Annotated in this window: 91 protein-coding genes, 2 tRNA genes and 1 riboswitch (1 of these 94 running past the window's edge); of the genes, 69 read left to right on the top strand and 24 right to left on the bottom strand. The window is 60.2% G+C overall.

The window, feature by feature from the left end:
• A protein-coding gene (gene aceE, locus WA225_RS05650) for a pyruvate dehydrogenase (acetyl-transferring), homodimeric type (RefSeq protein ID WP_007915682.1) crosses the window boundary here: on the bottom strand, nt 1-107 show its beginning. 2,539 nt of this gene lie to the left of the window's left edge; 107 of the gene's 2,646 nt are visible here — the first part of the coding sequence; its start codon is at nt 105-107; its stop codon lies off the left edge, out of view.
• A gap of 384 nt (nt 108-491) precedes the next feature.
• Between aceE and glnE the strand changes: the two genes are divergently transcribed.
• The 12 genes from glnE to WA225_RS05590 all read left to right on the top strand — a co-directional run bounded on the left by glnE (nt 492) and on the right by WA225_RS05590 (nt 15,499).
• Nucleotides 492-3,431: a bifunctional [glutamate--ammonia ligase]-adenylyl-L-tyrosine phosphorylase/[glutamate--ammonia-ligase] adenylyltransferase gene (gene glnE / locus WA225_RS05645; RefSeq protein ID WP_422607181.1), complete on the top strand. Its 2,940-nt coding sequence runs from the start codon at nt 492-494 to the stop codon at nt 3,429-3,431.
• 286 nt (nt 3,432-3,717) lie between these two features.
• Nucleotides 3,718-4,752: a lipopolysaccharide heptosyltransferase II gene (gene waaF / locus WA225_RS05640; RefSeq protein ID WP_422607180.1), complete on the top strand. Its 1,035-nt coding sequence runs from the start codon at nt 3,718-3,720 to the stop codon at nt 4,750-4,752.
• A gap of 1 nt (nt 4,753) precedes the next feature.
• Entirely contained in the window at nt 4,754-5,815 is a 1,062-nt protein-coding gene (gene waaC / locus WA225_RS05635; RefSeq protein WP_422607179.1) for a lipopolysaccharide heptosyltransferase I, read from the top strand.
• On the top strand, nt 5,815-6,936 hold the full coding sequence (locus WA225_RS05630) for a glycosyltransferase family 4 protein (RefSeq protein WP_422607178.1): 1,122 nt from the start codon (nt 5,815-5,817) through the stop codon (nt 6,934-6,936). Before waaC ends, WA225_RS05630 begins: the two co-directional genes overlap by 1 nt.
• Nucleotides 6,936-7,742, top strand: a complete 807-nt coding sequence (gene rfaP, locus WA225_RS05625; protein ID WP_422607177.1) for a lipopolysaccharide core heptose(I) kinase RfaP — start codon at nt 6,936-6,938, stop codon at nt 7,740-7,742. Before WA225_RS05630 ends, rfaP begins: the two co-directional genes overlap by 1 nt.
• Nucleotides 7,742-8,476 carry a lipopolysaccharide kinase InaA family protein gene (locus WA225_RS05620; RefSeq protein WP_422607176.1) on the top strand — a complete coding sequence of 245 codons (735 nt, stop codon included), beginning with the start codon at nt 7,742-7,744 and terminating at the stop codon, nt 8,474-8,476. The genes rfaP and WA225_RS05620 overlap by 1 nt, the downstream gene beginning before the upstream one ends.
• Nucleotides 8,473-9,225: a lipopolysaccharide kinase InaA family protein gene (locus tag WA225_RS05615; RefSeq protein ID WP_422607175.1), complete on the top strand. Its 753-nt coding sequence runs from the start codon at nt 8,473-8,475 to the stop codon at nt 9,223-9,225. The genes WA225_RS05620 and WA225_RS05615 overlap by 4 nt, the downstream gene beginning before the upstream one ends.
• Nucleotides 9,225-10,673, top strand: coding sequence for a lipopolysaccharide kinase InaA family protein (locus tag WA225_RS05610; RefSeq protein ID WP_422607174.1), 1,449 nt, complete (start codon nt 9,225-9,227; stop codon nt 10,671-10,673). The genes WA225_RS05615 and WA225_RS05610 overlap by 1 nt, the downstream gene beginning before the upstream one ends.
• 147 nt (nt 10,674-10,820) lie before the next feature.
• Nucleotides 10,821-11,156, top strand: a complete 336-nt coding sequence (locus WA225_RS05605) for a YceK/YidQ family lipoprotein (RefSeq protein ID WP_422607173.1) — start codon at nt 10,821-10,823, stop codon at nt 11,154-11,156.
• Between the two features lie 172 nt (nt 11,157-11,328).
• Nucleotides 11,329-13,083 carry a carbamoyltransferase gene (locus tag WA225_RS05600; protein ID WP_422607172.1) on the top strand — a complete coding sequence of 585 codons (1,755 nt, stop codon included), beginning with the start codon at nt 11,329-11,331 and terminating at the stop codon, nt 13,081-13,083.
• Complete coding sequence (locus WA225_RS05595; RefSeq protein ID WP_422607171.1) at nt 13,076-13,984, top strand: glycosyltransferase family 2 protein; 909 nt, start codon at nt 13,076-13,078, stop codon at nt 13,982-13,984. The genes WA225_RS05600 and WA225_RS05595 overlap by 8 nt, the downstream gene beginning before the upstream one ends.
• Nucleotides 13,985-14,038: 54 nt before the next feature.
• Nucleotides 14,039-15,499, top strand: coding sequence for a hypothetical protein (locus tag WA225_RS05590; protein WP_422607170.1), 1,461 nt, complete (start codon nt 14,039-14,041; stop codon nt 15,497-15,499).
• 3 nt (nt 15,500-15,502) lie between these two features.
• Here the strand turns inward: WA225_RS05590 and WA225_RS05585 are convergent, their stop codons facing one another.
• A complete protein-coding gene (locus tag WA225_RS05585) occupies nt 15,503-16,156 on the bottom strand; it encodes a toluene tolerance protein (protein ID WP_422607169.1) in 654 nt (217 codons plus the stop codon).
• Nucleotides 16,157-16,281: 125 nt separating this feature from the next.
• On the opposite strand from WA225_RS05585, the gene msbA reads away from it, so the two are divergent.
• The 7 genes from msbA to WA225_RS05550 all read left to right on the top strand — a co-directional run bounded on the left by msbA (nt 16,282) and on the right by WA225_RS05550 (nt 24,561).
• Nucleotides 16,282-18,108: a lipid A export permease/ATP-binding protein MsbA gene (gene msbA, locus WA225_RS05580; RefSeq protein ID WP_422607168.1), complete on the top strand. Its 1,827-nt coding sequence runs from the start codon at nt 16,282-16,284 to the stop codon at nt 18,106-18,108.
• A complete protein-coding gene (locus tag WA225_RS05575) occupies nt 18,102-18,998 on the top strand; it encodes a GNAT family N-acetyltransferase (protein WP_422607167.1) in 897 nt (298 codons plus the stop codon). Before msbA ends, WA225_RS05575 begins: the two co-directional genes overlap by 7 nt.
• A 4-nt stretch (nt 18,999-19,002) precedes the next feature.
• Complete coding sequence (locus WA225_RS05570) at nt 19,003-20,403, top strand: PIG-L deacetylase family protein (RefSeq protein WP_422607166.1); 1,401 nt, start codon at nt 19,003-19,005, stop codon at nt 20,401-20,403.
• Nucleotides 20,404-20,467: 64 nt separating this feature from the next.
• Nucleotides 20,468-21,889, top strand: coding sequence for a bifunctional D-glycero-beta-D-manno-heptose-7-phosphate kinase/D-glycero-beta-D-manno-heptose 1-phosphate adenylyltransferase HldE (hldE, locus tag WA225_RS05565; protein ID WP_422607165.1), 1,422 nt, complete (start codon nt 20,468-20,470; stop codon nt 21,887-21,889).
• Between the two features lie 130 nt (nt 21,890-22,019).
• Entirely contained in the window at nt 22,020-22,994 is a 975-nt protein-coding gene (locus tag WA225_RS05560; protein ID WP_422607164.1) for a glycosyltransferase family protein, read from the top strand.
• Nucleotides 22,995-23,702 carry a hypothetical protein gene (locus tag WA225_RS05555; RefSeq protein WP_422607163.1) on the top strand — a complete coding sequence of 236 codons (708 nt, stop codon included), beginning with the start codon at nt 22,995-22,997 and terminating at the stop codon, nt 23,700-23,702.
• Between the two features lie 58 nt (nt 23,703-23,760).
• Nucleotides 23,761-24,561: a hypothetical protein gene (locus WA225_RS05550; RefSeq protein WP_422607162.1), complete on the top strand. Its 801-nt coding sequence runs from the start codon at nt 23,761-23,763 to the stop codon at nt 24,559-24,561.
• A 6-nt stretch (nt 24,562-24,567) separates the two neighbouring features.
• Here WA225_RS05550 and WA225_RS05545 read toward each other — a convergent pair whose 3' ends face one another.
• The 4 genes from WA225_RS05545 to WA225_RS05530 all read right to left on the bottom strand — a co-directional run bounded on the left by WA225_RS05545 (nt 24,568) and on the right by WA225_RS05530 (nt 28,083).
• Complete coding sequence (locus WA225_RS05545) at nt 24,568-25,533, bottom strand: metal ABC transporter ATPase (RefSeq protein ID WP_422607161.1); 966 nt, start codon at nt 25,531-25,533, stop codon at nt 24,568-24,570.
• Between the two features lie 31 nt (nt 25,534-25,564).
• Nucleotides 25,565-26,377: an aldo/keto reductase gene (locus WA225_RS05540; RefSeq protein ID WP_422607160.1), complete on the bottom strand. Its 813-nt coding sequence runs from the start codon at nt 26,375-26,377 to the stop codon at nt 25,565-25,567.
• On the bottom strand, nt 26,374-27,549 hold the full coding sequence (locus WA225_RS05535) for an NAD(P)/FAD-dependent oxidoreductase (protein ID WP_422607159.1): 1,176 nt from the start codon (nt 27,547-27,549) through the stop codon (nt 26,374-26,376). Before WA225_RS05535 ends, WA225_RS05540 begins: the two co-directional genes overlap by 4 nt.
• A gap of 201 nt (nt 27,550-27,750) precedes the next feature.
• Entirely contained in the window at nt 27,751-28,083 is a 333-nt protein-coding gene (locus WA225_RS05530) for a DMT family transporter (protein WP_007915730.1), read from the bottom strand.
• A 104-nt stretch (nt 28,084-28,187) separates the two neighbouring features.
• On the opposite strand from WA225_RS05530, the gene WA225_RS05525 reads away from it, so the two are divergent.
• Nucleotides 28,188-29,090: a LysR family transcriptional regulator gene (locus WA225_RS05525; RefSeq protein WP_422607435.1), complete on the top strand. Its 903-nt coding sequence runs from the start codon at nt 28,188-28,190 to the stop codon at nt 29,088-29,090.
• Between the two features lie 11 nt (nt 29,091-29,101).
• On the top strand, nt 29,102-30,376 hold the full coding sequence (gene waaA, locus WA225_RS05520; RefSeq protein ID WP_422607158.1) for a lipid IV(A) 3-deoxy-D-manno-octulosonic acid transferase: 1,275 nt from the start codon (nt 29,102-29,104) through the stop codon (nt 30,374-30,376).
• A 91-nt stretch (nt 30,377-30,467) separates the two neighbouring features.
• Here the strand turns inward: waaA and WA225_RS05515 are convergent, their stop codons facing one another.
• Nucleotides 30,468-31,901: a TolC family outer membrane protein gene (locus WA225_RS05515; protein ID WP_422607157.1), complete on the bottom strand. Its 1,434-nt coding sequence runs from the start codon at nt 31,899-31,901 to the stop codon at nt 30,468-30,470.
• A 206-nt stretch (nt 31,902-32,107) separates the two neighbouring features.
• Nucleotides 32,108-32,213, top strand: a riboswitch (TPP riboswitch).
• Between the two features lie 146 nt (nt 32,214-32,359).
• On the opposite strand from WA225_RS05515, the gene thiC reads away from it, so the two are divergent.
• Together thiC and cytX are read left to right on the top strand one after the other, a co-directional pair.
• Nucleotides 32,360-34,249, top strand: a complete 1,890-nt coding sequence (gene thiC / locus WA225_RS05510) for a phosphomethylpyrimidine synthase ThiC (RefSeq protein WP_077570562.1) — start codon at nt 32,360-32,362, stop codon at nt 34,247-34,249.
• Nucleotides 34,250-34,395: 146 nt separating this feature from the next.
• Nucleotides 34,396-35,688, top strand: a complete 1,293-nt coding sequence (cytX, locus tag WA225_RS05505; RefSeq protein WP_422607156.1) for a putative hydroxymethylpyrimidine transporter CytX — start codon at nt 34,396-34,398, stop codon at nt 35,686-35,688.
• Here the strand turns inward: cytX and WA225_RS05500 are convergent.
• Complete coding sequence (locus tag WA225_RS05500) at nt 35,657-36,403, bottom strand: RsiV family protein (protein WP_242208832.1); 747 nt, start codon at nt 36,401-36,403, stop codon at nt 35,657-35,659. The two genes, cytX and WA225_RS05500, sit on opposite strands and share 32 nt — an antisense overlap.
• Nucleotides 36,404-36,627: 224 nt before the next feature.
• Here WA225_RS05500 and WA225_RS05495 point away from each other — a divergent pair, with 224 nt between their 5' ends.
• The 9 genes from WA225_RS05495 (at nt 36,628) to WA225_RS05455 (ending at nt 46,133) form a co-directional block, all read left to right on the top strand.
• The gene (locus WA225_RS05495; RefSeq protein WP_422607155.1) at nt 36,628-37,245 is read left to right on the top strand and encodes an NUDIX domain-containing protein; all 618 of its coding nucleotides are present in this window, start codon (nt 36,628-36,630) and stop codon (nt 37,243-37,245) included.
• Nucleotides 37,236-37,688, top strand: coding sequence for a DUF1249 domain-containing protein (locus WA225_RS05490; protein ID WP_034151669.1), 453 nt, complete (start codon nt 37,236-37,238; stop codon nt 37,686-37,688). Before WA225_RS05495 ends, WA225_RS05490 begins: the two co-directional genes overlap by 10 nt.
• Before the next feature lie 99 nt (nt 37,689-37,787).
• Complete coding sequence (gene cpdA, locus WA225_RS05485; RefSeq protein ID WP_422607154.1) at nt 37,788-38,603, top strand: 3',5'-cyclic-AMP phosphodiesterase; 816 nt, start codon at nt 37,788-37,790, stop codon at nt 38,601-38,603.
• 302 nt (nt 38,604-38,905) lie between these two features.
• Entirely contained in the window at nt 38,906-39,514 is a 609-nt protein-coding gene (locus tag WA225_RS05480; protein WP_422607153.1) for a YqiA/YcfP family alpha/beta fold hydrolase, read from the top strand.
• Between the two features lie 41 nt (nt 39,515-39,555).
• Nucleotides 39,556-41,463, top strand: coding sequence for a DNA topoisomerase IV subunit B (gene parE, locus WA225_RS05475; protein ID WP_422607152.1), 1,908 nt, complete (start codon nt 39,556-39,558; stop codon nt 41,461-41,463).
• The gene (locus tag WA225_RS05470; protein WP_422607151.1) at nt 41,463-42,452 is read left to right on the top strand and encodes an esterase-like activity of phytase family protein; all 990 of its coding nucleotides are present in this window, start codon (nt 41,463-41,465) and stop codon (nt 42,450-42,452) included. Before parE ends, WA225_RS05470 begins: the two co-directional genes overlap by 1 nt.
• Nucleotides 42,449-42,973: a retropepsin-like aspartic protease family protein gene (locus WA225_RS05465; protein ID WP_007915776.1), complete on the top strand. Its 525-nt coding sequence runs from the start codon at nt 42,449-42,451 to the stop codon at nt 42,971-42,973. Before WA225_RS05470 ends, WA225_RS05465 begins: the two co-directional genes overlap by 4 nt.
• Nucleotides 42,974-42,980: 7 nt before the next feature.
• Nucleotides 42,981-45,245, top strand: a complete 2,265-nt coding sequence (gene parC / locus WA225_RS05460) for a DNA topoisomerase IV subunit A (RefSeq protein ID WP_422607150.1) — start codon at nt 42,981-42,983, stop codon at nt 45,243-45,245.
• A gap of 177 nt (nt 45,246-45,422) precedes the next feature.
• Nucleotides 45,423-46,133 carry a PqiC family protein gene (locus tag WA225_RS05455; RefSeq protein ID WP_064117177.1) on the top strand — a complete coding sequence of 237 codons (711 nt, stop codon included), beginning with the start codon at nt 45,423-45,425 and terminating at the stop codon, nt 46,131-46,133.
• A gap of 396 nt (nt 46,134-46,529) precedes the next feature.
• Here WA225_RS05455 and WA225_RS05450 read toward each other — a convergent pair whose 3' ends face one another.
• Nucleotides 46,530-48,035 carry an AhpA/YtjB family protein gene (locus WA225_RS05450; RefSeq protein ID WP_175553003.1) on the bottom strand — a complete coding sequence of 502 codons (1,506 nt, stop codon included), beginning with the start codon at nt 48,033-48,035 and terminating at the stop codon, nt 46,530-46,532.
• A gap of 134 nt (nt 48,036-48,169) precedes the next feature.
• Here WA225_RS05450 and serB point away from each other — a divergent pair, with 134 nt between their 5' ends.
• Nucleotides 48,170-49,384, top strand: a complete 1,215-nt coding sequence (gene serB, locus WA225_RS05445) for a phosphoserine phosphatase SerB (protein WP_158959860.1) — start codon at nt 48,170-48,172, stop codon at nt 49,382-49,384.
• 90 nt (nt 49,385-49,474) lie between these two features.
• Here serB and WA225_RS05440 read toward each other — a convergent pair whose 3' ends face one another.
• Nucleotides 49,475-51,226 carry a molecular chaperone gene (locus tag WA225_RS05440; RefSeq protein ID WP_422607149.1) on the bottom strand — a complete coding sequence of 584 codons (1,752 nt, stop codon included), beginning with the start codon at nt 51,224-51,226 and terminating at the stop codon, nt 49,475-49,477.
• A 220-nt stretch (nt 51,227-51,446) separates the two neighbouring features.
• Here WA225_RS05440 and WA225_RS05435 point away from each other — a divergent pair, with 220 nt between their 5' ends.
• Nucleotides 51,447-51,848: a lectin OAA gene (locus WA225_RS05435; RefSeq protein ID WP_422607148.1), complete on the top strand. Its 402-nt coding sequence runs from the start codon at nt 51,447-51,449 to the stop codon at nt 51,846-51,848.
• A 68-nt stretch (nt 51,849-51,916) separates the two neighbouring features.
• On the opposite strand, the gene asd is transcribed toward WA225_RS05435, so the two are convergent.
• Genes asd through WA225_RS05420 form a run of 3 tightly spaced genes read right to left on the bottom strand, consistent with a single transcriptional unit; the run spans nt 51,917 to nt 55,192 of the window.
• A complete protein-coding gene (gene asd, locus WA225_RS05430) occupies nt 51,917-52,777 on the bottom strand; it encodes an archaetidylserine decarboxylase (RefSeq protein WP_422607147.1) in 861 nt (286 codons plus the stop codon).
• 18 nt (nt 52,778-52,795) lie between these two features.
• Nucleotides 52,796-53,611 carry a thiosulfate sulfurtransferase gene (gene rhdA / locus WA225_RS05425; RefSeq protein ID WP_422607146.1) on the bottom strand — a complete coding sequence of 272 codons (816 nt, stop codon included), beginning with the start codon at nt 53,609-53,611 and terminating at the stop codon, nt 52,796-52,798.
• A 42-nt stretch (nt 53,612-53,653) separates the two neighbouring features.
• The gene (locus WA225_RS05420) at nt 53,654-55,192 is read right to left on the bottom strand and encodes an HDOD domain-containing protein (protein ID WP_422607145.1); all 1,539 of its coding nucleotides are present in this window, start codon (nt 55,190-55,192) and stop codon (nt 53,654-53,656) included.
• Nucleotides 55,193-55,358: 166 nt separating this feature from the next.
• Here WA225_RS05420 and motA point away from each other — a divergent pair, with 166 nt between their 5' ends.
• The 9 genes from motA (at nt 55,359) to WA225_RS05375 (ending at nt 66,051) form a co-directional block, all read left to right on the top strand.
• The gene (gene motA, locus WA225_RS05415) at nt 55,359-56,210 is read left to right on the top strand and encodes a flagellar motor stator protein MotA (protein ID WP_007952169.1); all 852 of its coding nucleotides are present in this window, start codon (nt 55,359-55,361) and stop codon (nt 56,208-56,210) included.
• A 3-nt stretch (nt 56,211-56,213) separates the two neighbouring features.
• Nucleotides 56,214-57,290 carry a flagellar motor protein MotB gene (gene motB / locus WA225_RS05410; RefSeq protein ID WP_422607144.1) on the top strand — a complete coding sequence of 359 codons (1,077 nt, stop codon included), beginning with the start codon at nt 56,214-56,216 and terminating at the stop codon, nt 57,288-57,290.
• A gap of 91 nt (nt 57,291-57,381) precedes the next feature.
• Nucleotides 57,382-58,515 carry a sterol desaturase family protein gene (locus tag WA225_RS05405; protein WP_422607143.1) on the top strand — a complete coding sequence of 378 codons (1,134 nt, stop codon included), beginning with the start codon at nt 57,382-57,384 and terminating at the stop codon, nt 58,513-58,515.
• Nucleotides 58,516-58,728: 213 nt separating this feature from the next.
• The gene (gene tssI / locus WA225_RS05400; RefSeq protein WP_422607142.1) at nt 58,729-60,747 is read left to right on the top strand and encodes a type VI secretion system tip protein TssI/VgrG; all 2,019 of its coding nucleotides are present in this window, start codon (nt 58,729-58,731) and stop codon (nt 60,745-60,747) included.
• Nucleotides 60,744-61,310, top strand: a complete 567-nt coding sequence (locus WA225_RS05395) for a DUF4123 domain-containing protein (protein WP_422607141.1) — start codon at nt 60,744-60,746, stop codon at nt 61,308-61,310. The genes tssI and WA225_RS05395 overlap by 4 nt, the downstream gene beginning before the upstream one ends.
• Nucleotides 61,307-64,000, top strand: a complete 2,694-nt coding sequence (locus WA225_RS05390) for a toxin VasX (RefSeq protein WP_422607140.1) — start codon at nt 61,307-61,309, stop codon at nt 63,998-64,000. The genes WA225_RS05395 and WA225_RS05390 overlap by 4 nt, the downstream gene beginning before the upstream one ends.
• Nucleotides 63,991-64,941 carry a hypothetical protein gene (locus WA225_RS05385; RefSeq protein ID WP_422607139.1) on the top strand — a complete coding sequence of 317 codons (951 nt, stop codon included), beginning with the start codon at nt 63,991-63,993 and terminating at the stop codon, nt 64,939-64,941. The genes WA225_RS05390 and WA225_RS05385 overlap by 10 nt, the downstream gene beginning before the upstream one ends.
• A gap of 96 nt (nt 64,942-65,037) precedes the next feature.
• Nucleotides 65,038-65,469 carry a hypothetical protein gene (locus WA225_RS05380; RefSeq protein ID WP_422607138.1) on the top strand — a complete coding sequence of 144 codons (432 nt, stop codon included), beginning with the start codon at nt 65,038-65,040 and terminating at the stop codon, nt 65,467-65,469.
• Nucleotides 65,470-65,775: 306 nt separating this feature from the next.
• Complete coding sequence (locus WA225_RS05375) at nt 65,776-66,051, top strand: hypothetical protein (RefSeq protein WP_422607137.1); 276 nt, start codon at nt 65,776-65,778, stop codon at nt 66,049-66,051.
• A gap of 41 nt (nt 66,052-66,092) precedes the next feature.
• Here the strand turns inward: WA225_RS05375 and WA225_RS05370 are convergent, their stop codons facing one another.
• The 4 genes from WA225_RS05370 to rsgA all read right to left on the bottom strand — a co-directional run bounded on the left by WA225_RS05370 (nt 66,093) and on the right by rsgA (nt 69,191).
• On the bottom strand, nt 66,093-66,578 hold the full coding sequence (locus WA225_RS05370) for a toll/interleukin-1 receptor domain-containing protein (protein ID WP_422607136.1): 486 nt from the start codon (nt 66,576-66,578) through the stop codon (nt 66,093-66,095).
• The gene (locus WA225_RS05365; RefSeq protein ID WP_422607135.1) at nt 66,578-67,537 is read right to left on the bottom strand and encodes a caspase family protein; all 960 of its coding nucleotides are present in this window, start codon (nt 67,535-67,537) and stop codon (nt 66,578-66,580) included. Before WA225_RS05365 ends, WA225_RS05370 begins: the two co-directional genes overlap by 1 nt.
• Before the next feature lie 2 nt (nt 67,538-67,539).
• On the bottom strand, nt 67,540-67,947 hold the full coding sequence (locus WA225_RS05360) for a TIR domain-containing protein (protein WP_422607134.1): 408 nt from the start codon (nt 67,945-67,947) through the stop codon (nt 67,540-67,542).
• Nucleotides 67,948-68,159: 212 nt separating this feature from the next.
• Nucleotides 68,160-69,191 (bottom strand): small ribosomal subunit biogenesis GTPase RsgA, encoded by a 1,032-nt coding sequence (gene rsgA, locus WA225_RS05355; RefSeq protein ID WP_034151654.1) that lies wholly within the window; start codon nt 69,189-69,191, stop codon nt 68,160-68,162.
• A gap of 107 nt (nt 69,192-69,298) precedes the next feature.
• On the opposite strand from rsgA, the gene orn reads away from it, so the two are divergent.
• From orn to WA225_RS05340, 3 genes are all read left to right on the top strand, one after another.
• Entirely contained in the window at nt 69,299-69,841 is a 543-nt protein-coding gene (gene orn / locus WA225_RS05350; RefSeq protein ID WP_016985703.1) for an oligoribonuclease, read from the top strand.
• Nucleotides 69,842-69,935: 94 nt separating this feature from the next.
• Nucleotides 69,936-70,547, top strand: a complete 612-nt coding sequence (locus WA225_RS05345; RefSeq protein ID WP_422607133.1) for a trimeric intracellular cation channel family protein — start codon at nt 69,936-69,938, stop codon at nt 70,545-70,547.
• A 149-nt stretch (nt 70,548-70,696) separates the two neighbouring features.
• Nucleotides 70,697-71,755: a Fic family protein gene (locus WA225_RS05340; RefSeq protein ID WP_422607132.1), complete on the top strand. Its 1,059-nt coding sequence runs from the start codon at nt 70,697-70,699 to the stop codon at nt 71,753-71,755.
• A gap of 2 nt (nt 71,756-71,757) precedes the next feature.
• Here WA225_RS05340 and queG read toward each other — a convergent pair whose 3' ends face one another.
• Nucleotides 71,758-72,828: a tRNA epoxyqueuosine(34) reductase QueG gene (gene queG, locus WA225_RS05335; RefSeq protein ID WP_422607131.1), complete on the bottom strand. Its 1,071-nt coding sequence runs from the start codon at nt 72,826-72,828 to the stop codon at nt 71,758-71,760.
• Between the two features lie 63 nt (nt 72,829-72,891).
• On the opposite strand from queG, the gene WA225_RS05330 reads away from it, so the two are divergent.
• The 12 genes from WA225_RS05330 to WA225_RS05275 all read left to right on the top strand — a co-directional run bounded on the left by WA225_RS05330 (nt 72,892) and on the right by WA225_RS05275 (nt 87,892).
• Nucleotides 72,892-74,391 (top strand): NAD(P)H-hydrate dehydratase, encoded by a 1,500-nt coding sequence (locus tag WA225_RS05330; RefSeq protein ID WP_422607130.1) that lies wholly within the window; start codon nt 72,892-72,894, stop codon nt 74,389-74,391.
• Entirely contained in the window at nt 74,379-74,849 is a 471-nt protein-coding gene (tsaE, locus tag WA225_RS05325; protein ID WP_422607129.1) for a tRNA (adenosine(37)-N6)-threonylcarbamoyltransferase complex ATPase subunit type 1 TsaE, read from the top strand. The genes WA225_RS05330 and tsaE overlap by 13 nt, the downstream gene beginning before the upstream one ends.
• Before the next feature lie 57 nt (nt 74,850-74,906).
• Nucleotides 74,907-76,280 (top strand): N-acetylmuramoyl-L-alanine amidase, encoded by a 1,374-nt coding sequence (locus WA225_RS05320; protein ID WP_371850959.1) that lies wholly within the window; start codon nt 74,907-74,909, stop codon nt 76,278-76,280.
• Between the two features lie 8 nt (nt 76,281-76,288).
• Nucleotides 76,289-78,190 carry a DNA mismatch repair endonuclease MutL gene (gene mutL, locus WA225_RS05315; RefSeq protein WP_180698227.1) on the top strand — a complete coding sequence of 634 codons (1,902 nt, stop codon included), beginning with the start codon at nt 76,289-76,291 and terminating at the stop codon, nt 78,188-78,190.
• Nucleotides 78,190-79,161, top strand: a complete 972-nt coding sequence (gene miaA, locus WA225_RS05310; protein ID WP_422607434.1) for a tRNA (adenosine(37)-N6)-dimethylallyltransferase MiaA — start codon at nt 78,190-78,192, stop codon at nt 79,159-79,161. The genes mutL and miaA overlap by 1 nt, the downstream gene beginning before the upstream one ends.
• Nucleotides 79,162-79,256: 95 nt before the next feature.
• Nucleotides 79,257-79,517, top strand: a complete 261-nt coding sequence (gene hfq / locus WA225_RS05305) for an RNA chaperone Hfq (RefSeq protein WP_007902656.1) — start codon at nt 79,257-79,259, stop codon at nt 79,515-79,517.
• Between the two features lie 12 nt (nt 79,518-79,529).
• A complete protein-coding gene (gene hflX / locus WA225_RS05300; RefSeq protein ID WP_422607128.1) occupies nt 79,530-80,831 on the top strand; it encodes a ribosome rescue GTPase HflX in 1,302 nt (433 codons plus the stop codon).
• Between the two features lie 96 nt (nt 80,832-80,927).
• Nucleotides 80,928-82,103 carry an FtsH protease activity modulator HflK gene (hflK, locus tag WA225_RS05295; RefSeq protein ID WP_016984785.1) on the top strand — a complete coding sequence of 392 codons (1,176 nt, stop codon included), beginning with the start codon at nt 80,928-80,930 and terminating at the stop codon, nt 82,101-82,103.
• The gene (gene hflC / locus WA225_RS05290; RefSeq protein ID WP_016984784.1) at nt 82,103-82,972 is read left to right on the top strand and encodes a protease modulator HflC; all 870 of its coding nucleotides are present in this window, start codon (nt 82,103-82,105) and stop codon (nt 82,970-82,972) included. The genes hflK and hflC overlap by 1 nt, the downstream gene beginning before the upstream one ends.
• 313 nt (nt 82,973-83,285) lie before the next feature.
• Nucleotides 83,286-84,473 (top strand): ATP phosphoribosyltransferase regulatory subunit, encoded by a 1,188-nt coding sequence (locus tag WA225_RS05285; RefSeq protein ID WP_422607127.1) that lies wholly within the window; start codon nt 83,286-83,288, stop codon nt 84,471-84,473.
• Between the two features lie 54 nt (nt 84,474-84,527).
• A complete protein-coding gene (locus WA225_RS05280; protein WP_007915835.1) occupies nt 84,528-85,817 on the top strand; it encodes an adenylosuccinate synthase in 1,290 nt (429 codons plus the stop codon).
• 140 nt (nt 85,818-85,957) lie between these two features.
• The gene (locus WA225_RS05275; RefSeq protein WP_422607126.1) at nt 85,958-87,892 is read left to right on the top strand and encodes a methyl-accepting chemotaxis protein; all 1,935 of its coding nucleotides are present in this window, start codon (nt 85,958-85,960) and stop codon (nt 87,890-87,892) included.
• Nucleotides 87,893-87,983: 91 nt separating this feature from the next.
• Here WA225_RS05275 and WA225_RS05270 read toward each other — a convergent pair whose 3' ends face one another.
• The 4 genes from WA225_RS05270 to WA225_RS05255 form a co-directional block, all read right to left on the bottom strand.
• Entirely contained in the window at nt 87,984-89,549 is a 1,566-nt protein-coding gene (locus tag WA225_RS05270; protein ID WP_422607125.1) for an ABC transporter permease, read from the bottom strand.
• Entirely contained in the window at nt 89,549-90,559 is a 1,011-nt protein-coding gene (locus tag WA225_RS05265; protein WP_422607124.1) for an extracellular solute-binding protein, read from the bottom strand. Before WA225_RS05265 ends, WA225_RS05270 begins: the two co-directional genes overlap by 1 nt.
• 197 nt (nt 90,560-90,756) lie before the next feature.
• Nucleotides 90,757-90,843 (bottom strand) — tRNA-Leu (locus WA225_RS05260).
• A gap of 180 nt (nt 90,844-91,023) precedes the next feature.
• Nucleotides 91,024-91,110 (bottom strand) — tRNA-Leu (locus WA225_RS05255).
• 226 nt (nt 91,111-91,336) lie between these two features.
• Between WA225_RS05255 and rnr the strand changes: the two genes are divergently transcribed.
• The 7 genes from rnr to dnaB all read left to right on the top strand — a co-directional run bounded on the left by rnr (nt 91,337) and on the right by dnaB (nt 98,631).
• Nucleotides 91,337-93,967 (top strand): ribonuclease R, encoded by a 2,631-nt coding sequence (gene rnr, locus WA225_RS05250; protein WP_422607123.1) that lies wholly within the window; start codon nt 91,337-91,339, stop codon nt 93,965-93,967.
• Complete coding sequence (gene rlmB, locus WA225_RS05245) at nt 93,964-94,731, top strand: 23S rRNA (guanosine(2251)-2'-O)-methyltransferase RlmB (RefSeq protein WP_422607122.1); 768 nt, start codon at nt 93,964-93,966, stop codon at nt 94,729-94,731. Before rnr ends, rlmB begins: the two co-directional genes overlap by 4 nt.
• Nucleotides 94,732-95,038: 307 nt before the next feature.
• Nucleotides 95,039-95,458 (top strand): 30S ribosomal protein S6, encoded by a 420-nt coding sequence (gene rpsF, locus WA225_RS05240; protein ID WP_007915844.1) that lies wholly within the window; start codon nt 95,039-95,041, stop codon nt 95,456-95,458.
• 29 nt (nt 95,459-95,487) lie between these two features.
• Nucleotides 95,488-95,718 carry a 30S ribosomal protein S18 gene (rpsR, locus tag WA225_RS05235; protein WP_002551829.1) on the top strand — a complete coding sequence of 77 codons (231 nt, stop codon included), beginning with the start codon at nt 95,488-95,490 and terminating at the stop codon, nt 95,716-95,718.
• Between the two features lie 36 nt (nt 95,719-95,754).
• Nucleotides 95,755-96,648 (top strand): hypothetical protein, encoded by an 894-nt coding sequence (locus WA225_RS05230; protein WP_016983782.1) that lies wholly within the window; start codon nt 95,755-95,757, stop codon nt 96,646-96,648.
• Between the two features lie 18 nt (nt 96,649-96,666).
• Entirely contained in the window at nt 96,667-97,113 is a 447-nt protein-coding gene (rplI, locus tag WA225_RS05225) for a 50S ribosomal protein L9 (RefSeq protein ID WP_003221136.1), read from the top strand.
• Between the two features lie 120 nt (nt 97,114-97,233).
• Nucleotides 97,234-98,631 (top strand): replicative DNA helicase, encoded by a 1,398-nt coding sequence (dnaB, locus tag WA225_RS05220; protein ID WP_008078305.1) that lies wholly within the window; start codon nt 97,234-97,236, stop codon nt 98,629-98,631.
• A 61-nt stretch (nt 98,632-98,692) separates the two neighbouring features.
• Here dnaB and WA225_RS05215 read toward each other — a convergent pair whose 3' ends face one another.
• Both WA225_RS05215 and WA225_RS05210 read right to left on the bottom strand, forming a co-directional pair.
• Nucleotides 98,693-103,297 carry an NEL-type E3 ubiquitin ligase domain-containing protein gene (locus WA225_RS05215; protein WP_422607121.1) on the bottom strand — a complete coding sequence of 1,535 codons (4,605 nt, stop codon included), beginning with the start codon at nt 103,295-103,297 and terminating at the stop codon, nt 98,693-98,695.
• A gap of 99 nt (nt 103,298-103,396) precedes the next feature.
• On the bottom strand, nt 103,397-105,625 hold the full coding sequence (locus tag WA225_RS05210) for a hypothetical protein (protein ID WP_422607120.1): 2,229 nt from the start codon (nt 105,623-105,625) through the stop codon (nt 103,397-103,399).
• Between the two features lie 208 nt (nt 105,626-105,833).
• Between WA225_RS05210 and WA225_RS05205 the strand changes: the two genes are divergently transcribed.
• The 4 genes from WA225_RS05205 (at nt 105,834) to WA225_RS05190 (ending at nt 115,294) form a co-directional block, all read left to right on the top strand.
• Nucleotides 105,834-108,146: a YgiQ family radical SAM protein gene (locus tag WA225_RS05205; RefSeq protein ID WP_422607119.1), complete on the top strand. Its 2,313-nt coding sequence runs from the start codon at nt 105,834-105,836 to the stop codon at nt 108,144-108,146.
• Between the two features lie 407 nt (nt 108,147-108,553).
• Nucleotides 108,554-111,829, top strand: a complete 3,276-nt coding sequence (locus tag WA225_RS05200) for a DUF2126 domain-containing protein (RefSeq protein ID WP_422607118.1) — start codon at nt 108,554-108,556, stop codon at nt 111,827-111,829.
• 88 nt (nt 111,830-111,917) lie between these two features.
• Nucleotides 111,918-114,404 carry a circularly permuted type 2 ATP-grasp protein gene (locus WA225_RS05195; RefSeq protein WP_422607117.1) on the top strand — a complete coding sequence of 829 codons (2,487 nt, stop codon included), beginning with the start codon at nt 111,918-111,920 and terminating at the stop codon, nt 114,402-114,404.
• A complete protein-coding gene (locus WA225_RS05190) occupies nt 114,404-115,294 on the top strand; it encodes a transglutaminase family protein (RefSeq protein WP_422607116.1) in 891 nt (296 codons plus the stop codon). The genes WA225_RS05195 and WA225_RS05190 overlap by 1 nt, the downstream gene beginning before the upstream one ends.
• Nucleotides 115,295-115,343: the final 49 nt, after the last annotated feature.

The following is a 115,343-nucleotide window of genomic DNA, read 5'->3' as shown; positions in this document are numbered from 1 at the left end:
CCCATACGGGTCATCAGATAGTGAGCACGGTCTTCGCCTTCTTTGTCGAGAACCGATTCCAGGGCGTCCAGCCATTCCTGGGTTTCGACGGGATCGAGGTCTTGCATGGCTTGCTCCAGGGCGGAAAGGCTTCCAGAATCGGTTGCCTGAGTTTGCGACTGGCCTTGTGGGCAGACGATTTAAAATTCTTGGATTGCCGACAGGTTGTTCCGGCGGCGTGTAGTTTTACTACAAATCTTTGAGCATTTCAGCCTTTCGGATGTATAGACGAGTAGTAAAACTACAGATGAAAGGCTTGTGGCCTCCGACTGCGTTGTGAGAATAATCGTTAAGGTTGGTCGATTACCATCCGTAAAAGGTGAAACTTTGATGTTGGATGCTAAAGAAGAAGAAATTTCAGCTATTTCTAACTTTTGTTCGACAGTCCTTCGCGTAGCGGGTTTTCACCATTCACTACAAGCGGCCATTTACACGCCGATCAAGGATAGACCATGACCCTGCCCGTGCTTGCCGAACTGCCTGCCATTCTCCTGCCGTTGGTCACTCGATCCGAGCAGTCGTTCCGTGCGGCCGTCGCCGAACTCGAAGACGATCACGGCTTCTCTGGCTGGACGGCAGAACGCTGGGCGCAGTTCGCCCGCGTCACCGCCGCCAGCGAGTTTGTCATTGAACAGAGCGTTCGTGACCCTTTGATGTTGCTTGCGCTGGTGCAGTCCGGCCAACTCGACCGGGGCTTCGCGCCGGGCGAACTCTGTGCGCAGATTGCCGCCGCCGTGAATGCCGCGCAAACCGAAGACGAACTCGGTCGCGCCTTGCGCCGTCAGCGCGCACGCCATCAGGTGCGGATCATCTGGCGCGACCTGACCCGTCAGGCCGACCTGGTGCAAACCTGCCGTGACCTCTCGGACATGGCCGACGCCACCATCGATCAGGCTTACCAATGGCTGTACAGCCGCCATTGCACACAATTCGGTACACCGACCGGTCGGCGCAGCGGTGAGCCTCAACAAATGGTCATCCTCGGCATGGGCAAGCTCGGCGCCGTCGAGTTGAACCTGTCTTCGGACATCGACCTGATCTTCGCCTACCCCGAGGGCGGGGAAACCGTCGGCGTGAAACGTGCGCTGGATAATCAGGAGTTTTTCATCCGTCTCGGCCAGCGCCTGATCAAGGCACTCGATCCGATGACCGTCGACGGCTTCGTCTTCCGTGTCGACATGCGTCTGCGTCCGTACGGTTCTTCCGGCGCGCTGGTGCTGAGCTTCAATGCGCTGGAGCAGTATTACCAGGATCAGGGCCGCGACTGGGAACGCTACGCGATGATCAAGGCGCGGGTGGTGGCCGGCGATCAGGTTGCCGGCGCGCAATTGCTCGATATGCTGCGGCCGTTTGTTTACCGGCGTTACCTGGACTTCTCTGCAATCGAAGCGCTGCGCACCATGAAGCAGTTGATTCAGCAGGAAGTGCGGCGCAAAGGCATGGCCGACAACATCAAGCTGGGCTCCGGCGGGATTCGTGAGGTCGAGTTCATCGCGCAGGCCTTCCAGTTGATCCATGGCGGGCGCGACTTGAGCTTGCAGCAGCGTCCGTTATTAAAAGTCTTGAGCACGCTGGAAGGGCAGGGTTACTTGCCGCCGGCAGTGATCAGCGAGTTGCGTGAGGGCTACGAATTTCTGCGTTACACCGAGCACGCGATTCAGGCGATCGCCGACCGCCAGACCCAGATGTTGCCGGATGGCGCGCAGGATCAGGCGCGCATCGCCTTTATGCTCGGCTTCGCTGACTGGGACGCCTTCCACGAAAAACTGATGTTCTGGCGCGGCCGCGTGGCCTGGCATTTCGCGCAGGTGATCGCCGATCCTGATGAGGAAGAGGGCGCCGATTGTGAAGTCGTGGTGGGTGGTGAATGGCTGCCGTTGTGGGAAGAAGCCCAGGACGACGAAGCCGCCTGCCGACAGTTGGAAGAGGGCGGCTTCCGTGATGCGAGCAAGGCCCTGAAAGCGCTGGCCGGTTTGCGCGGCAGCCCGCAATTGCGCGCGATGCAGCGTTTGGGTCGCGAGCGTCTCGATGCGTTTATCCCGCGCCTGCTCGCCCAGGCGGTGGAGCACGACAACCCGGATCTGGTGCTTGAGCGCGTGTTGCCGCTGGTTGAAGCGGTCGCCCGGCGTTCGGCTTATTTAGTGTTGCTGACGGAAAACCCTGGTGCGCTGCGCCGCCTGCTGACGCTGTGCGCGGCGAGTCCGTGGATTGCCGAGCAGATCACGCGCTTCCCGCTGCTGCTCGACGAGTTGCTCAACGAGGGTCGCCTGTTCAAACCGCCATTGGCGCCGGAACTGGCGGCTGAATTGCGCGAGCGGCTGACGCGCATTCCCGAAGACGATCTCGAACAACAGATGGAAGCCCTGCGCCATTTCAAACTGGCGCACCGCTTGCGCGTCGCCGCTTCGGAAATCGCCGGTAGCCTGCCGTTGATGAAGGTCAGCGATTACCTGACCTGGCTGGCCGAAGCGATTCTCGAGCAAGTGCTGGCGCTGGCCTGGCGCCAGACTGTGGCCAAATACGGCACGCCGCTGCGCACCGACGGCACCTTGTGCGATCCGGGCTTCATCATTGTCGGTTACGGCAAAGTCGGCGGCCTGGAACTGGGGCATGGTTCGGACCTCGATCTGGTGTTCATCCACGACGGTGATCCGCAGGCGGAAACCGACGGGGCAAAGCCGATCGATGGCGCGCAGTTCTTTACCCGGCTGGGGCAGCGGATCATTCACTTGCTGACGGCGCAGACCAATTCTGGCCAGTTGTATGAAGTGGACATGCGCCTGCGGCCATCCGGTGCCTCGGGGCTGCTGGTCAGCTCACTGGGTGCGTTTGCCCGCTATCAAGAAAATGAAGCATGGACGTGGGAGCATCAGGCGTTGGTGCGTGCGCGGGTCTTGGTCGGCAGTCAGGATGTCGGGCAGGCGTTCGAGAAGGTGCGCGCGCAGGTATTGGGTAAACCCCGGGACCTGGCCAAACTGCAACAGGAAGTGAGCGAGATGCGCGCGAAGATGCGCGACAACCTCGGCAGCAAGAGCACCGCGGCCGGTACCGCGGCGAATGCCTTCGACGCCACGGCGCCGTTCGACCTCAAGCAGGACGCCGGAGGTATCGTCGATATTGAATTTATGGTGCAATACGCGGCTCTGGCGTGGTCGCAAAGCCACCCGCCATTGCTGCGCTGGACCGATAACATCCGCATTCTGGAAGAGCTGGAGCACGAAGGGCTGATGCCTGCCGAAGACGCCAGCCTGTTGCGCGAGGCCTATAAAGCCTACCGCTCCGCCGCCCACCGGCAGGCCTTGCAGAAGGACGCCGGGGTGATTGCGGGTGACCAGTTTGCCGATGAACGCCGGCAGGTTTTGCGGATCTGGAAAGAGTTGGGGCTAAGCTGAAACACCTTCAAATGTGGGAGCCAGCACCGTTAGTGGTGAGTCCGATGGCCTCATCGCGGGCAAGCCCGCTCCCACAGTGATCTGCGGTGAAATGCAGATGTTGGAGCGGATGCAAAACCCTGTGGGAGCTGGCTTGCCAGCGATAGCGGAGTATCAGACGACAATAATGTTGGATGTGAAGACCCTATTCGCGAGCAAACCCGCTCCCACAGTAGATCTACAGTGTTTGTAGAATTCTCGAGGCGGGGAGGCGTAAATGCCTCCCCGGTTCGTTTTTGGAAACCACATGAATATTCTGATCGTTGGGCCCAGTTGGGTCGGTGACATGGTGATGGCGCAGACACTGTTTCAGTGTCTCAAGCAGCGCCACCCGCAATGCGAAATCGACGTGCTGGCCCCCGAGTGGAGCCGGCCGATCCTTGAGCGCATGCCCGAAGTGCGCAAGGCCTTGAGCTTCCCGCTCGGTCACGGCGCGCTGGAATTGGCGACCCGTCGGCGCATCGGCAAATCCCTGCGCGGCCAGTACGACCAGGCGATCCTGCTGCCCAACTCGCTGAAATCGGCGCTGGTGCCGTTCTTTGCCGGCATCCCGAAACGCACCGGCTGGCGCGGCGAATTCCGCTACGGCTTGCTCAACGATGTGCGCACCCTCGACAAGCAACGCTATCCGCTGATGATCGAGCGCTTCATGGCATTGGCCTATGAAGCGAACGCCGAACTGCCGAAACCGTATCCGCGGCCGAGCCTGCAAATCGACCCGGTCACCCGCGAAGCGGCGTTGGCCAAGTTCGGCCTGAGCCTCGATCGCCCGGTGTTGGCCCTGTGCCCTGGTGCCGAGTTCGGCGAATCCAAGCGTTGGCCGTCCGAGCATTACGCCAAAGTCGCCGAAGCGCGTATTCGCGAAGGCTGGCAGGTGTGGCTGTTCGGCTCGAAAAACGATCACGCGGTCGGTGAAGACATTCGTGCACGGCTGATTCCGGGCCTGCGTGAAGAATCAGTGAACCTCAGCGGCGGCACCTCGCTGGCCGAGGCTATCGACTTGATGTCCTGCGCCGACTCGGTGGTTTCCAACGATTCCGGCCTGATGCACGTCGCCGCCGCCCTGAATCGTCCACTGGTCGCGGTTTACGGCTCGACCTCGCCGGGCTTCACCCCGCCATTGGCCGAACACGTTGAAATCGTCCGCCTCGGCCTCGATTGCAGCCCGTGCTTCGACCGTACCTGCCGTTTCGGCCATTACAACTGCCTGCGCCAGCTGATGCCGGACGCGGTCAACGATGCCTTGCAGAAATTGCAGGGCTCTGTGGTCGAGGTTCATTAAGTTGCGGGTACTGTTGATCAAGACTTCATCGCTGGGCGACGTGATACACGCGTTGCCGGCGCTGACCGACGCCGCCAGGGCGATCCCCGGGATCAAATTCGACTGGGTGGTGGAAGAAGGCTTCGCCGAGATCCCGACCTGGCACCCGGCCGTTGGCAAAGTGATTCCGGTGGCGATCCGCCGCTGGCGCAAAAACATCTGGAAAACCATCACCAGCGGCGAGTGGAAACGCTTTAAACAAAGCGTACGCGCCAACAAATACGACTTGGTGATCGACGCCCAAGGCCTGCTGAAAAGCGCTTGGCTGACGCGCTACGTCAAAGCGCCGGTGGCCGGCCTCGATAAAGGTTCGGCCCGCGAGCCGATGGCAGCGCGTTTCTACGATCGCAAACTGGCCGTGGCCCGTGGTCAGCATGCTGTCGAGCGCGTGCGCCAGTTGTTCGCCATCGCCCTCGGTTACGACCTGCCAAAAGGTCTCGGCGACTACGGCCTCAACGTCGAACGTCTGGTCGAGCTGCCGCGCAAAAATGCCTTCGTGGTATTCCTGCACGGCACCACGTGGGACACCAAACACTGGCCGGAAAGCTATTGGCGCGAATTGACTGAACGCGTCGGTTACCTCGGCGTCGGCGTCAAACTGCCGTGGGGCAACCCGCAGGAGAAGGCGCGCGCCGAACGCATCGCCGCCGGTTTCAAACACGCCGAAGTGCTGCCCAAACTCAATCTGGCCGGTGTCGGCAAAGTCCTCGCCGGGGCGCAGGCGTGCGTCGCGGTGGACACCGGTCTCGGCCATTTGGCCGCAGCACTGGACGTGCCGACCATCTCGCTGTTCGGCCCGACCAATCCGGGCCTGACCGGCGCTTACGGCAAATTGCAGATTCACCTGGCCAGCGACTTCCCGTGCGCGCCGTGCCTGCAAAAGAAATGTACCTATCAACCGACCGCGCAGGATGCCCGTCAGTTTGACCTGAAGCGTGAACAGCCGCTGTGCTTCACGCGTCTGAACCCCGAGCGTGTCGCCAGCCGACTGAGCACGTTGTTAATGGCTGAGGAGCTGCGCTGATGCAATTGGCATTCGTCCTGTACAAATATTTCCCGTTCGGTGGCTTGCAGCGCGACTTCATGCGCATCGCCCTCGAATGCCAGAAACGCGGGCATCAGATCCGCGTCTACACACTGATCTGGGAAGGCGACGTGCCACCCGGTTTTGAAGTGCTGGTGGCGCCGGTCAAAGCGTTCTTCAATCATCGTCGCAACGAAAAGCTCAGCGCGTGGATGGCGGCGGATCTGGCCAAGCGCCCGGTCGATCGCCTGATTGGTTTCAACAAAATGCCGGGGCTGGATGTTTATTACGCCGCCGACGGTTGCTTCGAAGACAAGGCGCAAAACCTGCGTCATTCGCTGTACCGCCGCTGGGGCCGCTATCGCCACTTCGCCGAGTACGAGCGTGCGGTGTTCGCCAAAGACGCGAAAACCGAAGTGTTGATGATTTCCGAGGTGCAGCAGCCGCTGTTCATCAAGCATTACGACACGCCGCTTGAACGCTTCCACCTGTTGCCGCCGGGCATCGCTCAAGATCGTCGCCGTCCAGCGGACGCTGACGAAATTCGTGCCGGTTTCCGCGCTGAATTCAATCTCAAGGACGACGAACTGCTGCTGGTGCAGATCGGCTCCGGGTTCAAGACCAAAGGCGTCGATCGCAGCCTGAAAGCGCTGGCCGCATTGCCCGCTGAGCTGAAGAAACGCACCAGGCTGTTTGTAATCGGCCAGGATGACCCCAAATTGTTCCAGATGCAGAGTGCCACTTTGGGGCTGGGCGATAACGTGACGTTCCTTAAGGGGCGCAGCGATATCCCGCGTTTTCTGCTCGGCGCCGATCTGTTGATCCATCCGGCGTACAACGAAAATACCGGCACCGTGCTGCTCGAAGCGCTGGTCGCCGGTTTGCCGGTGCTGGTCAGTGCAGTCTGTGGTTACGCCCATTACATTGCCGAGGCCGATGCCGGGCGAGTGCTGGACGAACCCTTCGAGCAGGCGCAGCTGACGCAATACCTGACTGAAATGTTGAAAGACGACGCTGCACGCGCGGCCTGGAGCCGCAATGGTCTGGCCTTCGCCGAGACGGCCGACCTCTACAGCATGCCGCAACACGCGGCCGATGTGATTCTGGCGGAGCACGCTTAATGAAGTTGATGCTGGCTGAACCGTTCAAGAGCCTCTGGGCCGGGCGCGACCCGTTCGCCGAAGTCGAGGGCTTGCAGGGCGAGGTATACCGCGAGCTGGAAGCCCGCCGGACACTGCGCACGGAAGTCGAAGGCAACGGCTTTTTCGTCAAGATCCACCGTGGCATCGGCTGGGGCGAAATCTTCAAGAACCTGCTGACCGCCAAGCTGCCGGTACTCGGCGCAGGTCAGGAGTGGAAGGCGATCCAGCGTCTGCAGGAAGTCGGCGTGCCGACCATGACTGCCGTGGCGTACGGCGAGAAGGGCAGCAACCCGGCGGATCAGCACTCGTTCATCGTTACCGAAGAACTGGCGCCGACCATCAGCCTCGAAGACTTCAGCATCGACTGGATCAAGCAGCCGCCCGAGCCAAAACTCAAGCGCGCGCTGATCGCCGAAGTCGCGCGCATGACCGGCATGATGCACCGCGCTGGCGTCAACCATCGCGACTGCTACATCTGCCACTTCCTGTTGCACATCGACAAACCGGTGACGCCGCAAGACTTCAAGCTCTCGGTGATCGACCTGCACCGTGCGCAGACCCGGACGAAGATTACTCAGCGCTGGCGCAACAAGGATCTGGCTGCGCTGTATTTCTCCGCGCTGGACATTGGCCTGACTCGTCGCGACAAACTGCGTTTCCTCAAGGGCTATTTCCAGCAACCGCTGCGCCAGATCCTGGCGGAAGAAGCGCCGCTGCTGAGCTGGCTCGAAGGCAAGGCCAACAAACTCTATGCGCGTAAACAGCGCTACGGGGATGCGCTCTGATGGCGGGTTGGACGCTTGAACCGCAATACAGCGAGCTCGCCGAAGATTTCGGCAGTCTCGAAGCGGTCTTCGCGCTGCAAGGCGAACGCCTGACCCGCGACCCGCTGTCCGAAGTCATCCGCGTGCAGCGCAATGGCGTCAACTATTACGTCAAGCGCTATGTCGGTGCCGGTAAAGGCTTGCGTCGTTACCTCGGCAAGCCACGCGTAAAAATGGAATGGCAGAACCTCAAGCGTTTCGCCAAGTGGGGCATTCCCACCGCTGAAGTGGTGGCCTGGGGGTTGGAGCGGCGTGGTGCGGCGTATGACCGTGGCGCGATGATCACCCGCGAACTGCCGAAAACCGAAGACCTCTCGGCCCTCGCCGAACGCAAGGATCCCAAGCTCAAGGATGGCGCCTGGGTCGACGCTGTCAGTCGGCAGCTGGCCGGTTATACCCGGACGATGCATGATCACCGATTTACCCATAACGATCTGAAATGGCGCAACCTGCTGATCGATGACCAGGCGCGGATATTTCTGATCGATTGCCCTAACGGCGAGTTCTGGCGCGGCTTCTGGCTCAAGTACCGGATCACCAAGGACCTGGCCTGTCTCGACAAGCTTGCCAAATATCACCTGTCCAATACCCAACGCCTGCGTTTCTATAAGCAATACCGCCAGTGCGATCGGCTTGACGACGCCGACAAGAAACGGATTCGGCACGTGGTGAGATTTTTCGAGGGACGCGAATGACTGATTTTCTGGCCGAAGATGACCGTGCGCTGCTGGAACGCCACGGCCTAGGCACTTTTGACGCCCTGTGGGCCAAGCAACTGGAGGCGGTGGACGAGCCGAATACCGCCCGTGGCGGCTGGAGCAGCGTGTTCCGCCTGGACCTGGAAGGCCACGGTTACTACCTCAAGCGCCAAAGCAATTATCTGACCCGCACCCTGCATGCGCCGTTTGGCGAGCCGAGTTTCGCCCGCGAGTTTCGCAACATCAGTCGCTATCAGAAGCTCGGCATTCCAGCCTTGCAGGCCGCCTTTTTCGGTGAGCGCAAAGTCGATGGCGAAGTTCGCGCGATCCTGCTGACCCGGGCACTGGATGGCTGGAGCGATCTGGAATCGTTGCTGCAGCGCTGGTCGCAGCTCAGTGCTGCGCAGCATTCGGCGATCCTCAAGGCTTGTGGTTTGCTGGCGCGGCATCTGCACGGTGTGCGCCAAGTGCATGGCTGCTTCTACCCCAAACACATCTTTCTTCGGGCCACCGGCGACGGTTACCAGGCGCAATTGATCGACCTGGAAAAAACCCGGCCGTTGTTGTTCGGCATGCGTGACCGGATCAAGGACCTTGAGCCGTTGCAGCGCCGCGCGCCCGAGTGGAACGAAGCGCAACTGCGCGAGTTGCTGGCGGCTTATCTGGATCAGCCAACCGACAGCTCGCTGCTCGACAGCTGGCTCGCCCGCTTGACCGCGCGCCGCAGTCACAAGGAGACGCGCTGATGCAATTGTCCGAGCTGGCCGGTGTCGGGCGCGTCCCGCAACTGCCACTGAGCGTGACCCTGGCGGACTCGGCGGGCACTGCGCACTTGCAGCTGCTGAGCTTGTTGCGGGTGCTGCCGGGCCAGCGTTACGTCGGTGCCGGCGTCTGGCGCGGCCGTCCGGTGCTGGCCAAATTGCTGGTCGGTAGCAAGGCGCCACGGCATTTTCAGCGCGAGCTGGACGGCGTGCGTCTGTTGGCGGCTCAGGGCATGACGACACCGTTGTTGCTGGCCGATGGCTTGCAGAGCGGTGAAGGTGGCTGGCTGCTGTTTGATTTCCTCGAAGGTGCCGAAAGTCTCGGCGAGGCCTGGGCCAAGGTCGAATCGTTGCCAGTATTGGCGGATGAGCAATCTGCGGTGCTGGCCCAAGCGCTGGGCGCCATTGGCCAGCTGCATGGCAAAGGGCTTTGGCAGGAAGATCTGCACCTGGACAACCTGCTGCGTCATGGTGGCCAGTTGTACCTGATCGACGGTGCCGGCATTTGCGTGGAGACCGCGGGTGAGCCGTTGTCGCGGCAAAAGGTGCTGGAGAATCTTGGCGTCTTTTTCGCTCAGTTGCCCAAGGCACTGGAGCCGTTCACCGAAGAGCTGCTGGTGTATTACCTGTTGAGCAACAGCGAGCACGCGTTGCCTTTGGAAGCCTTGCAGAAACAGATCGACAAGGTGCGCCGCTGGCGCTTGAAGGATTTTCTGATCAAGGTCGGTCGCGAGTGCACGCTGTTCAGCGTGCGGCGTGGAGCGTTCGGTCTGCGCGCGATCCGTCGTGAAGAAGAATCCGCCATGGTGCCGGTGCTGGAGCAGGCTGATGCGTTGCTCGATCAGGGTCATCTGTACAAGACCGGTGGGGCCGCGAGCGTCGGCAAGGTCCAGGTGGGCGCGCGCACGCTGGTGATCAAGCGCTACAACATCAAGGGCTTTGCGCACTGGCTCAAGCGTTTCTGGCGCCCGAGTCGGGCCTGGCATTCGTGGCGCGAAGGCAACCGCCTGGCATTCCTCGGTATCGCCACGCCGAAACCGCTGGCGGTGCTGGAGAAGCGCTTTTTATGGCTGCGCAGTCGGGCGTATCTGGTCACCGAATTTCTCTCCGGGCCGGACATCATCGAGCGCTTTGCGCCGTATGTTGAAAGTGGCGAAGCGCCGGAGGCGGAGTTGCAGGCGCTGGACCAGCTATTCGCCCGATTGATTGACGAACGTATCAGCCATGGCGATTTCAAGGGTCACAATCTGTTCTGGCAGCAGGATCGCTGGGCGTTGATCGACCTTGATTCGATGTGCCAGCACGGATCTGTCGGCAGCTTTGCCCCGGCTTATGCCCGTGATCGTGCGCGATTCATGCGCAACTGGCCCGAGAGCAGTGCGTTGTACCAGGTCATTGATCGGCGGCTGCCAAAGGCTATCGCCGGCGCGTAATGAGGCCTGCCGCGAGCGGCCGGCAAAAAACACTACAGCAACAGAGGACAAGATTCAGCGACGCGTCCTACAGCATCTACGGAAGCCATGAACTGTGTCCTGTTCAGCTCCGATGCTAGTTTGCCCAACGATTTCGGAGGGCGAATTTTGACCATTAAACAGGCTGTAATGTTGGGTGCAATTTCATCGGTTCTGGCCGGCTGCGGCAGCGTCATGACCGTTTTGCAGGACGATGCTGACGTCGCCCGGGACATGCGCAAGCAAAAGACGTATTGCCAATCCATTCCGCGGATTTACAGCGGTCTGGCTTTTGATTTCTGTGTGCTGAACGCGCCACCCGACCCCAGCGGTTTTCTGGTGCCGTTCGTGTTGCTGGATCTGCCGCTGTCCGGGGTGTTCGACACGGTATCGCTGCCCTATACGATTTATCGTCAGGTCACCGACGGCAACCTTGGTATTTACTGGCGCAGAGGGGGTTATTAAGACATTGAGCAAGACTAATCCGAATCATTCGAAGCGGGTGTGATTCGCAAGGGTAATTCCCGGCATGTTTACGCTATAATCCCGCCCTTTAGCTGTCTCTCGCCCGGAGCGAAGACACATCAATTTTCAGGGCGCCTTGCGCCCGAATGCAGACTAAAGAGGCTAGACCCCTGTGGCATTGACGATTCTTGGCCTGTCCGGCGCCCTTAGCCATGATCCTTCAGCGGCCTTGTACATCGACGGCAAGCTGGTGGCGGCGGCTGAAGAAGAGCGCTTCGTACGCGATAAGCATGCAAAGAACCGCATGCCCTACGAATCGGCGAAGTTCTGTCTCGAACAGGCCGGCATCAAACCGTCCGACGTTGACGTGGTGGCGATCCCGTTCGCCCCGATCAGCCTGTTCGGCAAGGCACGCTGGCACTATGCCAAGCGTTACTGGTACGCCCCGGATCGCGCCCTCGACGCGATCCTGATGGGCAACCGTCGCTACAAGCGCTATCGCAACAAGATCGTCTGGTGCCTGGAACAACTGGGTTTCGATCCGAAAAAGATCAAGATCGAGCCGGTCGAGCACCACCTGGCTCACGCCTCCAGCGCCTACCACTGCTCGGGTTTCAAAGAGAAAACCGCGATCCTCGGTATCGACGGCAAGGGCGAGTACGCCACGACCTTTTTCGGTTATGGCGAAAACGGCAAGATCCACAAGATCAAGGAATTCTTCGATCCGGACTCCCTCGGCGGCCTGTACGGCGCGATCACCGAGTTCCTCGGCTTCGAGATGCTCGACGGTGAGTTCAAGGTCATGGGCATGGCGCCATACGGCGACGCCAGCAAATACGATTTCTCGCGTCTGGCCTCGTTCGAGAACGGCGAGCTGGTGATCAACACCGACTACGCCAACGTGATCGGCCTGCGTCGCTACAAAGAGAAGGGCAAAGGCTTCTACTTCTCGCCGAAGCTGATCGAATGGCTTGGCCCGAAACGCGAAGGCGACATCGCTGACGAACCGTACATCCACTACGCCGCGAGCATGCAAGCGCTGTTCGAGAAACTCGCGTTGCAGATGATCGACCATTACCTGGGCGACGTGCTCAAGGAAACCGGCAAACTCGCGTTCGCCGGTGGCTGTGCGTTGAACGTCAAGCTGAACCAGAAAATCATTGCCCGCGATGACATCAAAGAGCTGTTCGTACAGCCTGCCTCCGGTGATGCCGGTACCGCAGTGGGTGCAGCGGCCTACGTCTCGGAGGCCCGTGGTGTGCCGGTCGAGAAGATGGAGCACGTCTACCTCGGCCCGTCGTACAGCAACGAAGACGTGATCGCCGCCTGCGCCCGTCACCAGAACAAGCCGACCTGGCGCAAGCTCGACAACATGCCGGAGCAGATCGCCAAAATCATGGTCGATGGCAACCCGGTGGCCTGGTTCCAGGGGCGCATGGAGTTCGGTCCGCGTGCACTGGGTGGTCGCTCGATCATCGGTTGCCCAAGCGTGCCGGGCGTGGCTGACCGGATCAACCACCAGATCAAGTTCCGCGAGCGCTGGAGGCCTTTCTGCCCGTCGATGCTCGACACCGTTGCGCCACAGATGATCAAGATCGATCACCCGGCACCGTTCATGACGTTCACCTTCGAAGTGGCTGAAGAGTGGAAGACCCGCGTGCCGGAAGTCGTCCACGAAGATGGCACTTCTCGCGCCCAGGTGCTCAAGCGCGAATACAACCCGCGCTATTACGACATGATGAAGGCGCTGGAAAATCTGACCGGTAATGGTGTATCGCTGAACACCTCGCTCAACCGTCGTGGCGAACCGATGATCTGCTCGCCAACTGACGCGCTGAACATGTTTTTCGGCTCGGATCTGGAATACCTGATCATGGAAGATATTCTGGTCGTAAAAGAGGGTGTAAAAGGATACGAACTTGACTGAAACACTGATCAGCGTCGTCATTCCGGCTTACAACTATGCGCGAACCCTGCCCCGAGCAGTGGAGTCGGTGTTGGCGCAGTTGGATGAAGCGACGGCGGATCTGTTGGTCATCGACGATGGGTCGACGGACGAGACGCCTGAGGTGGTCGAAAAACTCCTGCTCAAACATGGCGGGCGTTTCCGTGCGCTGCGCAAAAGCAATGGCGGGTTGTCTTCAGTGCGCAATCGTGGGCTCGAGGAGGCGACCGGGCAGTATCTGGTGTTTCTCGACTCCGACGACGAAATGGCCCCCGGCGCACTCGCAGCGTTGGCGCAGCATATTGGCAACAACCCCGAGAGCAGGATGATCATTGGCGCGCACTGGTCGGTCTTCGCTGACGGCAGGCGCAGTCTGCAAGGTGCGAAGCCTTTGCCATTGACGCCACGCCAACGCTTGCAGGGCTACCTGCTGGACAAGACCATTTCGATTTCCAACGGTGCCTGTGCGATGCATCGTGATGTATTCGCGCCGGGCAATTACCCTGAGCACTTGCGCAATGTTGAAGACTTGCCGGTGTTTGCTCAGGTATTGGCGCGCTATCCGTGCACGGTGCTGGACATGCCTCTGGCACTTATTTACAAGCATGCTGACAGCATGCGTCATGATCTGCGTCAGAGTCTGGCGGCAGGTACCGAGCAGGTTGTCAGTGAAGTGTTTTCCGCTCGGCGCATGCCGACTGAGATGCACGACCTGCGTCAGGCATTTCTGGCGCAGCGTTGCCTGTCGCTGTTTCGTGACTGTTATTCCCATGGTGAATACAAACTGGCCAGAGCGTTCTACTTTCAGGCGTTGCGTGCAGACTGGCGGACGTTTTCGCGTTGGTCATACACTCGCAAGGCGTTGAGGTCGCTGTTTCGGTGAACGGTTCGCGGTGATGTGCGCGTACCCTGTTAAGCGTGTCGGTGAGGTGGCTGGGTGAAAGGTACGGGCAATAAAGTGGGCGCTCAGGTTTCACGGATCATCGACGAATACCCGGTTTTGCTGGCGTTTTTGGGTAGTGTGCTGCTGTCACTGATAGCGGTCATGGGCACCGCGACAGTGGGGCGTGATGCCGCGCTGTACATTGATATCGCGCAACAGGTCACCGAGCACGGGCCTAATGTGGCCTGGGCCGCTTTCGACTGGCCATGGTTTTCCTTTCTGCTGGCCGGTACGCACACGGTCCTGCATTTGCCGCTCGAACTGAGTGCCTATCTCTGGTGCGGTCTGTTTTTTGCCGGCACCAGCGCGTTGATGGTGGATTGCGTTCGTCAGCGGTCTGCACATCTCGCCAGTTGGGCATGCCTCGTGGTACTGGCAATGCCGGCGGTGAACGCCTTTCGCAACGACATCATTCGCGAATGCGGTTTCTGGTTCTTCTGCACCCTGACACTCTGGCTCGCGCTGCGCTGGCAAGCCCGTGGCGGCTGGCTGCGGGCGGCATTGATTCATTTGGCAATCGTTGCGGCGGCCTTGTTTCGGCTGGAAGCCTTGCTGCTGGTGCCGGCGTTGGCGCTGTGGCAGTTACCCAGCCTGTGGTCGTCGAACCGACGGATGCAATTCGTGCAGTTTTCGCTGTTACCGGTTCTGGGGCTGCTGGCCGTTTCGGTATCGGGTGTGCTCATGTCGGCGCGGGTGATGCTGTATCTGGACATGATTGCGCCACACAGCGTGTTTGCTTCCTTCCAGATGCTGTGCGATCAATTTGCCAATTCGCTCATCAACAAGTACTCCCAGGATGAATCTGGCCGGATCATTTTCTTCGGCATCCTGGCGACCATGACTATCAGTTTCGTGAAGCTGATGGGGCCTTTCGCGGTGCCCTTCATTCTGCGGCGCAACTGGGGGGTGCTAGCTGTCTACTGGCGCGACTATCGACCTTTTGCCTGGACGGCATTGCTGTATCTGGTGGTGCTGGTGCTGTTTTTCATCAAACAGCAGTTCATGAATACGCGTTATCTGAGTTTTCTCAATCTGTTGTTCGTGCCCGTGCTGGCCATGGGGCTGGCAGCGTTCGTTCGCGAGTTCCCGCGTTGCGGCAAATGGCTGGTGGTTCTGGGGTTGCTGGTGATGCTGTCAAACGTCATTTCCACCGGAGCCGGCAAAACGCATTACGTCGAGGCCGGCCGCTGGATGTCGGCCCATGTCGAGCCAGGGGCGAAGACCTATTTCGAGGATGGGCGGATCAGCTATTACGCCGGTCGCGGCTACGTGATGCCGGCACTGACCGCAGAGCAAGCGATGTCGGCAGCGCACGCGGGCGACTATCAGTACTTCCTCATCGAGGCCAAGGGTGACGAGCCATGGCTGAATGAGTGGCTGGTGGCGCACAAGCTGCGCATCATCGAGCATTTCGCCAATCGCAAAGGTGCCACCGTGGTGGTCATCGGTCCCTGAGATTCAGCCGAGCAGCGGACGCAGGCGCGAGATCAGCGGCGCTTGCCGGTTGCTCGGCAGCGCCTGCCGATAACCTTCGATAAACGTGTCGCCGGCATCCTGGCCCAGCAACCATTGGCGGTCTTCCTTGTAACGCAGCAAGTGAGCGAAGTTGCGCAGGCGTTTGCTGTCACTGAGTGCGCGTTTCTGGCAGCGCAGGTCGGCGATATCGATCAGGCCCAAATGGTGGTCCGGCGTCAGCACCACGTTGCCGAAATGCAGCGATCGAAAGTACACGCCTTTTTCGTGCAGCAGGGCGAAGTACCCGCCCAGCTGGAATCGCAATGAGTCAGCCTCATCGCCAGAACTCTGCAACTGACGCACCGTATTGCCTTCCAGCGGGCTGTAATACACGCCGTCACGCTCGATGCTCGGGATGCGATAAACCGCAATTACCTTGGGGCAGAGAATGCCGCGTTGTTCAAGGGCCCGGGTGTTGTCGGCAAAGCGTTGCGCATAAGGGTAGAACAGCGCCGAACTGAGCAGGCGCTTGCGACGAAACAGCTTGAGCATGCGTCCATCGGCCAATCTGAGCACTTTGTCGCCGGAGCCGTCGGCTTCCAATACGTGTGCACCTTCGCGCAGTGCCTCGTAAGTGCTGTGATCAATCGATTGCATATCCGGCTCCCCATCATTAGCGGGGTATCTTAACCGACTTGGTCGAGGGCTGGCTGGATGTCATGTTTATCGGGGCAAAAACGCGTGTGATATCATCGGCGCCTCACTGAATTGCGCGGATCACCATGAGCAGTCCTGAACCGAAAGCCCAGTCCACGCTGGCGATCTATTTCCGCCTTTTGGCTTACGTGCGGCCTTACGCTGGCCTTTTCCTACTCAGCATCGTCGGGTTTCTGATCTTCGCATCGACTCAGCCGATGCTCGCTTACATCCTCAAGTATTTTGTCGACGGTCTGGCCAATCCTGAAGCCAGTCTGTTTCCGGGCAATCCTTATCTGGGCAAGCTGCAGTTGCTCGAAACCGTGCCGTTGATGATCGTGTTCATTGCGCTGTGGCAGGGGGTAGGTTCCTATCTGGGCAACTTCTTTCTGGCGCGGGTTTCCCTGGGATTGGTGCATGACCTGCGGGTGGTGTTGTTCAACAAGTTGCTGGAACTGCCTAACCGCTTCTTCGACAAGAACAATTCCGGTCACCTGATTTCCCGGATCACCTTCAACGTGACGATGGTCACGGGCGCGGCGACGGATGCAATCAAAGTCGTCATCCGTGAAGGCATGACGGTGATTTTCCTGTTCTGCACGCTGTTGTGGATGAACTGGAAGCTGACCCTGGTCATGGTCGCCATCCTGCCGTTGATCGGCTTGATGGTGAACAGCACCAGCAAGAAATTCCGCAAGCAGAGCAAGAAGATCCAGGTCTCGATGGGTAACGTCACCCACGTCGCCTCCGAGACCATTCATGGCTATCGTGTGGTACGCAGTTTCGGCGGCGAACAGTACGAAAAGGATCGCTTTCGCGATGCCAGCCAGAGCAACACCGACAAGCAGTTGACGATGACCAAGACCGGCGCCGTCTACACGCCGATGCTGCAACTGGTCACGTACACCGCCATGGCCGTGGTCATGTTCCTCGTGCTGTACCTTCGCGGGGATGCATCGCCGGGCGATCTGGTGGCTTACATCACCATGGCCGGTCTGCTGCCCAAGCCGATTCGCCAGCTGTCGGAAGTCAGTTCGACGATTCAGAAGGGTGTCGCCGGTGCCGAAAGTATTTTCGAGCAGTTGGACGAACCGGCGGAAGTGGATCAGGGCAGTGTCGAGCGCGATCGTCTCGAAGGCCGTCTGGAGGTGCGTAATCTGAGCTTCCATTACCCCGACACCGACAAAGCGGTGCTCAACGACATCAGTTTTGTCGTTGAGCCGGGGCAGATGGTCGCTCTGGTTGGCCGTTCGGGCAGTGGCAAGTCGACCCTGGCCAGCCTGATTCCGCGCTTTTATCAGCATGATCAAGCTCAGGGCCAGATCCTTCTCGATGGCGTCGAAGTGCAGGACTTCACCCTGCGCAGCCTGCGCCGGCAGATTGCGCTGGTGACCCAACAGGTCACGTTGTTCAACGACACGGTGACCAACAACATCGCTTATGGCGATCTGGCGGGCGCGCCGTTTGATGAAGTCAAACGTGCTGCCAGCGAAGCCTACGCCGACGAATTCATCATCAAGATGCCGCAGGGCTATGAAACCATGGTCGGCGAAAACGGTGTGCTGCTCTCCGGTGGTCAGCGTCAGCGCATCGCCATCGCCCGGGCCCTGCTCAAGGATGCGCCGTTGCTGATTCTCGACGAGGCGACGTCGGCCCTCGATACCGAGTCGGAGCGGCATATTCAGGCAGCGCTGGATCACGTGGTGCAGAACCGCACGACCCTGGTGATCGCTCACCGCTTGAGCACCATCGAGAAAGCCGACCTGATTCTGGTCATGGATGAGGGGCGGATTGTCGAGCGTGGCACTCACGCGCAACTGCTTGAGCAAAATGGCTACTACTCGCGCCTGCATGCCAAAGAGTTTGAAGAGGGTGACGAACCGCAGCCGGCCCACGCGACCAACGTATGCTGACGATGTTTCGCAGCTTTCGAGAACGTGGCTGGACTGAAATCGACCGGGAAGCCTACGCCTGGGCCTGGCAGCGTTTCGGTGGCAGCTTCGCCACGCATCCGGAGGTCGTCGAGCGTCTGTCGACCTTCGTTGATATCGAACTGCGTTATCTGGGCTGGATCGTTGACGGCGCCGTCGTTGCCGCCATTCCCTGCTGGGGGCGGCATGTCGCCTTGTCCAAGGAAGTGCTCAAGCGCGAGGGCAAACGCGGTTTGCTCGATATGGGCAATGCGGAAATCATTCTGCCAATCGCGCCGGACGTCACCGTGCCGGTACGCCAGCGCATGGCTTATGTGTCGCAACTCAATGCCGAGCAGATCAGCACCTTGAAAGTGCAGCCCGAGGGCTTGGCGCTGGCGCGGTTGCCGGAAGAGTATTCGAAGAAATTTCGCTACAACCAGCGTCGCGAGCAGCGCCTGCTGGAAGAGGCGGGCGGGTCACTGGTGCCAATGTCCGACTTTACGCCGCAGGAGCAGGCGGCGGCTTACGGCGATCTGTTTCAACGTCGCTGGGGGTTCGAAGTGCCGGGCAAGGCCGGGCTCGCCGAGGTCTTCACCTTGCTGCGTGAGTTCATGACCGGTTCGGTGGCGCTGCTCGAATCGGCGCCGGTGGCGATTCAGGTGCTGTACCGCGTCGAAGCGCCGCAATGGGTGTCGCTGGAATACATCAACGGTGGCGTCGACCCGCAGAGCCGCGAGTTCAGCCCTGGCAGTGTGCTGAGCTTCGTCAACACGCAGCAGGCCTGGGCAGATGCGCAGGCGCTGGGCAAGCCTTTGCGCTATTCATTCGGTCGTGCCGACCGTGAGTACAAGGATCGCTGGTGCCACACGGTGCCGGTCTACAAGGTCTGAATCCATGAGCGCTCGCAAGCAACAGCTTCTCAAGGCCCATCGGCGCAACAAGCGTCTGTTTCTCGTGGCGTTTCTGCTGGGGCTATTGCTGATCGGCTTGCTGCTCGGCTGGTGGCTGGTGCCGCTGTTGCTCGTGGTGGTGTGGGTCGCCCATGAGGCGTGGTTTGCCGACCATCTGTTCTACCGGCCAACTGACGATTACCAATACGACTTTCCTGCGCACACGGCGCGTCAGGCCGTGAGCCTCGCGGACGGCGTGGTGCGCCTGAGTGAGCCGCTGGCGCCGGGTGAAACGCTGGTCCTCGAAGTGCAGTTGAGCAGCACCTGGCTGGGCCGCTGGCTCGACCCCTGCGTTGCCGTCGGCGATGACTGCCAGGAATTTGAGCGTGGTGTCAAAGGGCGGCGTTTCCTTAATCTGTCCGGACAGGCAGCGGCACTGGCGCAAGGCTCGTTGGCGTTGCGCGGGCGCTATTGTGCGGTGGGCGCTGCCGGCACTTTGTGGGTCATGGCCAACCCGGACTACAGCCGCCAGCGCGTGATGGTCCTGGCCCCCCACGCCGATGACGCGGAACTGGCGGCGTTCGGCCTTTACAGTCGCAGCGCAGACGTCAGCATCGTCACCCTGACTCAGGGCGAGATCGAGGCTGAAGATTTTCAGCGTCTGGGGTTGGATCAGGCCGCGGCCGCGCGGTTGAAGGGGCGCTTGCGCAGTTGGGACAGCCTGACGATTCCGCTGTGGGGCGGTGTGCCTGCCGAGCGTTGTGTGCAACTGGGCTATTACTGTCTGCAATTGCCGGCGATGGCGCAAACGCCAGACCAGCCATTCGGCTCGCGCGAGTCGCAGGAAACCGACGTGCGCAGTGTCCGTCGCCATAATCCGCTGGTCCTGCCGGCCGACACCGATGGGCAGCCGAGCTGGCGCAATCTGGTTGCCGATCTGGCGGCGTTGCTTGAGCATTACCGTCCTGAAGTGGTGGTGACGCCGCACCCCGAGCTCGACCCTCACAGTGATCACGTCGCCTCCACCCAGGCGTTGCGCGAGGCGATCGAACTGAGTCACTGGAAGCCGGCGACCCTGCTGATGTACGCCAATCACTTGCACGACAACGATCGCTGGCCGATGGGCCCGGCCGGTACCGGTATCGCCTTGCCACCGGCGATCGAGGCGCTGCCGGCGGATCGCTTGTGGAGTCCGTTGTTGTCGGCGGACGTGCAACTGGACAAAGCCATGGCGCTGGCCATGGAGCATGATCTGCAAGGCCCGCCTGTGTTCAAGCGGCAGTTGCGGCGCTGGATCCAGCAGGCATTGGCGGGCCGTCGCTGGCCTGTCACGGGCAGTAACGAATTTTTCCGCAAGGCTGTCCGGCGCCACGAATTGTTCTGGGTACGCGACCTTTCAGATTGAGGCGGACGGGGCTTTACCCTGTGGTAATATCGCGCCCCTGTTCATTTTGTATGTGGGTTGCTCCATGAAGTTGTCCATGCCGCGTTTCGATCAAGCCCCGGTCTTGGTAGTCGGCGATGTCATGCTCGACCGTTACTGGCATGGCGGAACCTCACGGATTTCCCCTGAGGCGCCGGTGCCGGTGGTTAAGGTCGAGCAGATCGAAGATCGTCCGGGCGGTGCCGCGAACGTTGCCTTGAACATTGCCGCGCTGGGTGCGCCGGCGTCCCTGGTCGGTGTGACCGGCGACGACGAAGCCGCCGACAGCCTGAGCAACAGTCTCAAAGGCGCGGGAGTACGTGCCCTGTTCCAGCGCATTGCGCACCAGCCAACCATCGTCAAGCTGCGGGTCATGAGCCGGCACCAGCAACTGCTGCGTATCGACTTTGAAGAACCGTTCGCCACTGATGCCCTGGCCCTGGCCTCGCAGGTCGATGATCTGCTCGAAGGCATCAAGGTGCTGGTGCTCTCCGATTACGGTAAAGGCGCACTGAAAAATCATCAGGCGCTGATTCAGGCTGCACGGGCGAAAAACATCCCGGTGCTGGCCGACCCGAAGGGCAAGGATTTCTCGATCTATCGAGGTGCCAGCCTGATCACGCCTAACCTCAGCGAATTCGAAGCCATCGTCGGCGGTTGTGTCGACGAGCACGAGTTGGTGAGCAAAGGCGCGACGCTGATGCACGAGCTTGAACTCGGTGCGCTGCTGGTCACCCGTGGGGAACACGGCATGACCTTGTTGCGCCCTGATCATCCGGCGCTGCACCTGCCGGCCCGTGCCCGTGAAGTGTTCGATGTCACCGGTGCCGGCGACACGGTCATTTCCACCCTGGCCGCAGCGATTGCCGCCGGTGAAGAGTTGCCCCACGCCGTCGCGCTGGCCAACCTGGCTGCGGGCATTGTGGTCGGCAAGCTCGGTACGGCCGCCATCAGTGCACCCGAACTGCGTCGCGCCATTCAGCGTGAAGAAGGTTCCGAGCGCGGTGTGCTGGGGCTTGAGCAGTTGCTGCTCGCCGTCGCCGATGCCCGCGCGCATAACGAAAGAATCGTCTTCACCAACGGCTGCTTCGACATCCTGCATGCCGGGCACGTGACCTATCTGGAACAGGCGCGGGCCCAGGGCGATCGCCTGATTGTCGCGGTCAACGACGATGCGTCGGTCAGCCGCCTGAAAGGGCCGGGACGTCCGATCAACAGTGTCGATCGGCGGATGGCCGTGCTGGCAGGCCTTGGCGCGGTGGACTGGGTCATCAGTTTCCCTGAAGGCACCCCGGAAAACCTGCTGCGCGAGGTCAAACCGGACGTGCTGGTCAAGGGCGGCGATTACGGTATCGATCAGGTTGTCGGCGCTGACATCGTCAGCGCTTACGGCGGCACCGTGAAGGTGCTTGGACTTGTGGAAAACAGCTCGACAACTGCGATTGTCGAGAAGATTCGCAGTCGTTGATCAGATGAATTTTTACCGATGTGTACTGCGTGTAAACGGATTTTGCCTTGGGGATTTTACCGTTTCCGTTGAGGTAGGCAGCTGTGAATCCGATGCGCTTGCCTGCCTCCGTCGCGTGGTCGATTAATCTATGAAAGTCATGCTCTTGGTGATGGACGAGCAGCGGGTCATCCTCGACCGGCTCTACGACATCGTGCAGCAGAACTGTGATGAATGTTTCATCTTCCGTCTGAGCAAACAGCAGCAGTTGAACCTGGGAACGTTTCTGGCTTCGGTTGATTACCAGACGTTTGATCGCGTGGTGATTTTCTCCCGGGTCAAGCGCCTGGCCACGCAGTTGCAGGTGCTCAAATGCATACCCGGGCTGGTGTTTCTTGAACACGACGCCTATCAGAACTACATGCCGGCGAGTAAGTACCGTGGCGTGTACTCGCGCCTGTATCGTCGTCTGCCGAGTTGCCGGGCGCTGGTGTCCGGGGCTGTGGTCGCGCGCAAGATGCTGGCTGAAGGCATCGACACAGTGTTCGTTTCCAAGGGTTATGACGAGCAGATGCTGCGCAATACCGGCGCGGCGCGCGACATTCCAATCGGCTTTCTTGGCAGCCTGAAAAGCACCGAGTACGCCGAGCGCAAGGCGCTGCTGGAGTCGCTCTCCAAGCGTACCGGCATGCTGGTGACCCGCACGAAGTCGGGCGCGGAATACCTGGAAACGCTCAATCGCATCAAGATCTTTGTCAGTGCCGATATCGGCATGAACGAATTCATGATCAAGAACTTCGAAGCAATGGCCTGTGGTTGCGTGCTGCTGGCCTGGAGTCAGGGCGAGGAAGATCAGCTGTTGGGCTTCGAGGACATGCACAACACGGTGTTCTACCGCAGCGAAGACGAGGCCGTGGAGAAGATCAAGCTGCTCCAGGACAACCCCGAGCTGGCGGAACAGATCGCCCGCAACGGCCAGGCCTTTGCAGAGAGCCGCTATTCCTTTGCCCGCGTCGGCCAGGCCCTGGCGGCGGAAATCCAGCGCGAAATGCGCCCATGGCAGCCGCCTTCCGCGTTTACGCGGTTCTGGGTGAAGCTGCGTCATGGAATGAAGGTGCCGGTCTGAATGAAGGAGCATGAATCGCTGCAGTCCAGCGAGTACATGGCGCTGGATGCGCTGCCCGGTGGTGATCAGAATGTTCTGCAAGCCTTGCCTGAGGCACTGCGCGCAAGCCTGAGCCGTGCGGCTCGGTTGGTCCTGATTGCCAATAATCCGGCCATCACCGCGGCGGATTTTCAGGCGCTGAACATCGGCGCCAATGACATCGTCGTCAGCTTCAATACCTGCATCAAGGCGCCGCTGCTCAATGCGCAGAGCGTCAATGTCTTCGTGCACGGCTACAACGCGCCGGACGCGTATTTTTTCGGCCTGCCGTGCGGGCCGGACGTGCAGCGCCTGATCGATCAGGCACACGAGCACTGTTTCACCCTGCTGGTTGGCTGCGCCGCACCGATGTGCCCGCTACCTCGCGTGGCCATGTATTGGGATCGCATCCCGCTGCCGCCACTGTGGAATTACCCGGTCGACCGGCCGGGCGGCAAGCGCTATGTCGGGCCTTCCACCGGGTTCAACACGCTGGTGTTGTTCGATTGGCTGCGCGGTCACGTCGGTTATACCTACCAACTGATGACCCTGGGCTTTTCCAACGAGGCCGGCAAGCTTTGGGGCGGCCATGCCTGGGACTATGAGCGCGACTGGCTGCGCAAGTCGGATGTGATCGTGGTGCCGTTACAACCTCGTCGCTGGTGGCAGAAGCTGTTTCGACAGCGGTAAGCGAGATCCTGTATCCGGTCGCCGCCGGGCACGAACTACTTTCAAAAGGTGCTGTTGCGTGTTGAAAATTGCCGTGGCCTTTTTCGGGATTCCGAGAAATTCACAGATCTGTTTCCCCTCCATCGAACAGAACGTCCTGGCGCAGTTGCCGGCGGGCAGCGACGTGAAGTGCTTTTATCACCTGTATAAAATCGATGAAGTGCAGAACACGCGGTCTGGCGAGAAAGGCGAACTGGCGGCGGCTAACTACCAGCCCTTCGAGTCGATGACCGGTGCGCTGACCTCGACCGAAGGGGTGCTGGAGCGTTGGGATTTCGAGCAGGTCAAAGCACAGGGCGATACCTGGGCGGATGACTTCGCGTCGCTGCGCAATCTGATCTATCAGCTTAACTCGCTGCACACCGTTACCACGATGATTGAGTCCTTCAACCCGGATTTCGTGGTGTTCGTGCGGCCGGACAACTTCTTCCACACGCCGCTGCCCGCGTACGTGTTCAATCACCCGCAAGCCCGGCGCCACCACGCGTACATTCCGGACTGGCAGTGGTGGGGCGGCCTGAATGACCGTCTGGCCATTTGCGGGCGCGATACCTATGTCGCCTATGGCAAACGCATCGAACGTATTTTCGATTTCTGCAAGGCAACGGGCAGAAAGCTGCATTCCGAGCGCCTGCTCAAGTTCGCACTGCTGGAGGCCGGCGCCAAGGTTTGCACGCTGAAAACCCAGGCCTCAAGGGTGCGCATTACCGGTGCATTTGCTGAAGAATCGTTCTCGCCCAAGCGCGGCATGGGCAAGCGCGAAAACCGCTATTTCCATTTCTTCGCCACCTTGCGCACCTGGTGGGATCGCCGACGCTAACGTCGGCTATTTGCTCGCCTGTTTCTTGCCCAGGCCGACCAGGCGCAGGGCTTTGATGCTCAACTGCTTGAGCCCTGAACGCGGGGCTTTGGCCGGTTGCAGCCCCTGTTGCACCAGCCAGTCTTTCCAGCGAATGCGCTCTTCACGCACGACCCAGCCGGTCTGAGTGGCGAAGCTCTCGGCGAGGTACAGGCCTCGGGTGCTGGCGGGCACGAGTTTGTCGCGCTTGAGTGTGTACAGCTCGGCCAGCGGTGCGCCGTCCTTGAGGGGCATCAGGTACAGGTCGGGACGTTTACGGTCGAGCCGGGCCACCAGTTGATCGCCTTCGAGTCGCTCATCGACATGGAACAGGCTCAAGGATTTGGCTTCCTTGGGCACATCCAGGCGCAAGTCGTAGATCAATTGCAGCGACGCCGTCGGCAGATGCACATAGGCCCGCGGCCGCTCCAGCAATTGCAGATTGGCGCTGCGTATGGGGCGCGCCGAGCCGGACAACGGCGTCAGGCGAAACGGCAGCGCCTCGCGGTAATGCAGCGCAGCGGAGTAGGGCGCTGGCAGCCAGGTGTCGTTGAAGCGCCCGCCGAGCCAGCCTTCGGGCGTTTCCAGCAAGCACTCTTCGGCAATTTCCTGAATGGCGGTGTGCAGCGGGATGTTCAATTCGTGCGCCGGAACGTAGCCGGAAATCAACTTGAGGACGACGTCACCGCGATCCTGCCGGCGCTGGCGCACCAGCACCCAATAATCGCGATTCTGCCAATGCAGGGTCAGGCGCACGGAAACCCCGAGGTTGGCCAGTTCCAGCGAGAAGCGCTCGGTGTCAGCCACACTCACCGGTTTGCGCCGCTGCAAGGTCTGCGCGAAGTTCAGTGGCATGCCGACGCTCTGATAGGTCAGGCCTTCGGGCGTGGCTTCGACGAACAATGGCAGGGTCTTGAAGTTGCTCGGGTTCTTTCTGATGAGCGTGCGCGGCATATCGGCTCCTGCTTAAGGCCGCGAGGCGGCGTCAGTGACCACGAAGGACCTGAGCAACGGTCGCAACGTTGTGGGCGAGGTGCAGCGGATTGATCGTCCCGACAATAGCACTGGCAACACCCGGCTGCGCGAACAGCAGTTCGAAGCTGGCACGTACCGGATCCACGCCCGGGCTCAAACAGACATGACCGCTGGCCAGGGCTTTTTTCACCAGAATGGCTTTGCCGTGGGCAGCAGCATAGTCAATGACAGCTTTCTCGTTTTGTTCGTTCAGATTGTAGGTGACCATCGCGCAGTCGCCTTGCTCCAGTGCTTTCAAGCCACCTTCGACAGTTTTGCCGGAGAAGCCGAAGCCGCGAATCTTGCCTTCGGCCTTGAGCGCCGCGAGTGTCGCGTAGACCTCTTCGTGCTCAAGGATCGCCATGTCGTTGCCGTCGGAGTGCACCAGCACCAGGTCGATAAAATCGGTTTCAAGACGTTGCAGGCTGCGTTCCACCGACATCCGCGTGTGCGCTGCACTGAAGTCGTGGCGCGACAGGCCATCGGCGAATTCTTCGCCGACTTTGCTGACGATCACCCAATCCTGACGCTGGCCACGCAGCAACGGGCCGAGGCGTTCTTCGCTGCGCCCATAGGCCGGGGCCGTGTCGATCAGATTGATGCCCAGATCGCGGGCCTGACGCAGCAGCATCTGCGCTTCATCATCGCCGGGAATCTGAAAGCCGTTGGGGTATTTCACCCCTTGGTCGCGACCGAGTTTGACCGTGCCCAGGCCCAGTGGCGAAACCCTCAGGCCGGTGCTGCCCAGCGGGCGATGAAGGTCGTGCAACGTTGCAATGGTCATGGCAGCAGTTGCTCCCAGGCGGGAACGCCCATCGGTGGTTTTGGCAGGGCCGGCAAAGGCTCGCTGGCGTGCGGCTGGATGCCGTCGCGCTCGAGGGCGGCGATGACGCGATCGGCGAAGTCCGGCGCCAGCGCCAGTTTGGTTGGCCAGCCGACCAGCAAGCGGCCCTGTTCGGCAAGGAAGGCGTTGTCCGGGCGGGTCAGCCCGGTTTGCAGCGGCTCGGCACGATCAACGCGCAAGGTCGCCCATTGCGTGGTGCTGAGGTCGATCCACGGCAACAACTGTGCGATCTCTTTCTGCGCGGTGGCGATCTGCTCGGCTGGTTCACGGTGCACGCCTTCGCTCTCGGCGATGTCGCCGCCCATGTACCAGACCCACTGGCCGTCAGCGGCCGGATGCGTGGTCACGGTGATGCGCGGTTTGGTGCCGCCGCCCAGGCAGTGCGCGTACAGCGGTTTCAGGCCCGGGCCTTTGGCGATGATCATGTGCAGCGGCCGACGTTGCATGGCCGGCTGGCTCAAACCAAGCGCTTCGAGCAGTTGGGCGGTGCCGGCGCCGGCGCTGAGGACGATGCGTTGCGCACGAATCTCGCGACCATCGACTTTCAAACCGACCAGCACGCCCGCTTCCAGCAGTGGCTCGATGGTTTGCCCGGCGAGCAGGCCATCGCCGGCCAGATCGGCGAGACGCTGGATCAGGCTCGGCACATCAACGACCAGTTCGGCGAGACGGTAGACCTTGCCCTTGAAGCGTTTGTCTTGCAGGGCTGGCGGTAATTGATCGCCCTTGACCTGATCAACCCGGCCGCGCACAGCTTTGCTGGCGAAGAAACTGGTGAGGTTGCCGGCGAGGGTGCCGGGCGACCACAGATAGTGAGCTTCGGAGAGCAGGCGCACGCCGGACAGATCCAGCTCGCCATTGCCGGCCAGCGCTTCACGCCAGCGGCGCGGCATGTCGGCGATGGCTTCCGAGGCACCGGTCAGCGCACCGTGCAGCGCGTACTTGGCGCCGCCGTGGATGATGCCCTGGGACTTCACACTCTGCCCGCCGCCGAGGCTGGCGCTTTCCACCAGCACGGTCGAAAAACCCTGGCGGCGCAGACGCGCGTTCAGCCAGAGGCCGGCGACACCAGCGCCGACAATCAGAACGTCGGTGGAAATAACGGATGGCATGCAGCGACCTCAGTGTTCAAGACGAGGGCGCAGTATACAGACTCGGGAAAGCGCGGGATTTGTCGATGATCAACAGGCCGAACGCAGAACCAAATGTGGGAGCGAGCTTGCTCGCGAAGAGGGTGTGTCAGATAGCAATCATGCGTCTGACGAACCGCTTTCGCGAGCAAGCTCGCTCCCACAGGGATTGTGCTTGGATTTTTAGTGGCCGGCAGTTTTCGAGAACAGCTGGATCACCACGACACCCAGCACGATCAACGCCATCCCCAGCATCGCCGGGATATCCAGCTTCTGCCCGTAGATAAACAGCGCCGCGACGCTGACCATCACAATCCCCATGCCCGCCCACACCGCATAGGCGACGCCGACCGGAACGGTGCGCACCACCAGTGTGAGCATCCAGAACGCAATCGCGTAACCGACGATCACCAGCACCAACGGCAGCGGCGTGCTGATGCCTTTGACGGCTTTCATCGACACGGTGGCGATCACTTCGGCGCAGATGGCAATGGCCAGGTAGGCGTAGGCGTTCATGGTTCAAATCCTCAATATAAAACGTTGCTTGCTGAGGCGGCATTCTAGTGATTCACCAGATGGGGTAAAGTCATTACCTATCTGTTCTGAAGATGGGTTGATGAATCAGCATGCAGTGGAATCTGGATCAACTTCGGGTGTTTGTCGACGTCGCCGAACATCGCTCGTTTTCCGCCGTGGCGCGCCAGCAGCGCAAAGCGCAGTCGGCGATCAGCAGCGCCATTGCCATGCTCGAAGATGATTTGGCCGTCAGCCTGTTCGAGCGTAGCAGCGGCCGTCAGCCAACGCTCACCGAGGCGGGCGAAGCGCTGTTGGAAGAGGCTCGGGAAGTCCTGCGCCAATGCGAGCGTCTGAATGGCCGGGCGATGGCGATGATGCGTGGTCAGGAAGCGCAACTGCGCGTGGCACAGGACGAGGCGATGCCCTATCAGGCGCTGGTGGAAAGTTTCGGTGAATTGGCCGAGCAATTCCCCAGCCTTGAAGTGCAACTGACCAGCGCCGCGCAAGGTGAGGTCGCACGCAAGCTGGTCGAGCGTCGTGCCGACCTCGGCTTGCTGTTTTATCACGACGAAATCCCCGAAGCGCTGGAGCGCCGAGTGCTCGGCAGCGTAGAGATGGTCACGGTCTGCGGGATCAATCATCCGTTGGCGCAGCAGTCCTACGTGACCTGTCAGCAACTGGCGCAGCACCGGCAACTGTTGATGTCGACGCAAACCAGCGTCTATCCCGGCAACGAGCCGGCCAGCCCGCAGGTGTGGCGCGCCGACAGTTTCTACGTGATGTCCGAATGGCTGGTGCGCGACCTCGGCTGGGCCTGGTTGCCGCGCCATGTGGTGCAGTACTCGGCGTATCAGGGCTTGATGGTCGAACTCGACAGCGAATGGACCCCGCCGGCATTGGTAGTGGAACTGGTCTGGCGCCGCGACGAGCCCCTCGGCCCGGCCGCGCGCTGGCTGGCTGAACGTTTTGCCGTGCACTTGCGGGCGATCGGCGACAAAAGTCGATAAACTCCGCCGCCATGAATAGAACTCTCTACACCGCGCTGTTTTACCTGGGGCTGCCATTGGTGGCGATTCGGCTATGGCTGCGGGCGCGCAAGGCGCCGGCGTATGCCAAGCGGATTGGCGAACGTTTCTCCTACGGCATGCCGACGCTGCAATCCGGCGGCATCTGGGTGCACGCCGTGTCGGTGGGCGAAAGCATCGCTGCGGCGCCGATGATCCGCGCCTTGCTGCAACATTATCCACAGTTGCCGATCACCGTGACCTGCATGACCCCGACCGGTTCGGAGCGGATTCAGGCACTGTTCGCCAACGAGCCGCGCATCCAGCACTGCTATCTGCCGTATGACTTGCCGTGTGCGGCGGCGCGCTTTCTTGATCGCGTGCAGCCGAAGCTTGCGGTGATCATGGAAACCGAACTGTGGCCCAATCACATTCATCAGTGTGCCAAGCGTGGAATCCCGGTGGCGCTGGCCAACGGGCGCTTGTCCGAGCGCTCGGCACGCGGCTATGGCCGCTTCAGCAAACTGACCGCGCCGATGCTCGCCGAGATGAGCCTGTTCGCCGTGCAGACCGAAACCGAAGCCCAACGCTTCCGCGATCTGGGTGCGCGCGCGGAAACGGTCGAGGTCACCGGTTCGATCAAGTTCGACCTGACCATCGACCCCGCACTGCTGCAACGCGCCGCTGAACTGCGCGGTCAATGGCAGGCGCAAGAACGTCCGGTGTGGATCGCCGCCAGCACTCACGAAGGCGAGGATGAAGTGGTGCTCGACGCCCATCGCCGCTTGCTGGCCAATCACCCGGATGCGTTGCTGATTCTGGTGCCGCGTCACCCGGAACGTTTCAATTCGGTGTTCGAGTTGTGCCAGCGCGAAGGCTTCGCCACGGTGCGGCGTTCGACCGAAGCCAATGTCGATGCGCAGACGAGCGTGCTGCTCGGCGACACCATGGGCGAGTTGCTGTTTCTCTACGCACTGGCGGACAGCGCGTTTGTCGGCGGCAGCCTGGTGGCCAACGGCGGGCACAATCTGCTGGAGCCGGCAGCGTTGGCCAAACCGGTGATCAGCGGCCCGCACCTGTTCAACTTCCTCGACATCGCTGCGCAATTGCGCGAAGCCGGGGCGTTGGCTGAGGTGGATGATGCCGAAGGGCTGGCGGTGGAAGTGCAGCGCCTGTTTGAGCTGCCGCGTGATGCGCAGCGTATGGCGGAGGTGGGGCTGGCGGTAATGCGCCGTAATCAAGGGGCGTTGCAGCGTTTGCTGGATGGCTTGGGCCGACTGATCAAATAAAGTAAAAAGATCGCAGCCTTCGGCAGCTCCTACATTGGAATAAATTTCCATGTAGGAGCTGCCGAAGGCTGCGATCTTTTGCTTTTAAAGCTTAAGGCCGAGCCTTGAGTTGCGCCTCGGCCGCCTTGGCCAGATCCGGTGGCAGGAAATCCTTGTCCGGGTTGTAGTCGGCTTTCAGATATCGTCGCAGATCTTCCAGATCCCCCGGATTCAGCGTGCCCGCCGCCTGCTTCAGGCGCAGGTTATCGAGGATGTAGTCGTAGCGCGTGTTGTTGTAGTTGCGCACCGAGGTGTACAGCTGGCGCTGCGCATCGAGCACGTCAACGATGTTGCGCGTACCCACCTGATAGCCGATTTCCGTCGCTTCAACAGCACTCTGGTTGGAGATGATCGACTGCCGCCGCGCCTGCACCTGCTCGACATCAGTGTTCACCGCGCGATGCAGGTTGCGGGTGTTTTCGACGATCTGCCGCCGCAGCGATTCGCGCTGTTGTTCGCTCTGATTCAGTTGTTCATACGATTGGCGCACTTGCGAGCTGGTCAGCCCGCCGCTGTAGATCGGGATGTTCAGTTGCAGGCCGACCGTGCTCTGTTCGACGTTGCCGTGGTAAGGCGTGCCGAACGAGTTCGGGTTGGCAAACCCGAGCGCATCGTTGTCACCCTTTTCGTATTTGGCCACAGCGTCGAGGGTCGGCAAGTGGCCGGCCTTGCGCTGTTTCAAGGTTTCTTCAGCCGAGCTGACGGCGAAGTTGCTGGCGAGCAAATTCAAGTTCTGTTTCGCTGCGGTATCGACCCAGGCCTTGGCGTCGTTCGGCGCCGGCGGCAGGATCGGCAGCGTGTGGACGATGCCCTGGATCGAGTTGTACTGACGGTTGGTCAGGGTGATCAGCGCTTCGAACGCATCGTCGACCTGACGTTGGGCGACAATCCGGTTGGCCCGCGCGGTGTCGTAACTGGCTTGCGATTGCAGCACGTCGGTCTTGTCCGACAGACCGACATCGAAGCGTTCGTTGGACTGGTCGAGCTGGCGCTTGAACGCGGCTTCTTCAGCCTTGGTCGAGGCCAGGTTGTCCTGGCTGCGCAGGACGTTGAAGTAATCTTCGGCCGATTGCAGGATCAGGTTCTGTTCGGTCGCCGACAGTTGCAGCGCGGCTTGTTCGTTGACGTCCTTGGCCGCTTGGTACTGGAACCAGCGATCGGCGCGGAACAACGGCTGTGCCAGAGTCGCTTGATACGAATTAGCGCTGCGGTTGGCAATGGCCGAGGGCTGGTCGATCGACGTCCGCACATTGGCCACTTCGGCACCACCGGACAAATTCGGCAACAGCCCGGCGCGAGCCTGCGGCACCACTTCTTTCTGCGCACCATACTGGGCGCGGGCGGCGGCCAGATCGGCGTTGTTGTCGACAGCCTCCTGATAGACGCTGACCAGATCGGTTTTGGTCGACAAGGGCGCTTCTGCTGCCCAGGCCATTGCGTTGGACGCACAAGACACGGCAACAGCCAGTGAGAGTTTGCGCAGCATGAGGCGATCCCTAGCATTAATATTATGGAAGTAATCCGGGCGCCAACGGTAAGGCGCGGGCCCCACAGCGTCAAGGCGTGGCGGGGCAAAGCGAGTGTAGTTGCGCATTTGCCTCACAACAATCGGCCAAGCCCCTGTATTTATGCCATTCATCATGGTGTTTGCTGCGGTGTTGGCGTTATTTCTCAGTTGTGTCTAGACTGGCCGGGTTCTTGTCGGGGTGCCTTGCTATGAGGCTGAGATCGAATAATTTCGGATCCCGTTGAACCTGATCAGGTTAGCGCCTGCGTAGGGAACAAGATTTCTCGTCACCCGGCGAGTCCTCTTGTGCTTCGTCCGGGAAATTGTTCGACAATCGAACGCTCGACGACGAGGCACAGCACCGGTCCTGGTGCGTCCGTGCCTTTCAGGTTCTGCTCCGACAATCCACTGCCTGGATGCTGTCTGGAGAGCCCGTGATGACTACAAAATCAAAAAACGCGATCAACCTGAGTGACTCGGCCAAGGTCGACGAGCAATCGGTCAAGCCGTTCACCCGTTCGCAAAAAGTCTACGTTCAGGGCTCCCGCCCGGACATCCTCGTGCCGATGCGCGAAATCACCCTCGACGTGACGCCGACCGACTTCGGCGGCGAAATCAACGCGCCGGTCACCGTCTACGACACCTCGGGCCCGTACACCGATCCGAACGTGGTGATCGACGTGCGCAAAGGCCTGGCCGATGTGCGTTCGGCGTGGATCGACGACCGTGGCGACACCGAGCGTCTGGCGGGCCTGAGCTCGAACTTCGGCCGCGAGCGCCTCGCCGATCCGGAACTGACCAAACTGCGCTTTGCCCACGTCAACAACCCGCGCCGCGCCAAGGCCGGTGGCAATGTCACGCAGATGCACTACGCGCGTCAGGGCATCATCACGCCCGAGATGGAATTCGTTGCCATCCGCGAAAACATGAAACTTGAGGTGGCCCGCGCCGCCGGCCTGCTGGATCAGCAACACCCGGGTCACAGCTTCGGCGCCAGCGTGCCGAAAATCATCACCCCCGAATTTGTCCGTGAAGAGATCGCCCGTGGCCGCGCAATCATCCCGGCCAACATCAACCACACCGAACTGGAACCGATGATCATCGGCCGTAACTTCCTGGTGAAGATCAACGGCAACATCGGCAACAGCGCGCTGGGTTCGTCCATCGAAGAAGAAGTGGCGAAACTGACCTGGGGCATTCGCTGGGGCGCGGACAACATCATGGACTTGTCCACCGGCAAGCACATTCACGAAACCCGCGAGTGGATCATCCGCAACTCGCCGGTGCCGATCGGCACGGTGCCGATCTATCAGGCGCTGGAAAAAGTCGGCGGCGCGGCTGAAGACCTGACCTGGGAGCTGTTCCGCGACACGCTGATCGAGCAGGCCGAGCAGGGCGTCGACTACTTCACCATCCACGCTGGCGTGTTGCTGCGCTACGTGCCGCTGACCGCCAAACGCGTGACCGGCATCGTTTCCCGTGGCGGTTCGATCATGGCCAAGTGGTGCCTGGCGCATCACAAGGAAAACTTCGCCTACACGCATTTCGAAGAAATCTGCGAAATCATGAAAGCCTATGACGTCAGCTTCTCGCTGGGCGATGGCTTGCGTCCGGGGTCGATTGCTGACGCCAACGATGCCGCCCAATTCGGTGAGTTGGAAACCCTAGGCGAACTGACCAAAATCGCCTGGAAGCACGATGTGCAAACCATGATCGAAGGCCCGGGCCACGTGCCGATGCAGTTGATCAAAGAGAACATGGACAAGCAGTTGGAGTGCTGCGACGAGGCGCCGTTCTACACCCTCGGCCCACTGACCACCGACATCGCCCCGGGCTATGACCACATTACCTCGGGTATCGGTGCGGCGATGATCGGCTGGTTCGGTTGCGCGATGCTTTGCTACGTGACGCCGAAGGAACACTTGGGCCTGCCGAACAAGGATGACGTGAAGACCGGGATCATCACCTACAAGATTGCGGCGCATGCGGCGGACTTGGCCAAAGGGCATCCGGGCGCACAGATTCGCGACAACGCCTTGAGCAAGGCGCGTTTCGAATTCCGTTGGGAAGACCAGTTCAACCTGGGACTTGATCCGGACACCGCGCGTTCGTATCACGATGAAACCCTGCCGAAGGATTCGGCCAAGGTCGCGCACTTCTGTTCGATGTGCGGGCCGAAATTCTGCTCGATGAAGATCACTCAGGAAGTCCGCGAATACGCGGCCAACCAGCGGATCGACGCGGTCGACGTGGACGTCGCCCAAGGCCTGGCGGAACAGGCCGAGCGGTTCAAGAAGGAAGGCAGTCAGCTGTACAAAAAGGTTTGACCCCGTACTGATCGTTCCCACGCTCGGCGTGGGAATGCAGCCCGTGACGCTCCGCGTCACTGGACGCGGAGCGTCCCTAGAGGCATTCCCACGCAGAGCGTGGGAACGATCACAATGACAAAAAATACTCCTCCGAGATAACACCCTTGAGCATTCAACCCAGCACCTATTCTCCCGATCTCGCCGTGCCCGCCGACAAGCGTGTATTCGGCGGTCGTGATCTGTTTTCCCTGTGGTTCTCCCTCGGCATCGGCCTGATGGTGTTGCAGACCGGCGCATTGCTCGCGCCTGGTCTGGGCCTGTCCGGTTCGCTACTGGCAATTTTCCTTGGCACGCTGGTCGGCGTTCTGCTGCTGGCGGCCGTCGGCGTAATCGGCAGCGACACCGGTCTGTCGTCGATGGCCGCGCTGAAACTCAGCCTCGGCAGCAAAGGCGCGAGCCTGCCGGCGCTGCTCAACCTGCTGCAACTGATCGGTTGGGGCTCGTTCGAAATCATCGTCATGCGCGATGCCGCCAGCCTGCTCGGCACCCGCGCGTTCAGCGACGGCTCGTTGTGGTCGAATCCGGTGTTGTGGACACTGTTTTTCGGCGCGCTGGCCACCTTGCTCGCGGTCAGCGGCCCACTGACTTTCGTCCGCCAGATCCTGCGTAAGTGGGGCATCTGGCTGTTGCTGGCGGCGTGCCTCTGGCTGACCTGGAACCTGTTCGCCAAAGCCGATCTGGCTGATCTCTGGTCGCGCGCCGGAGATGGTTCGATGCCGTTTGCCGTGGGCTTCGACATCGCCATCGCGATGCCGCTGTCGTGGCTGCCGCTGATCGCCGACTACTCGCGTTTCGGCAAGCGGGCGAAGAATGTTTTCGGTGGCACTGCGGTCGGGTTCTTCATCGGTAACTTCTGGCTGATGAGCCTCGGCGTCGCCTACACGCTGGCCTTCGCGCCGAGCGGTGAAGTCAATGCACTGTTGCTCGCACTGGCCGGCGCCGGGCTGGGCATTCCGCTGTTGTTGATTCTGCTCGATGAGTCGGAAAACGCCTTCGCTGATATTCACTCGGCAGCGGTGTCCAGCGGGATTCTGTTGCGCCTGAAAGTCGAGCATCTGGCCTTGGCCATCGGCGTGATCTGCACGCTGATCGCCCTGCTGGCGCCGTTGGCGCAGTACCAGAATTTCCTGCTGCTGATCGGTTCGGTGTTTGCACCGCTGTTCGGCGTGGTGCTGGTCGATCACTTCATCCTGCGCAAGCGCAGTGCTCAGGTCGCGTCGGCCGCCTTGCGCTGGCCGGCGTTGTTGGCGTGGCTGGGGGGTGTAAGCACTTACCACTTGCTGGCGAATCTGTATCCGGATGTCGGCGCAACCCTGCCGGCGCTGGTGCTGGCAGGGCTGTTGCAGCTAGTGCTGGGTCGGGCCTTCAGTTACGGCCGGGAAACAGCTCAGGCTTGAGAATGCCGTTCAGACGCGGATAAGGAATCTTCAGTTCGACGTGGCCCAGCGCGTAAGGCGCAATGGTGCTCACGTCGTACTTGAGGATCACGCCGCCATAGGTCAGCGCCACGTTCGGGGTTTTCACGAACGGCCAGCTCTTCACAAAGTCCGCTTCCTGGTCGAGCTTGGTGCTGATCAACCAGCTGTTGTGCGCGACCTGCGCCGCCTTCCAGAACGCCTCTTCCTGACCCGGCACGAGCATGTCGGACAGGTTCAGCACTTTGTGCTGCTGGCGCGAATAGTTGATGAAACCGCGACCCGGGGTGCCATGCGCGCCACCAGTGTCGAGGTAACTCGACACCTCGATGATCACCAAGCCGTCATGCTGCTCGCGTACTTTCGCTTGCAGGTAGCTGCTGTTGCGCGGGCCGGCGCTGGCCAGGAACTGCTCGCGATAGGCCGCCAGGGTCGGCGCCACCGGGGCGTTTTTCTCGGTGCGGGTCATTTGCAGGAGGCGTTTTTCGATGATGCCGTCCAGCGCAGGTTCGGCCGGGAAGCGCAGGGTGTCGATGTTCACCAGCGGGCAATCAGGGTTGGAACAGCCCGGTTTCAGTTGTTCCGACGCATCGCGGGTGGTTTCCAGCGGCGTGCGGTAGTTGGGTTGGAACAGGCTTGCGCACGCGCCCAGAGTCAGGGCAATGGCGGCCACGGAGGCAATTTTGAAAAGCGACATGGGCGTCCTTTCGAAAGCAAGGGAAGGCAAAAAGTTACCGCTTCGACTCTCAACGAAGCAGTCAGTTCGCCACTAAGCTAATTAGAGTGCGTTTCGCCGCCACCGTCCATCCCGCTGACGGTAAAGGGGCTGCATCAAACGGTGCGGGCGCGTTAGGATGGCGCGAAGTCGAGGTTGCCCGTAACTGGAACCTCGTAATGGATTTGCAGTAGACGAGGATGCTCATGACCGATTTTGCCAACGCCATTCCGACCACCGTCGACGTCGTGCGGCGTGAACGTTGCTACGAGGGCTTCTACAAGCTCGACCGTCTGCACCTGCGCCATGAATTGTTCGCCGGTGGCATGAGCCGCGAGATCAATCGTGAAGTGTTCGTGCGCCATGATGCCGTGTGCATGCTGCCCTACGATCCGCAGCGCGACGAAGTGGTGCTGATCGAGCAGTTTCGCGTTGGCGCCATGGGCAAGACCGCCAATCCGTGGCTGGTCGAACTGGTCGCCGGTCTGATCGACAAGCAAGAAGTGCCGGAAGAAGTTGCTCGCCGCGAGGCGCAGGAGGAAGCTGGGCTGGACATCAAGGCCCTGTGGCCGATGACCCAATATTTCCCGTCGCCGGGTGGTAGCAACGAGTTCGTGCATTTGTATCTGGGGCGTTGCAGCACCGAGGGCGTTGGTGGCCTGCATGGCCTGGAAGAAGAGGCTGAAGATATCCGCGTCACGGTCTGGGCTTTTGAAGATGCCTTGCAGGCCGTCCGTGACGGACGCATTGCCAACGCGGCGAGCATCATCGCCTTGCAATGGCTGGCGCTGAACCGCGCCGAAGTGAGGGGGCTATGGTTGTAAACAAGCTGCGCGATCGCTATCGAGTCGACCTCGTGGGGCTGCAAGCCGCCTGCGAGGCCAACTACGCGCGCCTGATGCGACTGGTCCCGGACATGCGCAACGAACCCGAGGCACGGCGCATCGCCGTGACCCAGGGCGAGCAGATGCTGGGCGTGCTGGCCCTTGAAGTGCTGCAAACCTGCCCGTACACCACGACACTGCAAGTGCGTCAGGAACACAGCCTGCCCTGGCTGCCGGTGCCGCAACTGGAAGTCCAGGTCTATCACGACGCGCGCATGGCCGAAGTGGTCAGCGCCGAACATGCACGACGCTTTCGCGGCATCTATCCTTATCCGAACGCGGCGATGCATCAGCCGGATGAAAAAGCTCAGCTCAATCTGTTCCTGGGGGAATGGCTGAGTCATTGCCTGGCATTGGGGCACGAGTACGAAGTCGTTCGTTAGTTGTGAACTGCGTCCGGTTCGCCGCTTTCCTCTTTCAGTCATCCCCCAGCATAATTGCGGCACTTGATCGATTCCGTGCTTTTGCCTTGGGAGAACGCCTTGCCGAGCGTATCCACGTTGACCACCGCCGATTCGGCGTTGCTGGTGCAGTTGTCTGACAGCCATCTGTTCGCTGAAGCGGACGGCTCGCTGCTGGGCATGAACACCCGCGACAGCCTGCAAAAGGTCATTGAATTGGTACTGGGGCAGCAGCCGCAGATCGATCTGATTCTGGCCACCGGCGATATCTCGCAGGACGGCACGCTGCAGTCGTATCAACAGTTTCGCCAGATGAGCGCGCAGATCGCCGCGCCGGCGCGGTGGATTCCCGGCAATCACGACGAGCCGATGATCATGGCCCAGGCCGCCGTGCAGAGTGCCTTGCTGGAATCGGTGGTCGATATCGGCAACTGGCGGGTGACGATGCTGGATTCGTCGGTGCCGGGCTCGGTGCCGGGGTTTCTGCAGGACGATCAACTGCAACTGCTGGCCCGCTCGCTGAGCGAGGCGCCGGAGCGCCATCATCTGGTGTGTTTCCACCATCATCCGGTGTCGATCGGTTGCGCCTGGATGGAGCCGATTGGTTTGCGCAATCCAGAGGCGTTTTTCGAGGTGCTGGATCGTTTTCCACAGGCCCGTGCGGTGCTGTGGGGGCATGTGCATCAGGAAATCGATCGTGAGCGCAATGGCGTGCGCCTGATGGCTTCGCCGTCGACCTGCATTCAGTTTGAGCCGGGCAGTGAGGATTTTAAGGTGGGGGAGCAGGCGCCGGGGTATCGCTGGTTGCGGTTGTTGCCGGATGGGCGACTGGAAACAGGGGTTGAGCGCGTGACTGGATTCGAGTTCACAGTCGACTACGGCTCCAACGGCTATTGAGCGACAAATCAAAACCCTCATCGGAACGCCGCCCGCCCAGCCCTCTCCCAGAGGGAGAGGGGGCCGACCGAGGTGTCTGGCGTCATACGCCGACCTGAAATACCGAGTCGATTATGGATTCGGCGAATTACTTTCGGGTCGGCGTACTTCTGAAATATCCCCCATTCAGTTCCCTCTCCCTCCGGGAGAGGGCTAGGGTGAGGGCCGCTCCTGCTGAATGACCAATTTCTCGAAACCACCCCCAATCCGCTCTTCTCTCCCTGTAAACTCCGCAAACCCAAACCGACACCCAGGGAGCTCAAATGTCCGGTTCGATCCTCTATATCCACGGTTTCAACAGCGCGCCGGCCTCGAAAAAGGCCTGTCAGCTGGTAACGGTGATGGAGCAACTGGGTTTGAGCGATCAATTGCGTGTTCCGGCCCTGCACCATCACCCGCGTGAAGCCATCGGTCAGTTGGAGCAGGCAATCGCCGAGCTGGACAGCCCGCTGCTGGTGGGAAGCTCACTCGGCGGCTACTATGCGACTCACCTGGCCGAGCGCCATGGCCTGAAAGCCCTGCTGGTCAACCCGGCGGTCAGCCCGCACCGGATGTTCGACGGCTATCTGGGCCCGCAGAAAAACCTGTATACCGATGAAACCTGGGATCTGACCCACGACCACGTCACGGCCCTGGCCGAACTGGAAGTGCCGGCGCCGCAGGATGCGCAGCGCTATCAGGTGTGGTTGCAGACCGGCGATGAAACACTGGATTATCGCCTCGCCCAGCAGTATTACCGCGCCTGTGCCTTGCGCATTCAGGCCGGCGGCGATCACAGTTTTCAGGGCTTTGCCGGGCAATTGCCGGCGTTGCTGAGTTTTGCCGGCATTGGCGCCGATGTGTATCAGGCAATCGATTTCACCGCACTGTGAAGTCTTGCCCCTATTTCATGAATGACTGACGACGAGACCCTATGGCCACTCCCAGCGCTAGCTCTTATAACGCCGACGCCATCGAAGTCCTCTCGGGCCTCGACCCGGTGCGCAAACGCCCCGGCATGTACACCGACACCAGTCGGCCGAACCACCTCGCCCAGGAAGTCATCGACAACAGCGTCGACGAAGCCCTGGCCGGCCACGCCAAATCGGTGCAGGTCATCCTGCACGCCGACCACTCGCTGGAAGTCAGCGACGACGGCCGTGGCATGCCGGTCGACATCCACCCGGAAGAGGGTGTGTCAGGCGTCGAGCTGATCCTCACCAAGCTTCACGCGGGCGGCAAGTTCTCCAACAAGAACTACCAGTTCTCCGGCGGTCTGCACGGGGTGGGTATTTCCGTGGTCAACGCCTTGTCGACCGAAGTGCGCGTACGCGTCAAGCGTGACGGCAACGAATACCAGATGACTTTCGCTGATGGCTACAAGGCCACCGAGCTGGAAATCGTCGGCACTGTCGGCAAGCGCAACACCGGCACCAGCGTCTATTTCGCGCCGGATCCGAAATACTTCGATTCACCGAAATTCTCCATCAGCCGCCTCAAGCATGTGCTCAAGGCCAAGGCGGTGTTGTGCCCGGGCCTGCTGGTCAGCTTCGAAGACAAAGGCACCGGCGAGAAAGTCGAGTGGCATTACGAAGACGGCTTGCGCTCTTATCTGGTCGACGCCGTCAGCGAATTCGAGCGTCTGCCGAACGAGCCGTTCTGCGGCGCTTTCGCCGGTAATAAAGAGGCGGTCGACTGGGCGCTGCTGTGGTTGCCGGAAGGTGGCGACGCAGTGCAGGAAAGCTACGTCAACCTGATCCCGACGGCGCAGGGCGGTACCCACGTCAACGGTTTGCGTCAAGGCCTGCTCGATGCCATGCGTGAATTCTGCGAATTCCGCAGCCTGCTGCCGCGCGGCGTGAAGCTGGCGCCGGAAGACGTCTGGGAGCGCATCGCTTTCGTCCTGTCGATGAAAATGCAGGAGCCGCAATTCTCCGGCCAGACCAAAGAACGTCTGTCGTCCCGTGAAGCAGCGGCGTTTGTCTCCGGTGTGGTCAAGGATGCGTTCAGCCTGTGGCTCAACGCCAACCCGGAAACCGGCTTGGCGCTGGCCGAACTGGCGATCAACAACGCCGGCCGTCGTCTCAAGGCGAGCAAGAAAGTCGAACGCAAACGCGTCACCGCCGGTCCGGCATTGCCGGGCAAACTGGCAGATTGCGCCGGCCAGGATCCGATGCGTTCCGAGCTGTTCCTCGTCGAAGGCGATTCCGCCGGCGGCTCCGCCAAGCAAGCGCGGGACAAGGAATTTCAGGCGATCCTGCCGTTACGCGGCAAGATCCTCAACACCTGGGAAGTCGACGGCAGCGAAGTACTCGCCAGCCAGGAAGTGCACAACATTGCCGTGGCCATCGGCGTCGATCCGGGCGCGGCGGACATGAGCCAGCTGCGCTACGGCAAGATCTGCATCCTCGCCGACGCCGACTCCGACGGTCTGCACATTGCTACGCTGCTCTGCGCCTTGTTCGTCCAGCATTTCCGCCCGTTGGTGGATGCCGGCCACGTCTACGTCGCGATGCCGCCGCTGTACCGCATCGACTTGGGCAAAGAGATTTACTACGCCCTCGACGAAGCCGAGCGCGACGGCATTCTCGACCGTCTGGTCGCCGAGAAGAAACGCGGCAAACCGCAGGTCACCCGATTCAAAGGTCTGGGTGAAATGAACCCGCCGCAGTTGCGTGAAACCACCATGGACCCGAACACCCGGCGTCTGGTGCAACTGACGCTGGGCGAAGACTTCGCGCAAACCTCGGAAATGATGGACATGTTGCTGGCGAAGAAACGCGCCGGTGACCGCAAGACCTGGCTCGAATCCAAAGGCAACCTCGCCGAGGTGTTGGCCTGATGCGGTTTGGCTGGGCCTTCGCGGGTGCCTTGCTGCTGAGTGCAATGACCGTATCGGCTGAGCCGTTACAGCAATTGCGCCTGCTCTCCGAGCATCCGGTCGACGGCATGCGCGGCGGCAATCTGTCGGGGCTGGCGCTGTGCGGTAACGAACTGTGGACGGTGTCCGACCGCGATGACGAGCAGATCTACCGGCTTAAAACCGCTGATCAGGTCTGGCAGGCCGAAACCGTGCACATCGACGTACCGCCAGTGCCCGACAGCGGCTTGCCGTGGGGCTTGAGTTCGCGCACCTGGGCGGCGTCGTTCATTCGTGGCGGTGATCTGGATTTCGAAGGCATCACCTGCGACAGCGCTGGCAATCGTTACATTGTCAGCGAGGCCCATGCCGCCGTGCTGCAAGTGCCGCCACAAGGCCCGGCGTCATGGCTGAAAATCTCGCCGATGCTGGTGAAAGAAGCCCGGGCCAGTGGCATGTTGCTGCACTTCAACGCGCTGTTCGAAGGGCTGGCGATCAACCCGGCAGGCGATCAGTTGTGGCTGGCCGCCGAGCGTGAGCGCCGTGGCCTGCTGAAGATCAAGCGTCAGCAAACGGTGTGGGATTGCGACGGCGCCTGCGTACTGCTCAGCGAAGCCGGGGTCGAGATGCAGCCGCCGCAGTTTCCCAAGGCGCGCGCCGTGACTCGCGACTTTGCTGATCTGTCGCTGTTCAACGGCAAGTTGTTCACCCTTGAGCGCAACGCCTTTCAGATTTGCCGTCGTGATGCGGTGACCGCCAAAGTCGAACAATGCTGGTCGTTCGCCGAGGATGCTTTGCAGCCAGCGCGCCTTTATGCACAGGCTTATGGCCTGGCGGAAGCGCTTATTGTGGACGCGCAAGGTGCGTGGGTTGGCCTTGATAACAATGATGGCGTGCGTGCCGACGGCGAGAAACGCCCGATCGTCTGGCGCTTCGCCGCACCTGATGGCGGCTGGAGCGCCAAGCCATGAGTCAACAGCCGCCGGGCAAGCGCGCCGGTCGGGTGCTGATGATTCTGGCGTGGTGCGCTGCGCTGTTTCTGGCCACGCGGTTTTTCGGTCAGTGGGAGCAACGCCAGCAGAATCCGAACGTGGTGGTCAGTTCGGAGCAGGGCGAAGGTTTTATCGAAGTGAAACTGGCCGGCAATGCCCAGGGGCATTTTGTCGCCAGCGGTCAGATCAACGGTGAGCCGGTGGAGTTCATGCTCGACACCGGTGCGACCGATGTGGCGATCCCGGCGGATCTGGCCAAACGCTTGAAGCTGGAAGAAGGTTTCGGTGTGACCCTGAGCACGGCCAATGGCCTGAGCCAGGGCTATCGAACCAAAATCGACCGCCTGCAACTGGGCGACATCGTGCTGCGGGACGTCCGCGCACTGGTCGCGCCGGGGCTGCATGGCGATCAGGTGCTGCTCGGCATGAGCGCCCTGAACAAACTTGAATTTACTCAGCGCGGTGGCACCATGCTGCTGCGCCAGACAACGAACCGATGAGGCCTGCATGAGCAACCCCCTTGATCTCAGCCTGGACGGTGTAGAACGCCGGTCGCTGGCCGACTTCACCGAAAGTGCCTACCTCAATTACTCCATGTACGTGATCATGGACCGTGCACTGCCGCATATCGGCGACGGCCTGAAACCGGTACAGCGTCGCATCATTTATGCGATGAGCGAGTTGGGCCTGGACGCTGATTCCAAGCACAAGAAATCGGCGCGTACCGTCGGTGACGTGCTCGGTAAATTCCACCCGCACGGCGACTCGGCGTGCTACGAAGCGATGGTGCTGATGGCCCAGCCGTTCAGCTATCGCTACACGCTGGTCGACGGCCAGGGTAACTGGGGTGCGCCGGATGATCCGAAGTCCTTCGCCGCCATGCGTTACACCGAAGCACGCTTGTCGCGTTATTCCGAAGTACTGCTCAGCGAACTGGGCCAGGGCACTGCCGACTGGGGACCGAACTTCGACGGCACCTTGCAGGAGCCGCTGGTGCTGCCGGCGCGCCTGCCGAACATCCTGCTCAACGGCACCACCGGCATCGCCGTGGGCATGGCCACCGACGTGCCGCCGCACAACCTGCGTGAAGTCGCCACCGCTTGCGTGCGTCTGCTCGATGAGCCGAAAGCCACGGTTGAACAGCTCTGCGAACACATTCAAGGCCCGGACTATCCGACCGAGGCGGAAATCATCACGCCGCGCGCCGACCTGCTGAAAATGTACGAAACCGGCAAGGGCTCGGTGCGCATGCGCGCCGTGTACCACGTCGAGGACGGCGACATCATCGTCACCGCGCTGCCGCACCAGGTCTCCGGTGCCAAGGTGCTGGAGCAGATCGCCGCGCTGATGCAGGCGAAACCGTCGAAGGCCCCGCAGATCGCTGACCTGCGTGACGAATCCGACCACGAGAACCCGTGCCGCATCGTGATCATTCCGGTCAACAGCCGCGTCGATCACGAAGCGCTGATGCAGCACTTGTTCGCCAGCACCGAGCTGGAGTCGACCTACCGGGTCAACGTCAACATCATCGGTCTGGACGGCAAGCCGCAGCTGAAAAATCTCCGCGCCTTGCTGGTCGAGTGGCTGGAATTCCGCGTGCAGACCGTACGTCGCCGCCTGCAATTCCGCCTCGATAAAGTCGAGCGCCGCTTGCACCTGTTGGACGGTTTGTTGATTGCCTACCTCAATCTGGATGAAGTGATCCACATCATCCGCACCGAGGAACACCCGAAAGCCAAGCTGATCGAGCGCTTCGCTCTCAGCGAGATTCAGGCCGACTACATTCTCGACACCCGTCTGCGTCAGTTGGCGCGACTGGAAGAGATGAAGCTGCGCGACGAGCAGGACGAACTGCTCAAGGAACAAGCCAAGCTGCAAGCCCTGCTGGGCAGCGAAGCCAAGTTGAAGAAGCTGGTGCGTACCGAGCTGATCAAGGATGCCGAAACCTATGGCGACGACCGCCGTTCGCCAATCGTCGAGCGCACTGAAGCCAAAGCGTTGACCGAGCACGATCTGCTGCCGAACGAGAAAGTCACCGTTGTGCTGTCGGAAAAGGGCTGGATCCGTTCCGCCAAAGGTCATGACATCGACGCCACCGGCCTGTCGTACAAGGCTGGCGACGGCTTCAAGACCTCGGCGGCGGGGCGCTCCAACCAGTTTGCGGTGTTTATCGATTCCACCGGCCGCAGCTATTCGGTTGCCGCGCATACCTTGCCGTCGGCGCGTGGTCAGGGCGAACCGTTGACCGGTCGTCTGACACCGCCACCGGGCGCTTCGTTTGAATGCGTGCTGATGCCGGAAGACGACGCGTTGTACGTGATCGCCTCCGACGCCGGTTACGGTTTCGTGGTCAAAGGCGAGGATCTGCAGGCGAAGAACAAGGCGGGTAAAGCCCTGTTGAGCCTGCCGAACAACGCCAAAGTGATCGCGCCGCGACCAGTGGCTGACCGCGAACACAACTGGCTGGCCTCGGTCACGACCGAAGGTCGCCTGCTGATCTTCAAAATCAGCGATCTGCCACAATTAGGGAAGGGCAAAGGCAACAAGATCATCGGTATTCCCGGTGAGCGTGTGGCCAGTCGCGAAGAATATGTCACGGACATCGCCGTCATTCCGGAAGGCGCCACCTTGGTGCTGCAGGCCGGAAAACGGACCCTGTCGCTGAAGGCCGACGACCTCGAACACTACAAAGGTGAGCGTGGACGTCGTGGCAATAAGCTTCCAAGGGGCTTCCAGAGAGTGGATGCGCTGCTCGTCGAAAACCTCAATTAGGCGTCCTAGAGGCGTCGATCCACGATTTAACGCGTAGATCGACGCTTTGGCGCTGGAGTCGGAACGCATATTCACGGATGATATGGCCTTTCCAAGCGCCGGCGTGGCCGAGCGTTCTTCATATTTATTGAGTATTTTCACTGTGGTCAGCCTTGTGGCGGCCACCTGGACGGGATGATGACTGCTCTGCGCCCCCTTATTTTCCTGCTCGCCGGCGTTTTGGGCCTGGCGGGTTGCAGCGTTCACCAGCCGGTGTCGCTGTATCAACTGGACAGCGGAAGTCCGGTTCAGCCTGCGCAAAGCGCGGGCATGGCGGTTTTGTTGGGCCCGGTGGTCGTAGCCGATTACCTGCAACGTGAAACACTGCTGCAACGTCAACCGGACGGCAGCCTGCAAGCAGCGACCGATGGTCGTTGGGCGGGTAGCCTTTCGTCGGATATTGATCAGCTGTTGATGCGCCAGGTCGCGGGTCATCTGGATAGCCAGCGCGTGGTACTGGCGCCGGCCACGACCGGGTTCACTCCGGATGTGCAGGTATTGCTGACCATCACGCGTCTGGACTCCGGTGAAAAACAGCCGGCGATTCTCGATGCGCAATGGCGTCTGATCGACCGCCGTGGTCAGGTGCGTGACAACCGCATCGTTCATCTGCAAGAGCTGCATGCCGGCAGTACGGCTTCGCAGGTGCAGGCGCAGGGCATTTTGCTGCAGCGCCTGGCCGAGCAATTGTCGGTGGCGCTGAAACCGTTGGCCAATCAGCCTCCGGTCGCTGAAGCACCGCGTAAGTCGGCCCCGAAACCGGCCGCGCCGGCAGCGGAAGCCGAGAAGCAGCCGAAGATTCCAATGGCCTCGCCGATTCGTACGGATATGGAAGTGTTCCGCTTCTGACGCTGGATCGAGTCAGAACAGAGCCCGCCTTGTGCGGGCTTTGTTGTGTCTGGGGTTTGGTAGGCAAGATCAACAGCCCCTCACCCCAGCCCTCTCCCAGAGGGAGAGGGAGCCGACCGTGGTGTCTCGCTTTATACATCGACCTGAAAGAGCATGGCGATTATGGATTCGGTAGAGCAAGGACTGACCGAGGGGGCTGGCGCTATACATCGACCTCAAAGAGCTTGGCGATTATGGATTCACAGCAGGGCGCTCAAGTCGGTGTAGCTCTCCAATATCCCCCAATCAGTCCCCTCTCCCTCTGGGAGAGGGCTAGGGTGAGGGGGAAAGTGCAGGCAACAAAAAAGCCCGCAGACAATCGCTTGTCTGCGGGCTTCTTCACATCAGGCCTTAAGCTTACGCCCGGCGCTCATGCATCCGCGCCAGTTGCCGCTCGAGCATCGACGGATAAGGCTCCATCAACCGCTCCACACAGCAAGCGCCCTCAGGGCTGGCGATCGGGCGGATCCGTGCACGCTGACGAATCAGCGCATCGTCACTGATCTTGCGCTCAACCAGCAGCAGATTGCGGCTGTGTTGCGACAAGGCCAGTGCGTCCTGCGCCGAATCGGTCAGCAGCAGATCAATCTGGCTCAGGCCAAACAGCTCATCGCCCAAGGTCAGGCCCAGTTGCAATTGCAGGGTGATGCCGCTGTCCGCGACCTCAATTTGCAACTGATGGCCCAGCGCGCGCAGCAACTCGCCGCAGCAGATCGCGTTGGTCAGGTAATCGTCGCCGCTGTCTTCGGTGTGGAACAGCATCAGAGTGCTGCCATCGTTCAGGGTTTCGATTTCGCCTTGATACAGCGAGGCGGCCTGATCGAGGCAATCGCGATAGCGCTCCTGCAACTCTTCCAGACGTGCCCGTGGCAAGCGGCGCAGTTGTTCCTGCGAGCCCAGTTGCACGGCCAGCACGGCGGTGTGCTGCGGCACGCTTGGCGACGGTTGGCGGACAACGGGTTGGGGCGCACCATTGAGCGACTCGTCGCGCAGGTCGGCGAATGCGTCATCGTCATCATCGTCTTCGACGGTGCTGACCAGATGCCGCGGCGCAGGCTTCTGCGCGGCCATCGGACGGGTTTCGTCGAAACTCGGATCCCGCAAGTTGCGCACCTCGAATTCCGGCTCGTCCTCTTCGTCCTCGAACTCAGGCTCCGGTTCCGGTGCAGGCTCCGGCGCGTAGTTGGCGTGCAGCTGCCGCGCCAGATCGCCGATTTCATCCTGACGGTCGATGCCCGGCGTGTGTTCGTCGATGCGGCGCAACCACACGCGCAATTGCAGCAACGGTGTCGACAGGTAGCGGCCCATGCGCAGGCTCAAGGCCAGCGACAGCGCCAACAGAATCGCACTGAGGATGCCCATGCTTTGCAGGCTGATGGTCATCGGCTGCTGGAACTGATCCATGTCCAGGCTGATGCGCAGTTGCCCGGCAGTCACGTCCTGGAAGGTGATCTTGCTCTCGTACATGCCTTCGGCTTCGCCCAGCAGGCTGTGCTTGGGCCGCTGACCGGACTCGGCGAGGATGCGGTTATCCACGCTGTAGATCGCCGCGTGGGCCACCAGTTTGTTCTTGGTCAGGTTGTTGAGCAGCACGTTGAGGCTGAGGATGTCATTGGACACCAACAGCTCCGTGGCGGAGGTGGCAGTCTGCGTGGTCAGGCTTTCGCCCAGGGCATCGGCCTGCTCGTGCATGGCCTGCTTGAATTGCAAACCCATCACGCCGGCATAGATCACCAGGGCCAGAGCGACCAGGATCACGTTATGGCTGGCAATGCGCAATGCAATCGGTACACGGCGGTGGCGCAGTGCACGGAAGATCAGCAGGAAGAAGTTATCGGTTTTAACTGGCGTGGGCCGGTTCACTGAGCTCGGCTCTTTTGTCCGTGAAGTTGACGCGCAGTATAGCGACAGGCCCTAGACCGGCAAAGCGCTCGCGGTGCCCGATGGTCACTGAAAGTGGGTAGAATGCGGTTTTTTTCCAGTTGCGGGGGTGCGCGTTGCGCGAAATCGTCCTGATTAACATCACCGGAGTCGACCGTCCGGGTCTGACTGCGGCCATTACCGGCGTTCTGGCACAAGGTGGTGTGAACATTCTCGACATCGGTCAGGCGGTGATCCACGACACCCTGTCGTTCGGCATCCTGGTTGAAATTCCCGACACCGAGCAAGGCAAATCCGTGCTCAAGGACATTCTGTTCAAGGGCTACGAGCTCGACCAGCAGGTGCGCTTCACGCCGGTGTCCGAAGAGGATTACCAGCAGTGGGTGGGCAATCAGGGCAAAAAACGCCACATCGTCACCCTGTTGACCCGCAAAGTGACGGCCGGGCAGTTGCAGGCCGTCAGCTCGATCACCGCCAAATACGGCTTGAACATTGACCATATCGACCGTCTGTCGGGTCGTATGCCGCTCGACACCCCGGCCGACAAAGGCAAAGGCTGCATCGAGTTTTCCGTACGTGGCGAAGCGGCTGATCCGCAGGCGCTGCGTGCCGAATTCCTTAGCGTCGCCCAGGAACTGAACGTCGATATCGCCTTCCAGGAAGATTCGCTGTTCCGCCGCAATCGGCGTCTGGCGGTGTTCGACATGGACTCGACGCTGATCGAAGCCGAGGTCATCGACGAACTGGCCAAGGCTGCCGGCGTTGGCGAGCAAGTGTCTGAAATTACTGAGCGGGCGATGGCCGGTGAGCTGGATTTCCGCGCCAGTTTCAAAGAGCGTCTGGCCTTGCTCAAAGGTCTGGATGTCAGCGTGCTGGATTCGATCGGCGCCTCGCTGCGTCTGACCGAAGGCGCCGAAACGCTGTTCGCCGAACTCAAGCGTCTGGGCTACAAGACCGCGATCCTGTCTGGCGGCTTCACCTATTTCGCCAAACAGTTGCAGGCCAAGCTCGGCATCGATTACGTGTTCGCCAACGAACTGGAAGTGGTCGACGGCAAGTGCACCGGCGTGGCGATCGAGCCGATTGTCGATGCGCAGCGCAAGGCTGATTTGCTCAAAGAGCTGGCGCACAAGGAAGGTTTGCGTCTGGAGCAGACCATCGCGGTCGGCGACGGCGCGAATGACCTGCCAATGCTGGCGATTGCCGGGTTGGGCGTGGCGTTCCGCGCCAAGCCGTTGGTGAAGCAGTCGGCGAAGCAGGCGATTTCGACGTTGGGGCTGGATGGCGTGCTGTATCTGCTGGGTTTCCGCGATCGTGACGGGCAGTTGTAATTAAAGATCAAAAGATCGCAGCCTTCGGCAGCTCCTACAAAGGAATATGCATTTTCCTGTAGGAGCTGCCGAAGGCTGCGATCTTTTGCTTTAAAGCGATTTCCACAACGAATCGAAATCCTCCTCGCTCCCGCCATTCTGCGCGGCCTCCAGCGAGCGATAAGCAAACTGATTGAAACTGTGCGTACTCGCCACCCGTCGATCCAGCCCGGCGCGGTGTTCTTCGCCGTGGGTATTGATCAACACTTTACTGCCTTCCTGAAACGGCAAGCGCGGCGCGAGCAGCGTCGCGGGCACATCGATCGCGCTGATCTCCGGCAGCAATAAACCGCGCAAATACTGGCTGTGATCATCCCGTGAACGCACCAGTTGCAGTCCGCAGGGCTGCGCGTGCGGTGCCACCAGCTCGATGCCCATTTGCGTGCCGCCGCCGCGCACCTGCCGAATCCAGCGGATCACGGCGATGCTCCAGCCCAGACTGGCGCTGTCCTGGATGCCGACCATTTCCCCGGCCTGCACTTCGCCGGGCACTTCTGTCGGCCAGCCAAGACAGTAACCACCGGGACTGTGGTTGATCACCGGCAGCGCATACGTCGGATAGTGCGGCGTGCTGTCAGTGCTGCTGTCGTCTTCGAGGAGCTGGTCGTACTGGATTTCTTCGTAAGGCAAAAACTGCTCGTTTTGCTGTGGCGCCGCGTCGAACGCCTGACTCCAGCTGTCCTTCTCGCCTTTGGCCACCGCGTTGCTGAAGTTCGCGGCACGAGCACCGGGATGTTTGAGCATTTCACTGAAGCTGCGCTCGCCGCCAAGATAAAAGTGCAGGGCGCTCATGCCCACGCACACGGTCAGGTTGCCCTGGCCAACGGTGCGCTGAAAGCTGCGTTCGGCCGCCTGGCCCCAAGTCGCGTGCAAGTGTTGCAGCGTGTCGAAGGTGAGCCCGGGAGGGACGATCAGCGGCGGCGCAGTGTCCTGATGCAACAAATGCGCTTCGACGGTGTTCACCAAGGGCTGCGGATCGAAGCCGAGCAGGCCGGTCTGTTGCTCGCGGCGAAACATGCTGCGATAGCGTGGCCCGGCATCCAGTTCGGCGCTGATCGCAAACAAGCCATCGTCCGGGCGGCCGGGGTGCAATTTCAGCAAGGCACTCCACGGTTCGAGGGCTTCAGCCAGGCGGGCGATCTGGTTTTGGCGCAGTTGGTTGCAGCGAGCGCTGCCCAGCAGCAGGGCGGCAATGTAAGTCTGTTCCAGGCTCGATTCTGGCGTGAAGCTGGCGAGATCGTCGTGCACCCGCCGCTGTTGCAGTTGCAACTCACACGCTGTGCGATACAGCTGATGCAGTTCGAACCACACCTGCTCCGGCGGCGAGCTGTATAGCTGCGTGGCACGCAGCAGTTGGCCTTTGAGCGCATGAGCGGCACGTTGCAAGGCCGTGCTGAGCAGCGCTGCGCGGTCCTTGCGGTACTTCGGCGCAATCCGCAGGACGATCTGTTTGTAGCCGATGGCCAGATGACTTTGCAGTGCCTGACAGAGATTGCTGATCTTGCGCGAACGTTCGTCGAGCATGATCGCCTGATGCAGAAAGTGCCGTTCCAGATGCTGGCAGACGAAGTACACCTCGGGCCGTAACAACTCGAGCAGTTGCAGGCGATTGTCGCTGGGGGTGAGTAATTGATTCAGTTCGCCCAGACCTTGGTACAACTGGCGGGCGGTTTCGCCGATGTTGGCCCTGGGCAGGCCGGCGATCCAGCGCTTGAGGTCACGCGGACTGGCTTCGCAAAACGACAGGCGCGTTTGCGTCGGGGTCGGGGCGCTCAGGGAGGCTTGGGGACGAGACTCACTCATGCCGTGACGGGCTCCGGCGGCGAAAGGGGCAGAGCCCGAAACTCTAGCAGCTGTGGTCTGTTTCGTCGGCTGGCGTCAGGTTTTTTGACCGCTGGTCTGCTGGCCGGATGCCATTCCACAAGCCCTACTAGTCTCTCAGGCGTGCGATCGGAAACGCACGGTTGCACGGCCTGCCGTCAACCTCGGGCAGGTCTCCCGAAACTTCAAGGAGATGAGGTTCATGTCTAAATATGCAGTGGCAAATCAATGGGGCGGTAGTTCGGCGCCTTGGCATCCGGGTGGAACCTGGGTGCTGGGAGGGCGGGACAACCAGAATGTCGTCGCTATCGACATCAAGTCAGGCGACGACGGCAAAACATTCACCGGCACCATGACGTACGCCGGCGAGGGTCCCATTGGCTTCAAAGCGCAACGCACCGGTCAGAACCAGTACAACGTCGAAAATCAGTGGGGTGGCAACGATGCCCCATGGCATCCGGGCGGCAAGTGGGTGATTGGCGGCCGGGACAATCAGAACGTTGTTGCGTTGAGCGTCACGTCCAGTGACGGAGGGAAAAACCTCAGTGGCACCAATACCTATGTCAACGAAGGCCCAATCGGCTTCCGTGGGCAGATAGAGTAACGGCACCACCGAGTCGTATCCGCCCTTTCGCAGACGTGCGATCGGGCGGATCAGTGGCTCACAGCATTTCAGGCGTTTGGCAGCGCCAGACCCTGGCCCATCTGCACCGGCGAACCGGCCACCAGTTCTTCAGCCCATTTAACCTGATCCGGGCCGAACAGCACGATTGCGGTCGAGCCCAGCTTGAAGCGACCCAGTTCGGCACCTTTTTCCAGGTGGATCGGCGCGCGCGCGGCTTCGTCGTAGCGGAAGGTTTTCAGCTCGCGTTTCGGCGGCGTGACCAGACCGGCCCACACGGTTTCGATCGACGCGACGATCATCGCGCCCACCAGCACCACGGCCATCGGGCCGCGCTCGGTGTCGAAGATGCACGCCACGCGCTCGTTGCGGGCGAACAGCTCCGGCACGTTTTCAGCCGTGGTCTGATTTACCGAGAAGATTCGGCCCGGGATGTAGACCATTTCGCGCAGGGTGCCGGCCAGTGGCATGTGCACGCGGTGGTAGTCCTTCGGCGACAGGTAAATGGTGGCGAAGTCGCCGCCCATGAACGGCGCTGCGTTGGCCGCGTCACCGCCGAGCAGTTCCAGCACGCTGAAGCTGTGGCCCTTGGCCTGGAACACGCGACCGTGTTCGATCGGACCGAGTTGGCTGACCGCACCGTCGGCCGGGCTGAGGATCGCGCCCGGGGTCTGGTCCAGCGGACGCGCGCCGTCTTTCAGGGCACGGGTGAAGAAGGCGTTGAAGTGCTCGTAAGCGGTCAGGTCTTCGACCAGCGCCTGCGACATGTCCACTTGATAACGCTTGGCGAACCATTGGGTGAAGGCATTCTTGAACCAGCGCACGCGGCACTCGGCAATGCAGCCGGCCAGGCGCGACAGCAGGTGATGAGGCAGCAGGTACTGGCTGAGGATAAACAGACGCTCTTTCATTAGTTGTCCTTAAAAACCTTAAATCTCGACTGGCGTGTCAGGGTGGTTGCCCCATTCGCCCCAGGAACCGGCGTAGCCCTTGACCCGCGGATAACCGAGGGACTTGGCCACCAGATAAGTGAAGCCCGACCGGTGATGGGTCTGGCAGTGGGTAATGATTTCTTTGTCCTTGGTGATCCCGAGGTCTTCGAGGATCTGCGGCATGTCTGTGCGAATACGCAGCTGACGGGCCTTGTCCATGCCGGCGGTCCATTCGAAATTGACCGCGCCGGGGATATGGCCAGCCTTGGCCGCCAGGACTTTCTCGCCGGAATACTCCAGTGGCCCGCGCGCATCCCAGATCGCCAGATCGGCGGCGCCGAGACGGCTTTGCAGGTATTCACGCGTGGCGGTTGGCGCGTCGTGCAAGGTCAGCGCCAGCGGCCCACCGACAACGGGCGGCACCTGAATCGACATCGGCATGCCATCGGCCAGCCATGCCGGTAGACCACCGTCCAGATAGTGGTACTTGTCGTGACCGATAACGTCGAGCAGCCAGATGAAACGGCCGGCCCAGCCGCCGCCTTCGTCGTCATAGACCACGTAAACCGCGTCCTGGCGATGGCCCAGTTCACCGAACAGGGCTTCCAGATCGGCTTTGGCCGGCAGCAGGCCCGGCGCCGGCGGCTGGCCGAGCTGGGTGCGTTTCGGGTCGACAAAGCGTGCGCCGGGAAGATGACCTTCGGTGTAGCGGGCAGCACTGGTCAGGTCCACCAGAATCAGGTTGCTGGCCTCAAGCCGAGGCAGCAAGTCGCTCGGTTCGATGACGAGCGGCAAGCCAGAGAAGTCAGACATGTGAGGTCTCCAGAGCACAAAGGGGAGGATTGTAGCGCAGCCTCATCGGCCACGGCTGCTAAAGCTGTGCAGGGCCTTTTCGATGCACTGCGCGGTTTTGCCAAAGGCCTGCACGGTGATATCGGCGAACGGCCCGCCGCCCTGATCGGCGACGACGATCATGATCACCCGGCCATTGTTGACCAGTGAGCGCAGCATCAGATGCTCGCCGCGAAACAGCGTGCGCAGGCTCGGCGGCAGCAGGGCGGAGAATTGGGCGTTGTTGTCCGGGTTGATTCGCACTTGCGCCTGTTGCCCGAGTAAACGTTGCAGCACGCTACTTTGGCTGACAGCGAAAGTCAGCGCCGCGGCTTCTTTTGGCAAACCATAGGTTTGTTGCACGCGCAGACTGGATTGGCTGCGGTCGGCCATCAGGATCATCACCCGGCGCATGCCGCTGGCGGCCAGGGCGTCGCGGGCGGCAACGGTCAGGCTCATCGCATTGGTGAAGCGGCTGGGCTCGGCGAGCAGTTCAGCGCATTGCCGACGCCATTGCGTCAGATCTTCAGCGCTTGGCGCGGCGGCCGGCAACATCCCGGCCGGCAACCGATGGGTGCCCCATGGCCACAACAGCGAAACGGCCGGGTGCCACAGATCCGGCATCGAATGATGACGCGCGCTGTTCGCGGCCTGCTGGTGCAACTGTTGTTGCACGTCGTCCATCGAGATTTGCAGATAAAGGCTGGTCAGGTACTGCCAGCGCTCGCTGTGCGGACTGTCCCACGCCTGTTGCGCCGACAGCGCCAGACCGTTGGCCAGCAGCACGGTGTTGGCCGGCTGGTTGAGCCAGCGGCGCAGGGTCGGATCGTCATCGAGACGATTTTGCTGGCGCAACGGATGCTCGCTGTCGCGGGCGATACGCAGCACCTTCACCAGTTCGCGCTGCTCACTGAGCAGCAACTTATAGCCTTGTTGCACCCAGATCGGCAGGTGCCAGACTTGTACCAGCGCGTCAGCGATTTTCAGCAGGCGTACACCAAATAGCTGCTTCTCGACCGCACGCGCCGATTCGCCCTTGTGGATAACCCGCAATTCCCATTCTTCGAGCAATTGCGGATAGGTCAGCGCCAACGGCCACAGCGGCGACAGAAACAGCAGGCTGCCCCAATGAATGTCCTGCCACAGCCGCGCCAGGCGACTGGCGAAAAAGCCATTGGCCTGTTGCGTCGCGTGCTGACTGATCATTTGCAGTTGGCGCAGGGCCTTGGGGATTTGCATCTGCGGTTCGGCGGGCAGCCGGGCGAGCAATTCCTCCGTGCGCGCCAGGCCGAGACGGTTGATCGCCACTTCAAGGTTTTCCGCCGGCGCGGCCATCGTGCCGTGGGTGTGACGATTCGCCTCACGGATGATGCTCAGTGCCAGAGCCGGGCTGTCCTGCATCAGGTCGGCGATGTCCCGCAACGAACTGCGATTGTCGCGAATCGCCCGACACACTTTGTCGTGAGACTCTTGCGGTACGGGCAGCCGGACGCCATCGAGCAACTTTACCCAGCCGTCGAGGGTGGTCGGTTTTGCGTGTGGGACGTTCGTTTCATTAGCCATGTCTGGAGGGGATCTTCACTGACTGTAGACGCGCCCGGCATGGGCTAAATTGGCTTTTCGCCTGAACTGGCTATAGTCTGGCGCAGTTTTGCCGATAAGTAGAAGAAGAGATTTTTTAACTTCCGAATATGACCTTGAACCCGACTCAGTAAGTACTTTCCTACCTATGGCTAAAATTATCGGCATCATCGTCGTATTCGCGAGCGTGCTCGGCGGATACGTGCTCTCCCACGGCAAGATTGCCGCCCTGATCCAGCCTTTCGAGGTGATGATCATCGGTGGTGCGGCACTGGGTGCATTCCTCCAGGCCAACCCCGGCTATATGACGATGCACGTGCTCAAGAAATCCCTGAGCATGTTCAGTTCGCGCTTCAGCCACACGTTCTATCTGGAAGTGCTCGGCCTGATCTACGAGATTCTCAACAAGAGCCGCCGCGAAGGCATGATGGCTATTGAAGGCGACATCGAAGACGCCGCCGCGAGCCCGATCTTCGCCAAGTACCCGGCGGTGCTCAAAGACGAACGCATGACCGCGTTCATCTGCGATTACCTGCGCATCATGTCGTCCGGCAACATGGCACCGCACGAGCTGGAAGGCTTGTTCGACATGGAGCTGTATAGCCTGAAGGAAGACCTTGAGCACCCATCGCATGCGGTGAACGGCATCGCCGACGCCATGCCCGGTTTCGGTATCGTCGCGGCGGTACTCGGTATCGTGGTGACCATGGCCTCGCTGGGTGAAGGCGATCAGAAGTCCATCGGTCTGCACGTCGGTGCGGCACTGGTCGGTACCTTCTTCGGTATTCTCGCGGCGTACGGTTTCTTCGGCCCGTTGGCGCATTCCCTGGCCCACGATGCCAAGGAAGAGCTGAACGTCTACGAAGCCATCAAGGCCTCGCTGGTGGCTTCGGCTTCCGGCATGCCGCCGTCGCTGGCGGTCGAGTTCGGTCGCAAGGTGCTGTACCCGGCCCACCGTCCAAGCTTTGCCGAGCTGGAACAAGCCGTTCGCGGTCGCTAAGTCATGGAAAATAATCAGCCGATTATCATCAAGCGCGTCAAGCGCATAGCCGGCGGGCATCACGGCGGGGCGTGGAAAATCGCCTTCGCCGACTTCGCCACGGCGATGATGGCGTTCTTCCTGGTGTTGTGGCTGCTGTCCACGGCAACACCGGAGCAGAAGATCGCCATCGCCGGTTACTTCAAGGACCCGGTCGGCTTCTCCGAAAGCGGCACGCCGTACATCATCGACCTGGGCGGCACGCCGACCCTGGCGCCGGAAAACACCCTCAACCCGGAAGTGAAATCGCAGCCGCAGCCTGACAAGGTCACGGTCGACACCGAACAGGTTGAAGGCATGGCCGAGCAGGTCGAGAAGGAGCGTCTGGAACTGCTCCTGCAAGAACTGCAGAACAAGGTCGACGAGAACCCGCAACTGCAGAAGTTCAAGGACCAGATTCTCTTCGAAATCACGCCGAACGGCTTGCGCATCCAGATCATGGACGCCGAGAACCGGCCGATGTTCGACTCAGGTTCCGCACGCCTGAAGCCGTACTTCGAAGACATCCTGCTGGCCATGGCCGACACCATCAAAGCGGTGCCGAACAAGATCAGCATCAGCGGTCACACTGACGCCAAGCCGTACACTGGCACTGGTGATTTCGGTAACTGGGAGCTGTCGGCCAACCGCGCCAACGCGGCCCGTCGTGCCTTGATCGCCGGCAGCTATCCGGATGCGCAAGTGGCGCGGGTCGTCGGTTATGCCTCGTCGGCGCTGTTCGACAAGGAAAACCCGTTCAACCCGGTCAACCGCCGCATCGACATTGTGGTGCTGACCAAAAAGGCTCAAGCGGCGATCGAAGGTTCGCAAGGTGCCGATCCGGCGAAACCGGCGGATCAAGGCCAGAACGGCGCCGCTCCGGCAGCGCCGGTCGACCCGAATGCACTGCCGGCCGATCAGCAACCGGTGCCGGCGCACGAATTGCGCGAACGCCTGAACCTGTTCGACGACGCTGCGCCGAAACCGGCTGAGCCGGGGAGTGCGGCGCCCGCGCCGGCTGCCCCGCCAGCCACTGTGCCGGCCCCCGCGCCGAAACAGTGACCGACAAAAAGCCACGGTTACCGTGGCTTTTTTGTATCTGCCTGCGTCGCAATGACCAGTCGCAGTTTTCGCAATCACGGAAGATCAGTAAATGGAAAGACTCAAAGCCTATTTTCAACGGCACGGCAACGCACCCTTCAAGTTTGGTGAAGGGCGGGTCAGTGGCTATATTTCGGCCACCCTTGGGCTGCTGAGCCTGCTGGCGGTGTTCTGCTTTCTCTTCCCGGAGTGGCTGACCACAGCCGAACTGCGCAAGGTCTATGACGAGCAGTTCGCGCGCACCACGCTATTGCTTGGTCTGGTGGTTTCGTTCAGCCTCGGCACCTTGAATATCCTGCTCAACAAGCGCAAGCGTCTGGGGATTACCGGTCTGGTTGCGTCGGGCCTGGCGGTGTTCCTTGGGGGCACCAACGTACAAGTCAGCGCGATCGGGCAGACGCCGTACTCGCTCGGTCTGGACTGGTTCGTGCTGGCGCTGCTGGTGTCGGCGATCGTGTTCATTCCGCTGGAAAAACTCTATTCCAAGGATCCCGAGCAAAACATCCTGCGCCCGCACTGGCGCACCGACCTGACCTACTTTTTCGTCAGCCACATGCTGGTGCAATTCATCCTGATCTTCATCACCGCCTCGTCGAGTTACATCGCCGGTTGGGCGATGTCGCCGAGCGTGCAGGCCAGCGTACAAAGCCTGCCGTTGCTGGTGCAGTTCCTGCTCGCAATCCTGGTTGCGGATCTCGGTCAGTACTGGCTGCACCGGCTCTACCATGTGGTGCCGTGGCTGTGGCGCATCCACGCCGTGCATCATTCCAGCACGCACATGGACTGGCTCGCCGGTTCGCGCGTGCACTTCATCGAAATCCTGCTGACCCGCACTGGCGTGCTGGTACCTCTGATGTTGTTGGGCTTCGCGCCTCAGGCACTCAACGCCTACGTGATTCTGGTCGGCGTACAGGCAGTACTGGCCCACGCCAACGTGCGAATCAATGGCGGCTGGCTGAACTACCTGATCGTGCTGCCGCGTTACCACCATTGGCACCACGCCCGGCACAAGGATTACATCTACAAGAACTACGCAATCCACACGCCGCTGGTGGACATGCTGTTCGGCACGTTCAAATTGCCACCCAAAGAATGGCCGGTGCGTTATGGCGTGTTCGGCAAGGAATTGCCGGGCGGGATTGTGCGTCAGCATTTGTATGCGTTTCGCAAGCCTGAGCCGAAATAGGTTTGGAAGTTGAAGAAAGCCGCGTTTGATACGCGGCTTTTTTGTGCCTGTTGAACGACAGGTTGTTGTAACGGAAGCGTCCTTCCAGCTTTGACGAATCTCCCTACATCTATCTTTTTTTTGCCTTGTTAGCGTGCTGGCCAGTTTTCGCGAGCACGAACCACGGACGGTTTGGACATCGCGCTCTTTTCCTCTTTGCTTAAGGATAAGCGTATGTTCCGGTCGGCCAATGCGGCGCATTTTGCGTTGCACATTCCTGCTATCCGTCACGACTTCAAGGTGCTGGCCTTCAGCGGCACCGAAGCGATCAGCACCCTCTACGGCATTCACATTGAACTGGTCAGCGAACACCCGGATTTCGATCTGGAAAGTTTGCTCAGCCAGCCCGCATTTTTGCAATTTGGCCACAACGGCGAAGGCATTCATGGGCGTATCGAAGACGTCCTGGTCGGTGAGGCCGGCAAGCGCCTGACCCGTTATCACCTGACGCTGGTGCCAGCGCTGCATTACTTACAGTTCAGCCACGATCAGCGGATTTTCCAGCAGCGCACGGTGCCGCAGATCATCGCGCAGGTGCTCAAGAAGCATGGCATTCAAGGTGATGCATTCTCCTTTCATGTCACTGCGAACCCGCCTCGTGACTACTGCACTCAGTACGCGGAGTCAGATTTTGAATTCATCCAGAGGTTGTGCGCCGAGGACGGCATCGCCTGGCATCACCAGCATTCGGCGGACGGCCATTTACTGGTGTTCACCGATGATCAGGTGTTCCTGCCCACACTCGGCGCCACGCCGTATCAACAAGACTCGGGTATGGTCGCCGAGCACTCGGTGGTCAGCCGCTTCAGTGTGCGAACCAGCACCCGCACCAGCACCGTCACCCGCCGCGACTATGACCTCAAACGTCCGAGCTTGTTGCTCGAAAGCCACTTCACCGCCGAGTTCACGCCGGCGCTGGAGGATTATCGCTACCCGCTGTTGATCGAGAACGAAAAGCGCGGCAAGCAGTTGGCCCGACAGGCGCTGGAACGCCATCGCAGCGACTATGAATTGGGCGAAGGTCATAGCGATCAAGCGAACCTGCGTTGCGGCCATCTCTTCGAACTGACCGAACACCCGCGCAAAAGCTGCAATGACTTATGGCTCTTGCTCAGCGTATTCCACGACGGCCGGCAACCACAGGTGCTGGAAGAGTCAGTCACCAGCGACGTCAAAGCCGCCGACGGTTTCACTCAGGGTTATCGCAACACCTTCAGGGTGATTCCCGCTGAGGTGGTGTTTCGCCCACCGTTGCCCGCACTTCGCCGGCCGTTGGTCAGCCAGACCGCCCGCGTCACCGGGCCGGTCCATGAAGAAACGGATTGCGATGAGTTCGGCCGCATTAAGTGCGAGTTCAATTGGGACCGCGCTGAACACAACAGTGAACGTAGCAGTTGCTGGATTCGGGTGTCCTCGAGTTGGGCCGGAGAAGGCTTCGGTTCAGTGACGATTCCACGCATCGGCATGGAAGTCGTGGTGACCTTTCTCGAAGGTGATCCGGACAAGCCATTGATCACCGGTTGCGTGCCCAACAAGGTCAAGTCCCCGCCCTACGCCTTGCCCGAGCACAAGACCAGAACTGTGCTGCGCAGCCAAAGTTCGCCGCACACCGGCGGCTACAACGAACTGATGATCGAGGACCGTGCCGGCCAGGAAAAAATCTACCTGCGCGCCGAACGTGATTTCGAGCAACTTATCCTCAATGACAGCCAAAGCCTGATACGTCATGACCGCATCGAACAGGTCGACAACCACAGCACCAGCCTGATCAAGGCTGATGAACGGCACACCACTGAGGGTATGCGTAACACCGTCATCGGCACCGACGACGTGCTCAGCATCAGTGGTAACAGCAGCACCACAGCGGATGGAACGCTGGTGATTCAGGCTGGCCTGCATGCACGCGTTACGGCTAGCCAAGTGGTGATCGACGCCGGCACGAGCCTGACGCTGACGGCGGGTGGGCATCACATCGTGATCAATTCGGGCGGGATCTTCAGCAGTGTCGCCATCGTCGAGGGTGGCGCGCCAGTGGCCGGTGTGCCGGCGCAGACGGCGTTGGCGGCAGCAGCCGAGGATGTTGTCGTTGAATCCATCCCAATGGAGGCCCTGCTCAAACAAGCCATCGTCTTTCGTGAGGCGGATACCGGCATTTGTCCTGTATGCAATGTCGCCGAGAGGGCTGAAGCATGAGGTCAGAAAGTCCGAACAAAGGATTGCTCCTGATCGACGGATCTCAATATAAGGACGGCACGGGTTGGCTTCACGAGCACTACGGTCCAGACCATCCGCAGTCGCTGTTCAACCGCACCGCTTACGAGCCAATCAGCGCTTGCGGACCGTTTTTGCTTAACGCCTCAATCGGCAGTTCGACCCATACCGCGTGGTGGAGCGGCGCGGATCTGCAACACGGCGTATGGCTGGCAACGTCTAAAACCACCCAGCAGTTGCTGTCGATTTTGCAGCGCCGCTTACGGATCGTTGACGAGCAACAACAAGAATTCTGGTTGCGTCTGGCCGACGGCCCGGCGCTGACCCGCGCTTGGATGGCAAGTGCGCAATGGCCGAAAGGCTTCTGGTTTGGTGTCGACAGTGTCTGGCTGAGGCACGGAAACAGACCTGTCTGCGCCTGGGAAAACCAGCATCCGGAATACGATTCAGCACCAGAGGAAAAAGCTCTGGTCGCGCAAATAACCCTGTCTGAGTCACTGCTGCTGGCGCTCAGTCTGCCGGCCAATCCGGAGACAAACCCATGAGCGCCGGCCACAAGAATCGCTTTGGCACTTGCCCGCTGTTCGCCGCCGTTTTGCCATTGCGTTACGCAATTGGCCCGACGGCCTCTGTTGCCACCGATGCTCATGGTTTGCCTGCGCTGACTGGGCAATTCCCCGAGCTTGGGCCGCGCCATCCTGACCTGACTGAGCATCCACTCAACTACACCGCCCGTTTGTTGCGTGACGGCTGGCTTTACGTCTGGGAAAGCAAGCCAGCCCAACTGGTGGAGTATCAAGTCGAAAAGGCATTGCTCACCCAAACCCCGCGCGCGGGCAAAGTGATAGATACGCGGGTCAAACCGCATCTACTGTTGCGGGCCGGTGATCCTGCCGCATTGGTGTGGTCGCCCGTGCGCTGGAGCGAGCCGCAATTCGTTGCAGCCAAAACCGACGCCGCCGTGCGTAAGCGCATCATGCGCAGTCTTGTCCCGGGCGTGGCACCGTTCAGCGGCCCGGTCGAAACCGTCGGCAAACAGATCGGCGAATACGCCGATGCAACACGGTACGGCTGGAGCGCTCAGCCTGAAACGGAGCACGCGCCTGACTGGTTGAAAATGCAGCGACAGATGAAGGCATGCGAGCAACAGACCTTTGCAGTTATCGATGATCCGTGGGGCGTGCTGTTCGATCTCGCTGCGCTGATCCGTGTTCGCAAAACCGCGTTCGACAGCTATCAGGAGCATCACGCCGAAGAATGGGCGATAGCCGGTGTTCTCAAGTCCCTGAGCGAAAGCGACCGTCAGTTGAATGCGCAACTGCCGTCCATTACTCGCTACGACGAACTCCAGCGGACATGGAAGGATCAAGAGGCACAAAACGAGCGATATACCGCTGATGTTCGGCATCTGGCTCAACTCTGGGTGGCATGGTTCAACACCCTGCAAGCGACCGGCCCGTCGAGCATGGACACGGCTTGCGGCCACTTCGACATTACCCAGGCGATTGCCCGAGAAGCCTTCGAGCTGCATTTCGCCGAAGCCTGCCTCGGGCCGGCGAGCACTAGCATTGGCGCTGAGGCCATCACCCGCCACCTGGACGGTGACAAGGCCGGCAAGCCATGGCTGCTCTGGGCGTTACTCGGGTTACCGTCGCGGCTGAGCATTGGCGAAATCAAATACATCGTGGACTTCGGCGATCTAACGCGCGACAACAACGCGGCTGTTCAAGAGAGCGCCGACAAACTGGCCAGAGCCTTTGCCCATGCCGAAGGGCTGAACAAAGCCGCCGACAAGCTCAAGCAACACAATCCGGCGGCCAGTCTTGAAGCATTGTTCTTGTCTCTCGCCCCCGTCGCCGCGCTGCAACTGCATCAGGCCGACAATGCCGCCAGCAACGCCGGGCGCCTGTACATGGCGGCAGCATTGGCCCGCAGCGATCAGCGCATTCAGACGTTGGCTGTTACGTCGCGTCAATTGGGTGAGTGGTACAGCGACTTGATGGGCACTCGGCAGACACTGCCCGCGCCTCTGAATGTTGCGTCGCTGGCCAGTGGCGTGTCGGCGGGGATTCCGTTCATGCATCTGGTGCCGGCCAGTACCCAGTTGGCGCCGTTGCCGGTGAATCTGGCGGCGGGGGGTGAGTTGAGTGGTGTGTTTGATTTGAAGGGGGCGTTGAGTAAGGCGCCGGTGAAGGTTTTGGTGACGTTGGTGGCGGGGGGGAATTTTGTTTGGACGGGAAGTACGTTTCTCGACAAAAAAACGATCAAAAATGGCCTCGTTGCAATCGGGGCAGGATTCGGGGTGGCGGCGGCAGGTGCTGCCATCGTTCAGCGAGTCGCTGAAGTCAATTGGGCTTCGGCAGTTCGACAGAGTGGTAGCACCTCAATTTCGTCTCGTCTGCTTTTGGTCAACGCGTTGGGGCGTGCAGCCATTGCTTCTGGATTTCAAGTTGCCGTACTCGCTTTTGACGTCATTTTCTACGGAATAGAAGCCTTTGAGGCTTACCAAAAAGGCGATTTCGACACCATGGTGGCGAATCTGACAATTATCGGTGCCGAGGTGGCAAACGTTGTGCTCCATGTACAGCTTTTCCGAATTTACCGTGCCGCCCAAGCGGCCGTGTTGGCCGGCGAGATGTCAGCCATTGCAGCGGGGATGAATGTTGCACCGCATATCGCCATAAAAATACTTGGCTTTACTGTAGTAGTGGTCGCAGGTGTCGTGGCCCGACTCTACACAACAGACACGCCCTTGGAGCAGTGGGTAAAACACAGTCGTTTTGGCATCCGCCCGGACGAGACCTGGTCGAGCAGCTATGCCCAGTCCATGGACAAGTTGTATCCGATTCTCTTCCCCATCAGTTTTGAAGCTCAGCGGCTGTCGGAAATGAACCCATATCAAGGGCAAGTCACATCCACGTACCTGATGCTGAAACTGCCCGGGGAAAATGTATCGCTGACTGAAGGAATGATTCATTTCAAGGGCATCGAAGTCTGGGGCGATACCCTTGGTTACCATCCAGAGAAAACCAAAAAGGTCGAATGGACGGGTAACGACTTTGCTCTGCATATCGGCAGCCGCATTCCTGTATCACAGGGCACGACTCCGTATCGCCGTGTGTACCATGAGGACGGCGTGCGGGACTTGATGCGAATCGAGGGCGAGTTGGTTTATTCCCCGCAAGAAGGACTGACGTTGCCAGCGGTCACCATCATGGAACGAGCATGGATATGAACAAACTGGATCAGCCAAAAGGCAGTGCTTCATCCACCGTAATCCTTGAAGCCAATAAATCCACGGGCGAGCAGCCAATGGAGTTGTTCATTACCGATGAACACACTGAGTATTACCTGGCGCTGCAATCAGGAGGCGACTCGGATCGAGGTCTGTGGACGGGGGTGTTTGGTGGAATGGGGGCAGTTACTGGATTAGGGCTCGGACTTATTAGCCTTATACAGAGTGGTGATTTAGAAGGGATCTTCATCATGCTTTCTATATGCGTTCCACTTTTTTTGGTTCCTTTCCTATGGGAAACCCTGCGCCCGCTTCCGCTCCCCATTCTGTTTAATCGCCGTACCCGCGAAGTCTATTTCGATCATGACGGTGACCTATTCCACGCACCATGGGATGACATCTCAGCTGTAGCTAGCGAGTTCCAACTCGTCGGCACTCATATCGGTGCTATGCAAAGCGCTTCGCTGGAAATCCGGATGTGGAAATTTGAAGAACCGCAAATGGCCCTGATGGTCAGCCTTGGGTCACCCTTCGGTAAAAACCTGGAGATGCAAAAAGGCTTTTGGGAGTACATCCGCTCCTACATGAACAACGGCCCTTACTTTGATGAACACGGTAATCACAGTGAGTCTGATGTTTTTGTAAAAAGCCAACTCGCGGCCCGATTTAAAATGAGCGACAGCTTCAAACAAACACTGGCAGACATCAGACAAGCCAGAAAAGACGCTGGGGGAAAGAATTATTTAAGCGGCAGCGATATGGCGAAACTGATCTTCGAGCCCATGCTCTATCCCACCGATCGGATTAAAGAATTTACCTACAGCGTTGCTAAGCGCCGTTCCCGAAATCTGTGGCCAAAAGTGGTCACTGAGCGGCTGAAAGCCAGCGGGCCAACCACACGGCTAGCGGATTTGGAATTGCAGGAAATACTGACTGAATAGTCGGGAAGCAAGGGAAGCTTACGGTTGGTAGTTAGAATTCGGAGTAGCCGTTGAGAAGCCACATATTGTCATCTGCGTAATAAATCAGGAGTAGTAATGAAGGCTGTCTGGAATTTAGGTGTTGGGCTAGGGGTCATGTTGTGGGCGATTGCGAGCTTCATCTTGACTGTGACGCTGCATTTGCTTTTAACGCTTTTTCCGCTGGAACCATATTTGGCGGGGTGGCCGTTCGCGATGTCGATTTTACTGAGCATTGTTTTTTTTGTTATCTCAGTGTTCGCAAGGCGCGACCAAAAAGTCAGTATTACAATAGTGCCCGAAGGCCTTGTATTTCGTGACGACGCTGTGGGGTACAAGCGTGAAGATCTGATTCGTAATGAAGATATAAAGTCAGTGCGATTGCGGCGTAATCCATTTTTCAAAACGCTTATCTTTGATCTAAAAGAGCAGAACCAAAAATTCTCTTTAAGTAACGTGATGTTACCCGATGAGTTTGTTGCGCAAGCGCGTGCTCGTATTGTTAAATGAGTTAGTTTCCTTGCTGCTCATTTTTCGGAATACTGAATCAAACGTTATTTTCTCAGTCGCGCGAGGAAAGCCACGCGTTAAAGCATATCAACATGCGGTGGTTTTTCAGGCTGGGGTAGGGGTCTCTCAAAAATAGTACTTTTATTAGTACGTTTCCCTGACTTATGTAGGACGGTTCCTGGACGAATAAATCGGGTTTACTTCACCCGGTTGTTTGCCTATAGTTCGCCCGTCATCGACCAGTCGATGACCGATCTTAGCCGGTCGAAACAAGATGGAATATTCATAAACCATTGGAGTTTGACCATGGCTGATTATCGTCCCCTGCAAGGCAACCTCAGCACCACCCCCACGCTCTACATCGACACCGAAGCCAAGGCCTCGGCCCTGCTCGAAAACGCAAAATATCGAATCAAGACGGTGCGCAACATGCTCAACAGCGTCAGTTGCCTGTGCGTCAAAGACGCCGAAGGCCATGATCTGGAACATTTCGCCAGTGCCGCGCATCTCCTGCTTCAGGACGGCTGTGACGCGCTGGATGCGTTGGGCTGGAAACTGGATAGAGTCGCGCCCGGACTTTGAAAGTAAAAAGCCGCGATTGTGTCGCGGCTTTTTTGCATCTGTCAGAACCCGCGCCGAATGCGGTTTTTCAGTTGGTCGTGGAATACCTCTGCGTTGCGTTTGTAGGTGCCGCTAAAGGATTCATTGCTCGAATCCAGCGTCATCGAACGCTTGCTCGACACCTCATCACGATACGCATCGATAAAGAAATTCAGATCTTTATCCGTGCTCAACTTCGGCCACTTGTCCAGGTACAACGGCAATTCTGCGGGGCCGGTCTTGAACGAGCAGATCCTGCGGTTGCTGATAGTCGCCTCACCAATTTCGAACGGCACCCACCACGACAGCGCGGTCTTCTCCGACACCACCGCCAGCAAGTGCGTGCACTCAGTGATGTTGCGGGTGATGACGCCGGTGATGTCATCGGTGGTTTGCGATTCAGGGTCGAGCACGTCGAGGTAGGTCTTGATGTTGGCCTGCATCAGGCGGCTGTTGATGGCGATGGCGTGGGCGCGGTCCATATGGCGGTAGCTGATGAAGACGGGCATCAGAAGTGTCCTTTGAGGGCGAGTTCGCGGTAGTAGGCGCCGAGAGCGGTGAGGCGGCAGCCGGTGGAGTTGATGGCGGCGTAGTACATGTGGTCGGCGTCTACCGGTTCGATCAGGCTGTGGCGATTGCACATTTGCAGTTGTTTGAAGATGTCGCCGTGATCGGAATCGAACGAGGGGTCTGTGGGCTCGTAACTTGGATCGAGCCTGAACACGAAGCTGGGATCGGAAAACCAGTCTTTGAGTTTGCGCAGGGTTTCCTCGGGAATGAGCGGGGCGACTTCACGCAGCGGTACAAACTGCGAAACGTTGGTCTTGAACACCGGGCGCTGTTCCCAGGCGCCCAGTGCATTGTCGACAAACGAGTAAACGCTACCCGGCGTGACCTTGCCGAGCACATTGGCGGCCCCGCCGTGCAGCGCTTGCAGCAACAAATCGGTGAATACGCCATGGCCGCGACTTTCCAGGGCGGACTGTTCTTTTTTACAGGCCGTGAGAATGGTCATGCCTTCGCCAATCACACTGCTCCCACCGCGCAAACCGCGCATTGCAGCGGCCGCGCCAGCCTGGCAGCAATCGAGGATGATGATTTTGTTTTTGATCTGCGACGCCTGATCAGCCCACAGCAGAATGTCGCTGATGCGAATCCCTTCCCCGCCGTGTTTGAAGTCCTGCGGAATCAGCAGCCCTTCGTCGATGCTGGTGTCGAACTGGCCGTGGCCGGCGAAGTACAACAGCGCTACATCGCAATCGCCGGAATACAGACTCTGGATCTGTTGCTTCAGGGTGTTGAGTGTCAGGTTTTCCTCAGATGAGGTCAGCACTTTACTGCTGAAGTTCGGGCGCCCGTTGGCGTGACGTTCCAGCACCGACGCCATGGCCATCGCATCGTTGTTGCAGCCGCTCAATGGTGCGACGTGCTGGTAATGATTGATGCCGATAAACAGTCCCTTGCGCATGGTTACACCGCCGTGTGCAGGCGAATTGCGCTAACGATGCTTTTGGTGCTCCACGCGCATTCGGCGTTCGCGGCGTTGCGCACGACCGTGGAAATGCGCTCGGCGCCGAAAGGCTTGATCGCGATGATCACTTTGCCCATGCGCTTGGCGATCTCGATTTCCTTGTTGATCCACTTGCTGTAGGTCGAGTACATGCCAGCCATGATCAGCACCGCCGAGCAAGGGCGGATCTTGTTCTCGATGGCTACCTCCAGTTGCTGGTCGGTTTGCGCGCCCATGATCGGGTTGTGCGGCGGTACGGAAAAATTCTTGAAGGTGAAACCCGGTTGCGCGCCGAGCAGGCGGACCAGATTGTCATGGGCGTGGGAGTAGTTCCACGAATGGCTGATGAACAAATGATAGGTTTGCATGGGGTTCCTCGGAAGTCGCGAAAGTGCGAAGGAGGAAGTGACTGTAGGCATCTGCGTGACGCCTACAAGGTGCTGAAGGCAAAAGAGAAATGTCCTGCAAACAGGCGCGCTAAAGCCCTACAGAAAGGTCTGACGTTTAAGCGTTCGGGGGATTTGCAGGGTGTGATCCTACGGCCGGCAGCCCTGTGTGTCAGGGCCGCCGGCACGGCTGTTTAATAGCCGTTTTCAGGCAGGCTGGCGATGATCGAGCGGTAGCTGTTCATCCGTTGCTGCTGCACGCGGCCGTCTTCCAGCGCCTTGAGCAACGCGCAACCCGGTTCACGGTCGTGCTTGCAGTCGCGGAAGCGGCAGGTGCCGAGCAGGTCATCGAACTCGATGAAACCGGCTTCGACGTCGGCGCGGCTAACGTGGCCCAGGCCGAACTCACGGATACCCGGGGAGTCGATCAGCTCACCGCCACCGGGAAAGTGGAACAGGCGCGCGGTGGTTGTCGTATGCGTGCCCTGGCCGGACAGCTCGGACAACGGCCCGACGCGGGTTTCGACTTCAGGCAGGAGGCTGTTGACCAGCGACGACTTGCCGACGCCGGACTGGCCGACGAACACGCTGATGCGCCCGTCGAGCTGCTGTTGCAGTTGTTCCATGCCATTGCCGTGGTGCGCGGACACTTCCAGCACCGGATAACCCAGCGTGCGATACACCGCCAGCAGCGCATTGAGCGCCGGGGCGTTCTGCTCGTCGATCAGGTCGAATTTGTTCAGCAGCAGTAACGGGCGGATGCCGGCGTGTTCCGCCGCAACCAGATAGCGGTCGATCAGGTTCGCATGCGGCTCGGGCAGCGGCGCGAAGACGATGACGATCATGTCGACGTTGGCCGCGACCGGTTTGAGCTGGCCACGGCTGTCCGGGCGGCACAGTTCGGTGGTGCGCGGCAGTTGCGCGACGATCACCCCGATGCCCTGGTTGCCGGCACGCCAGACGACCGTGTCGCCGGTCACCAGTGCGGGCAGGTTGGCGCGCAAGTGGCAGCGGAACACTTGACCGGCCTGATCGCCGTCAACAGCTTCGACCTCGACCTGCACACCGAAGTGGGCGATCACCAGGCCGGTTTGTTCCGGGCCCAGGTCGCCGCCCTCCAGGGCTTCGACAGCCGAGGACTCGCGTTTGGCGGCGCGTGCGGCGCGCTCGCCCTGAATCTTTTCGATGCGCCAGTTTTGACGACGATTGAGTTGGCGTTTGGCCATGGGTGTTCCGTCTGAAGAATGCAGCGATTAGGTAAAACGGCCGCGAGTTTAGCACGCCCGGCCACCGGCCTAGGCTAAACTGCGCAGCATTGCCTAGGAGCCGACATATGCCAAACCCGCAGAACCTGATCTGGATCGACCTGGAAATGACCGGTCTGGATCCGGAAAACGACGTCATCATCGAAATGGCCACCATCGTCACCGACAGTGACCTCAACACCCTCGCTGAAGGCCCGGTGATTGCCATCCACCACAGCGACGAAGTGCTCGCGCGGATGGACGAATGGAACACCCGCACCCACGGCAACTCCGGCCTGACCCAGCGCGTGCGCGACAGCCGTATCAGCATGGCTGAAGCCGAGGCCGAAACCATCGCCTTTCTGGAAAAATGGGTGCCGAAGGGCAAGTCGCCGATCTGTGGCAACAGCATCTGCCAGGACCGTCGCTTCCTTTATACCCACATGAAAGGGCTGGAAAGCTACTTCCACTACCGCAACCTCGACGTTTCCACGCTCAAGGAACTGGCCGCGCGCTGGGCACCGGACGTGCGCGACAGCTTCAAGAAGGGCAGCACGCACTTGGCGCTGGACGACATCCGCGAATCGATCGCCGAGTTGCAGCACTACCGCAAGCACTTCATCAAGTTCTGATTCCTGGCGGTGGGGGGGCAAAGCCTGCAACTGCCCTCTTTTGGTGCCGCACCGAAATGGCTAGACTGCGCGCCTTCCTGCCTGGATCGCCACCATGTTGCTGATGCTCTATCTGATCGCCATCACCGCTGAAGCCATGACTGGCGCCTTGTCTGCCGGACGTCGCGGCATGGACTGGTTTGGTGTGGTGCTGATTGCCTGCGTCACGGCATTGGGTGGCGGTTCGGTGCGTGATGTGCTGCTCGGGCATTACCCGCTGACCTGGGTCAAACACCCTGAATACCTGGTGCTGACTTCGGTGGCGGCGATGTTCACCGTATTCACCGCACGCTGGATGCGCCACCTGCGCTCGCTGTTTCTGGTGCTCGACGCGGTCGGGCTGGTGGCATTCACCCTGATCGGTTGCATGACCGCGCTGGAAATGGGCCACGGCATGCTGGTGGCTTCGGTCAGCGGCGTGATCACCGGGGTCTTCGGCGGCATCCTGCGCGACATCTTCTGCAACGACATCCCGCTGATCTTCCGCCGGGAACTGTATGCCAGCGTCTCGTTTGCGGCGGCGTGGTGCTACATGCTCTGCCTGTATCTGAACGTGCCTGGCGAGCAGGCCATCCTCATCACCCTGTTCGGCGGCTTCCTGCTGCGGCTGCTGGCGATCCGCTTTCACTGGGAAATGCCCAAGTTCGTTTACAACGACGCGCCTTGAAATCGGGTGCGCGCTGCGGTCGAAATATCCTGTCGGGATTGTTGAATAGTTTGCGGGGTGCAAACAGGGTACAAATGAATTAAATGGGGTATTTGTAGCTTTAAATACCCCCTTTAGCCATTTCTCCCCCATTCAACAGGCATCCTGAAATGCACTCCCTGACTCCAAAGTTTCTCGGTTCCTTGCGCTATAACGGATCGCAGATCGCGACGCTGAGAGCATTGGGAGAATTCCGAGGCAAGCAACAGCTATTCATAGCTCAATCGCCTCAGGTTTTAGACGATCTGAAACAGCTTGCTGTAATTGAATCAACTGAGTCGTCCAACCGCTTGGAGGGTGTGACTGTTACGCCCGCGCGCTTGAAGTCGCTGATGAGCAAAACCAGCGACCCGCAGAGTCGATCTGAACAGGAAATTGCGGGTTATCGCGATGCGTTATCACTCATCCATGAAGCGGCCGAGGACATGCCTTTTTCTGAGGGTGTCCTGAGGCAACTACACAGTTTGCTCTACCGCTATCTGCCGCAGTCGGGTGGTGACTGGAAAGCGACAAACAACGACATCATTGAGCGTAACCCCGACGGAAGTTCGCGGGTTCGTTTTCAACCAGTGGCCGCACATCTAACGCCTATTGCAATGGCTGAAATGCTGATGCAATACCATCTGGCAGCTCAGCAAAATCTAGCTGACCCTCTCGTCCTGATACCGCTCACCGTTCTGGATTTTCTATGCATCCATCCATTCTCGGATGGTAATGGCCGTGTAGCTCGTTTGTTGACGTTACTACTGCTTTACCAGTTCGATTATCGAGTCGGGCGCTTCATCAGTCTTGAGCGGATATTTGAGGAATCAAAGGAAGGCTATTACGAGACGCTGGAGATGAGCTCTCAACGATGGCACGACGGCACGCACGACGTGCAACCCTGGATGGATTATTTCTGGGGTGCATTACTTCGAGCGTACAAAGAGTTCGAAGAGCGCGTCGGAACTATCGATACGCGTCGTGGCGGAAAAAGTGACCGGGTCAGGGAGGTAACTTTGGGTAGAAATCTACCTTTTTCTATTACAGAAATTGAAGAATCTTGCCCCGGAGTGAGCCGAGACACAGTACGTTCAGTTCTGCGTGCCCTGAAGGCCGAGGGGTTGATTGAGCCTACCGGCAAGGGGCGTAGCGCGAAGTGGAGAAAACCAGTTGGAATTCAGCGATAACGTTAGCTGCTGCGTTCAGCATGTTGCTTAAGCGCCCACTCCACATGCTCGCGCACCAACTCTGACGGATAGTCCCGCCGCGCCTTCAGCGCTTCCAGTACCGGAATGCTCGAGGGTGCATTGCCCAGCCCCACCGCCAGATTGCGCAACCAGCGCTCATACCCGGCGCGGCGCAGCGGTGAGCCTTCGGTACTGCTGAGAAATTTGTCTTCATCCCACATGAACAGTTCAGCCAGTTCAGCATTGTCCAGATTGTGCCGTGGCTTGAAGTCGCTCTCCCCGGAAGGCTTGGCGAAGCGGTTCCACGGGCAGACGATCTGGCAGTCGTCGCAACCGAACACGCGGTTGCCGATCAGCGGGCGCAGGTCTTCAGGAATCGCGTTTTTCAGCTCGATGGTCAGATAAGAGATGCAGCGGCGCGCGTCCAGCACATAGGGGCCGACGAAGGCGTTGGTCGGGCAGATATCCAAACACGCGGTGCAGCGGCCGCAATGTTCGGTGCTGTGTGGTTCATCCACCGGCAGCGGCAGGTCGACGAACAGTTCGCTCAAGAAGAAATAACTGCCGGCCTTGCGGTTCAATACCAGGGTGTTTTTGCCGATCCAGCCCAGCCCGGCCTGTTCGGCGATGGCTTTTTCCAGCACCGGGGCGCTGTCGACAAACGCGCGGAAACCGAACGGGCCGATCTCGGATTGAATCTTGTCGGCCAATTGCTGCACACGTTTACGGATCAATTTGTGGTAATCGCGGCCCAAGGCATAACGCGACACGTAAGCTTTTTCCGGTTGCGCCAGCATTTGCGCCATTTGCGTATCGCCCGGCAAGTAGTCCATGCGCAGCGAAACCACGCGCAACGTGCCCGGCACCAGCTCTTCGGGGTGCGAGCGTTTGCTGCCATGGGCGCCCATGTAGTCCATTTCGCCGTGATAGCCGGCCTCGAGCCAGCGCGCGAGGTGTTGCTCGTGTTCGGCGAGATCCAGACCGCTGATGCCGACTTGCTGAAAGCCCAGCTCGCGGCCCCAATCCTTGATCGATTGGGCGAGGGCGGGCAGGTCTGTGGTGATGGCGGACATGAGGCGAGAGAAACCGGAGCTGAGGTGCGTATAATTCTGCCAGACATCGGAGTCCGAAGACGCATGCCGCACACGAAAGATGAATTACCCGACGCGCTGTATGGCGCCGCACAGGTGCGCGAACTCGATGCACGGCTGATTGCCGCTGGTACGCCGGGCTTCGAATTGATGCAGCGTGCCGCGCATGCGACGTGGCGCGCGTTGCTGCGGCAGTGGCCTTCGGCGACTGAACTGACGGTGCTGGCCGGGCATGGCAACAATGCCGGTGACGGTTATCTGGTCGCGGCCATGGCGCAGCGGGCCGGGTGGTCGGTGCGGGTGTTGGCAGTCGGCGATCCGCAGCGGTTGCAGGGCGATGCCGCGCAGGCGCATGCCGCAGCGTTGGCACAAGGTGTCGCGGTGCAAGGCTGGCAACCTCAAAGTGAACTGCGCGGGGTCATTCTCGATGCGTTGCTCGGTACGGGGTTGAGCGGCGAGGTGCGCGAGCCGTACGTCTCGGCGATCAACGCCATCAACGCCAGCGGTTTGCCGGTGACAGCCGTAGATATCCCTTCCGGGCTGTGTGCCGACACCGGACACGTGCTGGGTGTCGCCGTACAGGCCGATCTGACGGTGACTTTCATCGGCCTGAAACTCGGTTTGTTCACCGGGGACGCGGCGGATCACATCGGCGAATTGCTGTTTAACGATTTGCAGACAAGCGCCGACATCTATCGTGACATCCCGGTGATCGCCCAACGACTTAACACGGCTAATCTTCCGAGGTTGGCGGCGCGCGCACTGACTTCGCACAAGGGCCGTTTCGGCCATGTGCTGTTGATCGGTGGCGATCACGGTTTTGGTGGGGCGATTCTGCTCAGCACCGCTACGGCTCTGCGCAGTGGCGCGGGCATGATTTCGCTGGCGACCCGGCCAGAACACGTGCCGGCGGCGCTGACCCGTGTGCCGGAAGCCATGGTGCTCGGCACGTCATCGGCCAATCAATTGATGGGCCTGCTGGAAAAAGTCTCGACACTGGTCGTCGGGCCTGGCCTCGGTCAGGCCAGTTGGGGGCGCGCGCTGTTGTCGGCGGCAGCCAACGCAGCACTGCCGCAAGTGTGGGACGCCGACGCGCTGAATCTGTTGGCGAGCGGCTTCGTGGCGTTGCCCAAGGACTGCGTGATCACCCCGCACCCGGGCGAAGCGGCGCGTCTGCTGGGGATCAGCACTGCCCAAGTGCAAGCGGATCGTCCGGCAGCGGCGCTGGCGTTGAGCAAAAAATATACAGCTGTCGTGGTGTTGAAAGGCGCGGGCAGCCTGATCGCGCATCCCGACGGACGTCTGGCGTTGTGTCATCAGGGCCATCCGGCGATGGCCACCGCAGGTCTCGGCGACGTGTTGGCTGGTTTGACCGGTGCACTGCTGGCGCAAGGCATGGACGGCTTCGCGGCGGCGTGTCTGGCGGTCTGGCTGCACGCCAATGCCGGTATGCAACAAGGAAAACTGGGCCGTGGGCTGGCGGCCAGTGATTTGATTCCAGCCATTCGTCAGTTGTTGGAGGAGCATGCACCGTGTCTGAAGTAACCCTGTACCTGGCCGATGAACAGGCCATGAGCGACTTTGGCGCACGGATCGCCCGCGTGACCCAGGGCCATGGCCTGATTTTTCTCGAAGGCAACCTGGGGATGGGCAAAACCACGTTGTCGCGCGGGATCATTCGCGCGCTGGGCCATGTCGGCGCGGTAAAAAGTCCGACCTTCACTTTGGTCGAGCCCTACGAGATCGGTGACATCCGCGCCTTCCACTTTGACCTGTATCGACTGGTCGATCCGGAAGAGCTGGAGTTTCTCGGCATCCGCGACTACTTCGAAGACGATGCGATGTGCCTGATCGAATGGCCCGATAAAGGTGCAGGCTTTTTGCCAAAGCCGGACCTGACCATTACCATTAGCCCGCAAGACAGCGGGCGTTCGCTGAAAATTTTATCCCAGGGCTCGCGTGGCGAGGCCTGGTGTGCCGCTTTGGCATTGGAATCCAATTAAATGATGGGGTTAGGTATGCGCTTTCGCGCGTTGGTGGCTGCCGCTGGACTGTTGTTGATGGCAGTAACCGTCAACGCTGTGGCCGATTCGAAGGTCAACAGCGTGCGCCTGTGGCGGGCGCCGGACAACACGCGACTGGTGTTCGACCTGAGCGGCCCGGTACAGCACAGCGTGTTTACCCTGACCTCGCCGGATCGGCTGGTGATCGACATCAACGGTGCCACCCTCGGTGCACCGCTGAATGTGCAGACCGCGAACACGCCGATCACCGCAATGCGTTCGGCCCAGCGCACGCCGACCGACCTGCGCGTGGTCATCGACCTGAAAAAAGCCGTCACCCCGAAAAGCTTCTCGCTGGCGCCGAACGCGCAGTACGGCAACCGTCTGGTGGTCGACCTGTTCGATAACCCGGCCGACGCCGCACCGCCGCCTGCGCCAACCCCGCAGGTTGCGACCGTTCCGGCGGTGCCGGTAACCCCGACCGAACCGGCGATCAAGTTGCCGCCAGCCCCGGCCGGCAAGCGCGACATTATTGTCGTGATCGACGCCGGCCACGGTGGCGAAGACCCGGGTGCATCCGGCTCGCGCGGCCAGCGTGAGAAAGACGTGGTACTGCAGATCGCCCGCGAACTGCAGCGGCAGGTCAACGGCATGAAAGGCTTCCGCGCCGAACTCACCCGTACCGGCGATTACTTCATCCCGTTGCGCGGTCGTACCGAAATCGCCCGCAAGAAGGGCGCCGACCTGTTCGTCTCGATTCACGCTGACGCCGCGCCGTCTGCCGCCGCCTTCGGTGCCTCGGTGTTTGCCCTGTCTGATCGCGGTGCCACGTCGGAGACCGCGCGTTGGCTGGCCGACAGTGAAAACCGTTCCGACTTGATCGGTGGTGCCGGCAACGTCAGCCTCGACGACAAGGACCGCATGCTCGCCGGCGTGTTGCTCGACCTGTCGATGACGGCCTCGCTGACCTCCAGCCTCAACGTCGGGCAGAAAGTCCTGACCAACATCGGCCGCGTCACGCCGCTGCACAAACAGCGCGTGGAGCAGGCCGGGTTCATGGTGCTGAAGTCGCCGGATATCCCGTCGATCCTGGTCGAAACCGGGTTTATCTCCAACGCCAACGAGGCGAACAAGCTCTCGGCCTCGAGCCACCAGCAAGCACTGGCGCGTTCGATCAGCAGCGGCGTGCGCCAGTTCTTCCAGCAGAACCCGCCACCGGGCACCTACATTGCCTGGCTGCGTGATTCCGGCAAGATCGCCCAGGGCCCGCGTGATCACCGCGTTGGCCCGGGCGAAACGCTGGCGATGATCGGTGTGCGCTATCAGGTGTCGCCGGCGACGCTGCGCAGCGCGAACAATCTGAAAAGTGATGAGTTGAAAGTCGGTCAGCACTTGACCATTCCTGGCACCGAACTGGCGTCCAAAGAATGAACGAAGTGTTGAGCGCTGCCGCCCGCATCGAACTGCTCAGCCCGCGGCTGGCGAACCAGATTGCCGCTGGTGAGGTGGTTGAACGCCCGGCTTCGGTGATCAAGGAGCTGTTGGAAAACAGCCTCGACTCCGGCGCCAAACGTATCGATGTCGACGTTGAGCAGGGCGGTGTCAAGTTGCTGCGGGTTCGTGACGATGGCAGCGGCATTTCTGCCGATGACTTGCCGCTGGCACTGGCCCGTCACGCCACCAGCAAGATCCGCAACCTCGAAGACCTCGAACAGGTAATGAGCCTCGGTTTCCGTGGTGAAGCACTGGCGTCGATCAGCTCCGTGGCGCGCCTGACCCTGACCTCGCGTACGCGCGATGCCGATCAAGCGTGGCAGGTGGAAACCGAAGGCCGTGACATGGCGCCTCGGGTTCAACCGGCAGCGCATCCGGTCGGCACCTCGGTGGAAGTTCGCGACCTGTTCTTCAATACCCCGGCGCGACGCAAATTCCTCAAGACCGAAAAAACCGAATTCGATCACCTGCAAGAAGTGATCAAGCGTCTGGCGCTCGCGCGTTTCGACGTCGCGTTTCATCTGCGCCACAACGGCAAGACCATTCTCAGCCTGCACGAGGCCCACGATGATGCGGCCCGCGCGCGGCGTGTGGCAGCCATCTGCGGCTCGGGTTTTCTCGAACAGGCGTTGCCGATCGAGATCGAGCGCAACGGCTTGCACCTGTGGGGCTGGGTCGGTCTGCCGACCTTCAACCGCAGCCAGGCGGATTTGCAGTATTTCTTTGTGAATGGTCGGGCGGTGCGCGACAAACTGGTCGCTCACGCGGTGCGTCAGGCTTATCGCGACGTACTGTTCAACGGCCGTCATCCGACCTTTGCGCTGTTTTTCGAGGTTGATCCGGCGGCGGTCGACGTCAACGTGCACCCGACCAAACACGAAGTGCGCTTCCGTGACGGGCGCATGGTGCATGACTTCCTTTACGGCACCTTGCACCGCGCGCTGGGCGATGTGCGGCCGGAAGACCAGCTCGCGGGTTCCGTGACCACTGCTGTCGTGCGGCCAACCGGCCTCGATGCCGGGGAATTCGGCCCGCAGGGCGAAATGCGTCTGGCGGCCAATGCACTGCTCGAGCAACCGCAGGCGCAACCGGCGTTCAATACCTCGTCAGGTGCCAGTGCTGGCGGCGCTTACCAGTATCAATACACGCCGCGCCCGCAATCGGCGGTGCCGCCGGCTGCCGAGGCGCAAGCCGCGTACCGCGAATTTTTCGCGCCGCTGCCTGAGGCCAATGCCAACGCATTGCCGGCCGGTCAGGAAGACATTCCGCCACTCGGTTACGCACTGGCGCAGCTCAAGGGCATCTACATCCTGTCCGAGAACGCCCAAGGTCTGGTGTTGGTGGATATGCATGCCGCCCACGAACGGATCATGTACGAGCGTCTGAAAATCGCCATGGCTAGCGAAGGTCTCAGTGGTCAGCCGTTGCTGGTGCCGGAATCGCTGGCGGTCAGTCAGCGCGAAGCCGATTGCGCCGAGGAACATGCGGCGTGGTTCCAGCGTCTGGGCTTCGAATTGCAGCGTCTGGGCCCGGAAACCCTGGCGATCCGCCAGATTCCGGCGTTGTTGAAGCAGGCCGAAGCCAACCGCTTGGTCGGCGACGTGCTCTCGGACCTGATGGAATACGGCACCAGCGACCGGATTCAAGCACATCTGAATGAATTGCTCGGCACCATGGCCTGCCACGGCGCGATTCGCGCCAACCGGCGCCTGGCCTTGCCGGAAATGAACGGCCTGCTGCGTGACATGGAAAACACCGAGCGCAGCGGTCAATGCAACCATGGCCGACCGACCTGGACCCAACTGGGCCTGGACGATCTGGACAAACTGTTCTTGCGCGGTCGTTGATGAGCCAGCTCCCTCCAGCGATTTTCCTGATGGGCCCGACCGCTGCGGGCAAGACCGATCTGGCCATCGAGCTGACCAAGGTGCTGCCGTGCGAGCTGATCAGTGTCGATTCGGCACTGGTCTATCGCGGCATGGACATTGGCACCGCCAAGCCTTCGAAAGAACTGCTGGCCGAATATCCGCACCGTTTGATCGATATTCTCGATCCGGCTGAAGCCTATTCGGCTGCGGATTTCCGTCGCGATGCCCTGCAAGCCATGGCCGAGATCACCGCACGCGGAAAAATTCCGCTGCTGGTCGGCGGCACAATGCTCTATTACAAGGCTTTGGTTGATGGCCTGGCCGATATGCCAGCGGCGGATCCCGAGGTTCGCGCGCAGATCGAAGAAGAGGCTCAACGCCTTGGCTGGCAAGCCCTGCACGACCAGTTAGCGGTCATCGATCCGGTATCTGCGGCGCGCATTCATCCGAACGATCCGCAGCGCCTGAGTCGCGCGCTGGAAGTTTATCGGGTCAGTGGTCAGAGCATGACCGAACTGCGCCGGCAACAATCTGCGCAAAGTACTGAAGCAGCCGCTTCGGGACTGCAACAATTGCCCTATACTGTCGCGAACTTGGCCATTGCCCCGGCAAATCGTCAGGTATTGCACGAGCGCATTAAACAAAGATTCACAATTATGTTGGAACAGGGATTCATCGACGAGGTCGTAGCCCTGCGTAAAAGAAGTGACCTGCATGCCGGGTTGCCGTCTATACGTGCAGTAGGTTACCGCCAAGTCTGGGACTACCTGGATGGCAAACTGACTTTGGCCGAAATGCAGGAGCGCGGCATCATCGCCACGCGCCAATTGGCCAAACGCCAGTTCACCTGGCTGCGCAGCTGGGAAGATATACACTGGCTGGACAGTCTTGATTGCGACAATCTGCCACGCGCCTTGAAATACCTTGGGACCATCTCCATATTGAGCTGAGTCCTTGCAATTGCCGTCTATCCTTGGGGGTGTGACGGCCAAAGCCATCTGAATTACCTATTTTTTATTATTGAATCCTTAAAGGAGTGCGGCACATGTCAAAAGGGCATTCGCTACAAGACCCTTACTTGAATACTTTACGTAAAGAGAAAGTTGGGGTTTCCATCTACCTGGTCAACGGTATCAAACTGCAAGGCACGATCGAGTCGTTCGACCAGTTCGTGATCCTGCTGAAAAACACCGTGAGCCAGATGGTTTACAAACACGCTATCTCGACAGTGGTGCCGGTTCGTCCAATTCGTCTGCCTAGCGCAACCGAATCCGAAGCAGGTGACGCTGAGCCAGGTAACGCCTGATAGGAGTCTCCTTTGTTCTTTGAGCGCCACGGTGGTGGTGAGCGAGTGATCCTCGTTCACTTGGATGGACAGGACCCTGAGGCGCGCGAAGATCCGCAGGAGTTTCAGGAATTGGCTAATTCGGCCGGCGCCGAGACCGTTGCGTTTTTTAACGTGCCGCGTCATCGGCCAACCGCCAAATACCTGATTGGCAGCGGCAAGGTCGAGGAGCTGCGCGACCTGGTCAAGGCTGAAGAAGCCGATCTGGTGATTTTCAATCACATCCTCACGCCTAGTCAGGAACGTAACCTCGAACGTGTTTTCGAGTGTCGCGTGATCGACCGCACCGGCCTGATTCTCGATATTTTCGCCCAACGCGCCCGTACCCATGAAGGCAAGCTCCAGGTTGAACTGGCTCAGCTTGATCACATGAGCACCCGGCTGGTTCGCGGCTGGACTCACCTTGAGCGTCAGGGTGGCGGTATCGGCATGCGCGGTCCAGGTGAAACCCAGCTGGAAACCGACCGCCGTCTGCTGCGGGTGCGTCTTCGCCAGATCAAGGGCCGTCTGGAGAAAGTGCGCAGCCAGCGCGAGCAATCGCGACGTGGCCGTTCCCGTGCGGATATCCCGACCGTTTCTCTGGTGGGATACACCAACGCCGGCAAGTCCACACTCTTCAACAACGTGACGAAATCCGACGTCTACGCGGCCGACCAACTGTTCGCCACGCTGGATCCGACCCTGCGTCGTCTGGATCTGGACGACCTCGGGCCGATTGTCCTGGCCGACACGGTGGGCTTCATTCGTCACTTGCCGCACAAGCTGGTCGAGGCATTTCGGTCTACCCTCGAAGAGTCGGCCAACTCTGACCTGCTGCTGCACGTGATCGATGCGGCTGAACCGGATCGCATGTTGCAGATCGAGCAGGTGATGGTGGTGCTGGGCGAGATTGGTGCCCAGGACTTGCCGATCCTCGAGGTCTATAACAAACTCGATTTGCTTGAAGGCGTTGAGCCGCAAATCCAGCGCGACGAAAACGGCAAGCCCCAGCGGGTCTGGCTGTCGGCGCGTGATGGCACGGGTCTGGAATTGCTTGAGCAAGCCATTGCCGAGTTGCTCGGCGGTGACTTGTTCATCGGTACCTTGCGCTTGCCGCAACGATTCGCGCGACTGCGTGCGCAGTTTTTCGAACTCGGTGCGGTGCAGAAAGAAGAGCACGACGAAGAAGGCATCAGTTTGCTCGCCGTTCGTTTGCCCCGGGTCGAGTTGAATCGACTGGTAAGCCGCGAAGGATTGCAGCCGATGGAATTCATCGAGCAACACACTTTGCAATAAAAGCCTGAAAAAGCGGTTGTGCCGTAACAGCAGGCATTCTGTAGCATTGGTCGGCGCGCCGTGGGTGCGTCTTTGCTTTATCAGATGGAGAGCGCTATGGCTTGGAATGAGCCGGGTGGCAACTCGAATAATCAGGATCCTTGGGGTGGCAAGCGCCGCAATAACGGCGACCGCAAGGGGCCACCGGATCTCGACGAGGCCTTCCGAAAGCTGCAGGAAAGCCTGAACGGGTTGTTCGGTGGTGGTAAGAAACGCGGTGGTGATGACGGCGGTGGCTCGGGCAGGAGTGGTGGCGGCTTCGGCGGTCTGCTCGGCATCGGCCTTGTCGTGCTGGCGGCTGTCTGGCTGTACAGCGCGGTGTACGTGGTCGACGAGCAGGAGCAAGCCGTGGTGCTGCGCTTCGGCAAGTACTACGAAACCGTCGGCCCGGGTCTGAACATCTACTTCCCGCCGATCGATAAAAAGTACATGGAAAACGTAACGCGTGAGCGTGCGTACACCAAGCAGGGCCAGATGCTGACCGAAGACGAGAACATCGTCGAAGTGCCGCTGACCGTGCAGTACAAGATCAGCAACCTGCAGGATTTCGTGCTGAACGTCGATCAGCCGGAAATCAGCCTGCAGCATGCGACCGACAGTGCGCTGCGTCATGTGGTGGGTTCCACCGCGATGGATCAGGTGCTGACCGAAGGTCGTGAATTGATGGCCAGCGAAATCAAGGAGCGTCTGCAACGCTTCCTCGATACCTATCGCACCGGTATCACCGTTACCCAGGTCAACGTACAGAGCGCAGCTGCACCGCGTGAAGTGCAGGAAGCCTTCGATGACGTGATCCGCGCGCGTGAAGACGAGCAGCGTTCGCGCAACCAGGCTGAAACCTACGCCAACGGCGTCGTGCCGGAAGCCCGTGGTCAGGCCCAGCGCATCCTTGAAGATGCCAACGGTTACCGCGACGAAACGGTCTCGCGTGCCAAGGGTGAGGCGGATCGCTTCACCAAACTGGTCGCCGAGTATCGCAAGGCACCTGAGGTTACCCGTCAGCGTCTGTATCTGGACACCATGCAGGAAGTCTTCAGCAATACCAGCAAGGTGCTCGTGACCGGCAACAAGAACGGCCAGAGCAACTTGCTTTACCTGCCGTTGGATAAAATGATTCAGAACAGTTCGGGCAGCAATGCACCGGTCACCGGTTCGGCTGCCGCCAGCAACAACACGGACGTCACGCCGCATGTCACTGACCTGCCGCAGTCGCGCACAAGGGAGACCCGCTGATGAGCAATAAATCGCTGATCGCCCTGATCGTTGGCGTCGTTGTGGTCCTGGTGGGCTGGAATTGCTTCTACATCGTCGCTCAGACCGAGCGTGCGGTGCTGCTGCAATTCGGTCGCGTGGTTCAGGCCGATGTTCAGCCGGGTCTGCATGTGAAAGTGCCATACGTTAACCAGGTGCGTAAATTCGACGCACGCCTGATGACGCTGGATGCACCGACACAGCGTTTCCTGACCCTGGAAAAGAAAGCCGTGATGGTCGATGCCTACGCCAAGTGGCGCGTGAAAGATGCCGAGCGCTTCTACACCGCGACTTCTGGTCTCAAGCAAATCGCCGACGAGCGTCTGTCCCGTCGTCTGGAATCCGGTCTGCGTGACCAGTTCGGCAAGCGCACCCTGCACGAAGTGGTGTCGGGTGAGCGCGATGCACTGATGGCTGACATCACCGCATCGCTGAACAAGATGGCGGAAAAAGAGCTGGGTATCGAAGTCGTCGATGTCCGGGTCAAGGCCATCGATCTGCCGAAAGAAGTGAATCGCAGCGTGTTCGAACGTATGAGCACCGAGCGTGAGCGTGAAGCTCGCGAGCATCGCGCCAAGGGTAACGAGCTGGCTGAAGGCATCCGTGCCGACGCCGATCGTCAGCGCCGCGTGTTGCTGGCAGAAGCCTATCGTGAATCGGAAGAGGTTCGCGGTGATGGTGATGCCCAGGCCGCTGCGATCTACTCCAAGGCCTACGGTCAGGATCAGGAGTTCTACAGTTTCTACCGTAGCCTGCGCGCCTACCGTGAAAGCTTCGCGAACAAATCCGACGTATTGGTCCTCGACCCAAGCAGCGACTTTTTCCACTACCTGGAAAAGGCCAAGCCTTGATACGCCGTTGACCTGAATCATTCCGCCCGGCGGCTAAAACCTCGGGCGGGGTGATCCTTTGGGAAAACGTGTGTATGATGCGGCAGCCGGGAAATTCCCGGCTTTTTTGCGTCTGCATGTTTGATTGCTGTTTTTTGTTGCAGGCATCGGGTTGAATGGCCCGAGAGTTTTTCGAGGAAAGTGATGGGCGAAGCCGGTAACAGGCCTTTCGCCGCGTCGTTCATGCGCGTGCGTTTTGAACGAACCGGTCATTTTCTGCTTCACTCAAGGCTCGCCCGCAGGCTGGCCGCCCGGATCAAAGGGGAATGGCGTAATGGCAACGGTAGACCGCTGGCTGCTGCCAGATGGCATCGAAGAAGTACTGCCACCGGAAGCGGCGCGCATTGAAGTCGCGCGTCGTCAGGTGTTGGATCTGTTCCAGAGCTGGGGTTACGAGTTTGTCGTGACTCCCCATATCGAGTACCTGGAATCCCTGCTGACCGGCGCGGGCCAGGACCTGGATCTGCGTACCTTCAAGGTCATCGACCCGCAGTCGGGCCGGCAGATGGGTTTCCGTGCCGACATCACGCCGCAAGTGGCGCGCATCGATGCGCACACCCTGCGTCGCGAAGGGCCGAGCCGTCTGTGCTACGCCGGCAGTGTGCTGCATGCCCAGCCGCGTGCACTGTCGTCCTCGCGCAGCCCGATCCAGTTGGGCGCCGAGTTGTACGGCGACGCCAGCCCGAGCAGTGACGTTGAAGTGATCAGCCTGATGCTGGCCATGCTGCAACTGGCCGACGTGCCGGATGTACACATGGATCTTGGTCATGTCGGCATCTACCGTGGTCTGGCGCGTGCCGCCGGTCTGTCGGGTGAAGTCGAGCAGCAGTTGTTCGACGCGCTGCAACGCAAAGCCATCGACGAGGTCATTACCTTGACCGAAGGCCTGCCGGCCGATTTGTCCGGCATGCTGCGTGCGCTGGTTGATCTGTGCGGCGGCCGTGAAGTGTTGAGCGCTGCCCGTGAGCGTCTGGCCAATGCGCCGGCGCCGGTTCTGGCGGCACTGGAAGATTTGCTGGCGATCGCCGAGCGTCTGTCGGCGCGCTTCCCGGAGCTGCCGTTGTACTTCGATCTGGGCGAGTTGCGTGGCTACCACTACCACACCGGTGTGGTGTTCGCGGTGTTCGTACCGGGCGTTGGCCAGTCCATCGCGCAGGGCGGTCGTTATGACGACATCGGCGCCGATTTTGGCCGCGCGCGTCCGGCGACTGGCTTTTCCACCGATTTGAAAACCCTGGTGACCCTGGGGCGTGCTGAGATCGAGCTACCGTCTGGCGGTATCTGGATGCCTGACAGTACGGATGCGGCACTCTGGCAGCAGGTTTGTCAGTTGCGCAGTGAGGGTCAGCGTGTCGTTCAGGCTTTGCCTGGGCAACCTTTGGCCGCCGCCCGTGATGCGGACTGCGACCAGCAATTGATTCAGCAGAACGGGCTTTGGCAAGTATCGCCACTGGCTTCTTGAGTTTTCCTGCCGGCCATCGCCGGCACCAAGTTTGCGCGAATGAGGACAAGTGTTATGGGTAAGAATGTCGTAGTCCTGGGCACCCAATGGGGTGATGAGGGCAAAGGCAAGATCGTTGATCTGCTGACCGAACATGCTGCCGCCGTAGTGCGCTACCAGGGTGGCCACAACGCTGGCCACACGCTGGTGATCGACGGCGAAAAAACCGTCCTGCACCTGATCCCGTCGGGCGTGCTGCGCGAAGGCGTGCAGTGCCTGATCGGCAACGGCGTGGTGGTTGCACCTGACGCCCTGCTGCGCGAGATCACCAAGCTGGAAGAGAAAGGCGTACCGGTGCGCGAGCGCCTGCGTATCAGCCCGTCCTGCCCGCTGATCCTGTCCTTCCACGTGGCGCTGGACCAGGCCCGTGAAAAGGCCCGTGGCGAGCTGAAGATCGGTACTACCGGTCGCGGCATCGGCCCGGCTTACGAAGACAAGGTTGCGCGTCGTGGCCTGCGTGTTGGCGACCTGCTGAACATGCCGCGTTTCGAAGACAAACTGCGTGAGCTGGTGGACTACCACAACTTCATGCTGGTGGGTTACTACAAAGAACCGGCCATCGAGTTCGAAAAGACCCTGGCCGAGTGCAAGGAATACGCGGAGCTGCTCAAGCCGCTGATGCTCGACGTGACGGCTGAGCTGCACGACCTGCGTCGCGCCGGCAAAGACATCATGTTCGAAGGCGCCCAGGGTTCGTTGCTCGACATCGACCACGGTACCTACCCGTACGTAACCAGCTCCAACACCACCGCGGGTGGCGTGGCGACCGGTTCGGGCGTTGGCCCGATGTTCCTGGACTACATCCTGGGCATCACCAAGGCTTACACCACTCGCGTCGGTTCGGGTCCGTTCCCGACTGAGCTGTTCGACGACGTCGGTGCACACCTGGCCAAGCAAGGTCACGAGTTCGGCGCCACCACCGGCCGTGCCCGTCGTTGCGGCTGGTTCGACGCTGTTATCCTGCGTCGCGCTATCGATGTGAACAGCATCTCGGGCATCTGCCTGACCAAGCTGGACGTACTCGACGGTCTGGAAACCATCAACATCTGCGTTGGCTACAAAGATGCCGAAGGCAATGCTGTTGCCCCGACCGACGCTGACAGCTACGTAGGCCTGCAGCCTGTGTACGAAGAAGTGCCGGGCTGGACCGAATCGACCGTGGGCGCCAAGACCCTGGAAGAGCTGCCAGCAAACGCGCGTGCTTACATCAAACGTGTTGAAGAGTTGATCGGCGCGCCGATCGACATTATTTCGACGGGCCCGGACCGCAACGAAACCATCGTTCTGCGTCATCCGTTTGCTTGATAAGTCGTTGATGTAAAAACACAAAGGCCCCTTAATCGGGGCCTTTGTCGTTTATGCCTGTTGGACGGCATGACCTTTGCTGTGAATCTGTCTACAAGAGTGCCATCAAATTAATGGCGTCAGAAGTAGAGGTATTCACAGTGTCGGCCGTTCTCTCACTGTTACAAAGCCGTTTGTTGCGACCCGTGTTCGTTACCCTTGGTATCGCCCTTTTGGTGCAGGTGTTGGTGGCCGTTGCCCTGACGCGGAGCACCGTCACGGCGCTGGAAGCTGACTTGGCGGTGCGCCTCGGCGCCGACAGCCAGAAACTCTCCGGTGAGCTGGAGCAGGCCGGGCGTGAGGTCACCTCGAGCCTTGATGCCTTGTCCGCCAGCACCCGCCAGCGACTTACCGCCGGCCTGTCTTCGCGCCTCAAGGAAGAGCAGGCGCAATTGCGTACGACGCTGGAAAAGGATCTCAAGGACTCGGCCAATGACATGGCGCAGTTACTGGCCTCTGTCGCGCCGCGTGCCATGTGGGACAGCGACGTACCGACCCTGTCCGAGTTCGCCCGGCGTGCCCAGCGCAATCCCAACGTGCTGTTCGTGGTCTACGACGACGCCACCGGCCAGCATCTGACCCGTTACCTCAATCGCGAAAATCCGATCAACAAGGCTCTTCTTGAAAAAGGCCAGGGCGAGCGTGCGCTGGATAAAGTGCTGGATGCGGCGAAGAACGATCCGTCGGTCTACTACCTCGAAGCGTCGATCAACCCTAATGGCGTGGAAATCGGCAAGGTGCTGATGGGCGTTTCCACGGCTTCGGTGGAAACCGATCTCGCCGCGCTCGACAAGCGCTTCTCGGCGTTGATCGCCAGCAGTGATCAATTGGTCGGCGACAGCCTCAAAGGCGCCGCAGCGGACAGCGCCAAGGCGATGCAAACACGTCTGCAATCGGCGCAGTCGACCGCTACCGAGATGAAAGCCAATACCGCCAATACCGTTCAAGAGGCGGCCGCAACCCTGCGCTGGCGGATCGGCATGGGCCTGGCGCTGGTCGGTTGCGGGGTGCTGCTGTTGCTGGCAGTTGTGCTGGGCCATCGCGTGGTCAATCGCTTGAAGATGCTCAACGCAGCGATGGATGATCTGGCGGCGGGCGAGGGCGATCTGACCAAGCGTGTGCAGATCAACAGCAAGGACGAAATCGGCGACATGGCCTCGGCCGTCAATCGCTTTGTCGATAAGTTGCAGCCGATCGTGCGCGAGGCGGGCGATGTCGCGCAGCGTACCGGCGTAGAAATTGGCGCGATGACCCTGCGCAATGCCGGTGCCGATGCGGCCGCCGGTATGCAGCGTGATGAAGTGGCGGAAAGCCTGCGCGCGCTGTCGCAAATGGCTGATGAGGCGCAATCGGAAAGCCATGCGATGCAAGCGGCGTTGAAGCAGGTGGTGGATATTCGCCAGGCCACCGACGAAAACACCCGCACCTCCGCCAAGGTCGGCAGTTTGATCGAAGCGCTGGCGGGGCAGGTCGATACCGGGGCGAAAGTCATCGAGCGACTGGCGCAGCAGAGTGAGCAGATTGAAGTGGTGTTGACGGTGATTCACGGGATTGCCGAGCAGACCAACCTGCTGGCGCTCAACGCGGCTATCGAAGCAGCGCGTGCCGGTGAGACCGGGCGCGGGTTTGCGGTCGTGGCGGATGAAGTGCGTGCACTGGCGAGCAAGACGCAAAGCTCTACCGGCGACATTCAGGCGCACATCGTCGCCTTGCAGCAGGGCGCGCGTGAGGCGGTCGAGGCGATCGGCCAGGCCGGGCGTCAGGCCAGTGAAGGTTTGTTGGTGTTGCGCGACAGTGCGCGGTTGCAGCAATCGGTGCAGGCTTCGGTCGAGCAAGTGCATGCGGCGATCGGCCTGGCAACGCAGGCCGCTGCGCATCAGGCGCAAGGCGCACAGGCTGTGCGTGGGCGGGTCGAGACGATTCACGCGCAGGCCGAGAAAGCGGCGCAGGCGGTGGTGGCAACCACGGCCAGTGGCAAAGTGCTGGATGGCTTGGCGGCGCAACTCAAGGCGAGCCTGGGGCAGTTCAGGGCTTGATGCTGTCTGGTTTTGCCTCATCGCGAGCAGGCTCACTCCTACACGGGGAACGCATTCCAATGTAGGAGTGAGCCTGCTCGCGATAACTATTTCAGCGGCTCAGATACATCCGAGTCGTCAGTAAGTAAACCGGCAATCCCGATACCAAAATCAACAACGCCGCATAAGGCGCCGCCGCCGCAAACTCGACATTCGCGGTATGCGCCCAGACCTCAGTCGCCAAAGTATTCAGGCCGGTCGGACTCAGCAGCAGCGTCGCCGTCAATTCCTTCATCGCATCCAGAAACACCAGCGCAAACGCCGCGCCCAATGCCGGGAAGATAATCGGCAGCGTCACCCGGCAAAACGCCGTGAACGATGAAGCCCCCAGCGTGCGTGCAGCCTCTTCAAGTTGCGGCGCAGCCTTGTTCAGCGCCGTGCGAATCGGTGCCTGTGCCAGCGGCAAAAACAGCAGCGCATACGCAATCAGCAGCAACCCCGATGTCTGGTACAGCGCCGGCACGTAGTGCAGGGCGAAATACACCAGCGTCAGCGCAATCACCAAACCTGGCAGCGCATGCAGCAGATAAGGCAGGCGCTCGGCCCAGATCGCCAGTTGCCCTTTATAGCGCACCACCAGCAATCCGACCGGCACGGCCAGCACCAGACACAACGCCGCGCCGCCGAGCGATAACGCCAGCGACGACAGCAGTGCCTCGGTAATCGCCGCCACCGGAAAGGCTGCCGACGAACCCACCGCCAGCCAATACGCCAACATGCCCAAAGGAATCCCGCTGCCGACAATCGCCAGCATCAGGCAATACAACTGACCGACCGCTGCCCATGGCCCGAGTCGAACCTGTTCAGCTCGACGTGCCGCACCTTGCCCGGTGCGCACATGCCGGCCTTTGCCACGCACGCGCAGTTCCAGCCACAACAACACCAGACACAGCGCCAACAACACGGCCGACAGCATTGCTGCGTTGGCGTTGCTGAATTCAAGCTCGAACTGTTGATAGATGGCGGTGGTGAAGGTTTGCAGGCCAATGATCGACAGCGCACCGAACTCGACCAGCATGTGCAAGGCGATCAGCAACGAACCGGCCAGCAACGATGGCCAGAGCAGTGGCAGGGTGACGCGAAAGAATACGCCCCAGCGATTCTGCCCCAGCGTGCGGGCCGACTCTTCAAGGGATGGATCGAGATTGCGCAGGGTTGCTGCCACCGGCAAGAAGATCAGCGGGTATTTCGACAGGCTCATCACCAGAATCGCCCCGCCAAGGCCTTCGAACTGCGCACTCAGCGAAACCCAGGTGAAACTGCTGACAAACGCCGGCACCGCAAACGGCAGGCACAGAATCACGCCCCACAGGCGCCGCCCCGGCAAATTGCTGCGCTCCAGCAACCATGCCAGCGACAGGCCGATCACGCCGCAGGTGATCGTCACGCCAACCATCAATGCCAGGGTGTTGCGCAGCAGGCCAAACACATACGGGCGCCATAACAAATGCAGCGCTTCGGCCCAGCCGGCCTGCCACGCTTTGAGCCCGACATAGGCCAGCGGCAATAGGCTCATCACGACCAGCAACAACACCGGCAGCACCAGCCAGATCGATGGCCGCTTGCGCTTTGGTACATAGCCCCCGCGCGGGGCGGGGGCGGATAACGATGCGGCCATCAGTTCAAGCCAACTTCGCGTTCCAGCTCCAGCGCTTCTTCAGCATTGCCCAGGTCGGCCGGGGTGACGTTTGGCGCTTCCAGCTCACTGAACGGCTTGAGCCCGCGATCCGATTCCATGCCTTTGTGCAGCGGATACTCGGCGGTGGTCTGAGTGATCACGCGCTGGCCTTCTTCGCTGGCCATGTAGGCAAGGAATTGCTGGGCTTCTTTTGGATGTTTGCTGGATTTCAGCACGGCAGCACTGGAGACAGTGATCAAGCCGCCGACGTCGCCGCCGGTGAAATAATGCAGTTTCGAATCCAGTTTGCCTTTCTCGCGTTGCAGGGCAAACCAGTAATAGTTGTTTACCAGCACCGTGGCGACTTCGCCATTCTCCACGGCTTTGAGCGCAACCATATTGTTGCTGTAGGTCTTGCCGAAGGCGCGCAGGCCGGTCAGCCATTCTTCGGCGGCATCACGTCCGTGCATTTTGATGATTGCCACGGCCTGTTCCTGGAACGCGCCGCTGGTCGGTACGAAACCGACTTTGCCTTGCCACTGCGGATCGGAGAATTCCATCACCGACTTCGGCAGGTCTTTTTCGTCGATCAGTTTCGGGTTGAAGGCGACCACGCGAACCCGCGCGGTGACGCCGATCCAGGTGCCATTGCCGGCGACATATTTTGCTGGCAGCACGGCCAGCGTCGCGTCATCGGTCTTGGCCAGCAGGCCCTGCTCGCCGAGATTGTTCAGTGGAGGCGATTCTTCGGTGTAGATCACGTCGGCAGGGGAGCGGTCGCCCTCTTCGATGATCTGGCTGGCGAGCTGGTTGCTGCTGCCTTTGCGCACGTTGACATGAATGCCGGTCTTGGCTTCAAAGGCTTTGGCGATCGCGTCGCCGACTTCCTTGTGTTGGCCGTTGTAGAGAGTCAGGGAAACCGCATCGGCAGCCTGGGTGAGGGGAGTGGCGAGCGCCAGGCCGAGGAGGGTAAAGGTCAAGCCTCGGCGCAGGGTATTTCGAAACGTCATTCGCAGGGTTCCTCACTGTCGCATTGCAAAAACTTGCAACAATGATAAACGATATTGTTTCTCAGATGCGCCTTGTGTGGGGGTGGGGTTTTGATTGGCGAAAGGGGGGGGGGGGCTGGTTTTCTGGAAGCCAGAAACGCAAAAACCCGCTTTCGCGGGTTTTTGTGAAATCCAAGGTCTTAACCTTGAATTTGAATTGGTGCCCAGAAGAAGACTCGAACTTCCACGACCGTAAGGTCACCAGCACCTGAAGCTGGCGTGTCTACCAATTTCACCATCTGGGCAATCATCGCAAGCGTTGCCGCTGTTGATGTGGCGCACTATACGGAGCGCCTTTTGATCTGTAAACCCCTGATTTAATTTTAATAAATCAGTTTTAAGAAAACCTGGGCTTAGAATGCAAAAAACCCGCTTTCGCGGGTTTTGTGTGAGTCTTGAAACTGATCTAGTCTCAAACTCGAAATTGGTGCCCAGAAGAAGACTCGAACTTCCACGACCTTGCGGTCACCAGCACCTGAAGCTGGCGTGTCTACCAATTTCACCATCTGGGCAGTATCGGCAACGCTTGTACGTCGTCGATGGCGCGCACTATACGGAGCGTCTTTTTAACTGTAAACCCCTGCCAGCAAAAAATATGATTTTTTTTACCAGCGGTGGTCAAAACGGCTTTCAAGGGTCGATACAAGGCTTCAGATGGGCCTTATAGAGTCGGAAATTTCCCGTTTCATGGCGCCTATGCCAAACTAACCCGCATATAGACAAGGTGAAAACTCTCTAATGGCCGATTGGCAGTCCCTCGATCCCGAGGCCGCTCGTGAAGCGGAAAAATATGAAAACCCTATTCCTAGCCGCGAACTGATCCTGGCGCACCTCGCCGATCGGGGTTCGCCTGCTGCCCGCGAGCAACTGGTCGAAGAGTTTGGTCTGACCACAGAAGACCAGGTCGAAGCCCTGCGCCGCCGCCTGCGCGCCATGGAGCGCGACGCTCAACTGATCTACACCCGTCGTGGCACCTATGCGCCGGTCGACAAGCTTGATCTGATCCTCGGTCGCATCAGCGGTCACCGTGACGGTTTCGGCTTCCTGGTGCCGGACGACGGCAGCGATGACCTGTTCATGAGCCCGGCGCAAATGCGTCTGGTGTTCGACGGCGACCGTGCGCTGGCCCGTGTTTCCGGTCTCGACCGTCGCGGTCGCCGCGAAGGCGTGATCGTCGAAGTCGTGACGCGTGCACACGAAACCATCGTCGGTCGCTACTTTGAAGAAGGCGGCATCGGCTTTGTCGTCGCGGACAACCCGAAGATTCAGCAAGAAGTGCTGGTCACCCCGGGCCGCAACGCCAACGCGCAGATCGGTCAGTTCGTCGAAGTGAAAATCACCCACTGGCCGACGCCGCGTTTCCAGCCACAAGGCGATATCGTCGAAGTGGTCGGCAACTACATGGCGCCGGGCATGGAAATCGATGTGGCCCTGCGCACCTACGACATTCCACATGTCTGGCCTGAAGCCGTGCTGAAAGAAGCCGCCAAGCTCAAGCCGGAAGTCGAAGAAAAAGACAAAGAGAAGCGTGTCGACCTGCGCCATCTGCCGTTCGTCACCATTGACGGCGAAGATGCTCGCGACTTCGATGACGCGGTTTATTGCGAAGCCAAACCTGGCAAGCTGCGCCTTTTCTCCGGCGGCTGGAAGTTGTACGTGGCGATTGCCGACGTTTCCAGCTACGTGAAGATCGGCTCGGCGCTGGACAACGAAGCGCAAGTGCGCGGCAACTCGGTGTACTTCCCCGAGCGCGTCGTGCCGATGCTGCCCGAGCAGCTGTCCAACGGTCTTTGCTCGCTGAACCCGCACGTCGATCGTCTGGCCATGGTTTGCGAGATGACCATCTCCAAGTCCGGCGAAATGACCGACTACTGCTTCTATGAAGCGGTGATCCATTCCCACGCTCGTCTGACGTACAACAAAGTCAGCGCGATGCTGGAAACACCGAAAATCACCGAGGCACGTCAGCTTCGCGGTGAGTACAACGACGTTCTGCCGCACCTCAAGCAGCTTTATGCGCTGTACAAGGTGCTGCTGGCTGCCCGTCACGTCCGTGGCGCGATCGATTTCGAAACGCAGGAAACCCGGATCATCTTCGGTACCGAGCGCAAGATTGCCGAAATCCGTCCGACCACCCGCAACGACGCGCACAAGCTGATCGAGGAATGCATGCTGGCGGCCAACGTGGCCACCGCCGAATTCCTCAAGAAGCACGAAATCCCTGCGCTGTACCGCGTCCACGATGGCCCGCCACCGGAGCGTCTGGAAAAACTGCGCGCATTCCTTGGCGAACTCGGCCTGTCCCTGCACAAAGGCAAGGACGGTCCATCGCCGAAGGATTATCAGGCGTTGCTGGCAAGCATCAAGGATCGGCCGGATTTCCACCTGATCCAGACCGTGATGCTGCGCTCGCTCAGTCAAGCGGTGTACAGCGCTGACAATCAGGGCCACTTCGGCCTGAATTACGAAGCCTATACCCACTTCACCTCGCCGATCCGTCGCTACCCGGACTTGCTGACGCACCGTGCGATCCGCAGCGTGATCCATTCGAAACAGGACACCCCGCACGTTCGCCGTGCCGGTGCGATGAGCATTCCGAAGGCGCGCATCTATCCGTACGACGAAGCGGCGCTCGAGCAGCTCGGCGAGCAGTGCTCGATGAGCGAACGCCGTGCCGACGAAGCGACCCGCGACGTGGTGAACTGGCTCAAGTGCGAGTTCATGAAGGATCGCGTGGGCGAATCGTTCCCGGGCGTGATCACCGCCGTGACCGGTTTTGGTTTGTTCGTCGAACTGACCGATATCTACGTCGAAGGCCTGGTGCACGTCACCGCGCTGCCGGGCGATTACTACCACTTCGATCCTGTGCATCACCGCCTGGCGGGCGAGCGTACCGGTCGTAGCTTCCGCCTTGGCGATACCGTTGAAGTGCGCGTCATGCGCGTTGACCTCGACGAGCGCAAGATCGACTTCGAGATGGCAGAAAAAACCATCAGCGCGCCGATCGGTCGCAAAAAGCGTGGTGCTGAAACTGCCGCGCCCGCCGCGAAGGAAAAAGCCGAGTCGGCCCCTGCGAAAACCACGGGTCGCCGTCCAGCGAAGGAGAAGGCTCCCGAAGCCTATCGCCCAAGCGATGCTGTAGCGAAAAACGCCGAGCTGCGCAAAAGCCGTGAAATGAAGAAGGCTCTGCTTTCCGACGCCAAAAACGGTGGTAAAGCGGCGCCTGGGGGAAAGACCGGACGGTCGGCGCCTGAAAAGGCCGCCGGCGGCAAGCCAGCCAAACCGAGCAAACACCGTAAAGGCCCGCCAAAAGCGGGTTCGGCTCCAGCCAAAAGTGGCGGGGCCCGTAAACCGAAGGCGAAGTCATGAGTCAGTTGGAAAAAATCTACGGCGTTCACGCAGTAGAAGCGTTGCTGCGTCACCACCCTAAACGCGTCAAGCAGATCTGGTTGGCCGAAAGCCGCAACGACCCGCGCGTACAGACCCTGATCGAACTGGCCAACGAGAACCGTGTCCAGGTCGGCCAGGCCGAGCGTCGCGAGATGGACGCCTGGGTCGAAGGCGTGCACCAAGGCGTGGTCGCGGACGTCAGTCCTAGCCAGGTCTGGGGCGAGGCAATGCTCGACGAATTGCTTGATCGCACCGAAGGCGCGCCGCTGTTGCTCGTGCTTGACGGCGTGACCGACCCGCACAACCTCGGCGCCTGCCTGCGTTCGGCCGATGCGGCCGGCGCGCTGGCGGTGATCGTGCCGAAAGACAAATCGGCAACCTTGACCCCGGTGGTGCGTAAAGTCGCTTGCGGCGCGGCGGAAGTGATTCCGCTGGTGGCGGTAACCAACCTTGCGCGCACCCTGGAAAAGCTTCAGCAGCGCGGTCTGTGGATTGTCGGTACGGCGGGTGAGGCCGAGGTCAGCATTTATGACCAGGACCTGACCGGCCCGACCATCCTGATCATGGGCGCCGAAGGCAAAGGCATGCGTCGCCTGACCCGTGAACATTGCGACTATCTGGTGAAACTGCCGATGGCTGGCAGCGTCAGCAGCCTCAACGTCTCGGTTGCGACGGGCGTGTGCCTGTTCGAAGCCCAGCGCCAGCGCGGTGCCAAAGCCAAGGCCGCCACAAAGAAATCCTGAGTCGTACACGATTCAAATGTGGGAGCGAGCTTGCTCGCGAAAGAGGAGTGTCAGTCGACATAAATGTTGCCTGACAAACTGCATTCGCGAGCAAGCTCGCTCCCACAGTGTTTTGTGGTGTGGCATAAATGGGTGGTTGTTCAAATAATCACCAATTGCCTTGCACCTCTTCTGTCCCTTCTCTACAATTGCGCCCCTTGCTGTGACGGCAGGCACGCATGTGCCCCGCGCCAGCAAGTCCATAAGTGTCATTCACTCCTTGTCTGACCGTTTTTGAGCGGCAGGCTACAACCCGTAAGGAGCATTCATGCGTCATTACGAAATCATCTTTTTGGTCCACCCGGATCAAAGCGAGCAAGTCGGCGGCATGGTTGAGCGTTACACCAAGCTGATCGAAGAAGACGGCGGCAAAATCCACCGCCTGGAAGATTGGGGCCGTCGTCAACTGGCCTACGCAATCAACAATGTTCACAAGGCTCACTACGTGATGCTGAACGTTGAGTGCACTGGCAAGGCCCTGGCCGAGCTGGAAGACAACTTCCGCTACAACGATGCAGTGATCCGTAACCTGGTCATCCGTCGCGACGAAGCCGTTACCGGCCAGTCCGAGATGCTCAAGGCTGAAGAAAACCGCAGTGAGCGCCGTGAGCGTCGCGATCGTCCTGAGCACGAAGGCGCTGAAAGCGCTGAAGGCGAAGAGAACGACAGCGATAACGCTGACGAGTAATCCACGGACCTTATTAAGGAGCCTATCAAATGGCACGTTTCTTCCGTCGTCGTAAATTCTGCCGTTTCACCGCTGAAGACGTGAAAGAGATCGATTACAAAGATCTCAACACTCTGAAAGCCTACGTATCCGAGACCGGCAAAATCGTTCCAAGCCGCATCACCGGTACTAAAGCTCGTTATCAGCGTCAGCTGGCCACCGCTATCAAGCGCGCCCGCTTCCTGGCCCTGCTGGCCTACACCGACAGCCACGGCCGCTGAGACCGGGCAGTCGACAAGTAGCAAAGGATTGAATGCATGCGTGCCTTAGCTGAGTTCATCATGCGAGGCCGTATGCAGGCCACTCTCGTGGTGGCCGGATGTGCAACATTGCCGTTGTTGTATTGGTTGGGTGCTGCCGCGGGGAGCCTTGTGCTGCTGCGGCGCGGACTGACGGACGCCCTGGGTGTTCTGTCTCTGGGGCTGCTGCCGGCTTTGATCTGGTGGCTGTATGCCGATGACCCACGGGCACTTCTGGTGCTGCTGGGGTCTTCGGGACTTGCGTTGGTTTTGCGCGCAAGTGAGTCCTGGGTTCGCACGCTGCTGGTCAGCGTAGTGATTGGAGTGGTGTTTTCAGTGGTGCTCGGGGCAGCGTTTGCTGCCCAGATCGAGATGCTCGCGCAGGCCTTGATAAAGGTCATGCCGGCGCTACTCGGTGAGACTTACAAGCAATTGTCGGTCGATGAGCAAGCGCGTTTCGCGTCCCTGATCGCACCAGTCCTGACCGGACTGATTGCGGCGTTGTTGCAGATCGTCAGCGTGCTGAGCCTGATTGTCGGGCGGCATTGGCAGGCGTTGTTGTACAACCCGGGTGGTTTTGGTCGCGAGTTTCGCGCCATCCGGATCCCGCTGGGGCCGGCGATGTTGCTGCTGGCGTTGATGCTTCTGGGCCCGAATCTCGGTGCACAGATGGCCATGTTGACGCCGTTGTGCAGCGTACCGCTGGTGTTCGCCGGACTTGCCCTGATTCACGGGCTGGTCGGGCAGAAGCGACTGGCCGGTTTCTGGCTGGTGGGGTTGTACGTCACGCTGCTGTTGTTCATGCAGCTGATCTATCCGTTGCTCGTGGTTCTGGCCATTGTCGACAGCCTGATTGATTTTCGCGGTCGTCATGTGTCGAAAGACACCGATAACGCGAACGGTGAAGGTTAAAAGTTAGAGGATTTCCACATGCAACTGATCCTTCTGGAAAAAATCGCCAACCTGGGCAACCTAGGCGACAAAGTAAACGTTAAGGCCGGTTACGGCCGTAACTACCTGCTGCCTTTCGGCAAAGCTACCGCTGCGACCGCTGCCAACCTGGCTGCGTTCGAAGAGCGTCGTGCTGAGCTGGAAAAAGCTGCCGCAGACCGTAAAGCATCGGCTGAAAGCCGTGCTGCCCAACTGGCCGAGCTGGAAGTGACCATCACTGCCACCGCTGGCGACGAAGGCAAGCTGTTCGGTTCGATCGGTACTCACGACATCGCTGACGCACTGACCGCTTCCGGCGTTGAAGTGCAGAAGAGCGAAGTTCGTCTGCCGAACGGCACCATCCGCAACGTGGGTGAATTCGACGTGGCTGTGCACCTGCACGCCGAAGTTGAAGCCACCGTACGCGTTGTCGTGGTAGCAGCTTAAGCAACACCTGATCGGCTGGCGGCTTGCCCGTCAGACGGTTAACATCGGGCACGATCCTGTTTACAGGTCGTGCCCTTTGTCTTTCTGATCTCCCTGTTTTTCCAAACAACACAAGTGGCCATGAACGATATCTCCGCTCCCGAGCAATACGATCTGCAAACCGCTGCCCTGAAGGTGCCGCCGCATTCCATCGAGGCCGAACAGGCTGTACTCGGTGGTTTGATGCTGGACAACAACGCCTGGGAACGCGTGCTCGATCAAGTCTCCGACGGCGATTTCTATCGACATGACCACCGTCTGATCTTCCGTGCGATCGCCAAACTGGCCGATCAGAACTCCCCGATCGACGTCGTGACCCTTGCCGAGCAATTGGACAAGGAAGGTCAGACCTCGCAGGTCGGTGGCCTCGGTTATCTCGGCGAGCTGGCGAAAAACACGCCGTCTGTCGCCAACATCAAGGCCTATGCGCAGATCGTCCGCCAGCGCGCGACGCTGCGCCAACTGATCGGCATCAGCACGGAGATCGCCGACAGCGCCTTCAACCCGGAAGGCCGCACCGCCGAGGAAATTCTCGACGAAGCCGAGCGGCAGATCTTCGCGATTGCCGAGGCCCGGCCAAAAACCGGTGGCCCGGTCGGTGTGAATGACTTGCTGACCAAGGCCATTGATCGCATCGACACGCTGTTCAACACTGACAACGCGATTACCGGCTTGTCCACTGGCTACACCGACCTTGATGAGAAGACCAGCGGCCTGCAGCCGGCTGACTTGATCATCGTCGCCGGTCGTCCGTCGATGGGTAAAACCACCTTCGCGATGAACCTGGTGGAAAACGCCGTCCTGCGCAGCGACAAAGCGGTGCTGGTGTATTCCCTCGAGATGCCAGGCGAATCGCTGGTCATGCGTATGCTGTCGTCTCTTGGCCGGATCGACCAGACCAAAGTGCGTTCCGGTCAGTTGGAAGATGACGACTGGCCGCGCCTGACCTCGGCAGTCAACTTGCTCAATGACCGCAAGCTGTTCATCGACGATACCGCCGGCATCAGCCCGTCGGAGATGCGTGCGCGTACCCGGCGTCTGGCGCGCGAACACGGTGAGATCGGTCTGATCATGATCGACTACCTGCAGTTGATGCAGATTCCAGGCTCCGGCGGCGACAACCGAACCAACGAGATTTCTGAAATCTCGCGTTCCTTGAAAGCCTTGGCCAAGGAATTCAACTGCCCGGTGGTGGCGTTGTCTCAGCTCAACCGTTCCCTTGAGCAGCGGCCGAACAAACGTCCGATCAACTCCGACCTCCGGGAATCCGGAGCGATCGAGCAGGACGCCGACGTAATCATGTTCGTGTACCGCGACGAGGTGTATCACCCGGAAACCGAACACAAAGGCATCGCTGAAATCATCATCGGCAAGCAGCGTAACGGCCCGATCGGTTTTATCCGCCTGGCATTCATCGGCAAATACACGCGTTTCGAAAACCTTGCCCCGGGCAGTTACAACTTCGACGACGACGAGTAACGGCAGGCCGAATAATGTCGGTCTGCCTCACCTGAGCGTCAGGCTCTGTACCGGGCGTTGGTCACTCGCTTTTTTTCATGGCCTTGAGTTCTTTCTCGGTCAGCGTGTTGATCAGCGCCGCTTCGTCTATGGCTAAAGATGCCTGCAACGCTTTGGCTTGAGTATCGTATTCGTTGAACGAAAGCGCGTTCCTGGAATGATCGGCGTCTAGTGCGTTTTGTCTCTCCATAAATGGTTGGCGTTGGGCTTCGAATTGCGCTCGATACTTGTGAACGATGAACTCCTGCCAGAAATCCCTCGAGATCAAAGCTTCGAACTCCTCGGGCGAGTTCTCCAGTGCCTTGACCCGTTTAAACGCGTTGTCCAGTTGCTCCTTCGTCACCGACACCAGATGGGCAAACCCCATTTGTTCCGGCTGCCCCAGCAAATGCAGGCGGTCTTTCAGGGCGTGGCGATAGAAAAGCCTGATCTCGACTTCCTCACCCACAACTGGCAAATGAGTGTGCGGCGTGCTCGAACGAGCGATGTTGGCCTCACGCTGGGCAATGTCAGCCGAGGCGATTTTGTCGACCTCGTGCAGGCGAAACAGCGCATGGGAAAGCTCCGCCAGTTGCGCGCCCTGGGTCGGGTCTGTGGCCTGCGCCCGAGCGTGATACATCAGCGTGCGGTTTTCCAGATTGGCGAAGGTGAAGGCTGCCCGGTCACAGCACGCCGCCTCGCCCGCCCGGTCAAACAGATCCTTGCGCAGGCTTTCGGATTCCGGGCTGTTTTGCGTAATGCTGTCGATCAGGTTCCACACCCTTCGCTGAAGATCAGCATGGCCGGTGTTATCGACCAGCAATCGATCAATCGTATCGAACAGTCCATTGGAGCCAGGCTGGTTACGCAATGCTTGCCATTGGGCAGTTCTGGTTGCAATTTCATCGGCGTTCAGTCCCTGGGTCCAGCGCTGCAGCGCATTGGCCAGCCCGAATCTGATGATGGCGGGCGCGGGTAGGCGCGTAGAGGTGACGAACAGGTTGTTCGGTCCGGTCATGGGGGTTCCGGCCGCCACCAGCCGATCGTTATAGAGAGCGAGTCTGGTCCGGGTTTCAGCGGACAGTGGGTTGCCGGTGATGTTGGTCACATTGTTGACCCGCAGGGTCTGCGCCAGCCGATCATCCGGCGGTGCGATGACCGCATCGGGGATTTGCGAAATCTGGTTGCCGTTCAGCAGAACCGTGTCCAGCAGAGGCTGTTCGCTCAGGCCGGTCGGGAAGGTATCGATGCCGGTCTGTCTCAGATCGACTGAGCGGATGTCAGGTATCTGGCTGAAGTCCGGGGTAATGCCCAGTTGCGGATTCTGATACAGCCACAGGGCTCTGAGTGTCGATTGCCGCGCCAGGATCCGGGCGGTGTCGGCCGTCAGGGAGATCTGGTTGTTCTGCAGAAACAGGCGGGTCAGGCCACTCATCTCGCCAATGGCGGGGGGCAGTTCGCGCAGTTGATTGAGCGACAGATCGAGCCAGCGGACATGGCGAAAACCGCTGAGAAAGCCTTCCGGTGAGGTACTTAACTGCATGTTGCTCAATCTGAGCGAGCCGACGTGGCTGAAGTCGATATCGAGGTCCGGCAGGCTCTGGAGCGTGAGGCCACTCAGGTCCAGTTCCAGGCCGATAGGTGTTCCGTCATTGGCTGTTTTCTGTGGCGTTTCACGCCGCCAGCAACTCAAAATCCGATTGCTCGCGCTGTGGCGATCGTCGCGGTTTCCGGCGTTGATCCCGACCTGGTTGGCGCGCACGTAACGTTGCAGACCGCCGCCGCCAGAGAACACCCAGGCGTCGAGCTGACTTTTCAAACGACCGAATTCGAGCTCGAGACTGGCCAGTTTCTTCGCGGCGAGGTCGGGTTCAAGGCTCCAGATGTATTCCCTGCATTCTTTGATGCTCTTGCCCGGATACAGGCGCTTGTAGCGCTGTGCATCGGAATGATCGCTATCAAAGGCGTTGCTGCGATACGGCTCGGAGAGTTCAGGCAGGGACGCGTATGCGCGTCGCCAGAAGGCATCGAATTTTGCATCGTACTCTGCAGCAAAGGCGTTCCCGTCCAGCAAGGTGGAAGCGTTGATACGGGCCACGGCTGCAAATTGCTCGGCAGATGGATTGAGATTTGCCTCAGGTATTTCAGTTAATCGATTGTTGCTCAAATCAACGTGATGAAGGCCTGGCTTGTCCAGCAGACCCGCTGGCCACTGGCTGATCCCGGTTTCTTTCAGGCTCAGGACCTGCAGTTTCGGCATGGAGGCAAAATCAGGCGAAATCTGCAGTGGATTGAACGAAAGATCCAGGTGCGTCAACGCGCTGAAGGTGCCCAGTCTGGCGGCGCTTTGCTGATTGAGCGCAATGCTGTTCGAGTGCAGGTTCAGCGCGCTCAGTTTGCTCGTCTGACCCATGTTGACGGGTAGGGTATCCAGCGTCGAATCGGTGATGGACAAGGATTCAAGATTGGCAAAGTTGCCGAGAAATGTATCGGCACTGCTCGACCACTTGATGGCATTCAGCGACAACTGACGCACATGGCTGAAGTCTACGGTCAAGCGCGGCAGCGCGATGGCCATTTTTTGTGAGGGGCGGTTCATGAAAGTGAGGATCAGGACCGGGTCTCTTTTCACCCAGCTGCGCTTAATGCTTCTGACCATGTCGCGCATCCTTGAGCGTTCATTAAGCGGCAGATGCACATGTTCATCCAGATAGGCTTTCAGTTGGGTTTCCAGAACGACCAGCCCTTGGCGGCGACCGACCAGCGTTGCCATCGCGTCGTCACCCATCTGCATAACGTATTTTTTAGCCGCGTTCACGTCCATTTCCGGGTTCAGGCTTTGCGCCAGTGCCACCTCGGGAATGTTCTGCTCAAGCCGGAAAGCGCCTGATGGCAGATCAGCGAGCAGTTCCGGGCGACGCTGCTCGACGCGCTGCCAGAACAATTCGAACTGCTTCCAGTAACCCGCAGGGAATGGATTGCCCTCCAGCAGCACGCGCTGGTTGAGCCGGGCGACCGCTTCAAGTTGATCATCGGGCGGATTCAGTCGGTCGGCTGGCACCTCGCTGAGGCGGTTGTTACGCAAGTCGATACGCTGCGCGGCGCGCAGTCCGGATAAGCCCGTCGGCCACTGATCGATGGCGGTGGTGTTCAGGTCCAGCACCTTGAGTCGTGACAGACCGGTGAAGTCGGGCAGATGCCCCAGGGGGTTATCCGACAGGACGAGGCTTTCCAAACGATCAAACAGGCTCAATTTGCCGGCAGCGGAGGCATCGAGTTGCAAGCCATTGGCGCTCAGGTTCAGGCTGCTCAGGTGGTTCATTTCAGCGAGGCTGGTGGGCAGCTTTTTCAGGCCGCAGCCGCTGAGGGTCAAATGTTCCAGTGCGGAAAAACGCCTGAGAAAGGTGTTGGCCGAGTCCGACCAGGCGTGCGAATTCAGTTCCAGCGTGCGCACATGATTGAAGTCCGCCGTCAGGTTTGGCAGAAATCCACCGCCGGGTGGCAGTTCCAAAGTGCTCCCGGTTTCATGGCGCCAGCAGCGTTTGATTTGCCGGGTGGCCAGCTCGACCCAGCCTTGGGCGGTGCTGGCAGAGGATTGCGCCCAGGCTTGCAGCTCCGCCTTGAGGTTTTTGTAGGCGTTCTCGCGCAGGGCCAGACCACTGGCGACGTCATCGCCCAGCGAGCGTATGTAGGCGGCAATCTGTTGGTCGTCGTAAGCAGGGAACAAGGATCTGGCGCGCGATTCCGGGCTGCGCAGGCGCCGGGCGAAAGAGCCGAGGCGATCCGCCAGACTTCGCCCCGCCGGGCGTTCCGGCTCACTGCGGGGCATGCCGCCCGCACCCGCGACGTTGATGGCAACCCAGCCGTCCCGTGCATCAAGGACAATCGGTTCGGAGCGGCCCGGACGCGTAGCGATATAAATATTCTGACTGTCGCTGGCCACCGGATCTTCGGCGCGGACGATGCGCATCACGTTGCTCAACGGCGTGGAGCCATCGAGATCATGCAGCACCTGATAACTGTGATTGTCGATCACCACATAGAGCTTGCCGTTGAAACGCTGCAGTCCGTCGCTGCCGGGGGCGGCGCTGCTGAAATCCAGATGCGTGCGAAAAGCTTCCAGGCGGGTCGCGGACAAGGCAAAGGTGACGGGTTCGAAGTGGTCCAGCTCATGCCACAGTCCGCTGTCGGGATCACGCAGGAGCGGGGGGCCTGAGGGTTTCGATTGACTCGGCAGTCTGGCTCGGTACAGCCCCGTTTCGGGATCCTTGCTGACGAGGACGATCGCGCCATCCGCCACGTTGACGTACTGGCGGCCCTTGTAGGTTCTCAAACCCTCGGCGTCGACTTCCGACAGCTTGGGCACTGCCGCCAGTTGGTAGTGCTCCAGTGGCTGACTGGTCGGCAGGCGGACTCCGCCGGAATCGGAGCCTGGATGCACGGTAACGACGGGCGCCGGGATGATGGCGTCGGGGTCAACAGATGCAACGGGGCCGCCGGGGCGCAGCGGCTGATTGACGTGGAACGTCGGGTCGAAATCGCTGAGGTGCGGTGTGTCAGTGCGCGGCGTGTCTACCTCCACCGTTGGCTGCTGGCGGGTGGGGGAGTTACCGGTATCGACGCGCTTGGGGGGCGATTTGATGGGCATGTCTTTCTTTCCTTGAAAGTTGATTGCATCAGCCACCGTCAGTGGGGCTGATGGAGTCTTGGCTTCATTGCCGGTGACAGCGGTGGTTTCACAATGGCCTCAGGAGGCCATGTCGAAAATTTTCTGCGCGGTTTTTTTGTCCAGCGTCAGCCGCCAGATGGCGAGGTGTGGCCGTCCGGCTTGCTCGTCCCGACGCTGGGCGGCGGCACCGAGTCTGGCGTGCTCAAGCGTTTTCAAATGACCGCCCTCGGTACTGAAATCCAGTGCCGGGCTGTCCTTCTTTTCATAGTGAAAATGGGCTTCCCACAACGGCTCACCGGTGTGTCGGTCGTTCAGTGAGTAAACGTCGAGAAAGTCCCGCTGCCGGCCCTTGCCGAGAGGCAGGCGATGGCGGGTGCGGCGGATGCGCAGTTCATCGTGGCGCATCAAGTACACCACGCGGTCGGCGCTCAGATGGTGGGGGTCTTTGTACAGCCGGATGTGGATGGCCTCGCCTTCGTCGCGCAGGCGCTGGCTGGTCTGTTTCAGTCGCGTAACGAGGGCTGCGACATCTTCGGTGACAGGCTGGCTCGCACGCCCCAGCCCCAGACCGAGATCGTCAAGAAGCTCGGCTTTTGCCCCGAGGAACTCGACGATGCTGGTGGCGTTGTGTCTGGCGGCTTCATCGCGCAATGCCTCGCGCAGATGCTGATCAGTGAGTTGCAGATGTTGCTCGGCCTGCTGGGTCAGTTTCGCCAGGTTTTTTTCTTCAACGACCACCCGGCGCTGCCATTCGCCGTTCTGCCGTTCATAGGTCTGCAAGATCTCAGAGGGTCTGTGCGGGTGCATGACGTCGATCAGCTCTTCATTGTTCGCGCTGCGGCGCGGTCTGCCCACGCGGATCTTGTCTACCCCGTGCTGTTTGCTGCGGAACATTCTTCTGGCACTGGCGGCTGGCTGGTTTTTGCCTTGCGCCGGAATGAAATCAAAGTCGATGGACTGATCCGAGGGCGGCGAGGGTGGGGCGCTTTCCAGGTCCTGATAATGCCGCACGGTCCGCTCTTCAAGGATGTTCTCAAAGGATTGGACGGTATCGATCAGCTCTTGCCGGGAGGCCTGCTGCAGCGGGCCGGGGGGGAACTCCAGATATTCATAAGTCGCCCGGATCGACGCGCACTGATCGATCAGGTCACTCAAGACCGGCAGACGCACTTGCAGCGGAATATTGTCGATATTGCGCAAGGCGACCATCAACTGTGAAAACGACATCGCGTGATAAACCAATGTCGCGTCAGCAACTTGCGCCGCCAGCAGATGGCTTTTGGTGTACAGCCAGTCGGCAAGTGCCTCGGGCAGTTCCATCGGGTCGTACTCCAGCTCGGCCAGCTGTTGTTTTGAATAGTGCGACTTTTTCAGAATCTCGTCGGCAATCACCTGACGCTTGCGCAGCAGCACCAGTTTGCCCTTCAGATAACTGGCCATCGCGCGACGCTGATCCAGGGTGATCAGGCTGTCGGCGGGTATTTCCAGGCGTTTGCGGGTATCGCCGGCGAGCATCAATTCGCTGTAGATCTCGAAGCGTTTGCTCTGAATGCCGAATATCTCGTTCTGGTATTGGGTGGCACCCTTGTAGAGCAGCAGCGAGACCTGCTCTCTCATGAAGAAATCGAAGGTGTTCTCCAGCAGGGCTAGGTGCTTGTGACAGTGCACTTCGAAGAGCACCAACGCGGCTCTTTCGCCCTCTTGGGCCTCCGTGGCGTGCACGGCCTGCTCGAGCTTTTTGGCGATCTCGGTCGATTCTCGGATCAGTTTTGCGTGGTGCTCCAGTTCCCGGTTCAGATCCGTCATCGGACGTAATGGCAGCGAGTCGAAGGATTGCTCGAGCGGTTGCCACAGCTTGCGCGCATGATCACGCGACAGTACCGGACCCGATGGATAGCGCTCACTGGCCAGCCGGGCTCGATACAGGCCGATGTCCGGGTCAATCGCTACCTGCACGACATGACCGCCGGGGACGTCGACATAACAACGCCCCTTGAACGTGCGCAAACCCTGGGTATCGGCAACCGGCAGGCGTGCTTCGGAGGTTATCCAGTAATCCTCCAGCGGCCGTCGAGGCGCTGGCGTCACCATGGCGGTCCCGGAAGGTGTGCGGCTGACAGTGACGCCAGGCCGCGGTTCATGACCGCCACGCGCGGTGCCCGGTGTTTGCGTCGGCGTCATGCCCGGCAACGGTGTGTCGACAGGCGGTAAAGCGTGGGGGCTTGGTGTACCTGTACGGGACGACGCGGCGGGTCGCTGGTGGGTATCGCTGGTAACGGTGCCTTTGACAGGCAATTTTGGTGACATATCTTCATCCTTGAAGGGTTGTCGCATCAGGGGATTGCAGGTGCAGGGCTGATGAGGCCGCAGTGCATTCGCGGTTTTTCTGCTGGCGCTGCCGTCAAACAAGGCGTGGGGCGAACTCGACGAGAAACCGACCATTGCCGTCGGAATTGGTCAAAATTTGTGCTATATTCCGCGCCCGCGATTTTTCACTTCAACACCGGTCGTCGACATGCAAGCAGCCAAGCCGTTATTTGACTATCCAAAATATTGGGCCGAATGTTTCGGGCCAGCGCCATTCCTGCCGATGAGCAGGGAGGAGATGGATCAGCTTGGCTGGGATTCGTGCGACATCATCATTGTTACCGGTGATGCCTACGTCGATCACCCGTCGTTCGGCATGGCGATCATTGGCCGGCTGCTGGAGTCCCAGGGCTTCCGCGTCGGGATCATTGCCCAGCCGAACTGGCAGTCCAAAGACGACTTCATGAAGCTCGGCGAGCCGAACCTGTTCTTCGGGGTTGCGGCGGGCAACATGGACTCGATGATCAACCGCTACACCGCCGACAAGAAAATCCGTTCCGACGACGCCTATACGCCGGGCGGCATGGCCGGCAAACGTCCGGATCGCGCGAGCCTGGTTTACAGCCAGCGCTGCAAGGAAGCCTACAAGCACGTGCCGATCGTCCTCGGCGGCATCGAGGCCTCGCTGCGCCGCATCGCCCACTACGACTACTGGCAGGATCGCGTGCGTAACTCGATCCTGATCGACGCCAGCGCCGACATTCTGCTGTACGGCAACGCCGAGCGAGCGATTGTCGAAGTCGCCCAGCGTCTGTCCTACGGTCACAAGATCGAAGACATCACCGACGTGCGCGGCACCGCGTTCATTCGTCGCGATACGCCGAAAGACTGGTACGAAGTCGACTCGACGCGCATCGATCGTCCGGGCAAGGTCGACAAGATCATCAACCCGTACGTCAACACCCAGGACACCCAGGCCTGCGCCATCGAGCAGGAAAAGGGTCCGGTCGACGATCCGCAGGAAGCCAAGGTTGTGCAGATTCTGGCCAGCCCGCGCATGACCCGTGACAAGACCGTGATTCGTCTGCCGTCGGTAGAAAAGGTCCGTGGCGACGCCGTTCTATATGCTCACGCCAACCGCGTGTTGCACCTGGAAACCAACCCGGGCAACGCCCGCGCGCTGGTGCAGAAGCATGGCGAAGTCGATGTCTGGTTCAACCCGCCGCCGATTCCGATGACCACCGAAGAAATGGACTACGTGTTCGGCATGCCGTACGCCCGTGTTCCGCACCCGGCATACGGCAAGGAGAAGATCCCGGCCTACGACATGATCCGTTTCTCGGTGAACATCATGCGTGGCTGCTTCGGCGGCTGCACCTTCTGCTCGATCACCGAGCACGAAGGCCGAATCATCCAGAACCGTTCAGAAGAGTCGATCATTCGCGAAATCGAAGAGATCCGCGACAAGGTCCCGGGCTTCACCGGCGTCATCTCCGACCTCGGCGGCCCGACCGCGAACATGTACCGCATCGCCTGCAAGACGCCGGAAATCGAATCGGCGTGCCGCAAGCCGTCCTGCGTGTTCCCGGGCATCTGCCCGAACCTGAACACCGACCACTCGTCGCTGATTCAGCTGTACCGCAGCGCCCGTGCCTTGCCGGGTGTGAAGAAGATTCTGATCGCCTCCGGCCTGCGTTACGACCTCGCGGTCGAGTCGCCGGAGTACGTCAAAGAGCTGGTGACCCACCACGTCGGCGGTTACCTGAAGATCGCCCCGGAACACACCGAGGAAGGTCCGCTCAACCAGATGATGAAACCGGGCATTGGCAGCTATGACAAGTTCAAGCGCATGTTCGAGAAGTACACCAAGGAAGCGGGCAAAGAGCAGTACCTGATTCCGTACTTCATCGCTGCGCACCCGGGCACCACCGACGAAGACATGATGAACCTGGCCTTGTGGCTCAAGGGCAATGGCTTCCGCGCCGACCAGGTGCAGGCGTTCTACCCGTCGCCGATGGCCACCGCCACCGCGATGTACCACTCGGGCAAGAACCCGCTGCGCAAAGTCACCTACAAGAGCGACGGCGTGACCATCGTCAAGAGCGAAGAGCAGCGTCGTCTGCACAAGGCGTTCTTGCGTTATCACGACCCGAAAGGCTGGCCGATGCTGCGTGAAGCGCTGATCCGCATGGGCCGTAGTGATCTGATCGGTTCGGGCAAGGATCAGTTGATCCCGACGCATCAGCCGGCGACTGACAGCTACCAGAGCGCCCGTCGCAAAAACTCGACGCCGGCCGGCAGCCATAAAGTGGCGAAGGAAGGCAAAGAGAAGACCACCAAGATCCTCACTCAGCACACCGGTTTGCCGCCGCGTGCCAGTGATGGTGGTAATCCGTGGGACAAGCGTGAGCAGGCCAAGGCGGCGGCGTTTGCCCGCAACCAGCAGGCGGCCAAGGAGCGCAAGGACGCCGCGAAAGGCAAAGGGCCGAAGCCGACCCGCAAGCCGGTCGTACCGCGCTAAAGAAAACGCCAACCTTCGGGTTGGCGTTTTGCGTTTATGGGGATGGATTGTTGTCGTCTGCAAGATCCATCCCCCTCACCCCAGCCCTCTCCCCCAATGGGGGCGAGGGGGAAGGGAGCAGATCTCCATGCTTTTCAAACCTGAGTTCGACTCAAGACTTCCACGTCGGTGTATCTCCAACATCCAACGCGGTCAGTCCCCTCTCCCTACGGGCGGTCCGACGTTTCGGGAGGGCTAGGGTGAGGGGGGGCTTCGCAACATTTACGTGCAATCAGCCCAAACCATTTCCCCGCATCGCCCGATTTTGGTGCTGTACTGCCCTAAGCATTCCGGGAAAGCGCCCAGGCCTGTGCATGGCATAAGTCTTGCGCGCTTTCGAATACGCTTAGGCTCGCAGGAGGCACGCCGTGTCGATTCATGTCGCATTGCATCACGTCACGCATTACCGCTACGACCGCGCTGTCGAACTCGGCCCGCAGATCGTTCGCCTGCGCCCGGCCGCCCACAGCCGCACGCGGATTCTGTCGTATGCGCTGAAAGTCTCGCCCGAGCAGCACTTCATCAACTGGCAACAGGACCCGCAGGGCAACTACCTCGCCCGATTGGTGTTCCCCGAGAAAACCGACGAGTTGCGCATCGAGGTCGATCTGCTCGCCGAGATGGCCGTGTTCAACCCGTTCGACTTCTTCCTCGAACCCTACGCCGAGAAAATCCCCTTCGCCTATGCCGCCGATGAGCGCAAGGAACTGGCGCCGTACCTCGAAACCCTGCCACTGACGCCGAAATTCAAAACCTATCTGGACGCCATTGACCGCACGCCGTTGCCGGCGGTGGATTTTCTGGTGGCGCTCAACCAGCGCCTGAGTCAAGACATCGGCTACCTGATCCGCATGGAGCCGGGCGTGCAAACCCCGGAGCACACCCTCGAACATGCCTCCGGTTCCTGTCGGGATTCGGCCTGGCTGCTGGTGCAACTGCTGCGTAACCTCGGGTTGGCAGCGCGGTTTGTCTCCGGCTACCTGATTCAACTGACGGCAGATGTGAAAAGCCTCGACGGCCCGTCCGGCACTGACGTCGATTTCACCGATCTGCACGCCTGGTGCGAGGTGTACCTGCCGGGCGCCGGCTGGATCGGCCTCGATGCGACTTCCGGGCTGTTTGCCGGTGAAGGGCATATCCCGTTGGCCTGTAGTCCCGATCCGTCCTCGGCGGCGCCGATCAGTGGCTTGGTCGAGCCTTGCGAATGTGTGTTCAGCCATGAAATGTCAGTGGAACGGATCTGGGAGGCGCCGCGCGTCACCCAGCCTTACACCGAAGAGCAATGGCTGGCGATTCAGGCGCTCGGTCGGCAGATCGACGCTGACCTGCTGGAAGGTGATGTGCGCCTGACCATGGGCGGCGAACCGACCTTCGTGTCCATCGATGATCCGGATGGCGCCGAGTGGAACACCGCCGCGTTGGGCGCGGATAAACGCCGTCTCTCCGCCGAACTGTTCCAGCGCATGCGCAAACATTACGCGCCGCAGGGCCTGGTGCATTTCGGTCAGGGCAAGTGGTATCCCGGTGAGCAATTGCCGCGCTGGTCGCTCAATTGCTATTGGCGCCGTGATGGCGTGCCGATCTGGCACAACGACGCGCTGATCGCCGATGAGCAGCAGGATTACGCTGCGAACGGCGAACTGGCCGGGCGTTTTCTGGCCAGTGTCGCCGAACGCCTGAAACTGCCTGCACGATTTGTGTTCCCGGCCTACGAAGACAATTTCTATTACTTGTGGCGCGAGGGCACATTGCCGAGCAACGTCAGCGCCGAAGATTCACGTCTTGAGGAACCGCTGGAACGCGCGCGACTGCGCAAAGTGTTCAGCCAGGGCCTGAATAAAGTCATTGGCCAGGTGCTGCCGCTGGCGCGCACCGCCAAGGGCGATCAGTGGCAGAGCGGGCGCTGGTACCTGCGTGACGAACATTGCCGACTGGTCCCGGGGGATTCGCCGCTGGGCTATCGCCTGCCGTTGGGTTCGCAGCCGTGGGTGAAGGCCGCCGAGTACCCGTTCATTCATCCTCAGGATCCGAATCAGGATTTCCCCGAACTGCCGCAAACCGGTCAGCTCAACCGTCACGGCGAGCCGGCAGCGGCTGAGGAACGCGTGCCGAAAATCGACGAATCCGCTGACTGGCTGACCCGCACCGCATTCTGCGCCGAGGCGCGTGAAGGGCGCTTGTACCTGTTCATGCCGCCTCTGGAGCGGGTCGAGGATTATCTGGAGCTGGTCGCGGCCATCGAAGCCACCGCCCAAGAGCTGCATTGCCCGGTCTTGCTCGAAGGCTACGAGCCGCCGAGCGATCCACGCCTGAGCAACTTCCGCATCACCCCGGACCCTGGCGTGATCGAGGTCAACGTACAGCCGTCGGCGACGTGGGACGAGTTGGTCGAGCGCACTGAGTTTCTTTATGAGCAAGCGCGGCAAACCCGCCTGACCACCGAGAAGTTCATGATCGATGGTCGCCACACTGGCACCGGCGGCGGTAACCATTTCGTCCTCGGCGGGGCGACGCCGGCGGACTCGCCGTTTCTGCGCCGCCCCGATCTGCTGCGCAGCCTGATCAGTTACTGGCATAACCATCCGTCGTTGTCGTATCTGTTTTCCGGACTGTTCATCGGCCCGACGTCGCAGGCGCCGCGTGTCGATGAGGCGCGCAATGATGCGCTGTACGAACTGGAAATCGCTTTCGCGCAGATGCCGGAGCCGGGTGAGGAGTGCGCGCCGTGGCTGGTCGATCGCCTGCTGCGCAATTTGCTGATCGACGTTACCGGTAATACACATCGGGCCGAATTCTGCATCGACAAACTCTATTCGCCGGACGGCGCCACCGGGCGTCTCGGCTTGCTGGAACTGCGCGCCTTTGAAATGCCACCCCACGCGCGCATGAGCCTCGCTCAACAGTTGTTGCTGCGGGCGCTGGTCGCGCGTTTCTGGCGCGAACCTTATGCGCCGCCGAAACTGGCGCGCTGGGGCACCGAACTGCACGACCGCTTCCTGCTGCCGCACTTTATCGAGCAGGACTTCGCCGACGTCATCGTCGAACTCAACAGCGCCGGTTATCCGCTGCGCGCGGAATGGTTTGCCGCGCACCTGGAATTTCGCTTTCCCAAGGTCGGCGACTACGTCGTCAACGGCATCGAACTGGAACTGCGTCAGGCGCTGGAACCGTGGCATGTGCTGGGTGAGGAGGGCGCGGCGGGTGGCACCGTGCGTTACGTCGATTCATCGCTGGAGCGCTTGCAGGTCAAAGTCAAAGGCCTGCCGCCGCAGCGTTATTTACTGACCTGCAATGGCATCGCCGTACCGTTGCACCCGACCGGGCGGGTTGGCGAGTTCGTTGCGGGTGTGCGTTACCGCGCGTGGCAACCCGCCAACTGTTTGCAACCTACGATACCTGTGCACGCACCGCTGGTGTTCGACTTGCTCGACACCTGGATGGGGCGTTCGCTGGGCGGTTGCCAGTACCACGTCGCCCATCCGGGTGGGCGTAATTACGAGACGCTGCCGGTCAACGCCAACGAAGCGGAGAGCCGGCGGATGGCGCGGTTTTTCCGCGTCGGACACACGCCGGGGAAACTTCCTATACCGAATGTGGAAATCAGTGACGAGCTACCGATGACAATCGATTTGCGACGTTTCTAGGGCCTACGCGACACGCGGATTTTTCGTCTATCCGCGCGTCATCTGCCTGCGTTAGTCTGACCGTTCCCTGCTGTCTGCCGAGCTTTCCATGCCTGACCTGCTAGACCGCTACCCGCTGACGGCGGGCACTTATCACGAACTGCTCGACAGCAGTGGCGCGGTGCGTCCGCACTGGCAGCGGCTGTTCGATCAGTTGCAGCGCAGCACGCCGGCGCAACTGCTGCAGCGACAGGCCTTGCTGGCGCGGCAGATTCAGGAAAACGGTGTCACCTATAACGTGTATGCCGATCCCAAGGGCGCTGATCGCCCGTGGGAGCTGGATCTGCTGCCCCATGTGATTGCGGCAGATGAATGGCAACAGTTGTCGGCAGGCATCGCCCAGCGTGCGCGACTGCTCAACGCAGTGTTGGCCGATTTGTACGGGCCGCAGCGATTGATCAGTGAAGGCCTGTTGCCGGCTGAACTGGTGTTTGGACACAACAATTTTCTCTGGCCTTGTCAGGGCATTGCAGCACCGGAAGGCGCGTTTCTGCATCTGTACGCGGTGGATCTGGCGCGCACCCCGGATGGACGCTGGTGGGTGACCGCCGATCGTACACAGGCGCCGTCGGGCGCCGGTTATGCCCTGGAAAACCGCACCATCGTGTCGCGCGCCTTTCCCGAGTTGTACCGGGATTTGAAGGTGCAGCATCTGGCCGGTTTTTTCCGTACGTTGCAGGAAACCCTCGCGCGGCAGGCGCCGTGTGACGATGACGCGCCGCTGGTGGTGTTGCTGACGCCGGGGCGTTTTAACGAGAGCTATTTCGAACATTTGTATCTGGCCCGCCAGCTCGGCTATCCCTTGGTCGAGGGCGGTGACCTGACGGTGCGCGACGCCACGGTCTACCTGAAAACCCTCAGCGGTCTGCGTCGGGTGCACGCGATCATGCGCCGCCTCGATGACGATTTCTGCGATCCGCTGGAGCTGCGCACGGACTCGGCCCTCGGCGTTCCCGGTCTGCTCGAAGCCGTGCGTCAGGGCCGGGTGCTGGTGGCCAACGCATTGGGCAGCGGCGTGCTGGAATCGCCGGGGTTGCTCGGGTTTCTGCCGAAGATCAACCAATACCTGTTCGGCGAAGAACTGATCCTGCCGTCGATTGCGACGTGGTGGTGCGGTGAGCCCCCAGTGCTGGCGCAAGCCTTGGAAAAACTGCCGGAACTGCTGATCAAACCGGCGTTTCCCTCACAAAGCTTCGCGCCGGTTTTTGGCCGTGATCTGAGTGAAAAACAGCGTCAGGCGCTTGCCGAGCGCATGCAGGCTCGACCTTATGCCTATGTCGCGCAAGAATTGGCTCAGCTGTCTCAGGCCCCCATCTGGCAGGCCGAAAACGGTCAACTGCAACCGCGCGCGATCGGCATGCGCATGTATGCGGTGGCCAGTCGCGACGGTTATCGCGTGCTGCCCGGTGGCCTGACCCGCGTGGCCGCCGAGGCCGATGCCGAAGTGGTGTCGATGCAGCGCGGCGGGGCCAGCAAAGATACGTGGGTGTTGGGCGATCGTGCGCCCAGCGGAGAACAATGGAAGACTCAGCGCAACGTCGGCGTCCACGATCTGGTGCGGCGCGACCCGTATCTACCCTCGCGGGTGGTGGAAAACCTGTTCTGGTTCGGCCGTTACTGCGAACGCTGTGATGACAGTGCGCGGCTGCTGCGGATCATGCTCGCGCGCTATGTCGATGGTGATGACCCGCAAGCGCTACAGGCGGCGGTCGATCTCGGCGAGCGACTGACACTGCTGCCGGACGAAGGTGAACTGCCGGAGCGCTTGCTCGCTGCGCTGCTCGGTGAGGACTGGTCGTTCAGCCTGCGCTCCAATCTGCAACGCTTGCAGTGGGCCGCCTCGCAAGTGCGCGGCAAGCTTTCGCGGGAGAACTGGCAGGCGCTGGTCGAGTTGCAACGCGAGGCGATGGAGCTGGACACAGAAGAAGCGGATTTCGGCGAGTTGCTGGATTTTCTCAACCGCCTGGTGATGTCGCTGGCGGCCCTGTCCGGATTTGCCCTGGACGATATGACCCGCGATGAAGGCTGGCGCTTTCTGATGATCGGCCGGCGCATCGAGCGTCTGCAGTTTCTCAGCAGCAGTCTGGCGGCATTTCTGCGCGGTGTCGGCGCATTCGATCAGGCTGGGCTGGAGTGGTTGCTGGAACTGGGCAACAGCAGCATCACTTACCGTTCACGCTATCTGGCGGTGGCGCAGCTGATTCCGGTGCTCGACCTGTTATTGCTGGATGAGCAGAACCCGCACGCGGTGCTGTTCCAGTTGAAACTGGTGACCCGCACATTGAAGCGTTTGAATGATGATTTCGGTGCGCCACGGGAAGCGGGGCTGCCACAACTGGTCGAGCGTCTGGCACGCTTTGATCTGGGCTGTCTGGAGAATCCGTTGTTCGGTGAGACCAGCGTACGAGCGGCGCTCAATGGTCTGGCGGATCTGCTGCAGGAAGTCGCCGAGGCCAGCGGCCAGGTCTCGGATCGTCTGGCCCTGCGCCATTTCGCTCACGTCGATGATGTCAGCCAGCGCACGGTGTCCGTCTGATGAGCGCCCGTTACCAGATCTTCCACGACACCTGTTATCACTACGACAGCCCGGTTTCGCTGGCGCAGCAACTGGCCCATCTGTGGCCGCGTGACTGCAGTTGGCAGCACTGCACCGATCAGCAACTGCTGATCAGCCCGGAGCCGACCGCACGGCGCGATGAACTCGATGTGTTTGGCAATCCGCTGACCCGGCTGGCGTTCGAGCGCCCGCATGATGAGTTGCAGGTCAATGCGCAACTGACAGTTGAAGTGCTGGCGCGGCCAGCACTGGATTTCCATCAATCGCCGGCGTGGGAGCAAACCCGCGACGCGCTGACTTACAGCAGTCAGCCGTTGTCCGCCGATGTGCTTGAGGCCTGTCGTTATCGTTTTCAGTCACCGTATGTGCATTTGAAAAGCAGCTTCGTCGAGTTCTCGCGCAGCTGTTTCCCGCCGGGGCGGCCATTGCTGCTCGGTGTGCAGACGTTGATGCAGAAGATTTTCAGTGAATTCACCTTCGATGCTGAAGCGACCCAGGTGGCGACGCCGCTGGTCGAGGTGCTGGAGCGGCGGCGCGGGGTCTGTCAGGACTTCGCTCACCTGATGCTGGCCTGCGTGCGCTCGCGGGGGCTGGCGGCACGTTATGTCAGCGGATACCTGCTGACCCAGCCGCCACCGGGGCAGCCACGTCTGATCGGTGCCGATGCCTCGCATGCCTGGGTGTCGGTGTTTTGCCCGGTGCTGGGCTGGGTGGACTTTGATCCGACCAACAATGTGCAACCGGCGCTGGAGCACATCACGTTGGCGTGGGGGCGGGATTTTTCCGATGTTTCGCCGTTGCGCGGGGTGATTCTGGGCGGCGGCAATCACGACCCGGAAGTGCGCGTCACCGTGATGCCGCTGGATTAACGCCGATCAAACTGCAGGAGTGAGCCTGCTCGCGATCGCGAGCAGGCTC

Origin of the sequence: Pseudomonas sp. (assembly GCF_049300855.1) — a bacterium.
Lineage (GTDB): Bacteria > Pseudomonadota > Gammaproteobacteria > Pseudomonadales > Pseudomonadaceae > Aquipseudomonas.
The sequence above is the reverse complement of the archived record's forward strand: the minus strand, read 5'-3'. Positions and strand labels throughout refer to the sequence as shown.

Bases quoted from the DNA above. Each gene is read 5' to 3' on its own strand.
- glnE (WP_422607181.1), top strand. From the start codon at position 492: ATGACCCTGCCCGTGCTTGCCGAACTGCCTGCCATTCTCCTGCCGTTG.
- waaF (WP_422607180.1), top strand. From the start codon at position 3,718: ATGAATATTCTGATCGTTGGGCCCAGTTGGGTCGGTGACATGGTGATG.
- WA225_RS05630 (WP_422607178.1), top strand. From the start codon at position 5,815: ATGCAATTGGCATTCGTCCTGTACAAATATTTCCCGTTCGGTGGCTTG.
- rfaP (WP_422607177.1), top strand. From the start codon at position 6,936: ATGAAGTTGATGCTGGCTGAACCGTTCAAGAGCCTCTGGGCCGGGCGC.
- WA225_RS05620 (WP_422607176.1), top strand. From the start codon at position 7,742: ATGGCGGGTTGGACGCTTGAACCGCAATACAGCGAGCTCGCCGAAGAT.
- WA225_RS05615 (WP_422607175.1), top strand. From the start codon at position 8,473: ATGACTGATTTTCTGGCCGAAGATGACCGTGCGCTGCTGGAACGCCAC.
- WA225_RS05610 (WP_422607174.1), top strand. From the start codon at position 9,225: ATGCAATTGTCCGAGCTGGCCGGTGTCGGGCGCGTCCCGCAACTGCCA.
- WA225_RS05585 (WP_422607169.1), bottom strand. From the start codon at position 16,156: ATGCAATCGATTGATCACAGCACTTACGAGGCACTGCGCGAAGGTGCA.
- msbA (WP_422607168.1), top strand. From the start codon at position 16,282: ATGAGCAGTCCTGAACCGAAAGCCCAGTCCACGCTGGCGATCTATTTC.
- WA225_RS05575 (WP_422607167.1), top strand. From the start codon at position 18,102: ATGCTGACGATGTTTCGCAGCTTTCGAGAACGTGGCTGGACTGAAATC.
- WA225_RS05570 (WP_422607166.1), top strand. From the start codon at position 19,003: ATGAGCGCTCGCAAGCAACAGCTTCTCAAGGCCCATCGGCGCAACAAG.
- hldE (WP_422607165.1), top strand. From the start codon at position 20,468: ATGAAGTTGTCCATGCCGCGTTTCGATCAAGCCCCGGTCTTGGTAGTC.
- WA225_RS05560 (WP_422607164.1), top strand. From the start codon at position 22,020: ATGAAAGTCATGCTCTTGGTGATGGACGAGCAGCGGGTCATCCTCGAC.
- WA225_RS05555 (WP_422607163.1), top strand. From the start codon at position 22,995: ATGAAGGAGCATGAATCGCTGCAGTCCAGCGAGTACATGGCGCTGGAT.
- WA225_RS05545 (WP_422607161.1), bottom strand. From the start codon at position 25,533: ATGCCGCGCACGCTCATCAGAAAGAACCCGAGCAACTTCAAGACCCTG.
- WA225_RS05540 (WP_422607160.1), bottom strand. From the start codon at position 26,377: ATGACCATTGCAACGTTGCACGACCTTCATCGCCCGCTGGGCAGCACC.
- WA225_RS05535 (WP_422607159.1), bottom strand. From the start codon at position 27,549: ATGCCATCCGTTATTTCCACCGACGTTCTGATTGTCGGCGCTGGTGTC.
- WA225_RS05530 (WP_007915730.1), bottom strand. From the start codon at position 28,083: ATGAACGCCTACGCCTACCTGGCCATTGCCATCTGCGCCGAAGTGATC.
- waaA (WP_422607158.1), top strand. From the start codon at position 29,102: ATGAATAGAACTCTCTACACCGCGCTGTTTTACCTGGGGCTGCCATTG.
- WA225_RS05515 (WP_422607157.1), bottom strand. From the start codon at position 31,901: ATGCTGCGCAAACTCTCACTGGCTGTTGCCGTGTCTTGTGCGTCCAAC.
- thiC (WP_077570562.1), top strand. From the start codon at position 32,360: ATGACTACAAAATCAAAAAACGCGATCAACCTGAGTGACTCGGCCAAG.
- WA225_RS05500 (WP_242208832.1), bottom strand. From the start codon at position 36,403: ATGTCGCTTTTCAAAATTGCCTCCGTGGCCGCCATTGCCCTGACTCTG.
- WA225_RS05495 (WP_422607155.1), top strand. From the start codon at position 36,628: ATGACCGATTTTGCCAACGCCATTCCGACCACCGTCGACGTCGTGCGG.
- WA225_RS05490 (WP_034151669.1), top strand. From the start codon at position 37,236: ATGGTTGTAAACAAGCTGCGCGATCGCTATCGAGTCGACCTCGTGGGG.
- WA225_RS05480 (WP_422607153.1), top strand. From the start codon at position 38,906: ATGTCCGGTTCGATCCTCTATATCCACGGTTTCAACAGCGCGCCGGCC.
- parE (WP_422607152.1), top strand. From the start codon at position 39,556: ATGGCCACTCCCAGCGCTAGCTCTTATAACGCCGACGCCATCGAAGTC.
- WA225_RS05470 (WP_422607151.1), top strand. From the start codon at position 41,463: ATGCGGTTTGGCTGGGCCTTCGCGGGTGCCTTGCTGCTGAGTGCAATG.
- WA225_RS05465 (WP_007915776.1), top strand. From the start codon at position 42,449: ATGAGTCAACAGCCGCCGGGCAAGCGCGCCGGTCGGGTGCTGATGATT.
- parC (WP_422607150.1), top strand. From the start codon at position 42,981: ATGAGCAACCCCCTTGATCTCAGCCTGGACGGTGTAGAACGCCGGTCG.
- WA225_RS05455 (WP_064117177.1), top strand. From the start codon at position 45,423: ATGACTGCTCTGCGCCCCCTTATTTTCCTGCTCGCCGGCGTTTTGGGC.
- WA225_RS05440 (WP_422607149.1), bottom strand. From the start codon at position 51,226: ATGAGTGAGTCTCGTCCCCAAGCCTCCCTGAGCGCCCCGACCCCGACG.
- WA225_RS05435 (WP_422607148.1), top strand. From the start codon at position 51,447: ATGTCTAAATATGCAGTGGCAAATCAATGGGGCGGTAGTTCGGCGCCT.
- asd (WP_422607147.1), bottom strand. From the start codon at position 52,777: ATGAAAGAGCGTCTGTTTATCCTCAGCCAGTACCTGCTGCCTCATCAC.
- rhdA (WP_422607146.1), bottom strand. From the start codon at position 53,611: ATGTCTGACTTCTCTGGCTTGCCGCTCGTCATCGAACCGAGCGACTTG.
- WA225_RS05420 (WP_422607145.1), bottom strand. From the start codon at position 55,192: ATGGCTAATGAAACGAACGTCCCACACGCAAAACCGACCACCCTCGAC.
- motA (WP_007952169.1), top strand. From the start codon at position 55,359: ATGGCTAAAATTATCGGCATCATCGTCGTATTCGCGAGCGTGCTCGGC.
- motB (WP_422607144.1), top strand. From the start codon at position 56,214: ATGGAAAATAATCAGCCGATTATCATCAAGCGCGTCAAGCGCATAGCC.
- WA225_RS05405 (WP_422607143.1), top strand. From the start codon at position 57,382: ATGGAAAGACTCAAAGCCTATTTTCAACGGCACGGCAACGCACCCTTC.
- tssI (WP_422607142.1), top strand. From the start codon at position 58,729: ATGTTCCGGTCGGCCAATGCGGCGCATTTTGCGTTGCACATTCCTGCT.
- WA225_RS05395 (WP_422607141.1), top strand. From the start codon at position 60,744: ATGAGGTCAGAAAGTCCGAACAAAGGATTGCTCCTGATCGACGGATCT.
- WA225_RS05390 (WP_422607140.1), top strand. From the start codon at position 61,307: ATGAGCGCCGGCCACAAGAATCGCTTTGGCACTTGCCCGCTGTTCGCC.
- WA225_RS05385 (WP_422607139.1), top strand. From the start codon at position 63,991: ATGGATATGAACAAACTGGATCAGCCAAAAGGCAGTGCTTCATCCACC.
- WA225_RS05380 (WP_422607138.1), top strand. From the start codon at position 65,038: ATGAAGGCTGTCTGGAATTTAGGTGTTGGGCTAGGGGTCATGTTGTGG.
- WA225_RS05375 (WP_422607137.1), top strand. From the start codon at position 65,776: ATGGCTGATTATCGTCCCCTGCAAGGCAACCTCAGCACCACCCCCACG.
- WA225_RS05370 (WP_422607136.1), bottom strand. From the start codon at position 66,578: ATGCCCGTCTTCATCAGCTACCGCCATATGGACCGCGCCCACGCCATC.
- WA225_RS05365 (WP_422607135.1), bottom strand. From the start codon at position 67,537: ATGCGCAAGGGACTGTTTATCGGCATCAATCATTACCAGCACGTCGCA.
- WA225_RS05360 (WP_422607134.1), bottom strand. From the start codon at position 67,947: ATGCAAACCTATCATTTGTTCATCAGCCATTCGTGGAACTACTCCCAC.
- rsgA (WP_034151654.1), bottom strand. From the start codon at position 69,191: ATGGCCAAACGCCAACTCAATCGTCGTCAAAACTGGCGCATCGAAAAG.
- orn (WP_016985703.1), top strand. From the start codon at position 69,299: ATGCCAAACCCGCAGAACCTGATCTGGATCGACCTGGAAATGACCGGT.
- WA225_RS05345 (WP_422607133.1), top strand. From the start codon at position 69,936: ATGTTGCTGATGCTCTATCTGATCGCCATCACCGCTGAAGCCATGACT.
- WA225_RS05340 (WP_422607132.1), top strand. From the start codon at position 70,697: ATGCACTCCCTGACTCCAAAGTTTCTCGGTTCCTTGCGCTATAACGGA.
- queG (WP_422607131.1), bottom strand. From the start codon at position 72,828: ATGTCCGCCATCACCACAGACCTGCCCGCCCTCGCCCAATCGATCAAG.
- WA225_RS05330 (WP_422607130.1), top strand. From the start codon at position 72,892: ATGCCGCACACGAAAGATGAATTACCCGACGCGCTGTATGGCGCCGCA.
- WA225_RS05320 (WP_371850959.1), top strand. From the start codon at position 74,907: ATGGCAGTAACCGTCAACGCTGTGGCCGATTCGAAGGTCAACAGCGTG.
- miaA (WP_422607434.1), top strand. From the start codon at position 78,190: ATGAGCCAGCTCCCTCCAGCGATTTTCCTGATGGGCCCGACCGCTGCG.
- hfq (WP_007902656.1), top strand. From the start codon at position 79,257: ATGTCAAAAGGGCATTCGCTACAAGACCCTTACTTGAATACTTTACGT.
- hflK (WP_016984785.1), top strand. From the start codon at position 80,928: ATGGCTTGGAATGAGCCGGGTGGCAACTCGAATAATCAGGATCCTTGG.
- hflC (WP_016984784.1), top strand. From the start codon at position 82,103: ATGAGCAATAAATCGCTGATCGCCCTGATCGTTGGCGTCGTTGTGGTC.
- WA225_RS05285 (WP_422607127.1), top strand. From the start codon at position 83,286: ATGGCAACGGTAGACCGCTGGCTGCTGCCAGATGGCATCGAAGAAGTA.
- WA225_RS05280 (WP_007915835.1), top strand. From the start codon at position 84,528: ATGGGTAAGAATGTCGTAGTCCTGGGCACCCAATGGGGTGATGAGGGC.
- WA225_RS05270 (WP_422607125.1), bottom strand. From the start codon at position 89,549: ATGGCCGCATCGTTATCCGCCCCCGCCCCGCGCGGGGGCTATGTACCA.
- WA225_RS05265 (WP_422607124.1), bottom strand. From the start codon at position 90,559: ATGACGTTTCGAAATACCCTGCGCCGAGGCTTGACCTTTACCCTCCTC.
- rnr (WP_422607123.1), top strand. From the start codon at position 91,337: ATGGCCGATTGGCAGTCCCTCGATCCCGAGGCCGCTCGTGAAGCGGAA.
- rlmB (WP_422607122.1), top strand. From the start codon at position 93,964: ATGAGTCAGTTGGAAAAAATCTACGGCGTTCACGCAGTAGAAGCGTTG.
- rpsF (WP_007915844.1), top strand. From the start codon at position 95,039: ATGCGTCATTACGAAATCATCTTTTTGGTCCACCCGGATCAAAGCGAG.
- rpsR (WP_002551829.1), top strand. From the start codon at position 95,488: ATGGCACGTTTCTTCCGTCGTCGTAAATTCTGCCGTTTCACCGCTGAA.
- WA225_RS05230 (WP_016983782.1), top strand. From the start codon at position 95,755: ATGCGTGCCTTAGCTGAGTTCATCATGCGAGGCCGTATGCAGGCCACT.
- rplI (WP_003221136.1), top strand. From the start codon at position 96,667: ATGCAACTGATCCTTCTGGAAAAAATCGCCAACCTGGGCAACCTAGGC.
- dnaB (WP_008078305.1), top strand. From the start codon at position 97,234: ATGAACGATATCTCCGCTCCCGAGCAATACGATCTGCAAACCGCTGCC.
- WA225_RS05215 (WP_422607121.1), bottom strand. From the start codon at position 103,297: ATGCCCATCAAATCGCCCCCCAAGCGCGTCGATACCGGTAACTCCCCC.
- WA225_RS05210 (WP_422607120.1), bottom strand. From the start codon at position 105,625: ATGTCACCAAAATTGCCTGTCAAAGGCACCGTTACCAGCGATACCCAC.
- WA225_RS05205 (WP_422607119.1), top strand. From the start codon at position 105,834: ATGCAAGCAGCCAAGCCGTTATTTGACTATCCAAAATATTGGGCCGAA.
- WA225_RS05195 (WP_422607117.1), top strand. From the start codon at position 111,918: ATGCCTGACCTGCTAGACCGCTACCCGCTGACGGCGGGCACTTATCAC.
- WA225_RS05190 (WP_422607116.1), top strand. From the start codon at position 114,404: ATGAGCGCCCGTTACCAGATCTTCCACGACACCTGTTATCACTACGAC.